Consider the following 113,592-nt stretch of genomic DNA (forward strand, 5'->3'; position numbering starts at 1 on the left):
CTCTACAATGTTTTCTTGCTCAGGCATATCAGCCGTTAAGATTTCGAGTAAGTTACCCACACCGCGACCATGACTGGCGGCCATCGGGTACGGCTCACCCAATCCTAATGCATAGAACTCGGCAGGCGCGGCGTCATGAACACCATCAACTTTGTTGGCAACGACATAAACAGGCTTGCCTAACGTGTGCAAAAACTTGCCAATTTCGGCATCAGCGCCAATCATACCAGCACGGGCATCAACAACGAATACAATAATATCTGCTTCATGAATCGCAGTATGCGACTGCTCAGACATATAGTCGTCAATATTACCGCTACCATCGTCCGCTTCACCGATACCACCAGTATCCACAACGATGAAGGATTTGTCTTCATAGGTCGCATCACCGTATTGACGGTCACGAGTCAATCCTGACAAATCAGCGACCAATGCCTGCCGACTTTTTGTGAACTGATTAAATAAGGTAGATTTACCGACGTTTGGACGACCAATTAAGGCGACCACAGGCTTGATACTCATGGATTACTCTCAGTGAAAGGCACAATGACGGACAGTACAGCTGTTCTTATAACCAGCAACATAACGGTAGCAGCGAATAGGCTGTACTTAACCGCAAATTAAAATAAATAATAAAACAATAGCAAAAATAGTAGATAGCTATCTGACAATCAAAAATAATCGTAGATTTAAAAAATATCTGGAATGACTAAACCATATACAGTAGATATGGTTAGCGCATCGGTCGCATAGAGTACGCGAAAGCCTGTCTATAAACAAGCAATTTACACAAAGCACTAAACGCTGACCAAGCAGCGTTTGTGTTCTAAAATAATAATAACTCAGTTGACTGACTAACGCACCAGCTGCCAAATAGCCACTTGCCCTGAGGTACTTTGAGTCATTAGACGGCTGCCCTGTACTTGCAGGTTGGTCAGTGCGCCTTTTGTCTCCACGCGACTAACGATATCGCCAGTCGCAGGATCAAATAAATGCACCACACCATCGAAATCACCAACTGCGATATAATTACCGATCATGACAGGGTTGGTTAGATCGCGATACGCCAGCGCTTTACTTTCCCATAACGTCTCGCCACTATTGCGATCATAAGCAACCACGCTACCATCCAAGCCAGTCGCAATAACTTGCTGAGCATTCACAGCAAGCGATTTAAGACTCGCAATCTCATTGACAAACATCACTTGGCGAGAGGCCAAATCAATACCTAAGAGCTGGCCGCTATAACTGATGGCAAACATCTGCTGCTTATCTACAATCGGCGTGCCATCGACATCGCTCATGCGCTCAACTTCACTACTACCAGAACCGATACCGACACGTCTTGACCACTGCGGCAAGCCATTATCAACGGTGATCGCATGCAGGCGTCCATCAGCAGTAGACAACAATGCTGTTTCATTATCTAACAACGTCGGTGCTGCACTACCGCGAACGCTAATGGCTGGTACTTGGGTCGCAAACTGCCATACTGATTGACCGGTCTGTAGTGATAAGCCATGCAAGAAACCATCATTTGCTGATAGCACCACACGATTATTACTGATCAATGCAGGAGACAAGACCGACCCTGATAACTGTTGCTGCCAGCGCTTGGCACCCGTAGCACTATCAAATGCCATAATTTGACCACTGCGAGTACTGATAACAGCAGTTTGACTGAGCGCGTCTAAAGCAACGCCGCCTGTGATTTGATCACCAACGTTTATTGACCACAAGCGCTCACCTGCTTGATTAAAACCTATTAAGTCGCCACCGCGTGAGGCAGTAACGACTTGCCCATTGGCATAACCAATCTGCAAATCTAGTGGATCTTTTTTACTGGCTTTTTTATTGCCCACGTCAGTGCTAAATACTGGCTGTAGCACGCTGATTGGCTGTGCAATTTGTACTAACTTTACTGGGTCATTGACCACGGGCTTAATACCGCGAGTACACCCTATCACTGCAGTGCTCATCACAGCAAGTACTGCTACATGCATGACTGTCTTTTTGACAGTCTTAGTACTGAACCTGGTACTTAACATTTTGCTTGCGCGAATAGATTGGGTCATTATACGTTCTCACTACAGATGAATTATTATTAATTAGTACATTGGCTAACCGCACATTAGTAATCTTATTTAAAAATTTTTTGAGCGACTACTAACTATTATTTAAGCGACTACTATTAGTGTTATCGTTCAATACAATCCTACTTACTGTACCGTCTCAACGGCCACACTTTCTGAGCTATCAACCACTAATGGCTGTTCAGGAGTCGCTGACTCTTGAACAAGACTCGCTTGCTCTGCAATAGGCTCAGGCGTGATACCTAGACTTTCCATTTTTAATGCCAATACTGCACGCGTTTCTTGACGGCTACGTAACAGCTCCCAAGCATTATTGTAAGATTTAATCGCTGAGTCTTTGTTGTCTTGAACCAAATAAATATCACCTAGTAATTCTTGCTGACTGGCTTCAAACGAGCTTGGCATATCGTTATTGGCTTCTGATAAAGCTGCATCTGCGTCCCCAGTAGCCAGTAATGTCTTGGCATAACGCAGACGAGTAATTGCCTCTAACCCCGCATCCCCCAAGTCAATTGCGAGTGCTTGCTTGAGCGTCTCAGCTGCTGCAGTGAAGTCATCGCTATCTACTTGCTGGCGAGCCTTAATCATTAGTGCTTGCCAGGCATAAACTGAGTCGCCATGGGTGCTTACTAATGCATCAATATTCTCGTCTAATTGTGTACGGCTCTGTGCCAGAGCTTCTTGCGCTTGTGCTTCTAGATCTGGGTTCTGCGATGCGATGCTGACCTCTTCATTCAATCGCTGGATATCTGCGTATTGATCGGCGGCGACCGTATCTACGCGCGCATGGTTATTCTGCCAGTATGTCCAGCCAAAATAAGCGGCCAGCGCCAACAAAATCGCAGTGACGATATAACTGCCATACTGCTTTAGTGCTTGCATGGAGTTGTCTGCATTCGGCGAGTTGGGGGTCAGAGCCATATATATTTACCTGATAAAATGTACATTAATTTACTGATACCAAAATCAAAACGACAGTATGACAAGATGATTAGCCGCGAGAAAAGTTGTCTTTGCTCGATAACCAGTCTTGTACGACCGTTTGCTGCTCACCTGTCTGCATATCTTTAACACTGATTGTATTATCATCTAGCTCTTGCTGCGCAATAATGACCGTCAATGCAGCACCTGACTTATCTGCTTTTTTCATTTGCGCTTTTAAGCTCGTGGCACTTGCCATTTTTACACGTACATCTGGGCGACTGTAGCGTAAACGTTGTGCATAATCAACACCAGCACCATAAACCTCTGGGTGAGCGACAACGAACACATCACAAGCAGGTACATCAGCAAGTGGTGCAACCGCTTCCATAAGTAATAACAAGCGCTCAAGCCCCATCGCAAAACCAACGCCTGGTTCAGATTTTGCCGGCTTGCTACCATCAGTGCCCGTAGACTTTAACTGTCCGATCAGACCGTCATAACGACCACCAGCACAAACTGTCGCTTGGCTACCTAACTTGTCCGTTACCCACTCAAAGACCGTTTTATTATAGTAATCAAGCCCGCGTACCAGATGTGGGTTAATTTCAAAATTGATGCCAAGTGTTGTTAAGTATGATTGAACTTGCTCAAAGTGCGCTTTACTCTCTGTACCCAAGAATTCTGCCAGCTTTGGCGCGTCTGCCAACAGTGCTTGTGTACTCGCCTCTTTACTATCTAGGATTCGTAGCGGATTGGTCGTCAAACGGCGCTGACTGTCTTCATCCAACTGATCTTTTTTGTCAGTTAAATAAGCGACCAATGCTTCGCGATAAGCATAACGCTCATCACTCTCACCTAAGCTATTAAGCTGCAAATGCATCTCATCTTTTAGACCCAACTCTTGCCACATTAGATGGGTCATCGCAATCAGTTCAGCGTCAGCGTCTGGTAACGCACTACCAAAGCTTTCGACACCCAACTGATGAAACTGACGATAGCGACCTTTTTGCGGACGCTCATAGCGAAACATTGGACCGATGTACCAAAGCTTAGGAGTATCACCGCGCAGTAGGTTATGCTCAATGACAGCGCGTACTGCGCCTGCCGTACCTTCAGGACGTAGCGTCAAAGGCGTGGGCGGCTCAGACTTATCCGTAAAGCTATACATCTCTTTTTCGACGATATCAGTAGCGCCGCCAATGGCACGTGCAAACAGATCAGTCTGCTCAACGATAGGCAGGCGGATATGCTCGTAACCATATCTACCAAGCACATCAGCCAATATTGCTTCTAGATGTAGCCATTTTGCTGATTGATCAGGCAAAATATCATTGAACCCTTTAATAGCTTTGATCATGGTACAGTCGTATCCTTAAAAATTTAACAGGTATATCTATTGTTGTTATCTATCTAAATGTTCATTGTGTTTTAAATTAACTGCTTGACGTTGTGTATCAGTTTGACACATGTATCAACACACTGGCCTATCTTACGCGAATGATTTCGTTTTCGCGCTTTTTTGCCAAGTCTTCTGCGTGAGCACGAACCATGCTTTCTATTTCATCGACCAAATTGTCGGTATCGATAAGATGGCTTTTTTCGCCCATACGATATACTAGCGATCTTGGTGCGGCACCAACAATACCGATATCTGCCTCTTTGGCTTCTCCTGGACCGTTTACCTTGCAACCAATGACGGATAAATCCATCGGTTCACGGATATCTTCTAAACGCGACTCTAACGCTGTCATCACTCTGATCACATCAAACTCTTGACGCGAGCAACTTGGGCAAGCAATAAAGTTGACGCCATTTGAGCGGATATTCAGCGATTTTAAGATATCAAAACCAATCTTAATCTCTTCTTCAGGCTCGGCAGCTAAAGAGATGCGAATGGTATCACCAATACCGTCTAACAAGAGACCACCAAGGGCAATTGCAGACTTCACCGCACCAGTACGATATACCCCCGCTTCGGTTACCCCAAGATGAAGTGGATTATCAATTTGTGCTGATATCAGACGATAAGCATCCAATGTCAAAAACACATTACTGGCTTTGACAGATACTTTGTACTGATCAAAGTTAAGGCGCTCTAAAATATCGATATGGCGCATCGCTGACTCAAGCATCGCCTCCCCAGTTGGCTCAGTATATTTACGCTGAATGTCTTTCTCTAAAGAGCCTGCATTGACGCCGATACGGATAGGGATATTATGATGTTTAGCACAAGCAACCACTTCACGCACCTTGGCATCGCTACCGATGTTACCAGGGTTGATACGTAAGCAATCAGCGCCTGCTTCAGCAACTGCTAGGGCGATTTTATGATCGAAATGTACGTCTGCAATGAGAGGCACACTCACAAGTTTACGAATCTCGCCAAAGGCTTTTACGGTATCCATCGTTGGCGTTGACACCCGCATTAGATCAGCACCAGCTTCAACACAGCGCTCGATTTGGGCAACCGTTGCAGCCACATCACAGGTGTCAGTATTGGTCATGCTCTGCACACTGATTGGCGCATCACCACCAATTGCAACATCACCCACATAGATTTGTTTGGTCAAACGACGGTTGATAGGCGATGGCATTGACATACATAAATCCTTGAATCAAAAATAAAAAAGCCACTGGCTTGTATATATAAACGAGCTTGCTCATGTGACCGCTTTAGCGAAAACAGGCAATCAAACCTTTCATCAATAATTAAGGCGTTAACTCAAAAGTCGCTTGCTTATCAGTTGCATAAGTCTCTAAAGCGACCGTTTCTTGGTTAAGCATCAAGCTGACATTATCGATATTATCGATTTGCACATCGAATGGTGGCATACCTGATAGATCATAGTCGCCAGCTGTCTGGGCGCCGCTAATCAGATTATTTCCGGAGGCATCAGTGATACTGACCACGGTATCATCGCTCAACTTAACATTCAAAAAAGCTGTACTAGCATTGGCATCACCCAAATTCAGCGCAGAACCAGAAGCGCCAACGCTACTGGCATCATTATCAATATTAATCGCGGCCCCCTGCGCTTGCTCTATGGCTGATACATCTTCCACAGCAGCGACAGGCTCTTGGTTATTTTCTTTACTCGCATTACTCACCATACGGAATAAAAATATCGCCAAAATAATGAGTCCAATCACACCGATGATCAATAGTGGATTGAAACGGATACGACTATGCGTATCACGCTGCAATGTTCCCATTGGTCGCAGTGGCGTATCCGTGTTATTTACTGACTTGGCTTTAAGCTCATTAGGATAGGCGGCATCGAAGCTACTTGCGATTTTGGCTGAATCTAGACCCAAGTATTTGGCATAGTTGATGGCAAAGCCACGAGCAAAGGCGGCTTGTGGTAGTTCAGAGAAGTTTTCGCTCTCTAATGCCTCTAGATGGCGTTTTAAAATAAATAACTCGGCGGCCGCCTCATCTAAACTGACTTGCTTAGTTTTTCGGGCTTGCTGCAACATGGCACCAAATGATCCCTGAGCGTTAGATTGAGTGTTTGATGATGGGGTGGTCATTTCCATGGTGCCTCTGGATTGTTAAGCCAAGTCTTAAGTTGTTTCGCTTCATCGCTCAGTGGATAAGCAGATAAAAGCTGCTGGGCCAATTGCTGGCGCGTTGTCGTGTTTTTTTGTGCTGCCGCAAGTTTGATACCTTGTAGGAGCAAGCGGGGGCTGATGCCCTGCCCTTGCACCAATAACAATGTCTCATCATATAACCTTTGAGCTTGCGGTACGCGCTGTTGTTCAAGCAACAAATCAACCAGTTCGATATGGGCGATGATGCTATTGCGGTTACCATCAAGCGCTCGCAAGAACGCTTTGGCAGCAGCGCTGTTGTCCCCCAGCTGAAGGTATGTGCGCCCTAGATTTTCTAATGCACCGATACGACCTTCATAGCCTAATGATGCGCCTGCAATCTCGAACTGCTCTGCCGCCTCGCGATAGCGCTTCGCCTGTGACAAGTAAACACCATAATTATTGTGGGCTTGCACAAAATCTTTGTCTAGCGCGATTGCTTTTTTGAAGTACTGATCGGCTTTTGCAAGATTGATTCGGCTGCCTTCTTGTTGCAACAAAACGCCCATCATATCATAGGCTGGCGCGTAACGGCTATCGGCAGCAAAGGCTTTTTCGAGCTGACGCTGCGCCGCATCCAGCTCATTCTTGCGGATATATTGCGCCGCCAGTGAGGTGCGCACACGTGCAGCTTCTTGTTGGTCTGAGTCGCGATCACCGCTTGCGCCCGTAGAGGTTTGATAGACTGTACCACCTGTCAGATCATTACTTGGCGTGCTCTGACAACCACTTAATAATGATCCTGCGAGCACAGCCACAAACAACATTTGTTTCGGTACATTCTTCGATACATTGACATGAGTCGTCATCGCACCTATCTGCTTATAACGTTTAAAAAATGGTTTGTTAGGTTCAAACTGACAAGAATTTTTAGAAGTCATCATAGCCGCCATCATAAAACTGTGGTTCAATGCATTTGATCATCGAGGCATCAGTTTAATAGATTTAACCCCTATAAGTACAATTTAGTTGTTGTTAATTGCTGTGTTCTTCATTCTCGAGCGTTATTGATACATTTTTGTTACCATTGCGACAGACAAATGACAGCTAAGCGCTTACGTTTGGCACTTCTATGACTTGTATCAACCGTTTTCACGATCTTTGATACTTTGCTGCCATGCAGCCGAACGTCTGGTACGATCAGCCACTTGTCCAACCAACTGACCACAAGCTGCATCGATGTCATCACCACGTGTCTGGCGAATAGTACAGACAAATCCAGCTTCGCTAAGTATATTACTAAATGTATGGATACGGTTGTTGCTCGACTTATCGTACGGCGCGTGTGGGAACGGATTGAACGGAATAAGATTGATCTTACTTGGTAGACCGTCCAATAGTGCGACCAACTGGTGAGCATGCTCATTGCTATCATTGACCCCATCAAGCATCACATACTCAATAGTGACGTGCTTTTTGTGACGCGGGTTCACATCATAGACGTAGTTTTTTGCAGCGGCAATCAGCTCATCTAGTGGGTATTTTTTATTGATTGGTACCAGCTCATTACGTAGCTCATCGTTTGGCGCGTGCAATGAGATCGCCAATGCCACATCAATATCTTGAGCAAGTTGATACATTTTGGGGACGACACCTGACGTTGATAATGTCACACGGCGCTTCGATAATCCGTAAGCATGATCGCTAAGCATCAACTCCATTGAACCAACCACTGGTTTATAGTTTAATAACGGCTCACCCATACCCATCATGACGACATTGGTGACGTTATTTTCCCATAGGCTATGATCGACGTTTTCTAGGCTTTCGTTTTCGTCAGTCATATATGAGGCATTGGCAACCCATAGCTGTCCAATGATCTCAGCGGCACTCAAGTCACGCTCAAACCCCTGCTTACCCGTACTACAAAAACTACAGTCAAGTGCGCAGCCGACTTGTGAAGACACACACAACGTTTTACGGCCATTTAGCTTACTGTCATCTGCTGGGATCAATACAGTCTCAACCAATGAGCCGCCCGTCACTTCAAACACCCACTTACGTGTACCATCATCGCTGTATTGACGATGTATAACCTTTGGCGGTACCACACAAGCATTAAGTGACAACTTATCGCGCAACGATTTACTCAAATTGGTCATTTGCTCGAAGTCGGTAACCCCATGCTGATAGATCCATTTAACAACCTGAGTAGCACGAAATGGTTTTTCGCCAATACTTTTGAAGTAATCAGCCAGCTGCGCTTGGGTCATGCCGAGTAGGTTGGTTTTGGCATGGGCCTCGTCTACTAATTTGATGCTATCAGTAAGCTTGGCAGGTATATGCTGGGTTGGTGCTTGAACAGTTGACATAATAGGTAACCTTTTTGCATCAGTCTAATAAGCGATGCAATTATTGATATGAGCGTTGCCGTACACACGTATGGCTTGAATGCATGAGCAATCCGTTATGAGCGTCGTTTTTATTAAGTCATTAAGTGACTCACAATATCAAAGTATATCGACTAAAAACATGCTGATAAGGGATTGATAACGCTAATTAAAACTAATAATGAGGGACTCTTCAGATAATTTCAATCTAGATTGCTTTATTATAATCTAAGTTGCCCATCAGCAAATAGCTAAAACGGCCTATACCCATAAGATATAAGCCGTCCTGCAAAACCAATTATTAACACTCACTATGCTACAGAGTAGCTGATATCAATAACTGCTGCTATTAACGCGTACGTGCACAAACTTCATCATCGCTGAAGAAGTAGCTGATTTCACGTGCTGCTGATTCAGCTGAGTCTGAACCATGTACTGCGTTTTCATCGATGCTGCTAGCGAAGTCAGCACGGATAGTGCCTTCAGCCGCTTCTTTTGGGTTAGTAGCGCCCATGATTTCACGGTGCTGAGCGATAGCATTTTCGCCTTCTAGTACTGATACCAATACTGGACCTGACATCATAAATGACTTTAGGTCATTATAAAATGGACGCTCAGCGTGCTCAGCGTAGAAGCCACCTGCTTTCTCGTCATCAAGTTGTAGCATTTTAGCTGCAACGATTTTTAGACCAGCTTGTTCAAAACGGCTGTAGATAGCGCCGATGTGGTTGCCAGCAACTGCGTCAGGTTTGATGATAGATAAAGTACGTTCGTTAGCCATGAAAAGCTCCTAATAAATGATAAATTCGATAAAAAATGAAAGGGTTAATGCTTTGTTTTATCTTTAGCCGCCATATTGACCTCAGCTGAATTAACTAACTCATGGTCAGTCAAATCTAATACCTGAGTGCCAACATAGGATTGCTGCCTATTATAATGATTAAGACTATAAATGATAGGGTTAATTTATGACCGCACCTTGCAAAAAAGTAAATGTATTATGCATTAAGAGTTCATAATACTATGAGCCATTATATAAGCAAAAACCCCAACGCTTAGCATTGGGGTTTTTCATTGATACTAAAAACTATTTAACCAAGTTTGTAGTAAAAACTAAGCGTCGTACGGATCGCGCAATACGATAGTCTCTTCGCGATCAGGACCAGTTGAGATAATATCAACTGGGCAACCGATCAATGCTTCGATACGTTTGATGTATTTTTTTGCATTCTCTGGTAGGTCGTCATAGTTAGTAACACCAACCGTTGACTCGCTCCAGCCTTGCATAGTCTCGTACTTAGGCGTTACTGATTCATAGAATTCAGCATCATGCGCGCCTGCACACTCAGTCTCAGGTAGGTTGTAACCCACGCCGATGAGCAATTCTTCAAGACCATCTAGTACATCAAGCTTAGTTAAGCAGATACCTGACATCGAGTTCAGCACCACGGCACGGCGTAGTGCTTCAGCATCGAACCAACCACAGCGACGCGCACGGCCAGTCGTCGCACCAAATTCATGACCGACTTTGGCTAAATGAGCACCAACATCATCGAACAATTCTGTTGGGAATGGACCACTACCAACACGCGTGGTGTAAGCCTTGGTGATACCAAGTACGTAGTCTAAGTATAATGGACCGATACCAGTACCCGTTGATACGCCGCCTGCTGTTACACTTGAGCTGGTCACAAACGGATAAGTACCATGATCGATATCAAGTAGTGTACCTTGAGCACCTTCAAACATGAGGTTCTTGCCAGCAAGACGTAACTGATTTAGGTCTTCGGTGACATCAGTAACCATACCTTTGATTTCTTCTTTCCACTCTTGGCATAGCTTGAGTGTCTCATCAAAATCAATCGCATCAACTTTGTAGTACTCAGTCAGTTGGAAGTTGTGATATTCGATGAGGTTACGTAGCTTCTCTTCTAGATCGTCACGGAACAAATCAGCAAGCTTGATTGCACGGCGTGCTACTTTGTCTTCGTATGCAGGACCGATACCACGACCCGTTGTACCGATTTTACCGCTGCCACGCTTGGCTTCGCGAGCTTGATCAAGTGCCACGTGATAAGGCATGATAAGTGGACAGTTTGGAGAGATACGTAGACGCTCGCGTACTGGTACGTTGTTGTCCTCTAACTCTTTCATCTCTTTTAGTAGTGCGTCAGGTGCGAGCACCACGCCATTACCAATAAAACAGGTCACGCCTTCACGCAAGATACCTGATGGAATCAAATGCAAGACAGTGGTTTTGCCATCGACAACCAACGTGTGACCAGCATTATGACCGCCTTGGAAGCGGGCTACTGCTGAGGCTTTTTCGGTAAGTAAATCAACGATTTTACCCTTACCTTCGTCGCCCCATTGGCTACCCAAGACTACAACATTCTTACCCATGATCAATCCTTACCTTTATGTATTGAGGTGTGTGCAATAACAGTTGGAAAGCTAAAATAGCTTTGTGCTTTATTTACTGTATCTTTTTATCTAACGAACCATTGAGCGTTCTAATAACGTGTACTTAATAAATTGTATTTATTGAACTGGCAACTAAACAGTTTGTAGATGCCATTGATTGTCCGTCATAACCAGTCGATGAGTAACATCATGTGGACGATCATCTGCGTTCAATGGCATGGTGACACGGTAGCCTTGCTGACGCAGACTCTCAACTTGCACAGATAGCGTTTGTGTCTCATCTGCAGTTGCGTCAGCCAGCGATTCAAAATCAACCAGTACGATAGTCGGCGCATCAAGCTGTGTATGAGCGAGCAAGCGACTGATATCCATACTAAAGCCGGTGGCGGCGCGTAGGGTTTGCGTTTGGCTCTGCATACCATCAAAGCGACCACCACGTACTAGTGACTGGGTCTCACTATTGATATAGCCGTTGAATACGATACCCGTATGGTAGTGATAGCCTGATAGTTCGGTCACATCGATACTGACTGGGCACTGCCACTGATCTTCTAAATGAGATTTTAGACGTTGTAGCTCATCCACAGCGGTTGCGATTTGGCTGTCTTGTTGCGCTGCGTCTGACAATTTGGCCAACAAGTTTGCGATATCATGACCGAAGCGTGCCAACACATAAAAATCATCACCCATCGGTAACTCACGGCAGACGCGCTTGAGTTCTGGAAGGTTTTTATTGGCATATAAATACATCAAGCGCTCAGTCGCGTTATCTGGCAACTCAGCCAATTCAGCTAGGCGCTTAAATATCGCCACATGACCCAAGTCAATATGAAGTGCGGCGCTCATATTTAAGTTATTTACCATCGTAAACAACACATCAATCAGCTCAATGTCTGCTGTCAGTGATTCACAACCAAATATTTCAGCCCCTAACTGTAACGGTGTACGCGAGCCAAACAGTCCTGATGGCAACGTATGAATCACATCACCAACGTAACAATAACGTGCAATACCCGTACCGCCATGATGCGCGTCTATACGCAATATCTGCGGCGTAATATCAGCACGCACACCCATAAGGCGTCCGGTTAGCTGATCGATTATCTTAAAGGTCTGACGCTTGAGATCTTCTGATGCATCACTGAGCAAGGACTCAGTAAACTCGAGCATCGGTGGACAAACGAGCTGATAGCCATGAGTGATAAGCTGCTCAATCAACTGATGCCTAAGCACTTCTTGCTTATGCGCATCTTCGAACAGTACATCGACCACCCCATCAGGTAATAGCCAACTGTTGGCAACATCGCTCGCAAAACCACTCAGATAAGGCATGCTATTAGATGCAGCGCTGTCGTTTGCAGGCTGAGCCGCTGTCTCGTTTATGGAGTTTTGCTGGGTAGGTTTTGCAGAATCAGAACTAACAGACACAATAAATCCTTGTTTGGCGTATCGCTTACCAAAAACGCGGTACTGAAGCGGTACTCAAAGGTTGTTTTGTCAAATATTGATACCGTGTTTTTTCAACACGCAACATCATTGACCCAATTATTTATAAACAAACCAGGTAACCGCAAAAGGGTGAATAATAAGTATAATTTTAAATGATAAGACGAGTATCTTTATGCGCTAAAAAATTGCGACAAATAATCAAGGCACTTTATGCTTTAGTTTAGCATAGCACTTAAGGTTCGCCTAGTGACAATTATATCCAATCGTTATCTAATTAGCATCTAATGACGCCTTATAAGTAAAGCAGATACAGCCCTATCTAGGACCTGCCTACGAGAGGATTTAACGCGATGCTTATTTGCTAAAGGGGTGGCTGACGATAGCGTGTACTTTTTGTTATACATCGAGTGCTGCGCATGTTTACGGCAGCATCTTTGGCACATACTCATGGTACACTAACACATATTTTTATCTCGGAAGCCTTATGTCATCTGATTATCATCCAAATCCTGCCAATAACCAAACCAATGTATTAGGCACTGCCCTTGCCAGCTGCTGCTTCGACCCTATCACCGGCTATTACCGCAACGGCTTTTGTCATACCGGCAATCACGACGTCGGTCAGCATACGGTTTGCGCCAAGATGACCAGTGAATTTTTGAACTTTTCAGCCAGTCGCGGCAATGATCTTATTACCCCGCTACCTGAATACAATTTTGCAGGTCTCAAGCCTGGTGATTATTGGTGTATTTGTGCGCTGCGCTGGGTTGAAGCGCTAGACTTTGATATCGCCCCACAAATCAAACTAGAAGCGTGTCACGAGAGCCTATTGGCATTGGTAGATATTGATACTCTAAAAAGCTATGCCTTATAAAGGGTTACTAAATAAAGGGCACTAGTACATAGCCATATTCAGTCACAGCAGCCATGCTCACGGCTTTTCGACATCAGATTTTAGATTATTGCCGTTTTTTTATTATGTGGCAGGAGGATGTATGGAAAACGACAATAACCAATTAATCAAAAAAACGGCTCATATTGCTCCTGACTCTAATATGAGCCACATTTATGCCAATATGAATGACAAGTACCTCTATCTAGATGGTGATGACAGCTATATCTATGGCGATATTGATGCGACAACAGAAGATACTATCGAGACCATGACGGTCTACGATCCTGACTCTGAACGCTATGAAGATATTGATTCATCAAGTGCCGATGAAGTGGTCAACTGTTACGCTTACTCTCGCAAGACAGGCGAAAATATAGATAAGGTGGCACTTAATGATGTGAGCCGTGCTCTTAGTAATAACGGTCAGTTTATTTGGCTTGGTCTCTATGACCCCAGTCTAGAAACCATGGTCAAAGTAAAAGACGCTTTTGATATCCATGAGTTAGCAATTGAAGATGCGTTTGCTGATCATCAGCGTGCCAAGGTAGAAAACTACGACAACGATATGGTCTTTGTGGTGCTACGTACGGCTAAGCTTGAGGACAATGTCATTCGTTATGGTACGACTGCGATATTCATGGGCAAAAACTACTTGATTACTATTCGTAATGGTCCATCGAACTCCTACGCCCCTGTCCGTGAGCATTGCCACCGTCGCCCTGAAAAGCTACGTATGGGTCCTATCTTCGTATTACATGCCATACTTGATTTTATCGTTGATAACTATATGCCGATCACTGATCGCTTGGGGCGGTATTTGCGCGAGCAAGAGCGCTATGTCTTTACCTATGAGTTTGATAAAGGCACACTAAAAAACCTCTATGAACTCAAGTCGCAACTGGTACATATGCGAGCTATTATCTTACCAGTCCAAGACATCTGTAGCTTCTTTATCAATCACAAAAAGAGCGAAATTGTCTCTGGTTTCTCTCAAGCAGCCAAGCCATATTTCCGCGATGTCAATGACCACCTTTTACACTCACTAGATGCTATCAACGGTCTGAATGAAATGTTAAGTGTGGTTATGAATACCTATATGGCTATGGTCAATATGGGACAGAATGAAGTCGTACGTAAGCTTGCAGCATGGGCAGGTATCTTAGCGGTGCCGACCGCTATTGCTGGCATCTATGGGATGAATTTTGATTTTATGCCTGAGCTGCATTGGAAATACGCTTACCTTGTGATCATGATTATCATCATCGCGTTGTGTAGCTTCTTATACTACAATTTCAAAAAACTAAAATGGCTATGATAACCCATTCCCATATAAAAAAAAGGCTACCAGTGGTAGCCTTTTTTTTATATAGGTATCAAACATTACTCACGGCGATGTTTTGTGTGACTGTCTGGTGCTTGTGCATCGTCAGGTAGCATGGCTTTGACCGTTAAATTTGCATACTGTTTGTCGAGATTGTCCTCTGGACGACCAAAGGTTTTTGCGGTCCACGTCAGCACGACAATAGCGCCACTCAATAGCATGATCGCTACAGAAATTGTCGCCAGCAGCCATAGGTGAAAATAATCCGAGACCGCCTGTACGTCGACCACTAAATGCCGTGATAATGCGGTTATGGCAATAAATATCAAAAACTGCACGGGCAGACGATGAGTCTTAAAATAGATACCTATCATGGCCAACAGCTCAAGATAAATAAATAGCATCAAGATATCTTTTAAGTCCGCTGAACCCTTTTGGACAATATCAACAAACTCCTTACCTGCCGTCCAAACCACCACCACGCTGATTAAAAACAAGATAACGTAATGGCAGATATCGACAAACTCTCTGCCAATACCTTGCAGTCTCTCATGAAAATCTACGTTTTTTTTAGACATTTTTAGGTCCTATCAACTAAAAGGTGGTTGACTTAGCCTGAGTCTATATTGCCTCAAGCCTCTTAACTATCGGCGATCAGCATTCATGTCACTACTTTCAGCTGATGTTTAGACCTGCTGATTTTTCAGCAGCATCGACCGTTTGGCGAATAAGCGTATTGATAGTCATTGGACCAACGCCGCCTGGCACTGGCGTATACGCACTGGCAATACTTTCCATACCCTGCATTTCAATATCACCGACACCGCCATTATCTGTTGGATGGAAGCCTGCATCAACAACAACCGCACTTGCTTTGATCCACTCCGCTTTAATCAGCTCAGGCACACCCACAGCGCCAACTACGATATCGGCACGCTTGATATGTGCTGCTAGATCTTGGGTTCTTGAATGACAGATGGTCACCGTACAGTTGGCATTGAGTAGCATCATCGCCATTGGTTTGCCCAAGATAGCACTACGTCCCACAACTACCGCTTCTTTACCTGATAATTCGACATTATGATGCTCTAACAAATGCATGATGCCTTGCGGTGTACATGAGCCGTAGGCAGGCTGCTGCATAGCCATACGACCAAAACCAAGACAAGTCACGCCATCGACATCTTTTGCCAAGTCAATTTGCTCAAAACACGCACGTTCATCGATATGTTCAGGGACGGGGTGCTGCAGCAAAATACCATGTACATCTGGGTTGCTGTTTAGCTCATCTATCTTTGCCATCAGCTGCTCAGTGGTTGTAGCACTTGGCATTTCAACACGTATAGAATCCATACCAACACGCTTACAAGCATTACCTTTCATGCGAACGTAAGTTGCAGAAGCAGGATCATCACCAACCAATATCGTGGCAAGGCTTGGGGTGCGTCCAGTCTTGTCCTTTATCGTATCAACGCGTGTACGCAGATCCTGTTCTATTTGTTTGGCAAGTGCTTTGCCGTCCAAAACGGTGGCGGATTCTTGAGCAGTAGACATAGTAACTCCAATAGGGGGTACGATATAAAAAAATAAAGACAGCGCGCGCAAATACTTTGCATGCCTGTCCTTTGCTTCGTCAACCTTTGACTAAGAATAATATTGTACCTGTGTACGCTGCAAAATCCTAGCATGTATTAGAGTACAGCTAAAAAGTAATTCTTTAACTATTGCTATGTAATATACAAGTAAAGACCTATCAAATTGACAATTACTTATAGAACATACGCGTCAATTTACCAACACATAGCTCTAGCAACAGCTCAAATAAAAAACGGCCTACTATGATGTTAGTAGACCGTTTCTTACTCTCTAAAACGCTAAGGTATTTACTTATTCTTGTCTAATAAGTCTGGAACTCTATACCCACACCTGCACCAATATCAGTTGACTGAGTATCAGAGTCTACCGCCCATACCCTACTCGTTATTAGTGTCTGAGGTTGCCATTGATGTGCCCATGATACGTCAATAGCTGTTAATTTATCCGTCGTTGGAAAGGCTTGATTGTCTGCCTCATCCGCTTGGTTTACTTTGGCATATTGCAGTTTTGTATTGACAAAGTTCCGACTATCGAGCCATAGCTTACCACCTACTGATACACTCTCAGCATCACCGCCTAAAGAGTGTCCGAGCGGATAGCCCTGTTGGTAATAGCCATCGGTGTATAAAAAATGATCATAAGACACACCTTTTACTTCTCCACTACTACGAGTATCTGCGTATTCAGCATATAACTGATAGGGTTTTCCATAAGCTTCAGAAGCATAGTCTACACCCGCTAAATACATATTTTTGGCAGGTAAACCACCCGCTTCATCTTCACCAACATATTGTCCATAGACACTGGCTGGTACATTAAGTAGCGGTGCTAACTGTATTTTGGCATCAAAACCACCCAACTGATTGGCCGGATCATTGTCAGTATTACCCGCAGTAGCCTCATTATCTTTAGTACCTAAAATAGCATCACCAAAGGAGCTAAAACTCTCTGGACGACCTTCTCCGCCCCACATAAAGGTTCGAGACGCACCAACTTCTAACCACGCCCATGGACTCGCAGTGAGGCGAGCACCAAATAACTTAGCATCTGGTATCGCCTCATAATCATCTAATTGACCTGCAAACAGCTGATACTGCCAAGGGCCAACCCAGTTCAGATACTGGTTAGTCGGTGCAGTTTGCGTATCACGCTGCATGGTAATACCTGTGACTGGGATACTAGCATCCCCTCGGATAAGGCTACCATCATTACCTGGGCCCCACCATGCTGGAATTTTACCTGCTATTAACCACTGATTGGCTGCTGTACCAGCGATATAAGATCCCTCAAAACTAACATCACTATCGTCATCGGTAAGCTCATCGTTTTTTACATTGGCTTGTAGCTTCATCTCCCAGTTCTCTTCACTGAGTCCTATCGCAGCTGATATCTGTTGTCCTGCCAGATTGTCATCTGCAAAATTTTGCGGCAACTGCTGACGATTTGTTTGTAAGTAAGCTTCTGCCTCTGCTTTGACTAAAGAGTTTGGATTTTGAGCAAGCATGACATGTACAGACTGCAATACTCTTTGCTGGGTATCAGTCGTCACTTTAGCCGTATTGAGTACATTTGCAATTTCATTAGCAGTCAATGGCCATGTGCTGGTGCTGATATGCGTCACACCTTGGGCATTTAACCAGTCAAGCTCTGACTTCAGTTTCATATCATTCATATACAGATTTTGAGCAGATGCGGTCGTTGATAACGTAGAGACAGCAAGCAAAGTACCCACACTCATAAGCGCAGTTAACTTTTTAGATATCATTGATTGTTTTCCAATATTTAGAGTTATTTAACAGCATCACCACTGCCTTTACCTAAAGCAGTACCAATGATGTAAGAAAAATAGTTTCTTAGACTTAGAGTATCGATCATCTCTTTATCCACTTTAGCCAAGCGTTCAGGTGTAGACATGTCAATGCCACTTAATTGCGCTAGTCCTGTAATACCAGGTAGTACATCATAAACGCCTTGATCTGCTCTGGCTTTGATGAGATCTTCTTGATTGAATAGATTCGGTCTTGGACCTACTAAGCTCATTTCACCTTTTAAAACATTTACTAGCTGTGGTAATTCATCTAGCTTGGTTTTGCGTAATATCTTACCTAGCTTAGTGATGGAGGTATTGTCCACCAAATGACTGGCTACCGACTCTGTCGTCACTTTCATCGTGCGAAATTTAATTAGTTTAAAAGGCTTCTGATTTTTACCAATACGCTCTTGAACGAATAAAGGCGACCCGGTGTCTAAATAGCCTACTACTGTAGCAGCAATTAATAATGGAGAAGTAGCGACTAACCCTGCCGATGAAAATGCTATGTCTAACGATCTTTGCAACATCATACTATTATGATTAGTCAGACTTGATCTATAATATTGAGCTGTTTTTTGAATAGACTCAGCTGTCGTATGTTTGGGTTGCCAATCTAATAAGGTTTTTGACTTTTCAATATCGACTTGCAATGATCCTGATAGTCTTTCAACAATACCGGGCTTACCCAAGATATTTGCTGCTATGTTAATCATGTTAGTCGGTATCGATAAGGCTTTATTTTTTACACCAAGACCCCTTGCTATTTTATCTAATAGTCCAGCTGTTGAAATATCATCGTCATCTGATATTAAAAATATTTGATTTTTGGCATTTTTATGATCGATGCAAGTAATAATAAAGTCTGTAAGGTTATCTACCGATACTAAGCTACGTAAATTTGTGGTAATACCGCCTATCGGTAAAGGTAGACCTTTATAAGTCCACTTCATGAGCGAGCGGAAATTACCTTTAACATTTTCGCCATAGACTAAAGTAGGACGAATTATGACGATTTCCAGTGCTGTATCTTCTGCTAACTTAAGCAAACCCTGCTCAGCCTCATATTTAGAGATACCGTAAGGATCAGTAGGGTTTGGCTTTGATTCGGCGGTATAAGGATGACCTAATTCTGTATTTTCACCATTTACTTTAACTGAGCTGATGAAGATAAAACGCTTTACACCTCCTTGCACCGCTTGGCGAGCTAGATTGAGAGTGCCGTTTACATTAACTTTACAAAATTCAGTCAGAGGATCAACGGACTTATCGTCCATGATATGTACGCGAGCAGCGGTATGAATGACAACATCAATATCTTGCAATGCATCTGTCCAATCAGTATCAGCTGCTATATCATCAATATTAACAGTACGTACCTCATTCGACTGCTGCTGCAGGTTACGAACCGCAATAGTTATATTATAACTTCCGTCTGCTATAAGGTGCTGCTGCAAAGCACTGCCAACAAATCCAGTTGCACCGGTTAGAAGCAGTCTAGATGTTTTATTCATTACAAAGATATCCTAAATATATTTTTTAGCTGACTTGTTGGTAATTTATTGCGATCGCTGATAAATGGAAAGATGCTGTTCTACCACTTTTTCAATTGAAAATTCTCGCTCTGCTAGTTGGCGTCCAGCAATACCCATTTGCACTCGAAGCTCAGATTCTGTTACTAATTTTTCTATAGCATGAGCTAGTGCGTTTGGATCTTTGACTGGTACTAGTAGACCTGTTTTGTCGGCTTCAATGGCATCACGGCAGCCCGGTACGTCGGTAGTGATTACTGCTCTACCACAAGCGGCTGCTTCAATCAGAACTTTAGGAAGTCCTTCACGGTAAGAAGGCAATACGACTAAGTTAGTGTTCCTAAATACTGAGGGCATGTCTTTCTGATAGTCTAAAACTTCTAAGTTAGAGATAGATTGCCACTCTGCAATGTCTATTGCGGTAGCACTGGTGCTATTACCTATGTCTAAATCGCCCACTATTTGATAACGGGCTACTACGCCTTTTTTATTCAATATTTTGATAGCATCTACATACTCTGCTATCCCTTTATCGAACAGCAAACGTGCCGCGAAGGTGACTACAGGGGTGCTTGTTAGACTCTCAGGAAATGCTTGGAATGCAGATAGATCTATACCTGACCCTCGTATCAGTGTGGTCTGTTCTACTTTGACCGCTTTTAGGTCTATCAATAGCTGCTTGTCATCGGGATTCTGTAAGATAACAGTAGTTTTGTCTGAGCGCAAAGCAAAACGGTAAAGCCCTGTTCCTAATTTACGCTTCATTTCTGCTCTGACACCTGTCGCTAAAAATAAAGTACCTAAGCCAGATACGGCAGCTATTACTTTTTTGACCGACGTAAAACGAGAAGCGATACCACCGTACAATACTGGCTTTATAGTCACTAAATGTAGAACATCAGGTTCGACCTTATCTATGAGCTTCCATATATCTAATAAGCTAGCCAACTCACTAGGTACGCTACTACCATTACGTGATAATGAGATCTGATGATGAACAAAACCTTTTTCTAAAATTTCTTCAACTGCCTCACCACCTCTAGTCGCTACATGTACAGTGTATCCTTGTGCTTGAGCCGCTATAGCAATAGGCAAACGATGAGATAAAAAAAACCAAGGTTCATTAACTATATATAATATTTTCAATCTCTATCCTTAGTCCTTTATTGTAACAATTTTTATCTTAACGTCGTTTATTATCGAGCAATATTACTTTTTTTAAGAAAAAGTTTTTCGACGTTACAATCCGCACACACAAATAAAACATACATCATTACAAATGCATAACGATAACGTACTGCTGTACCGTAATTGGCTACTACCAACCCATATACAGACATCGATAAAACTAAAAATAATAACCAAAATGCTAGTCTATCTGGACTCTTTATCCAAGCTTGACGAGTGACTAAGAATAGAATAATTAAAACAAGTAAGTTTTCGAATGACTGTATAAGTTGAAGAGCACTTGCCGCCTCCCACGGTAGGGGTTTAGATAAGAAATAAAAACCTGAAGTCAAACCTTGAATAACAAAGTCACCTATTCCTGATATCAGTTTAATCTTTTTCGGATCTCCACCATCTTCAACAAACATGGCTACCCTAAACTTATTAACTAAGGGGAGCGCAATAGGCGCAGAAGCCAGTAATGAAACAAAACCAATAACACCTATAGTTAGAGCCTTAGTCAACCCCATACCTTTTCTTGCAACATCAAAAATAAAGTAAAGCAGAACTACTGGGCCAACAATAAAGAAATTTTGAAACTTGATAATATATATTAGCGCCATGCAAAGAATGCTTTTAAATATTTTGGACTCTCTAACATATATTACTGCTAATATCATAAAAAATAGTATTAGGGTTTCCCTAAGGCTTAATGCTGTATATAGTGCCATACTTGGAAATAGCAAATAAGTCCAAAGGGAAACTTTGGTAAAAACTCTTTTGGCATACAAAATGAAAAACAAAACGATATAAATAAAGGTATTATAAAAACCTAAACTAATTGGCGAAACAGGCGTCGGAAATGGCATGACTGCAAATAAAGCACTAGCTTGCGATACATTCCCGCCACTCAATAAGGCTTCAACCAGACCCAGATTACCACTTCTTATAGCGTTAACTCCGATCCAATACTGAATTTGGTCTGGCATATAAGAAACGCTAAATAACACATCATTCAGAATAAAAGGTAAAAAACAATGTAGGACTAGAACCAAACGCTGGATTACAGAAATTGCAAATTTATGACTGAGTATAATGATCAATAGTAAACAGATGAGCAAGCTAGGCAATTCAAATAGCCTAATTCCTATGAAGCCATGTGTGTATATCCAGTTTAAATCAGTCACTTATGCTTCTCTATATTTTTACGATTTTAGTTTAATATCAGGGAAGAATTATACACACAAATAAAGATCAGCTTAGTGAGTTTGAATACTCCCTAAAATCCTCGTCTCACATCTTACGATCCGGTTCAGGATAAAAACAACCTTATTACTTTAAAAATTTGTCATCTATTAACGTTTCATTCAATCCTATAATGAGATACGTAACCAGTTACACATAAGACGCTTAATAAGCTCGTAGATTGTATGAAAAATAATATTTGCTTGACCAGCCCTTTTCTGTCCATTGCGAATTTTACAAGTCAAAGTTATACTTCATACCAATTTAATGACCTAACACAGAAATATAAGTTTCCAAATTATTAACCCTAAAAGCTCGATGGACTTTTATCAGTATGTCGTCAGTTGTATAATCTATGTATCCACTGCTATCATACCATGTTGAAAGCTATCGTTTATAGTCAAACCTATATATCAATTATCAAGATTGGAGTTTGTTACACCAATAAAAATACTTATAGGATTCTGCCAATAGCTAGCCAGTCTACGATAAGATTTATACTCGTTATCAATATCTAGTTTTTGTTGAACATTCAAGTATTAGGATTGCTGATAGCTAGAATTGCACCAAACCAAGCGTAAACCTAGCTAATTTCTAGACCTTAGCTAGGTTTATAACAAATACAAATATTTCAAATAGAACATCTTAACTGTTAACAGAAAAAATTTAGCAGGCATAGGCTTATTATTTAAATAGCCACCCTAATTGACGCTTTTTTGTACAAGTCGCTGCCATAATGGTAGGTAGTTATACACCCACCACTGAACAAGAGAACATATTAAGTAATAGGTCGCCTATCTACAGGCGATAGATCCTAGATGGCTAATGTCAATGATCAAACACTCATCTTAATTTGTTACCTTACCAACTATAACCATCATCTGACTCTCAATAGTGAAGAACTACATCTATTTTCTTTATAAAATAAGAAGTGCTGTAGTCATTAACTTACTATTGAAAGAATTGTTAGAACCACATATGATCCAAGGTATGACTTACTAAATGGAAGGGCAGATAAATAATGTCAGCGTAGTAATAGGCCTAACCATGCAATTTGGTTTTCCTGAATGTGGTATTTAGTAAACTAGACTATACTAATAATTCCAAACTTCTTTGTATTTTGAAACCATAGCTTCAATGCTAAAATGTTCACCAATATGGGTAGAGCATTCCTCTTTCAATTTAGCCCACTCTTCTTCAACAGACATAGCATTCATTAAAGTGATTATAGCTTCTACTAACTCGCTAGTGCTACGAGGTTCAATAACGATACCATACTTATCTACTATTAGTTTGGAGTCTCCTACATCTGTCACTATACAAGGAGTATTACAGGCCATTGCTTCCGCAACAACATTAGGAAAACCTTCTCCATATGCAGAGCTTAAAATATGAATGTCTAATGCATTCATAATACTTTGAATATCTGATCTTTGATCTAACAAATGAATACTATTATTTAAATCGTATTTATTTATAATACTTAGTAGTTCAATATTATCCTCATTTAGGTTCTTTCCTACTAACAATAAGTCGAACTTATAGCCTCTGCTATAAACTACGCTTAAGGCTTGAATCAAATTTTCATGGTCTTTTTGAGGATCGTATCTACCAACCATTCCTAATACAGGAAATTGACCGATTCCTAAAGTATTTCTAAACTCCTCACAAACAGAATTATCAGGCTTAAAAATACTCAGATCATAACCATTTCCTATAACAACTATTTTCTCTTTATCGTAACCCAACTTGATATGTTCATCTACTGCTTTAGTAGAGCATGAAATAATTTTCGTTGGGATAGTACTACTTAATTTAGAACATACATTTGCAATTTTTATAGTACTAAGTTTAGTATGACTGCTGTCAAAATTACTCTGTCTTATGTTCCAATAAATTTTTTTGACTCCAGCAATGCTTGCAGTAAGACCTCCAATAAGATCAGCATGATACATCCAAGTTTGTACTATGTCAGGGTTTATATTCTTCAATTGCTTATATAGTTTTATTACAGCTAACAATGAAGCCTTACCAGACTTCATATCTAAAAAATGCACACTTATGCCTTTAGCCAATAATAAGGGACCATATTTACCAGCATCCATCATCGATATAACAATATGCTCATTTTCTGTATCATGAGTTACTAAGCGATAAAGTACACCTTCTGCACCACCATTATCTAGACCAGTTATGATATGTACAATTTTCATTCTTCAAACCCTTTAGATTTTACTTAAGACTCAACAATTACTGTTCGTCTAAATAGTACTTTCTATACCATCTAACAAACATATAGATGCCATCCTCAATGCTTGTTTCAGGCTTAAAATCAATGTCATTTATGAGCTCATCTACATCAGCGTAGGTGATAGGTACATCGCCAGGTTGCATAGGTAATAAATTTTCTTTAGCTTTCGTATCACAAGCAACTTCAATAGCGTTTATAAATCGACGTAAAGTTACTGGTTGATTATTACCGATATTATATATTTTATAAGGAGCGGTAGCATTCGATGTTGACGACGATTGGTGAGTTGGTACTTTACCTATCAGGCGAACGATACCTTCTATGATGTCATCGATATAAGTGAAATCTCGTTGCATCTTACCATTGTTGAAAACGTCAATCTCATCACCAGCTAGTATTTTCTTAGTGAATGAAAAGTAGGCCATATCAGGACGACCATATGGCCCATAAACAGTAAAAAATCGCAAGCCTGTAGTAGGAATATCGTATAAATGACTATATGTATGTGCCATCAGCTCATTAGATTTTTTAGTGGCAGCATATAAGCTGATAGGATAATCAACACAATCTGAAGTACTAAAAGGTTGTTTGGTATTCATACCATATACAGAGCTAGAACTAGCATATAATAAATGCTTAACCTTCGTCTGTCTGCAACCCTCTAAAATATTCACGAATCCTACCACATTTGAATCAATATAAGCATTTGGATTTTCAATGGAATAGCGCACTCCTGCTTGGGCTCCAAGATGAATAACTATATCGAAATTGTTGTCAGTAAACAGTGCTGATATAACCTTACGATCTGCTAGATCAAGCTTAATAAATTTAAAAAGATTCTTTTTAGGGTGTTCTCTAAGAACTTTTAAACGCTCATTTTTCAGAGACACATCGTAATAGTCGTTGATATTATCGATTCCAACTACATTATAATTATAATCTAGTAGTGATTTAATCAAATGAAAACCAATAAAACCAGCTGCTCCTGTAACTAATACTTTCATTCATCCCCTCCAAATATATCTCTAGTATAGACTTTATCTAAAACGTCATCTAGATCATTAGAAAGCCGATTGGTAACAATAACGTCGCTAACTTTCTTAAACTTCTTAATATCAGTAATGACTTCCGAACCAAAAAACTCTGTATCATCTAAGACGGGTTCATAAACAACTACTTCAATACCTTTAGCTTTAATACGCTTCATAACCCCTTGAATAGCAGAGGCTCTAAAATTATCAGAGCCTTCTTTCATAACCAATCTATACACACCGACTACTTTTGGTTTCATATCTAAAATAGATTCTGCTATGAAATCTTTCCGAGTACGATTAGAGTCGACTATAGCTCTTATTATATTATTTGGAACGTTATCATAGTTGGCCAATAGCTGCTTAGTATCCTTAGGTAAGCAGTATCCTCCATAACCTAATGAAGGATTGTTATAATGACCACCAATACGATCATCTAAACATACCCCTTCAATAATTTGACGAGTATCAAGCCCGGAGGATTGAGCGTAAGTATCTAATTCGTTGAAGTAGGCTACTCTCATAGCTAAGTAAGTATTAGAAAAAAGCTTAATCGCCTCTGCTTCTGTAGAATCTGTAAAAAGTACAGGACTATCTTTTTTAACGGCACCTTCTATCAGCATATCTGCGAACAACTGGGCTCTGTCAGATTTTTCGCCTATTATTATCCGTGAAGGATATAAATTATCGTAGAGCGCTTTACCTTCTCGTAAAAACTCTGGAGAAAAAATAATATTGTTCGTTTCAAACTGATTTTTTACAATACTAGTAAAGCCAACTGGAACGGTTGATTTAATGATCATAATAGCTGACGGATTGATATTATTCACCTGTCTTATAACTGACTCAACGCTTTCAGTATTGAAGTAGTTTGTCTTAACATCATAATTAGTAGGTGTAGCTATTATAACAAAATCTGCGTCCTGATAAGCTTCCTTTGGATCGAGGGTAGCTCTAAAACTTAAATCCTTTTCATTTAAAAACCTAGATATATCCGCATCTTGAATTGGAGAAATGTATTTGTTAAGCAACTCAATTTTTTCGGACAATATATCAATAGCAATAACTTCATTGTGTTGTGCAAATATCATTGCATTGGATAGCCCAACATATCCAGTACCAGCGACCGTTATTTTCATAGTTTATATCTTATGTATCTTAAATATTTCGTTGTGAAAGCTACTATAGTATATTTTTGAAACATTAGCTAAAGAGAGTTTCCGTAAAAGTTCTCTTGATACCAAGCTTGAAACATTAAAATAGACCATAAACTAGACCCTAGTTGGCGACGACCATCCAAGTGTTCTTTCCAATAGTCCTTTAGCTCATCGACGTCAAAGATATTATGTTCCTGCAAATGAGAACTAAATAAGAGTGCTTCTGACCACTCACGCAACGGACCTCTAAGCCAATCATCTAAAGGAATACCAAAACCTTGCTTAGGTCGGTCAATAATACTCTTGGGTACGTGCTTGTAGAGAATTTCTCGAAGCACCCATTTGCCTTTACCATCTCTAACTTTTTTGTTTAATGGCAATCTCCATGCATATTCAGCTATGTGATGACTTAAGAAAGGTGCTCTCAACTCTAATGATGTAGACATTGAAGCTCTATCAACCTTTACTAAAATGTCATCCGTCATATAGGTCAAGGTATCTAGAGCCATCATTCTCTCTACATTATTGTCCAACTTGGGCCATTGATCTTTATTATCCAATAGATAAGCAGACTTTTCGTTTGTTTTGAACTTGAGAATTCTTGACAAATGATGTTTCTCGGTGATTAAACTTACATACAAGTCGTTAAAGTCATTTACTCCCTCTAAACGTTGAGCTAACTTATAAAGTTTATCTCCGAAAAACGAAATCCCTTTCTTTTTAAATAATCTACCAAATAACCTATCCCATTGTTTTGGTTTCAAAATAAAGGCAGACCTTAACATCAATGATCTCAGAGATAAAGGAAATTTACTATATATATCCCATACTTTAGGTGCTAAAAAATACCTATTATATCCACCAAATATTTCATCACCTGCATCGCCACTTAGTGCCACACTAACATGTTGCTTAGCCAACCTAGAAACGATGGTAGTAGGAAGTTGTGAGCTATCAGCAAAAGGCTCATCATATATCTTGGATATTTCAGGTACAAGCTCTAACATGTCGTTTGGCGTCATAATTAGAGTAGTATGCTCCGTCCCTAGATGCTCGGCTACTGCCTCAGCATGCTTCGACTCGTCAAATTTTGGGTCATCAAAGCCAATACTAAATGTTTTGACAGGTAATTCGGAAACTTTTTGCATAAGAGCGACAACTAGTGAAGAGTCGATACCACCAGATAATAGCGCTCCTAGAGGAACATCAGAAATCATTTGTCTTTCGATGCTTTTCGTCAAGATCAACTCAAGCTCTTGTAGTGCCTGATCATCAGAAATTGCCAACCTGTTATCTTGTGATTGCTCAACGATATCATTGAATGACCAATAACAGACTAGTTTTGGTTTAGTATTGTCTTTATCTACTTTCATATAGTGAGCAGCTGGAAGTTTGCATATGCCCTTCCAAATCGAGTACGGCGTTGGTATATATCCCTGCTTAAGTAATATGGCTACTGACTCTTTTTCTATCACCTTTTCAAACGCTGGATGCTTAGTAATAGCTTTGAGTTCAGAAGCAAATAAAAAAGCATCATTTTGCCAGCCATAGTATAGAGGCTTTTCACCAAAACGATCTCTTGCAATTAGGAGTTGTTTGGCTTCAGTATCCCATAATACAATAACAAACATTCCGATAAGTTTTTGTAAAGCCACATCCCATCCAAAGACCTGTATGGATTTTAGTAAAGTTTCTGTATCTGAATGCCCACTCCAACTTACTTTTGAATCTAATTTTTCGATTTCGACGCGTATTTCTAAATGATTATATATCTCACCATTAAAAGCAATAACGTATCTGCCATCATCAGATAACATCGGTTGATGCCCGGCCTCACTTAGATCTTGGATCGAAAGCCTACGATGACCAAGAGCCACTTTTTCATCTTTCTGATACCAAAACCCTTCTGAATCAGGACCACGGTGTTGTATTGCATCAGTCATTTTTTTTAAAATTGATTCTACTTCAACATCTGAAGAGAAAACCTTTCCTTCAAAAAACCCAGCTATTCCACACATATATTTAACTCATTATTATATATTTTTAATAAAATATTTCTTGAAATGTTAGAGCAGTACATTGATATACTGATTGACAGAAGTTTCAACACTGAAAAAAGAAGCTCTACTCTGTACATTAATATGATTAGAGGTAGAAATTGCCTTCAACATGGCCCTCGACATCAATTCGACATTGCCTACTGGCACAAGCTCTCCCCATTTTCCTTCTTCTAAAATCTCACTTGGGCCACTTGGGCAATCTGTACTTACTACAGCTGTTCCACAAGCCATGGCTTCCACTAATACATTACCGAAACCTTCGTACTTGGAAGATAAAATAAATAATTTAGCTTTTGACATCCAAGCATAAGGATTATCGCTAAAACCAGGTAATTGAATAATATCTTGTAATTTTAGCTCCTCAATTAACGTCTCTAACTTTGGTCTCAATCCACCCTCTCCAAGAATAAGTAAACGACATTCTTTTTGATCGTAAGTTTTTGCAAAGCTTTTAATTAAGGTTTCGAAATCCTTCTCTTCTGACAATCGACCTACAGCTATAATAACTGGTGGCGAATCCTTTTCAAACCAAGGATGTTTTGATGGTAGTGAGACACTAGATTTTTGGAGTACCTCTGAAGAAACTACTGGATTATAAATAGTAACTATGTGATTACGATCCAATTTAATTTGATTTGCTAAGTCGTTTGCTACACCATTCGATATCGCAACAACTTTATCTGCTCTTTTGTATGTCCAAGTCATAAGGTTTTTAAGTAATACCTTTGAAATCCATTGACTATTTTCAAGCGCAGCAGATAGGTTGCTGCGCTCGCTCAAAATAATTCTTGTATCAGTACCACTCAGTAGTTTAGCAAAAATAGTAGCAACGTTGACGTAATTCATAGCTGATAAAACAACTTCTGGTTTTTCAGTCTTCATGTAGCGCGCGAGAGGTAAAATGCCAGTAAGTACACGAGAGGTATCAAGATCTACAATATTCACTTTATTGGAAACTTTTTTTAAATAGGGCCCTTCAGCCTTATTCAATACTAAATCTATTACTAAGTTCTTTTCTGCCAGGGCATTAGCTAATGTAAGCATCATTCGCTCAGCCCCACCACCACTCATTGATGGAATATATAAAGCTATTTTTTTCAATTTATTACCTATTTAAAAATTCAAAATAAAAAATTTTTGTGTACTATTCTTTGAATTATAAACAACGATGTTAATAATTTTGATAATATCTATATTTTTTAAAACCATGTATTAATTAATAGTTTTATTGATTAAAATTATAACTTAACTATATTAATTTATTTTAAAAACTGACTCAATTTATCGAAAATCAGTTTTGTAGTTTTCGCAGGGTAGTTTATACCCATTTTAGCAAAATAAATCAAATTTCTGTTTTCTGTTAAACTAAAATTTTCATATGTGTACATCCAGCTTACATTTTCTAAAGCCTTTGAATACCTAGGATGAGACTTGAAAGGATCTAGAATCGCGACTCTGCTATCGTTCATCTTTTCTACATTACTGGAAGAGTTATTGTCATGCTTTCTGTATAATGACATAATATCTTCAATACTATCTAACGTTCCTTGTTCACTTAGTTTCAACCACATATACCAATCTTCTATGTATAGTTTGGGGTTATACCCACCTATATCTTTTACAATTTTTAATCTTAACATTGCAGTTGGTGTCATCAGTTTATGGTTATGTAATAGTACATCTTCAAATGTATATTTCTTATCTTTTACTAACCATTCGCCCATAAAGTTATTATCTTTGTCTATTAACTGCATACTACCAAATAAACCTATACATGATTTATTTTTCTCTAAATAATTGACTTGTAATTTAGTTTTTTTTGGCATTAAAATATCATCAGAGGCAATAGGTGATAGATACTTACCACTACACCATTCTAGAGCTTCGTTTAATGTAGCACTCAATCCTACATTCGGTCTGCATCTATACTCAAAATTGGTAAACCTCTTCTTACATGTGTCAATCAGCTTTTCAATTCTCAATGTGGAACTATCTTTTGATCCATCGTCTATTATTATTAGTTCTATATTTTTATAAGTTTGATCAATTACGCTTTGAATAGTTTTTTGTACAAATTGCTCATGATTATAACAAGGAATTACTACCGAGACTAAAGGCTGACAATCAGACATAAACTTCTTCTCTCTTATTGAGTGTTCTAAATACTAGTAGCCCCATCATTATCCAATAAATCGCATAATTAACTAAGTAAGCTATCGAAACACCTTCAAAACCAAATATTTTAGTAAATACGTAAGTTAAACCTACTAGCGAAACTGCAAATAGCACTTCGGTAATAATAAATAATTTAGTCATTGCTTTGCTTAACATTAAATATGCTAATATCCAACTACCAATTTTGAGTGAATCGCCAATCATCTGCCATAAAAAAAGGTCTCGCATTGGTAAAAATGAGTCTGTAAATAATAACGATATTATAAAGTCTCTAAGTAAATAAACGCTTATCGATCCTAACAAAGCAACTGGGTAAATTAATTTATATCCTAAATATACTTCTTTTTTGATATCTTTAATAGCTGCTAACTCTGATAACCTAGGCAAATAGTAAACGCTTAATGTGGTAGTCACTAACATCAAATACCCCCCACTCAAACGAACCATAGCCTCCCAGTATCCTGCATAACTCAGTCCAAACTCATTAGTTAAATGAAGACGAATAATTATTTGAGTTATTGGTACACACGTGGCACTTGTTACAGCCATTAACGCAAATTTTGCAAAATTTCTAGCTATAATAGGATCTACTCTACCAAATAAGTATGAAAGCTTGAACCAGTTAGATTTATAGCATAGCAAAAGGGTTACCAAAAAAGCAGTTGATTGATATATTGATAAAGCAATCAAAGCCCCATACAATTGAAAATTTACAGCTAACAAGCCTGTTATAACTAATGAAAACAAACTACCTAATATATTGGCTGTAACTAGCTTTAATATCTCTTTTTTGCCGTTAAGTATTGCTAAAAATAAAGCATTAAAATTAAAGAATATCAGAAACACTGCAAACCATAAAAATATAGATTGATACTCGATGGTTTGAAAAATATACAATGACAATTGCTTTTGAAATATTATTATTGATAAAGCCATTATCATACTGAATAATAGAATTATGCTACCTGCTGCTTTCCATACAGCTCTTTGTTTATTTTCGTTTTCGTAATATTCAGCAGTATATTTGATAACTGCAGTATTAATCGCACCACCTGCAAAGCTCGTTACAATTTGAATAAAGTTTTGAAATTGACCGATCACTGCATAACCAGATGGGCCGACATATATAGCCAATATTTTGTTGAGTATGAACATAGTAGCTGTTTTGATTAGAACAGCTATACCGTTGAGTACACTAGTTTTTAATAAATTCATTTATGACTGATACTCATTACAAATTTTGACGATTTTCTCTGCATCCTCTATCGATAATACTGGGCTTATCGGTAGGCTCAATACCTCGTTATGAATCTTCTCTGAGATAGGATAGCGTAGCTCACTCCATTCTACATAGGCCTGTTGCTTATGCGGTGGTATCGGATAGTGGATCAGCGTCTGTACGCCATTATCGGCTAGATACTTCTGTAGTGCCCCACGGTCTGTGCAACGCACTACAAACACATGCCAAACATGAGCCTCTTCATCAATGCTAGTAGGCAGTATAATATCTAGATTACTGATACCTTCAAGATAAACAGTGGCAATCTTGCGACGATGAGCTATTTCTGTATCTAGATGGCTTAATTTAACACTTAGCATCGCTGCCTGTATTTCATCCAAGCGACTATTTACCCCTTGGAAAAGGTTTTTATATTTTTCATGGGAACCATAGTTACGCAGTGCGCGCAGAGTATCAGCCAGCTCTTTATCATTAGTAGTTACAGCACCTGCGTCACCTAGTGCGCCCAAATTCTTTCCAGGATAAAAGCTAAAGGCAGAGGCGTCGCCCCAATTACCAGCATTTCTATCATCGATACTAGCACCATGGGCTTGAGCAGAATCTTCTAAGACAAGTAAGTTATGACGCTGAGCCACATCTGTAATAGCTGGCATATCTGCCAATTGACCGTAGAGATGAACAGGCAATATGGCCCTAGTCTTGTCCGTAAGAGCTGCTTCGATATTCTTCGGACAAATATTATAAGTATTGATATCTGGCTCAACCAATATAGGTATCAAATTATTAGCACTAATGGCTAATATACTAGCGATATAGGTGTTAGAAGGTACTATGACTTCATCGCCCTCTTTTAGTTTGCCAAGCTCCTTCCAAGCCCGCAAAGTCAAGATTAAAGCATCTAAGCCATTTGCCACGCCAATAGCAAACTCAGTGCCGCAATAGTCAGCAAAGCTCTGTTCAAACTGGGTCAGTTCAGAACCACCTATATACCACCCTGAATCAATGACACGTGTACAAGCTTCTATTAGCTCATCACGATATTGAGCATTTATGGCTTTAATATCTAAAAAGGAAATATTTAACATACTACTCCTAATAATTTTGCTTGGTCATCATTGATGTAATCCATCAGACTTTTGTCCGACCAGTCTTTTAATGAGATATCAGCACCTTGGGTAAGCAAAAAGTTAAAGAAATCAGGACTATTATTCTTCACAGCATAATCTTTGGCATACATAAGCACCGTAGTGCCACGATAGTTCCTATCATTAATATTCGCTCCCTGCTCAAGTAGCCACTCAATTAAGTCTTTTCTGCCATAATAAGTGGCAACGATAATTGGTGACCATCCTTTAGAATTACGGTCGTTGACACCTAAAATCGATATTAAATTTTGAGAAAAAATATCAAGACTGACATTTGGTATAGCTTCTAAAAACAAGTCTAACTTGTCAAAATATAACTCAATATCGTAATCTATGGTTGCCACTGTTAAATAATCTGCATACTTAGAAATAATAGTTCCAGGTTTTGATGTAGATTTATTAAGCTTAATTTTTACATCAGCTATGCCTTTGTTATCAATAGTTAAAAGCTGATACGGACGAAAACTAAAGGCATAGATCTGTCTTTTTATTTGCCACGCTGTTTTAAAAAAGTTAATAGTTAAGTTCGAATAATCTATAGTGTTTTTGGAAAAATAAGTAGCATTGGTAGCTGATTGTTTAACAAGATCTAATTGATTATTTACTATTTTAACAAACCACTTTGAAAGCAGAGCCTTTGAATTATCAATATATTTTCTATAACAATCCTGACTGCGATCGCTCTCAGCTAGATCAAACACTTTTTGGGCTATGATATCCCCTGTATCTATACCTCTGTCGATCTTATGAAGAGTAACCCCTGACTGGCTATCAGCATGTAATATAGGCCAAACTGACGTATACATACCTTTGTACTTGGGTAATTCTGAAAAATGAATATTATATATGTGGTCCGTTTTGAGTCTTTCTGGTTTGACAATTTGATCAAATTCTAATGAAAGAAAAATATTTATTTCGAGTTCATATACTTCTTCTAAAGTTTTAATGACTATGTTTTGTTCTCTAGCAACTTTGAGTAGTGAGCGCTGCCAACTATCTTCGCCCCTATCGTTCTTATTGATAACCACAATGATATTATCTAGATCAACATGTTCAATCGCTAAAAAAAGCCCGTGTACGGCGATATCGTTCTTACCTGCAATGACAATCATTGAGCTACCTTTGTAAATTTATCATAATCACGAATATAATCACCTTCATCATAGTGCTCACTAGCTAGCACCAGAAGCACACAGTCTTCACTAAAATCATGCATCTCGCGCCATACTAAGTCACCAATCAATAGGCCTTTAGTTGGTGAGTCAAGCCAAACTTCTTCACGGGTTCTACCATCATCCAAGACCATTCGGCATTTGCCCGTTACGCAAATGGCCACTTGCTTTAGATTATAGTGAGCATGAAAACCACGCGCTACATTCTGTTGTGTAGCAAAAATATAGTAAACACGTTTAACACCAAAAGGAACCGTTTTATCAGCTTCTAAAGCCACTAGCGATCCGCGTTCATCGCCTAACGATGGAAAATCAACCCATTGTATTAAACTCATCGCCCATTCACCAAGGAAATTAAATACTGACCATAAGCATTTTTACTCATACTTTGACCAGCAGCTAGTACTTGCTTTTTAGTCAACCAGCCATTGTTAAGCGCGATCTCTTCTAAACAGGCCACTTTATAACCTTGGCGTTTCTCGATAGTTTCTACAAACTGCGCCGCTTCCAATAAGCTCTCATGAGTACCAGTGTCGAGCCAAGCAAAACCGCGTCCTAATAGCTCGACACTCAAGTCGCCACGCTCCATATACATCTGATTGACTGTGGTAATCTCAAGCTCACCGCGATCAGAAGGCTTTACCTTTTTAGCGATCTCTATAATGTCATTATCATAGAAGTATAGACCCGTCACTGCGTAATTCGATTTAGGCTTAACTGGCTTCTCTTCTATGGATATAGCACGCTTTTCACTATCAAACTCAACCACACCAAACCGTTCAGGATCTTTTACCTGATAACCAAAGACCGTCGCACCTTTTTGACGATTGACTGCTTGACGTAGTAGTGGCGTGAAGCCTTGACCATAGAATATATTATCACCTAGTACTAAGCATACATTACTATCGCCGATGAATTCTTCACCTAATATAAATGCTTGAGCGAGACCGTCAGGGCTTGGCTGTACCGCGTAGCTGATATCAATGCCCAGCTCATTACCATTACCTAACAGACGTTCAAAGCCGTCAATATCATCAGGCGTACTAATGATAAGTACTTCACGGATACCCGCCAACATTAGTACCGATAAGGGATAATAAATCATCGGTTTATCATAAATGGGCAGTAACTGTTTAGAGACGCCTTTAGTGATTGGATATAGACGTGTGCCTGAACCACCTGCTAAGATAATACCTTTAGTGTTCATTTATTCTTTTGCTCCTAGTCTTTCACGCTGATAGCTGCCATCTTGTACTCGGCGACACCAGTCTAAATTATCAAGATACCATATGACTGTTTTGCGAATACCACTCTCAAAGCTTTCATTTGGCGTCCAGTTTAGCTCATTATCAATTTTGCTAGCGTCAATCGCATAACGCAGATCATGACCAGGACGATCTTTAACAAAGCTAATCAATGACTCGTAAGGCTCACCATTGGCTTGTGGTTGCAATTCATCTAAAATCTTACAGATAGTTTTGACCACTTCGATGTTTTGTTTTTCGTTATGGCCCCCGATGTTATAGGTTTCTCCTACCACACCTTCGGTGACTACTTTGTATAACGCGCGCGCGTGATCTTCTACATATAACCAATCACGTATTTGGTCACCTTTACCGTAGACAGGTAAATTTTTGCCGTCTAGAGCATTAAGTATAACTAATGGAATAAGTTTCTCAGGAAAATGATAAGGGCCGTAATTGTTAGAGCAATTAGTAATGAGCGTTGGCAAGCCGTAAGTACGTTGCCACGCACGAACCAAATGATCAGAGCTTGCTTTAGAGGCAGAGTATGGAGAACTTGGTGCATAGGCAGTAGACTCAGTAAAGAGATCCATTGTACCTTCCAGGTCACCGTAAACTTCATCGGTTGAGATATGATGAAATTTAAAGCTAGACTTTTCTGTTTCTGCAAGCGCTTGCCAATAGTGGCGTGCCGCTTCTAATAAAGTATAAGTGCCCACAATATTAGTGGTGATAAACTCTGCTGGGCCATCAATAGAGCGATCAACATGTGACTCTGCTGCTAGATGCATAACTAAATTCGGCTTAAAGCTATCAAACGCTTGCGCTAGTGACTCTGCATCACAAATATCGATCTGTGAAAAGCCATAATTTACGTTTTGATCGATGTCCGCTAAAGACTCTAAATTGCCTGCATAGGTCAGTTTATCTACATTTAGCACTTGATGATCAGTGTTTTTTATAATATGGCGAATGACTGCAGACCCAATAAAGCCTGCACCGCCCGTAATCAATATATTCATATCATTGCGCCCCTAAGCTTTTAATATACCAAGGCATCGCTTTAACAATCCCATCTCTGATAACAAACTCGGGAGAATAACCCAGTAAATCTTTTATCTTACTAATATCCGCCTGAGAATGACGTACATCTCCTTCTCGAAAATCACGATAAATAGGAACTTTGCTATAAGTGACTCCGTTACTTTTAAGTACTTCTTGTATATATTCAAACAGGGCATTTAAGGTGGTACGACCGCCAACTGCTACATTATAAACTTGGTTTTTTGCTTCAAGATTAGTGGTGGTTGCTGCTAAGATATTGGCTTGTACTGCATTTTCAATAAAATTGAAATCTCGACTGGTTTCACCGTCGCCGTTGACAAATATTTCCTCACCTTTGATCATAGAGGCAGTCCACTTAGGAATTACTGCAGCATAGGCACCATCAGGTGTCTGCCTTTTACCAAAAATATTAAAGTAGCGCAGACCTATCGTATTAAAACCATAAGTACGTGCAAAAACATCCGCATATAATTCATTGACATATTTCGTCACCGCATATGGTGATAATGGGTTGCCAATATTATCCTCCATTTTGGGTAGAGCAGGATGATCACCATATGTAGAACTACTAGCAGCATAGGTAAAACTCGAAACCTTAGCATCACGAGCAGCTACCAACATATTCAAATAACCGCTGATATTAGTATTATTAGTATTTATAGGACTGGCAATAGAACGTGGTACAGAGCCTAGTGCTGCCTGATGCAAAACATAATCCACACCATTACACGCCATTTGACAGTCTTCTGAGTGACAAATATCACCTTCTATAAAACGAAAATTTTGCCACTGTTTTGCGCTGACTGTCGACTTTACTTCATCTAGATTATGCTGAAAGCCTGTAGCAAAATTATCTAATCCTACAACGGTTTGATTCAGTTTGAGTAACGTTTCAAGCAAATTTGAACCGATAAACCCTGCCACACCCGTAATCAGCCATGTTTTTGGTGTATTTGGTAATAATTGTTGTATATTTTCGTATGGCGTCATAATTATTGTCCTATTGACTCAAGTTCTTACAAACGAATATCAGTATCTTCTTTAGCAAAAACATACTTCAAGTCATAAACAACATGGCTCTCTTTACCCAGTTTGCGAATATTTTGAATACCCATCTCAACGAACTCTTGATGAGCAACCGCCATGATAATACCGTCGTAATAATTTTCTTGAGGGGTATCTATGGGTACTATACCGTATTCATGTTCGGCCTCTTCTACATTCACCCAAGGATCATAAACGTCTACATCAATATTATAATCTTGCAACTCATTGACAATATCGATTATTTTAGTATTGCGTACATCTGGGCAGTTTTCTTTAAAACTTAAACCCAATACCAAAACCTTTGCGGCACTCACCTGAATACTCTTCTTGATCATGGTTTTAATCAGTTGAGTACTGACATAAGCACCCATGCCATCATTCAAACGACGACCTGCTAATATAATCTCTGGGTTATATCCAATGGCTTGGGCTTTATGCGTCAAATAGTATGGATCAACCCCAATACAATGACCGCCGACCAAGCCTGGTCGAAACGGTAGAAAATTCCACTTAGTACCAGCAGCTTCCAACACTGCTTCAGTATCGATATTCATTCTATTAAATATAACTGCTAACTCGTTAATGAGTGCAATATTGACATCTCGCTGTGTATTTTCAATAACTTTAGCCGCCTCTGCTACCTTGATACTAGGTGCTTTATGAGTGCCAGCAGTGATGATTAAGTTATATACCTTATCAACAAAGTCTGCAATCTCAGGCGTTGAACCAGCCGTTACTTTTAAGATATTAGTAACACGGTGCTCTTTGTCACCTGGATTAATACGCTCAGGACTGTAACCTGCGTAAAAGTCTTGGTTAAATACCAATCCAGAAGTTTTTTCTAATACTGGGATACAGACTTCTTCAGTCGCGCCTGGATAAACCGTTGACTCATAGACTACGATATCACCGTGCTTTATTAGGCTACCGATAGCTTCTGACGCTTTGATCAAAGGTGTCAAGTCGGGCTGCTTATAGTCATCAATAGGAGTAGGTACAGTAACAATAAAGAAATTACAGTCCTTTAACTGATTGATGTCTGAGCTATATCTTAAATGTGTGGCTTCTGCTAGCTCCGCTTCGCTAACCTCTAAAGTATGATCAATACCTGTATTGAGAGCTGAAATACGTTCAGCATTGATATCAAAGCCCGTAACCGAGTGATATTTACCGAACTCTACTGCTAACGGTAGCCCCACATAGCCAAGACCAATAACAGCAATTTTAATATTATTAATATTTAACATAGAATTTATCAACCAACCTTATTAGTGAGTATTTTTCAAATCAGGAGTGCGCTGTAGTGTCTTCTTTATATCCAACTACAAAATATTTGAACTGCAACTTCAACCACACAACATCGTATAATTGAGACTTTTCTGATAACTTCTCTAATGCCTGCTCAAGCTCTTCTAAAGCAAACCTATGCTCCATAGCTTGCATAATAAGAGGGTGAGCCGTTTCTTCAACGTTGTCATCACCGATTATGAGCTCTTCATAAAGCTTCTCACCAGAACGGAGACCAGTAAAGACAATTTCAATATCACCATGAGGGTGGTTGTCGTCTTTGACTTCATGGCCACTTAAGTGAATCATACGCTGAGCAAGATCAACGATCTTTACTGGCTCGCCCATATTAAGTACAAAAACCTCACCACCTTGCGCCATAGCACCTGCCTGAATTACTAAATTGGCCGCCTCTGGGATAGTCATAAAATAACGTGTGACATCGGGATGGGTTACAGTGATAGGCAACCCTTGTTCGATTTGCTTGGTAAAAACAGGTACCACAGATCCCGATGAGCCTAATACATTGCCAAACCTGACCATACTGATACAGGTTTTACTATCTGGCTTTATTAAATTAGCTTCATAGCTTAATGCTTGACATACAAGTTCTGCTAAACGTTTTGAGGCCCCCATGACATTAGTAGGTCTAACAGCCTTATCAGTAGATATTAGAACAAAGGTTTCTACATCTGTTCTAATAGCAGCACGAGCACAATGGTAAGTGCCACGAGTATTGTTGATAACCCCTTGGAATGGATTGTGCTCGACCATAGGCACATGCTTATATGCCGCTGCATGATAAACTGTTTGTACATGATAGGTCTGGAATATCCGCATAAGATTATGTTCATCAGTGACATTACCGATAACGGATATGATTTGAATATCTTGATATTCGTTGTGATTAGCTTGTTTTGCCAAAAGCTCTTGGTGGATACTATAAAGAGCAAACTCTGACAGCTCATACAACACCAAACAAGTTGGTTCATTTTTGATGATTTGACGGCACAATTCACTACCGATAGAGCCACCAGCCCCAGTTACCAAGACAGACTTTTTTGCTATGTTTTTCTTCAGTAAGTTTTCATCAGGCTCTACAGTTTGGCGGTCTAATACATCTAATATATCGATCTTACGCATATGACTGACAGTAACCTTTTCGTCAGCCAATTCTTGTAGACTTGGTAGCTCTTTTATCTTGATAGAGATGTATGAAAGTTTTTCAATAATCTTACGCTTGCGAGCACGGCTAATAGACGGTACTGCCAAAAACACTTGTGCAATGTCAAAGGTATTTACGATATCCAATAAATTATCAGTATGATAAATCTTCTTACCCATTACATGGGCACCTGTCAATTGTTTATCATCATCAACAAAAGCAATCACACTATATTTATGTGAGTTACTCAAACCTTTCATTAACTCTTGACCTGCTTCACCTGCACCATAAATCAAAATATTATCGTAATCTATAGGCTCATTCTCAAGCTGTTTGCCTTGCCATCGTCTCAAGAGCTCTTTGATCGTTAAACGACTGTTCCACAGCCATATATATAGCAGAAACAGAAACAGAATAGGCGTCGATCGAGGTATCTGCGGCAGTACATCAAAGTAGATAATCAGTTCATAAAAAATTATCAGCACAAAAAATAACTGTAATACGCCGCTCATGACTGTATCAAGAAACCCTCTAGATACACCATGATAAAATCCCACCAGATATAACCCGACAACAGGTATTAGCGCATAAAGACTTAGTGCCCACAAACTAATATGAAGCTCGACATAACCATAGCGCAATAACAGTGACAATAGCAGGCACGCAATAGCCATGACAAAGTCTGCGCTAATAAGAATTATACGCTTGACATATCTTGGTAGCGACAACAGGTACTGAGCGATAGATTGCAACAAATTTACACCTTCGAGCTTTGGTTTACACATAATGCTATATGATGACTTTTTGGACATAGGACCTATCTATTCAGACATTCTGACCTTTGAAGAACAAGTTATCTAAAAGCATACTACTGATTATTACCATATGCATAGCTGTAGTGATAACTGTATTTACTCGCAAGTCCCTGCTTAACATCATTGAGGACAATACCATCTACTTGAACACTAGATTTGTTCAACAGCTTAATCGCATATACTAACTGCCCTTCTATTGACTTATCGTACCTTGTGACCATTAGCACCTTGTCCGCGTATTGCGATAAGATCGTAGCATCTGAAGCTGCAAGTACAGGTGGCGAGTCAATAAATATATAGTCGTAATGAACATTAAGCTCATTTATTAAGGTATCAAACTTATCGCTCGATAATAACGAGGCTGGGTTATTAGGTTCTTTGCCTCGTGGCATAAAGTCGACATTATCCATACTGGTCGGATGGATGATATTCACCAAGCTTTGTGCTTCGTCTTGGAAATAATCTGCAAGACCATTGTCCTGCGTCATATTAAATACTTTGTGCAGTTCACCTAAGCGCATATCTGCATCAATAATTAACACTTTTTTGTTCAACTGAGCGAACACTTCAGATAAGTTCGATGAGACAAAGGACTTACCCACACCAGGACTTTCGCCAGTTATTAAAATAATTTTGGCACGGTTTCCTGTTTTACTGACCGACGGCATACCAAACATCAAACTCGTTCTTAAGCTCTTAATTGCCTCATAACTCAAACTACTGCTATCGCTGTAGGCTAATAGCCGATTGGCAGATTTGCTATTTTTACCAATTCTAGTCAGTAGCGGAGAGCGCGGAATCGTCGCAATGACAGGGACGCCTGTTTTTGATTCAAGTCGTTCAGGGTCTTTAACAAGATTTCTAAGTAGATTTTTGAGCAGTACAAGCATGATACCAAATAATAGACCAGTGAGTGTTGCAATCAATATGATGAGCGACTTCTTGGGTGCGATCGCACGATAGGTGTTAATCGGCAGATCAATAATACGCGCAAAGCCAACCTGTCCTGCCTGAGCAATTTGTAGCTGCTGGTAGTTTTTTAGCAAGTTCAAATATATTTCTCTATTAATATTAACATCTTCTGATAATTGTAAGAACTCGCGCTGTACTTCGGGTAAGCCTTCAATCCGGTTATCGATAACTTGTATGCGGCTTTGTAATTCTGCTATCTGATCATTAATTTGAATGACTAAAGGATGTTCTTCTGTATAGTAAGTTGTCAAGTCAGCTTTTTTGAGTCTAAGCTCACTGAGTTGACTGTCAATTCGGGCATTTTCTGCTAATAGTATGCTTGATTCTTGTCCGATATCGATAGTACCGTTCTCAGTACGAAAAGCATTAAATGCTTTTTCAGATGCTTCAAGTGTCTGTTTCAACTCTGGAATTTGAGTTTCCATAAATGCAATTGTTCTAGTCATTTCTTCCGAACCGCGAGAATTATTTTGATCGATATAAGATAGAATGATTTGACGTAAAATACGACTGACCTGCTCTTGATTAGAGCCGATCATAGATAACTGAATAATACCAGTTTTGTCACCGAGTTCTGATACGGTCAAAGCATCTTTTATTGCATCTGTCGTATTTTGTAATGACTGCTTGGTAATACTGATAGGGCGTTCATTAACTGGTAAGTTATCAACCGCAATTTCGATAAAGCCATCTGTTCCGTTAAAGCGATTTGGCGTATTTAATCGACCTTTGAATGTGTCGAGTCCATTAGTCAATGTAAAACCTTCGCTTGAACCAACTAAAGTAAATGACTTATCCAGATAGTCTTCTGATACATCAAACTGACTGATTTGAGCATTGCCATCACTAGTAACAAGGGATACACTCTCCGGCATATTCTCTTGAGTATAAATGCGATTGGTTCTGATTTTATCTATTGCATCAACTGTCGGATCGTTTAAGCGAATAGACAAATTGAGCATATCCACCACAGGTTTGAGCACCATACGCGACTTAATCAGCTCAGCTTCTGTTTGAGCAAGACTAGATTCTGAAGCTACCAAATCAGAAATGTTTGACCCCAATGCCGAGATACCTCCAGAAGAGGATTCGATCTGTATCAAAGCATCCGACTTGAAAATAGTCGTTTCATAACGGCTATAGAGTACGCCTATTAGCAAACCTAGTAACGCAAGAAAAAGTATAGTCTTCCAGCCGCGTAATATTGAAAATATAAGGGCTAGCAAATCTATATCATTATTTGTTTCTGCAGAAGGTTTTGATAGATTATTTGAATCTAGTGTCATAACTATATATTCATCGTATTAGGTTAATTATTTGATACCAATCAATTAGTTTTTTCGTTCAACTAATTTTATCGGCCCAAGGCGTGAGACTATTGACAATATCTTGCCTGGCTATTTCAAATAATGATATGTCATGTCTATAAGGGTCAGCAATTTCTTTATTAATCCAATGCCCTATCTTGAAAGTCTTACCACGGCAATGTGGCCATCGCTCCTCTATCCATTTGGTTTGACCATCTGACATGGTAAATATAAGATCTGCATTCATAACCAGCTTTTCATTTATCTGCTTTGCGATATGATTCGACATATCGATATCATAGGGATCCATTACTGCTTGTGAGTTTGGATCCACTGGATTACCAACTACTGCAGAGAGTCCTGCAGAATCAACATTTTTTTGTGGATATTGTTCTTTCAATAAAGCTTCAGCGATTGGACTACGACAAATATTACCGACACAGACAACCAAAATACTATCAAACGCCATACTGATCGCTTCCTATAAAGTTGAGAAACTTCTGATTGCTGAAGTTGAAGGTAACAGAGAGCTCAGTACACGGTTCCAGCGTGTCAGACCTGTTGGGTCAACATAGACGATATCATTAGGCAACATCTCAAACCGGCTGGTCAGTGGGAAACTGGTGAGCGCTTGCATATCTACATAGTATATATTTGTACGCTGATATTCAGGCTGATCGCGCACTACGTAGATCTTAGCCGCATTAGCCGTATTAGAGTTCAGTCCAGCTGACTCCCCAATCACCTGCGCTAAGCTCAATCCTTGGTCAATAATAGGCACAGGTGCAACTTTGCCAAATTCTCCTAAGACATATACTTTATTGATATCTTCGCTACTGACACGAATAGAATCACCATCTTGGACATAAATTTGATTGGCTGATAATCCCGCCTGCTGCAGAGACTGTAACCCCATACGATAGTCAGTACCGTTTCTTCTCAACACGATACTGTTTGAGTTACCTTCTCTCGTCGTACCACCAGCCATAGATATTGCACTATATAGTGACACAGGTTCATCGGCAATATTGAATTGACCAGGCTTGTTAACTTCACCATCGATAAAAAACTTATTGCCCCGATATTCAGCAACTTTCACTTGTGGATCTGCATATTTTAGATAGCGCTGTAATCGTGAACTCAAGTTTGCAGTGAATTGCGGCACACTGAGCCCACTCGCCTGTATACGTCCTATCAACGGAAACTGGATGAACCCTTGCTGATCAACAGGATAACCAGATGCTCCTGCAGCATTAATATCAGGATAGTCCACCAAAACAATACTCAATACATCAGATGGCGCAATACGGTAATTCATCCTATTAGACGATCGTACTAGGTTAGATAGGTTACTACTCATTTGTGAACGAGCGATTTGCTTAGGCGGTAATGTGGCGAGTGTCAGTGGCAGTACATTAAAATCAATACCGTTGTCTGCAGTAAACGAGCCACTCGGTGGTAACTCTCCAGCTTGAAGCCCAGAATTGATGGTTGTAGTAGCACACCCATAAAGCATACTACTAGCTAACAAACACGCTGTACTTAACAACTTAGTTGTCTGTCTCATATCAAAGAGCCTCTTCTATTACTGCAATCACGTAAAACAATCAAGAAAAATTCTATACTAGTGCTTTTGCATCGATATTATTTCTTTACATCTTTAACAAAAACAATCGGCATCATAACATAAGTTAGATAATAGTAAGCAATGTTATTATTGATTGATACAAAAAGCTAGTTCGACATAATTTATAATAATACTTACTTTTACTTTACAGTTAATTCATTGTTTTACATACGTTAATTTCAAGCAGTGTCTGCAAGGGCATAATAAAAGATCTGTTAACTTGGTCTAAAACTGTTACCCAACTATGATAACAATTCATCTAAAAAGTAAGTCATACTTACTATGTCATATACGGATTTTGTAAAGAAGAACGGCTATTGAGCAAATAAAATAAAAGACTAAAAAGTCTGATAATTATTTCAATTTATTAGTATAATATATGCCGCTAAAAGCGAATATACTATTTGCCTATTAGGTAGTAGACATTGTCTATACTTAAGCCAATGTCTAAAAGCTATAAACAGTCATACATTGAGAAATGTAAACCCACCGACTCAAGGACATCAAGATGAAAGATGAAAAATTACAGAAAGCACTAGCCCGTATGGGGCTCGGTTCACGTCGTCAAATGGAAGAAGTGATCAAAGCTGGTCGCGTCTCTGTCAATAATGGACCGGCAACCATTGGTGATCGCGTCTCACAGGGTGATGAGATTCGCGTCGATGGTCGTCAGATAAAATATACTGCTGAAAACGAGAAGCGTCGCCGTGTATTGGCATACTATAAGCCTGAAGGCGAAGTTTGCTCTGCAAAAGATCCAGAAGGTCGTCCGACTGTGTTTGAGCGCCTACCAAAACTGACTCATGATCGCTGGGTTATGGTTGGACGCTTGGATATCAACTCGACTGGTCTACTATTGTTTACCAATGATGGTGAAATGGCGCATCGTTTGATGCATCCTTCTAGTGAAGTGACTCGTGAATACGCGGTACGTGTATTAGGTGAAGTGACTCCTGATATCGCTCGCACATTGACCTCTGGTGTCATGTTAGAAGACGGTATGGCACAGTTTGACGATATCAAAGATGGTGGCGGTGAAGGTGTCAATAAGTGGTATCACGTCCAGTTAAAAGAAGGCCGTAATCGCGAAGTACGTCGTCTGTTTGAGTCTCAAGGTCTAAAAGTCAGCCGCCTACTACGTACGCGCTATGGTACGATTGCCCTACCAAAAGAGCTACGTACTGGTCGTTTCTTAGAGCTCGACAAAAAAGAAATCAACACGTTGACGGACTTAGTAAGCTTACGCCCACGTTATGGTACGGGTCTGCATGGCGCAGCCAAAGAAAAGCAAGAACGTATCAGAAACAAGCCGCTCAAAGCACGCCGTACTACGGACAGTCGTAGTGATAACCGTAGCGGTAGCGACAACCGTAATAGCAGTGCAAAGCCTAAAAGTAGCGCTAGTCCTGCAAGCCGCGGTACACGCAATACTCGTGACCGCAATAACAAGCGCTAGTCTAAGTTTTCTGTAAAACACTTACAGCGTTAGACACGTTATGAAAAAGCTGCCAATGATATATAGTCATTGGTAGCTTTTTCTATATTTGTATGTCTGAGAGTTTGTCTATCTGATAGATTCTTTATACATGACTTTCATACCCAGTATATAAAACACATGGATAATAATTTAATTATCGTAGCTGTCCATGTAACTATCCATAGCTTTTAAGTCCTGTAGATGTTGCGTCTCTATTTGCGCCATTAACATATCTAGACGCTGCTCGATATTGTCCAACATTTTTTGTAGCAATTTATTGGCTTCTATTCTTTTTTCATCACTTGCGTGGTCAGTACCTATATTGGCATTCATTAAATGGTGATGACTGGCCAGCATTTCAGGTAGCCGAGTTTGCAGTAGTTTGTTCAGCACAAATTGCTGCTCAGTCGTTACTGGTGCTTTGTTCTTCACTGATTGTGACTTCTGATATCTTTGATAGTAAGTGACTTTGTTATCTATACTCTGTAGTTGTCTTAGCTGCTGATCAGGTAGGCTTTTTAGATGCTTTTTATTTAGGCTTAGCTGTTGCCAACTTGTTGTAGCTGGTGATAATGTGGCATTACTATCTTGATATGTGAGCACACCTGGTGTGATACCAACCGCCTTATGTAGCGCGTGCCAGCCTTTTTTGCCCAGATACAAGGCAGCGGCTGTTGCTACGATGCCAGTCCCTATTAATATACTCATATACACTCGCTACTTATTACTCAATTCTGTATATCCCTACTCATCATCATTTACAGCTTGATATTGTCTACCGTTTCGCTTGTCTCAACGGTATTCTTTGATCCAGGATTTTTTAATATAGGAGATTGGATTGTTTCTGTATTTTCATCCAGCTCACTCAATGACTGCATCGTTGAGTGAGCATTTGGATTATCAAAGCGCATCTGCAAATAGCGATTGGTCGCGAGTAGTTTTTGTCCATCTTGATGGTACGACGCGTTTAGCAGATCATCAAACTGAACATCAATGGTTTTGAGTACGTCTAGCAAGGCTTGTTTACCAGTAACATCTGAGTGCTTAATTTTGGTAGTATCAGCGCGCGCGCGGTCTGCCCCATCTAAATCATGCAAGCGGCGATAGTCTACGACTGCTTGCGGGATATGTCTGTCCATCAGATTCTGAATCATGATATAGGTTTCATTGATGGTGTCTTTATCGTCTATTTTTCCGTCGTTATTGGTATCGCCATAAATCAAACGCAACTTTTTGCCCTTTTGATTGATTTGATCAAGGGCTGCTTTGACATCAACTGGCAAGCTTTTTTCTGGAATATATCCCAATTGCGGCATCGCCGTATATTCGAGCATTTTGGGCGCTGTGACTTTTTTGATACCGCGATATCCTAGATATAACCCAGCGGCTGGTAGCACCCCGTATAGTACAAACATTACTAGCATGGCAGTCACTTGGGTCATCAGATTATCCTTATGGTTCGGCAGAATGGTGTAGTAAATTTTTATTATGTTAGCCCATACGCTCAGCTAAGTAGCTTCAATATAGCCAGTCATATATAGGGTACTGCTTTTATTAAACAAAAAAATAAGGCTCTGTTAAAGCCCTATATTGTTATGTACTGAGTCGATTGTGTTTATAAGTTATGACTTGCTCACAGCAAACAAGAAAACCATTAGCTTTGCGTACGGCTCTTGACATAACGATGTGTCGAGGCAAGACGGTTCAACACCGTTTGATGCAGCTCATCTAACAACTCATCAAGCTCGTAATCAATCTCTAAAAACAAATCGGTCAACATATCACCGGCAGTCATTTTACCTTGTGCCATGTTGTTCTTGGTACGATGAGGACTAAACCGTTGTAGCTGCTCATAATGGTATAGTGCTTCAGGGATACTTTCGGATACGAGCTTGTCGATGACGAACTGGCGCTCATTATGTTGCTGCTGCTGTTGTTCGTTCAGCTCGCTACTCCACTCGCGATAGCGCTTTAGCTTACCATTGATACGGTCTAGTATCGCAACGGCTTCTATAGGCATGGCATTTAGGGTGGCCTCATCGACCACGTCAATAAGCTCAGTCATAATCGGACAACGTCCATGTTTGAGATACCACAAAGTATCTGGGTCAAAAGGCGGTCTGTTGGTTGGGCGCATTTGAGCATGATTGGCTAAATACCGATCAGTCAAAGGCGTTGCTGAGTGAATATCACTGACTTGCGCTAAAGCATGACATATACGATCTACCCGCTCAGGCGGTGTCAGCGCGGTACGTTCATGGCTTGCAGTACGTTCGGGGTTTAATGGAGTGCCGTTATTATTGTACTCATCGCTAGTATGATTGACATCCTCTACATGATGACTGGCCCCTAACTGCTGCACGTTTTTGGCAGCGAGCGTTGGCAAATCATCTTGAGCTTGCCCAAATGTCTTTAGCATTCTTGTCAAACTGACTACCATGACGCGCTCTGCCCCTCATCTAATACATGCCTATTGTGCCTGTATTGCATACCTTCATTCAATAGCGTATCTTAACAGGTTTTTGCTGACCTGCCAGTACGCAAAGTGTCAACATTCTTACTCTCTGCACCGATGCTCTAAACGCTAAGCACCTTATTGTTATGAATGCTCCCGATTATATTTCTGGATTTTTACTCGGCCTATCACTTATCTTGGCAATTGGCTCTCAAAACGCGTTTGTACTCAAGCAAGGCATTAAACGTGAACATATCTTTTTTATCTGCCTGTTCTGCGCCATTAGTGATGCGCTACTGATCTCAGCAGGCGTCGCTGGTTTTGGTGCGGTAACGGCTCGCTATCCACATGCTGTCGATATAGCCAGACTGGCGGGCGCACTGTTTTTGCTGGTTTATGGCTTACAGAGCTTATATGCCAGTGTTAAACGATCACATGCCATGACAGTCGATGGTCAAGTGGTGACCAGCTTAAAAAAAGCACTGCTTTTCTGCTTTGGTTTCACTTGGCTAAATCCCCATGTCTACTTAGATACATTGGTGCTCGTTGGGATGGTTTCAACAGGTGCAAGTAGCAAGATTATTTTTGCCGCAGGAGCGGTTAGTGCATCGTTCTTTTTCTTCTTTGCACTTGGTTATGGCGCACGTTTGCTGAGACCTCTATTTGCAAAGCCAAAAGCGTGGAATATACTCGATGCATTGGTAGGACTATTGATGTTGTATTTGGCGTGGCATTTGTATCAGAGCTAAATACAGGCTAGGCGTTAGATATGGAATAAGAGATTGAGAGGTCGTTGTCTCTATTTGATACGACCTCTTAATTCAATTGTTGCGATTTTATATAGTGAAGATTATAAAGACTAGAGTTGTAGTTGCTAGAATCATAATTGTTATCAGAGATAAAATAGATAGCCTACATCAAAGCAGGAAACAGAGTACGTAGTCCATTAACGATAATTTCGATAGAAACAGCCGCTAGTAGCATGCCCATGATTCGGCTCATAATATTTAGACCGGTATCACCCAACAAGCGGCTGATACGACCTGCTGCCATCAGTGCCAAATAACAAAATAGACTGATGAATAAGCCAGCAATCAATATAGCAGACACCTGCAATACGCCTGAGACTTGTGAAGAGTAAATAATAACCGTAGAGATACCACCAGGTCCAATCATCATCGGTATCGCCAGTGGTACAACGGCAGCTGCCATAGAAACGGGCGCATCCTTCACATGATCAACATCGAAGTTTTCTTGATCAGGTTTTACGGGGTTACCCTCTCCGTTCATCATATTTAGGGCAATCAAAAACACCAATATGCCGCCCGCCAATTGGAACGAGCCGATAGAAATACCAAGGGTTTTTAGTAAGGTCTCACCTGCAAGCGTGAAAAAGCTGATGGTGATAAAAATAGTCAAACAAGCAACGCGCGCAACTTTGCGGCGGTTGTTCATTGAATAGCCGCGAGTCAAATCCAAAAATAACGTCAATGCGCTAAATGGATTGATCAACACCATAAAAGCTAGGATTATCTTGATAATTTCAGTATTCACTGAGCGCTCGCTTGTCTATTGATACCACTTGTGCAAAAAGATAAGGCCATCGTGCGAGTGCAACGATGACCAATAGGCAGATACAAACGGCATTGTAACATAGGCAGATAAGCGAATTAAATCATTAACTTTGCTCGATTACATGCTTGCTTTATGTTATTAAACAGTTTGTATCTACAGAGCGATATCACTAGTAGACAATCTATCTCCTACAATTCGCTAAGCGTTTGTATTATGCGCTAAAATCCAAGCCAATATCCAAAGCCGTAGTACTGTGTGTCAGATAACCCATCGCAATAAAGTCGACGCCTGTACTTGCGGCTGCCTCTACAGTCTCAGGCGTAATACCACCTGATGCTTCAGTCTTTGCACGTCCTTTGCACATATCCACTGCTTGCGATAGCGTTTCAGGCGACATATTGTCTAGTAGCACCAAGCTCACACCGGCATATAGTGCCTGCTCTAACTGCTCCAATGTATCTACTTCAACTTCAATGGGAGTCAGATGCCCAGCAAAGTCTTGTGCCTGCTGAATGGCAGTTTTAATATCGCCTGCAATAGCGATATGATTGTCCTTGATTAAAATAGCATCATCCAACCCTAGGCGATGATTGCGACCACCGCCGCAGCGTACGGCGTATTTTTGGACAATGCGTAGACCTGGAATGGTCTTGCGTGTACAAGTAATCTGCGCCGGATATTGTGCCACGCTATCGACAATTTGACGGGTCGCTGTTGCAATACCACTAAGATGCGTCATAAAGTTCAATGCCGTACGCTCAGCGGTGAGCAAATGACGCGCATTACCGCGTACCGTTGCTAGTACTGTACCAGCGGCGACGGTTTCGCCATCATGGACGTGTGCTACAAACTCAATCTGCATATCGACTGCTGCAAAAGACAAGCGAGCCAAATCCATACCACATATTACACCTGCCTGCCGCGCTTTGATCTGTAGCTTCGCTTGCATATCAGCTGGAATAGTCGCTTGTGACGTGACATCGCCGCGTCTCCCCAAATCCTCAGTCAAAGCATTTTTGACTAATGGCGTGAGCAATACTTCATCTAATGCTGGTTCTTTTTCAATTGTCATTTTTGACCCTCATATAGCCATGATAGTAATGAAAACTGCTAAGCATTTAAACTCAAAATGAGCATAAATATAACGCAAAGCTGACCAACTGGCAAGGATATGTGACAAACTTATCGGTTCATCAAAAATTTTCAGAGTAAAATTGAACACCTTTCAAATTGAGCATATGCTCTAAGCTATTTACGCTTGGGAAGTTTACTATCCATCAATAGACTCTGTAACTCGATATCATGGCGGAAGCAATAGAGTTTGGCAGGGCGACCACGCTGCGCGCTACTACTCTCCCCTGTCTCCATCACTAAGTTCTGTGAATCTAGCAATCGACGGAAATTTTGTTTATGCAAACGCATGCCTGATAAGGCCTCAACGCTCTGCTGTAATTGCGATAAGGTAAATACATCTGGCATTAAACCAAAAATAAGTGGTCGGTATTCAATCTTAGCACGCAGTCTGGAGATTGCAGTGGCGATGACACGGCGATGATCATAGTACATGGGCACACCGATACGCTTTGACCAATCCTCTGGCAGCACAACTGCTTGATAATTGGGTGGGTAATTGGGCGCTTCGGGTATTAGACCTACCTCGTAGAGCATCTCATAACGTAGCAGCACATGCTCTGCAATCCACTCTCGCTGCTCATGGGCCTCATCATTTACTGCTTGGGTATTCATCAACTCACCCCCTGCCAAAAACGACTCGCTTAGCCCCCAACATAGTCCAATACGCTGACGTCGACGCTCTCGAACATTTAAGTCTTCAGCGGTATTGGCCCATTCCAAAAGCACAGGCACGATAAAATCCATGATAATGCTTGGCATACCGTCTAGGTGATTCTCCCATGGGAAATAATCATGCCAGTCTCGCCATAACGCTTGGCTTTGCAGCTCTTGCGTCTGTGTCTCTTGTACCAGACCTAAGTAGCTGACATAGACAAGCGCATGGCCGTCGACATTACGTCTATTGGTATCGACAAAGGTATATAGCTGCTCTAAATACCCAAGCGGCTGCTGTGTCTGCTCTTCCACCCACTGACGTACGCCCGCCTGTAACGAGCGGTGTAGCGGCATAAGAGGACCGTTTGGCAATAGCTTGCCTTGATCAACGGTCAGGACACGAGCGATATGATCAGTAATAGCAACCAACACGGCGACGACTTCTGTCGTGCCGCTACCTTGCTGATGCGCATGTGAATAAGACAACGTCATAATGTTTAGGACTACCTTTTTTCTGAACTGCGGCGAGTAGACTACCAATAATAAGAATCTCTTACGCCTCAGTATAACGCGGATCCAGAATATTATAGCGTGAAACTGACACTATCATAGACCGCCGTTGTAAACATAATGCATCAGCATCGTTTGATAAAAATCACCAAAATATATGAATTAGGAGCGCCTAAACAGCTTATGTATATCCATCCGTATACAAAAAACACTTGTAATTATGCTCAAAATGAGCATAATTAAGTTAACTCAATTATTTTTAATTATAAATTATCTGAATTTTTGACACATACATTTATCATTATCGTACCAATAGAGGTCGCCATTATGAAAATTTACCCTTACGACGCACCCATTATGAGTACCGACAACCGTATCGCTACTCAGATGAGCATCGAATATGCTAAAGCTAAGATGCCAGCAGATTTGCCTCGTGCTGAACGCCTTGTGGTCGAAGAAAACATTAAAAAATTATTGAAAAATAACAATGCTGTATTAGTCGCACACTACTACGTTGATCCTTTTATCCAAGACTTAGCATTGGCGACGGGTGGTTGTGTCGGTGACTCACTTGAGATGGCACGTTTTGGACAAGCCCATAGCGCCCAGACCTTGGTCGTCGCTGGAGTGCGCTTTATGGGCGAATCGGCAAAGATATTAAGTATGGAAAAAACGGTGCTTATGCCAGATCTAGAGGCGGAATGCTCTCTAGATTTGGGCTGTCCTGCTGATGAGTTTTCGGCATTTTGTGACGCGCATCCTGAGCGTACGGTCGTTGTCTATGCCAATACCAGTGCCGCGGTGAAAGCAAGAGCTGACTGGGTAGTGACCTCATCTGTGGGTATCGAAATTATCCGTCATCTGCATGCGCAAGGTGAGCCCATCATTTGGGGACCTGACCGGCATTTGGGCAAATACATTGCTCGAGAGACGGGCGCAGATATGTTGCTGTGGCAGGGTTCTTGCCTTGTACACAATGAATTTAAAGCTACCGAGCTTGAGCAATTAAAAGCAGAGCATCCAGAGGCCAAAGTACTGGTTCATCCTGAGTCACCTGATAGCGTGGTTGCACTCGCTGACGTGGTAGGCTCAACCAGTAAATTGTTAAAGTCAACTTACGAGATGGACGCTGATACCTTTATCGTTGCCACTGACTTAGGCATATTGCATGAAATGCAAAAACGCTCACCAAACAAACGCTTTTTGGCAGCGCCTACTGCTGGTGAGAGCGCCAGCTGTAAGAGCTGTGCGTTTTGTCCTTGGATGGCGATGAATGGTCTAAAAGGTATCGAACAATGCTTAACAAATAACAGCGGTGAGGTGTTGATGACACCTGAGCTGGCAATCGCCGCCAAAAAACCTTTGCAGCGTATGCTTGATTTTGCTGAAGCACAAAAACAAAACGTCGCTGCCAGTGGCGACATTGTCAAAGACCGTACACTGTTCGCTAATGTTGGAGCAGCATAATATGAATAAGCAGCACTCAGCCAACCATGCCAGCACTATTAAACCTGATAATAATGGGAGTAACAGTAATATGAACACGATTGTAAAAACTGACGTCCTTGTTATTGGTGCTGGATTGGCAGGTTTGAGCACTGCACTATCCCTACCTACATCACTGCATGTTACCGTTTTGAGTAAAGCAGCGCTTGAGGTTTGCTCAAGTCACTATGCTCAAGGTGGTATTGCCGCCAGCTTAGACAAGGATGACTCTGTCAGTGACCATATCGCCGATACCTTAGTGGCTGGTGCAGGACTGTGCACGGCTGACAATACTGCCAGCATTTTGGGTGCTGGACAGCAGGCGGTTCAGTGGTTATGCGCGCAAGGCGTGCCTTTTACTCAGAACTCATCTAAAGCTTCGGATAACATAAACGCGCAGGACTTCTCTCAGTTACAGACCAGCGAGTTGCATTTAACAAAAGAAGGCGGGCATGGCTGTAGACGCGTCGCCCATGCAGATGATGCGACTGGCAGGCACGTGATGGACACCTTGATCCTAAAAGCACAGTCTGCGACCAATATTACTATATTGCCTTATCACGAGGCTCTAGAGTTACTCACATCGCCTATAGCTGATACTCAATACCTCGGTGGCTATGGTGCCAAGCACTGCCAAGGCGCACTTGTATTCGATCATAAACAGGCGCTTCAACTTACCTTTCAAAGTCGTACAGTCGTACTAGCCAGCGGTGGACTAGGTCAACTGTTTAAGCGGGCAAGCGCACCCAATGTCTGTGTCGGCGATGGCGTGATGATGGCGTGGCAAGCGGGCTGCCGTTTGGCGAATTTGGAGTTCATCCAGTTTCATCCAACTGGATTAGCACTGGGCGACAGTAGCTTTTTGATATCTGAAGCACTACGAGGAGAAGGTGGACGATTATACTGTCCGCAAACAGGCGTGCGTTTTATGCTGGATATAGACGCACGGGCGGAGTTAGCACCGCGAGACATCGTTGCTCGCGCGATAGCCACGCAGATTGATAGCAATGGACTTGGTTATGTACATCTTGATGTCAGTCACTTGCCCGCAGACTTCGTAAAAGCACATTTCCCGCAGATTTATAAGACCCTGCTGGCACATGGTATCGATATGACTACCGACCCTATCCCAGTTGCGCCAACGGCACATTATAGCTGTGGCGGTGTGGTGACTGATGCCAAAGGGTTAACGGATTTGCCAGGACTTTATGCGGCTGGTGAGGTGGCTTATACAGGACTGCATGGCGCCAACCGTTTGGCAAGCAACTCCCTACTAGAGTGTGTGGTAGTTGGCCGTAATATCGCAGCCAACCTACCGCATTATCTAGAGCGTTTAGACAACTTGCAGAACCTAGAAGACTTAACAAAAATGGCTACGTTCGATCGCGCATCATGTGATGAGTTAACACAATCATACCTTAGTGCATGGTCAGCGCCAGTGCTTAGGGATACGCAGTCTGTGATGCTGCCGGCATCTGTATCATCAGCATATCACTATGAGCTTACCCATGAATCGCTCACCCCTGATATTCACACTGATATTGCAACCATAACTACAGCATTAAAAACGCTGATGACTGCTAATATGGGTATCACTCGCAGCGCCGAGCAATTAGAGCAAGCGTTGCAACAAATACAAGAGTGGCAACATTGGAGTACAAAGTCAAAGGTGAGCCAGCTTGGCACAAATAATGCGAGTAGCCCTACTACTGCCAATGAGTTGTCATACTTTCAACTAGAAAGACAACTCACATTAGCAACCTTAATTATCCAGTCGGCCTATCAGCGCTTTGAGAGTCGCGGTGGTCATTACAGACAGGACTATCCAAACCTAGCGACTGCCCCTCTTACTAGCGTTGTGGAGCCACAGCATGACCTAGCTTATGATCAATTCAGTTATTTTGCGGGATCCACGCAGCCTCTTAAAAGCGATAACTGCCTGCCAGAGCATAGCTTGCCCAAACACTGTCTGCCTGAAAAAAGTCACGTGCTAGTAGAAATCGATTAAGCCAGTCCAAAAGACCATACTGAAAGGTATGGTCAATATGATTTTAGGGATGTATTTTCAGCATTATTTCGGTGTTATGGTACAATCGCAAGCTTGTCAAAAACACCCTGTTAAAATGCTGCGAGTTCCCTACAATGCAAAGCTTGATTACCCTCGTTTTGGTATTGATGCCAATGTTTATTGGCTTTGCCATTCCTGCCAACCCAACTCTGACCAGACTTGCCGATATGGGCTTGTCTTATTTGGTATATCTCATCTTGGCACTGATCGGCGTTGAACTGTCGCAGGTAGAAGGCTTAGGCAATCAAGTTGGCGAAATTGCCCTATATGTTACTGTTCTATCAATACTCACAATTGGTACGGGGCTTTTCGCACTGATGGTGTTTGACCATATACGACCGTGGCAGGCCAAAAAACCAAGCGTCAAATCTAAAGAACATCGTGTCAGTATTCGGGGCAGCCTATTACAGGTCGTCTGCGTGGTGATTGGGATGGTGATTGGCTTTTTCTTACCTGCTGATTATATGCCACCTGAAAACTCTATGACCGTCATGCTGATGATTTTGATTTTGTTGGTCGGTATTGGCTTAAAAGGCTCAGGCATTACCTTAAAAGAAGTCATGCTCAACAAACGCGGCGTCGAGATGAGCATTATCTTTACGCTGTCGGTGTTGGTTGGTGGGCTTGTGTTTGCCTTACTATTCACAGATGTGTCATGGACGAAAGGCTTGGCAATGGCGTCAGGGTTCGGTTGGTATTCGTTATCAGCGATTGTCATGACCGATGCTTACGGCGCGGTATGGGGCAGTGTCGCGCTATTTAATGATTTGGTACGCGAGTTCTTTGCGCTGCTATTCATTCCTGTATTTATGCGCAAATATCCTTCTGCTGCGGTAGGTCTCGGCGGTGCGACCAGCTTAGATTTTACCTTGCCTATTATTCAGCAATCTGGTGGTCTAAAGGTTGTACCACTGGCAATCAGTTTTGGCTTTTTGATTAATATTATCTCGCCCGTATTGATGGTGTTCTTTTCAGCGTTGGGATAGTTACTCATAATCAATTCTTATTCAAACGGATCACAATGTTTTGCGTATTTCCCATACTTTCTCTGATAAGAGATATAGTCTAAGTTCTTTAAGTCACTTACTTCACTACTTGCCATTAAAGCTACGCGGCGCTGTTTTGATTCAATATTTTTTAGATTGAGCGCTTTAAAATTAGGATCTATATAAGCGTTGTCGTTAACTAATAATTTATTTGAGCAGTCATAAGTATGGATACGCGCAGTAGCAATACCATGTTCTAATACCAACATATTTTTGACGATAAGCGCCCGATGACGAGGTAAGGACTCAAATCCAAAGTTTGCTAAAACATCCTCATCTATTTCACTTGATGCAACATGACCAAAAATAAACACTGTTGCTTCTGGATACTCACTGAGTTTTTCTTCAATTTTTCCAAACTCAATATCATAAATATTAGGTAACTGGCTGCTCATAGATGGAAAAAATCCACTAAACTCCATTTCAAGTGCTTCACCTCCCTCAATTACTACTGTACAACCTTTCACATCGACTACCGTATGTTTTGACGTTTCAGGACACTCGTCTATATCATCAAGTACGCCATCCCCATCTGAATCCGGGATGTCTGGTACTAACGTAATAGGCGGTTCTTCAATACTTTGATTGAGCGCAGTGCTTTTTAACGGCGTCTGACAACCTGTCAGTATCAATACACTTATCAAACCTGTCGCTATCATCGATAATTTAATATTCATACCTTACTCATCCCTAAGTCAAATCCTAAACCCCACTCGCCTGCTTCGCAAACAAGCGCATCAATGGCTTGATTTTGCCGACGCGGTACATGCCTTCATTACGGATCTGCTGTACAGGGCGCACTTGGGCAAGCGACCCTGCAAACAACCAGTTGAGTGCCGAGAAGCTATGCATCATCAGGCTATTATGCGGACGACGCGAACGTTCATAATGACGCAGTGTTTGGTTGCTGCCCCACAGCGTGCCACCACTACGGGTAAAGTCATGCGCTAGCTGCTCACACAATACTTTTACATCGAGCATACCGAGGTTCAACCCTTGGCCTGCCAGTGGATGTACGCCATGAGCGGCATCGCCAATGAGTACCAAGTTATCAGCCACATAACTCTTTGCTTGCTGTGCTGCTAAAGGAAAACTAGCAATGGACTCAATCTGCGTGATAGCACCCAGCTCGTAATGGCTCGCAGCCGCAAGTTTGTCCGCGATAAAGCGGTCGTCTTCTGCTATCAATGCCAATGCCTGATTGCGCGGCAATGTCCATACGATCGATTGCCAATGTTGCGGGTTTGATTTATCAGTCTCAGTGATATCCGCTAACGGCAAGAGCGCTAGCGTGCCAGTCGGCAACATGGCTTGACGAGCAGTCGCTTGATGTGGCTTTTCGGTCTGAATCGCACAGCAAATCGCGGTTTGATTATAATCAAGCGTATCGACCCCAATCCCTGCTTGCTGGCGGACAAATGAGCCACGCCCATCAGCCCCAACCAAGAGACGCGCATCAATCGCTGTACCATTATCTAACGTCACACGGTAGCCTTGCTGCGCACCTAGCCAGTCCATATTGACAACTTTGTGCCCAGCGATAACCGTCAGATACTCGCTGATATCCGCTTCATGCAAACGCTGCCATAAGGCGTGTTCAATAACCGCGGGCTCCACCATACTACCGAGTATCTCAGGCGCAGCGCTTTGGTCATGGCTATTACCAAATAATAGCTCGCCCATGCCGTTGAGTTGCCATACCTGCATCTGTGAGTAATCCGCTTTACGCTTGGAGATGGCAATGTGTTGCCACGCGCCAATCTCTTTGAGCAGGTTAATACTCGCCAGACTGAGCGCATAGACACGCGCGTCACGTTTGCTCAGCACCGCTTGCCACGCTGACTCATCGCGCGCAGGACAGGCATCAACCAAGGTCACTGGCATTTTATCCTGTGCTAGCTTTAGCGCAAGCGTCGCGCCAACGATACCGCCACCGATAATTAGGGTATGATTGTTTCTCATAAGGTGTCTCTCAATATTGCTCGATATTAGAATGCTTATTATCAGTCTCAATTACATATAGTTGATTCAGTTCAAAAGAGAGACAAGGCAACCGAGTGCAGATGTATAGGCAATACTTCAAGCGAGGTTAACGCTGTCACTCTTTTAAAGAGGATTAACTATAGCGCTATGACTTTAAACCCATCGCGTAGGTCGCAATCAATGGCTTGATATTTGGCAATTTATCAAAGGCCAACAATGCCATATTTCGTGCCAGCTTAATAGCTAAATTGGGATGGGTAAAGCCATGTACTACGGCATCACAAAAGCGAATCACTCGTTTTTGATCGGTCTGACGTGCTTTTTCATAACGCTGTAGTAATTGTGCATTACCGATGTCTTCGCCTTTGAGCACTTGTGAACTCATCATTTGCGCCAATACATGGGCATCTCGCATACACAAATTGAACCCTTGACCCGCGACAGGATGCAAAGTGTGAGCGGCATTGCCCATAATCACGCAGCGACCCTCGACTTGCTTGTCTGCTAATACGCGAGACAATGGATACGCGCCGCGGCGACCAGCAGCGACAAACGTGCCCGCGCGCTGCCCAAATGCCTGCTGTAACGTCTGCAAGAAATGCGCATCGTCTTCTAGATATTTGTTTTCTTCGCCTGTTGGACATACCCATACCACAGATCGTCTATAGCCTTGTTGATATCCGTCATTGCCATCGCCCTCTGGATCCGTCAGCGGCAGTACAGCCAGTGGACCTGCTGGGCTAAAACGCTCAATTGCGACATGCTCGTGCGGCTTATCCGTCTCTACCACGCCAACGATAGCCGTTTGCTGATAGTCATAGGTCGTGGTGCCAATATTCAATAGTGGACGTACCGTAGAATCTCGTCCATCACAAGCGACTAATACGCTGGCTTGTAGTTGCTGCTCGTGTTCCGCATTGCTTTCATCACTAAAGCTCAGCGTCACACCATCTACTTGTTGGGTTACTGCATTGACACTGGCATTATCAATCAAAGTAACGAGTGGCGACTGCTGCGCGGCTAATAAAAGCTTACGTCCAAGCCACGCGTTCTCAATCACTTGTCCAAAAGACTCTACTTTCTCTTCCGCTTTATTCAGCTGCGCGCGACCAAAGCTACCTTGCTCACTAATTTGCACGCTATCAATTCGGCACGCATGGCTTTGCAGGTCATCCCACAGTCCAATCTCTTGATAGATCTGTACCGTGCGTCGTGACAACGCTGTATTGCGACTGTCCAAATAATGACTGCGCGTACGGTCATCGGTCGGACTGATCGTTGGATAGCAGTTTTTTTCTAGTAATGTGCTAGCGATGCCGTGATTCGCCAATAGTAAGGCAAAGGACAGACCCACGTGACCGCCACCAACGATAAGCACTTGCTGCTCGGTAATTGCCTTCTTGTTATTAGACCCGTTTTTAGAATTAGATAAATGTGAATCAGTCTCTTGCATCGTTATTGTTCCTATTATAATTTTTGAGCTTGCCTATCTTTAGTGATTGATAGCCGTTTTATTGGATAACCTTTATCTGATAAAGGCCGCTTTTGACTCAATCGTAAAGCGCTGTAATATCGTTCATAGATTACCACAGATTCTTTATTATGCCGTGAGCTAAACCGTAGACAAATCGTTTATCTACTCCCCTCAAGCACAAGGTTTATAATCACAAAAAAAAGATCCATAAAGCCAAAGAAACCTAGATTAATCTGTACTTTGGTTCAACCTAAAACAGTTGATAAAGGTTGCCTGTACCGATATTGCAATCCACATACAAAAACAACGCTATCTACTCAATGTATGGCTTGAATTTTAAAAATTCTCTACCATAATGAAGGCAAGACTTTTATTTATTATTTTCCACAACATCAATAACAAAATTACCGTTACCCTGACCATCTAAAAACCATTTGTCATTTGAAACACTTATCACTTAAAACACAACAACGCTACTAACTATTTTATCTCTGAAACCCGTGACGCATGCAACGCTAGACTATAGCGCCGGGCACACAATACAAGGATAATCGCTTGACTGATACCATGAGCCGCCGTATAAAGTTTGAATCTCTAACGCCAGCACAGCTCAAAACCGTGCTAGGTGAATACAATAACCACATGAAATATATTCAAGAACGCCTCGATATCAAAATCATGCAACGCCAAGGTGATTTTTGTTTGAGTGGCGATGTGACCGCTGTTGAACGCGGTGAGCGTATCATCTACAAAATGGTAGATGAAGCCCAAAACACTAAAGATATCAGCGCAGAAGAGCTGCACCTGATGATCCAATCGAGCATCTCACGCGATGAAGATATGGATAATGAGGACGATGATAATGATATCGAAGATGGAGACGATTTAGATGAGGCAAGCGAGTTTACGCCCATCAGCTTACGCACACGTAAAGGCCGTATCATTCCGCGCGGTGGCAACCAGCAGCGCTATGTAAAAAACGTCTTGAGCTCTGATGTGTCGTTCGGTATCGGGCCTGCTGGTACTGGTAAGACCTATCTTGCGGTCGCTTGTGCGGTGGATATGATTGAGCGCAACGAGATCGAGCGTATCTTGCTCGTACGCCCAGCCGTAGAAGCCGGTGAAAAATTGGGTTTCTTGCCAGGTGATTTGACGCAAAAGATTGATCCGTATTTGCGCCCGTTATATGACGCGCTTTATGAGATGATAGGTTTTGAGAAAGTCGGTAAAATGATCGAGCGTCAAATTATCGAGATCGCGCCGCTCGCCTATATGCGTGGTCGTACGCTCAATAACTCATTTGTCATTTTGGATGAAGCACAGAACACAACGCCTGAACAGATGAAAATGTTTTTGACGCGTCTCGGCTTTGGCTCACGTGCGGTGATTACTGGTGACATCACTCAGGTCGATTTGCCACGCGGTCATAAATCAGGTTTGGCACAAGCGATGGATATCTTAAAAGACATCGAAGAGATTCATATCACCAAGTTTGACTCAAAAGATGTAGTACGCCATCAGTTGGTACAACAGATCGTTGAAGCTTATGACGTGTTCGATGAAGAGCAAATGGCTCTAGAAGAAAAGCGTAAGTTTGAACGCATTAAAGAGCAAGAGCGTAGACAAGCTGTGGCTAACGTGGCTGCCAAACTATAAAGATATTTTTCAAAAGCTTGTTTTGAACAAAGACCGGATTACTCAGGGTAGTCCGGTTTTTTCTTACCATGCATTACTTAATTTTGTATAGGTTTAGCCTGCTCTAAATGTAGTCTCACTTTTTAACCATTGCCTGCTCACAACTTAGCGGTAGTCGCCTTCATGGTGTGGTCAATAATAAGCCAATTAGATGAGTGAAGCACTAACTAACGCGTCTCTCTAGCAATATTGCTATTTCAGATGCCACTATCTTGAATAGCACTATCTTGAATAGCACTATATTTAAAATATCGTCTAAAATATAGTGCAGCTGTTTACATGCGACCATATACAATAAAAAGGATAATGATATGAGCCAATATGACAATACTAATATTGATGGTGCCAATGTTGATAACATCTATATCGATGATACTGATATTGCTAGTAATGCTATGAGTCATGATGCGGAACTCGCAGCACTTGATATCAATGCAGCCGATAGCATCAGTGATGAGGTATTGGATACGTTTTATGATCGTACTCATTTACTGTCTGTGATGAAAGCAGCTTTGGATTATATCGATGAGCGTGTCGGTAAAGGTCTGACGTTACCTTATTTTTCGGATATAGATACCGAGCTGTGGCAAGAAAAATCTAAAGCATTGGACTTATATATTACTGATGATATTGAGGGACGCGCTCTAAATTTAGAAGCACGTGGTAAAGACTACGCGACCAATATTTTGTCTTATCCAAGTGAGTTGCCTGCTGCTATTATACAATTAATGCCAACGTTGCCTCTTGGTGAGCTTATTATCTGTCATGAAGTAATGGTGCGTGAGGCGCAAGAGCAAGACAAAACCCTAGCACAGCACATTAGCCATCTATTGGTGCACGGTATGCTGCATTTACTAGGGTTTGATCATGAGCTTGGACAAGCTGAGCAAGAGGAGATGGAATACTTTGAAATTGAGATTTTGGCAAGTCTAAACCTTCCAAATCCTTATATCTAACACAGCTGTTTTTATCAATTAGTCTTTAGCCAATGGTAGCTTCTGTGCTTGACCCATTTGATTGATCATATGATCCAAACCTTTGACATGGACGCTACGCTGCGGGAATGGAATTTCAATCTTCTCATCATCTAGTGCGTGCTTGAATTGTTCAAGCAATTGGCACTGCATCGACCACCAGTCATCGTTGGTGGTCCAGACGTTCAGTGTCAAATCAACTGAGTTGTCGCCTAGATTGGTCACTCGTACAATGGGCTCAGGGTCGGTAAAAGACAGCGGGTTGTTTCTGGCTAGGCTTAGCATCAGATCTTTGGCTGTTTTGATATCAGCATCATAGCCAATACCAACTGTGATATCGACACGGCGATTGGGCAATGCAGTATAGTTCACTACTGGTGATGTTGTGATGTCACTATTTGGGATAATGATATCGTGATTATTGATCGTCGTTAGATGAGTATTGACCAAGCTAATCTCTGTCACTGTACCCGTATAGCTACTGATCTGCACATAATCACCGCGCACAAACGGGCGAAACGTCACAATCATAATCCCAGCAGCGAAGTTTGACAGCTGATCCTTTAATGACAGACCAACGGCAACCGCAGCACCACCCAAAATAGCAACGACCGATGTGGTTTGCACGCCAACTTTGCTGAGGGCAGCTAAGACCACCACGACTAGTAGCAAACCGTATAGAAGACGACTTAAAAAGCTGGCGACCGTCGCGTCCAGATGGCTGCGCGCCATTAGACGATCAGAAAACGCGACTGCCTTTTTGGCAAGCCAACGTCCCACAATGAATATAATTATTGCTAAAGCAACCTTAATGACAATTTCTAAGGCATGGCTGGTGAGTTCGGCAATATCTATGGTAAAACCTAAAAATTCCATACTGACTCTTTATTTTATAGCGGTGTGTTATAAGTTTGGGTATTTGTTACTGGCAATAATCTTATTTGCAATGATCATCGTTAAACGGTGATTTTGGTCAAACAATGATTTTCGCCAAGCAGTGATTTCTACCAAAATAGTATGACGCATTCATTGCTATTTTATGTTCGCTTATCGTGTTACTTACTTTCTCTAGCCTTAGTACGTGACGTCTACTGTGTCGCTATAGCGATAAGTACGTATCAGGCGCAGCTCAACGATATCACGCATATCTTTGGTAAATGGTCCAAAGGGTGCTGCCTGCCTGACTGATTGCTTGGCCGCTTCATCCAGTATCGTCGAGTTTGAGCTTTCAAGAAGGCGAATAGCCTTAATATTGCCATTGCTACTGATGATAACCATCAGCCGTACTTCGCCTGTGATACCTTGCGCCCGCGCTTGCACAGGATAATGCAAGTTACCGACGCGCTCGACGTGTTCACGAAAAGTATTGATATAATCTGCTGCCGCCCCGCGCGTGGTCGAATTACTATCCATCGTCACCACTTTGGATTTGGTCGCATAGACTTGCTGACGCTGAGACAACTGTGCCTCCAAGGTAGCAATTTGCTTACGCAGACGCTCCTCTTGTGCCATTAGGTCGTCTTGTGCTTGTTTACTGTCATTATCCGACTCTACGCTCGCCTGCCGCCAACTCAACGTGGTGCGCAGATAGCTCTCTTGATAGCGCTGCTGTCGTACTTGACGCTGTAAATTAATGACGTCTTGCGTCTCGCTCATTTGCGCAGCAGATAATGGGCTTATTTGGTCGTTCTCTTGTCTAAGCTGCTCTTCTACGGTGCCACCCCCTACTTGTGAGGCATTGGCAATAAATTGAGCGTCTTCATTTGGTTGCATATTATCGGTCAATGCCTTTGCGACATCTTGCATCATTGCTGCAGGGTCTTTACCCATTGAAAAGCTGATACCAAAAATAATCAACACGTGTATAGCGACCGCAATAACGACTGCCACAGGTAAGCTCACATCACGCTTTGGAGGTTGCGCTGAAAAATGATAGCTTTGTGAGTCTTTGATATAGGCCACAGTAGGTCTCAGCTTATGAATGCCGCGTATCAGCAACCGCACTTCGCAATGAGTACGATACGAGCACTATAACGACAGGCACGATATATGTTGGCGCTATCATAACATGACTTGACATACTCCCACCACTTTCGCGAAGCTCAAGTGGGGGATTCTAAAAGCAGATGCTCTTAGGCGACCTTCTCACGAAAATCGCAAGTTTTCTGTTTCAACGGGCGACCTTTACTGCATCCTCCCTCCGCAGACAATACGGCATGTCCTGCCGCTAATATATTACGAGCCGCATTAATATCTGCGTTCGCAACATACCTACATTTGACGCACTCAAATTTAGACTGAGTTTGTCTGTTTTCCTTGGCGATATGCTTGCATTTAAAACAGGTCTGACTGGTGTAGCGTGGATTTACCTTAATCAGTAAGCCGCCTTGCCATTGCTGCTTGTACTCAAGCATATTGACCATCATGCCCCAGCCTTGATCTAGGATGGATTTATTCAATCCTGACTTGGCTTTGACCTGACGACCTTTATTCTCCACCGTACCACTAGCTGATCTCGACATATTGGCTACTTTTAAGTCCTCACAAGCGATCATGGCGTGGTTTTTGCTGATGCGGGTAGTGATTTTATGCAAGTAGTCATGGCGAATATTGGCAATGTGGCTGTGGAGCTTTTGAATCTTGCGGTTTTGCTTTTTCCAGTTCTCACTGAATTTTACTTTCTTTGCCAGTCCTCGTTGCAATTTGGCAAGTTTGAGTTGATTAGTTTTAAAACTGTTTTTCGGTTTGATGACATCACCATTTGAAGTGATCAGTAGTTTGCTGATACCCATATCCAGGCCAATGGCGCTTTTAGAGGGGTGACGAGGGTTCTCAGTCAGTTTGCGCTCTGTGCCAAACGACACGTACCAGTGCCCTGACTTTTTGCTGATGGTGACGTTTTTAATCGTGCCAATAATGTCTTGCGATTTCCTAAACGTCACTAGGCCCACACCATTAGGCAGTTTTACTCGATTGCCCTCAACACGGCAGTATTTGTCAAACTGCACCAAGCGAATTGAGTCGCAGCCATCGGATTTGCGCTTAAATTGTGGCATCAATGGTCGTCGTTGAATCTCTGTGCCATCCGCCAGTTTAAAAAACTTGGGTTTTCTTGGTTTCTTTTTATTTTCTTTTAATCTGGCATGTGCTTTAGGATCAAAGAAACGCGACCAAGCCGATGCCAGATCACGTACTTTTTGTTGTAAAGAGACGGCATTAGAATGGGTTTTTAAGAACTCGAAATCAGGATTATTCTTTAGATCCATGATTTTATTAACAAGGTTGGTGGCATTGATAAACTCATCTTCAGCAAACATCTCAAATGAGATCGCTAGCATTTGATTCCAGACAAAACGTGCAGAACCGACAAGATTATTTAAAATAATCTCCTGCTCTGCATTAGGCTCAAGCCTAAATTTATACGCTTTGTTGATTTTCATAATACCAATTCATTTTATTTATTTTAATGTCAGTTGTGCAATTTATTATAGCTTATTTCAGTATATAATTTTTATGCATATATAATAAACACTAAGCGAAACTCACCTACACCCTAATGCCGGGTGGAGTCCTTTTTCGCTTTTTTTATAGAATTATGTCGCTAGCTTAACCATCACTGGTATTTCTTTGACCTTATCATTTGATACTATTGTCATTGGATACCGTTCTCACTGAATACTGTCAGTTCAAGCAATAAGCCATATTAATTTCAATAATAATCACACTCTCAAAGTCATGATAAAACAGATATAAGGCTTGTGATATCAAATGAATTGTCATAAAACGCATGTGTCCATTTTGAAGCCACTGTATTTGTTATATACTGTTTTAGCACTGTGACGCTAAGCACCCTATTATTCGGTGCAAAATCATTGTCTACTGGTATCTGATACAAGGTTTTTGTTTATACCTGATACCAGTACGCTGTGTACCAACCATCGAATGATAAGCCCTATAATTGTAAGGATAATAAGTTTGAGTGACTTTGATAACGTAAACAATTCAGACAATTTTGACGAGTTCTTTGAGAATATCGGCTATCGTTTTGACGAGTCACTCGGCAACGGTTGGGATCGCATTGCCCAGTCGGTTCGAGACATCTATAACAGAACCACAGAAAAGCTCGAAGACGAGATATCCTTACCCATCGCACAAACCTACGTCAATGATGCGCTACAAAGTTTTGTGACTGACAATGTAAAAGCGATACTAGAGCTACGTGTTGAGATGCATAATGACTGGTTTCGTCTTTACTGTACGGTTGATGCAGGCGGTATATATGCTGAGATCGCCAGTAACTTTAGCTTGATCCATGTACAGCTTGATCGCAACGTTCAGCGCTTTGTATTTGGTCAACAAACCTATACCGACATACTGAACCTACGCTGTGAGTCTTTTATCAAACGCCAAGGCGTCAAGCTTGCTATCTGGTTTTATCATAGTGTCCTCAAAAAAGACCCGCTGGGCTTTATCCTTTCTTACGTCAATATCGCGCGACCAAAAGACGAGGTCATTTACCTCGATATCAATCGCTGGCTAAAAAACAACAAAAAGATCATGGGTGCTTTGTACAAGGTGCAGGTAAATTACGGTAAGCTCGAAGAAGATCAGATGGTTTTGAAAGCTCAAATCAACTATCGTGACCTGCTAGCCTCAACAAACAACGAAGATATTATCGGTGATGATGACGAGCCTCAAATCATGCAAGGCCCGATAAATCCTATAGACGATGCGACGGAACCTAGCCAAGAATAGTAGGCTAAAGGTAAGATCTCAATACATAAAAAAAACGCTGTATCTAAGGGCTAACAACCTTGAAGATACAGCGTTTTTTTGTGGGAAGGACTACCAGTAGTTTTCGACAGCGATATTGCCTTCTCCGCGCCGATTCATCACCAGTCCTAATGTCTTTAATGTCTCCTTGGTATCTTCTACCATATCTGGGTTTCCGCATAGCATGACATGAGTCGTATCAATATCTAAATCGATCCCTGCACTCGCTTGTAACGTACCCTCTAACAATAACTTAGGCAAACGCTCTGACAGTGCCCCTTCGACAGGCTCTCTTGTGACAATAGGGATAAAGATAAGTTTTGCTGGGTTATCAACTAGCGTGCCAAAGTCTTCTTGCAAACGCTCAATCTGCTCAACGTAAGCAAGCTCCTCTATAGAACGTGCGCTATAAGCCAGTACGATATGCTCGTAGTCTTCCCACGTCTTTAGATCTTGTAGCATCGATAAAAATGGCGCAAGGCCCGTACCTGTGGCAAGTAACCATAAATCCTTTGGTAAAGGTTTTTGATAACGTGCTAACGTCAAAAACCCAAATGGCATGGTGTTAAGCAAGAGCTCATCGCCTACTTGTAAATGCTGCAACTGCGATGTAAAGGCACCATCAGGTATCACAATAGAGAAAAACTCTAGTACCTCATCAAACGGCGAAGACACAATCGAATATGCACGGAATATATCTTCATTCAATGCCGCATCGGTAGCAGCATCCTTTGCGTCATTCTGCTCTTGGTAATATTTTAGTTGACTAGGATTGACCCCTAAGCGTACAAACTGCCCTGCTGTGAACTTAAAACTTTCAGGACGGCTGACGGTAAAACTAAATAGATTGGGCGTCCAGGTAGTCTTACTAAGTACCGTTACCGTTTGAATATTATCACTCATAATTATTCGTCACTCATACTTTGTTAAGCTGTATTTTTATCAGAGACCCTCGCCAGGTAAGTAACAGCAAGCGAAGGCAGGCAAAAAAAGATGCGCCAAGCTTATCATAAAGCGGGCGCATCTTGGTTTTTTAACCGTAACAGTAGATAAGGTTATCTACTGTTCAATCTTGATACTACCAAATACGAGCCAAGCTTGCCCACTCAATCATGCTGTTCGGCAAGATACCAAAGAACAGAATAATCGCTGTCACTGCAATGACCATGATACCACCGGTACGAATACCCCATTGTCCAGAGACATCAAACTCAATGAACTGCTTAGGACGTTTGAACAGCGTGAGTAAAACGCGCAAGTAGTAGAATAGACCAATCGCACTACCCAAAATAATCATCGCAGCCAAGAACCAATTGGTTCCTTGTACAGCAGCCAAGATAGCAAATAGCTTGGTGATAAAGCCTGCCGTTAGTGGAATACCAGCCAATGACAACATCATGATAGTCATCACAGCAGTCAGTACTGGACGACGCCAGAATAACCCCTGATAATGAGTCAGCTCGTCAGCTTCACCAGATAAGCGGTATGGACTCGACATCAACGTCACAACACCAAAGGCACCAATAGAGGTAAAGGCATAAACTGCCATATACATACTAGAGATACTATCAGCAGCTGAGCCAATACTGACGATAACGATCATCACGTAACCCATATGGGCAATAGAAGAATAACCGAGCAGACGCTTGAGACTGGTTTGACGTACTGCCAGTAGGTTACCTACTAAAATAGACAAGGTAGCCATTACCATTAGTAGCATTTGTACTGATGGTAGTGCTAATAATGCCGTATCGATCAAGAAGCGAACCGCTAGCGCCATCATGGCAACTTTTGATACAGATGCTAGGAAAGTAGCGATAGGTGCTGGCGCCCCTTCATACACATCGGGTGTCCACATGTGAAAGGGAGCTGCAGAGAGCTTAAACGCGATACCAAACATCATCATCGCCGCGCCCAATATCAATAGTGGCGACTCAAATAAATTACCCAGTACCATGTTGATTGGTTTAAATGCCAGCGAGCCTACTTCTGCATAGATAAAGGCCATACCCATCAGCAGCGTCGCTGATGCGGTCGCCGATAGCACCAAATATTTCAGTCCTGACTCAAGCGACTGGTTACGCATATACGTGTAAGCCAGCATCCCATATAGCGGTACTGATAGCATCTCTAGACTCATAAAGAACGATGCCATGTGCTGCGCGCTTACCATTAGTAGTGCACCAGTGGTCGCTAGCAACATGAGCAAGTACAGCTCTTCTTTATTGTCTTTGAGGTTGGCGAGGTATGCATACGATAACGTACAGCAAGCCAAGGCACAGACAAAAATCACTACCATATTAAACTGAGCGAAGTTATCAATAACAAATAACTGCTCAGCATTTGGCGCAATAGCACCGCTCTCGATCAGACCAGCCATTTGCCCTAATAAGGTAAATAGACCGATGTTTAAACCGACCACCGTAATCGTACCAGTGACCATATGAGAGCGTTTAACAGTGAGGGCAATCATCACCACGAGTACCGTAATGACCACGGCAATGATCGGCGCGTAAGGCAATAATCCTATCAAATCATTTATCTTAATCTCATTCATGACTTAACGTGCCTCCATTACATCAAGCAATTGCGATGCATCTACCTGCGTCACTTGACTGTATATATATGCGTTGTTGATCCACTGCATCGCATGACTTGACGTATCAAGGAATGGCTGTGGATATAGTCCAAGCCATACCAGACCAGCCGCCAGCATTAGTAGTAGTGACAACTCACGTTTGCCAAGATCTTTTAGTTTACGAACAGGTAGACCATGTGACTTGGTTTCTCGCTCTGCCAATGCGGCGATGTTGTTTTCACCAAATAAAGCGCGATGAATCAAAATAAGTGAGTACAGACCCGCTAATACCAAGCTGAATGTTGCAAACACCACAAACACAGGGTACTGAGCAAATGAGCCAAATAAAATCATGAACTCGCCAATGAAATTACCTGTCCCTGGAATACCCAATAACGCAGCGCAGAAGAACATCAGGATCGGTGCGTAGTAACGGAACTGACCCCACATACCACCCATCAATGTCAAATCACGAGTATGCAGACGCTCGTATAGCTGTCCTGCCATAATGAATAATGCCGCTGAGCTAAGACCGTGCGCGAGCATCTGAATCATCAGACCTTGTAAGCTGAGTAACGTGCCTGCATAAATTGCTAGTACCACAAAACCCATGTGCGAGATACTGGTATACGCGAGCAAACGCTTCATATCGGTCTGCATAAAGGCGAGCCACGCGCCATAGAAGATACCGATCGTACCCAAGGTAATTGCTATCGGTGCAAACTCTTGTGACGCTACTGGAAATAATGGCAACACAAAACGAATCAAACCATACGCAGCAGTTTTAATCAAAACACCTGCCAAATCTACTGAACCAGCTGTTGGCGCCTGCGCATGCGCATCGGGTAACCAACCGTGGAAAGGAATAATTGGCAGCTTCACCGCAAAGCCGATAAAGAAGCACAGCATGATTGGGTATTCCCAGCCGCCAAGAGACGTACCGAGCAAATCATTATAGTTAAAGCTCACTACCCCTTTTTGGGCGTAGCTGATAATGACCAATACCAAAATACCGATGAGCATGATAAGCCCAGACGCTTGGGTATAGATAAAGAACTTGGTAGCCGCATATTCTTTGGTTTTGCCAACCACATCATGACCCCAAATCGCGATCAAGAAGTAGATCGGAACCAGCATCATCTCCCAAAAGAAGAAGAATAAGAATAGGTCAATGGCTAAGAAAACACCAATAACGCCGCCCAAACTCCATAGCAAGTTCAGGTGGAAAAAGCCAACGCGGCGTTGAATCTCATTCCACGAACAAGCAACGGCTGCCACACCAAGCAACCCTGTTAAGGCCACCATCATCAATGACAAACCATCTAATGCTAAATGGAAACTAATACCAAAGCTTGGTATCCATGGCACACTGAACTCAGCGACCCAAGGCACCGCCGCATCTGGTGCAATGACCTGCTTGCTCATACCGCTAAAATCGCCCTGCTGCCAAAGTACCAATGACAACGCAAAGGTCAATGTCATACCAATTAAGGCAATCCAGCGCGGCAGACGTTTATTAAATCGCTCTACCAACCAGCATAGCAACCCTGCAATAAAGGGAATTGCGATTAATGCTGGTAGCATCCACGTTTGTTGTAACTCAATCATCTTTTACACCACCGTCATCATTACCAGCACCAGCAATACAGCCATACCCAAGCCAAAGCTTGTAGCATAACCTCGAAGTGACCCTGTTTGCGTCGCAGACAATACTTTGTTACCTACTGAAGCCAGCTTAGGTAATGTTAACCACATTTTATCGATAGGGTCGGCTTTAAGTAAGCGGCCGATGAACAAAAAGGGTTTTACAAAAATTACATCATACAGCGCATCAAAGCCTAGGCCGTGGTAACACCAGTGATATAGCGCCCCGCCGATACGTGAGCGTTTAAAGCTGGTCAGCATACGACCTTTATTGACGACGTATAATAGTGCCGCCAATATCAAACCTGCCGCCATCGCACCCATCGCAATATACTCTGCAGTGTGCTTGGCATGTGCATCACCTGCGACTTCTAATAGATGACCAACGCTCTCTGGCAATACGCCATCTAATGGCGGTGTAATCCACGCACCAACAGCGGTAGATAGCACGAGCAACACCGTCAAAGGCAACCAGTACGATACGCCTGATAGCTTATGGGCATGGGTTTTTTCTTCACCAAAGAATATAATCCAAATCATACGGAACGTATAAATTGCGGTTAAGAAAGCACCGAATACACCCATATAGAATAAGACTAAATGACCCGTCGCATACGTCTCCCAAAGAATCGCTTCTTTAGAATAAAAGCCAACGGTAACCCAAGGTATGGCAGCAAGTGCACCGCCACCGACGAGATAACACCAAAATACCAATGGAATCTTTTTGCGCAGGCCGCCCATCTTAAAGATGTCTTGCTCATGATGTACGGCAAGGATGACCGCACCTGACGATAAGAACAGTAATGCTTTGAAAAAAGCATGGGTCATTAGATGGAAGATTGCCCCTTGCCATGCACCCACACCAAGCGCCAAAAACATATAGCCGATTTGACTCATAGTTGAATACGCAAGGATACGTTTGATGTCTGTTTGCGCAAGTGCACAGAATCCAGCAACGACCAGCGTCAATGCACCCACGCCGCCAACCCAGTACAATAAGATACCTGGTGTCAGCTCGAACAATGGATGCAAGCGTGCAATCAGATAAACCCCTGCCGTTACCATCGTCGCAGCGTGAATAAGTGCTGATACAGGTGTTGGACCTGCCATCGCATCAGCAAGCCATGTATGTAGTGGAAGCTGCGCTGATTTACCCATCGCGCCGCCAACCAACATCATGGTCGTTAACATCATCGTTGGATTGTTAATATCAAACACTTCCGGCGCACGCGTAATAATTTCTTGAATATTGAGCGTACCGAACTCGCGGAATAATAAAAACAAACCAAAAGCTAAGAACACATCACCGACACGTGTGACGGTAAAGGCTTTCATTGCCGCAAGACCATTGGCTCTATCGTGGTAATAATAACCAATCAATAGATACGAGCAGATACCCACGCCTTCCCAACCGAGATAAAGCAAAAACAAGTCGTCTGCTAGCACCAGTAACAACATACTAGCCACGAACAAATTCATATAGCTAAAAAAACGGGCAAACCCAGTGTCGCCTTTCATGTACCAAGAAGCAAATAGATGAATCAAAAAGCCAATGCCAGTGATAACGCCCGTCATGGTCAATGCAAGACCATCAAAGCTCAATCCAAAGTTTGGCGCAAAGTCGCCCACTTGGAACCATGTCCACAGCGGAACCTGTACGACCGTTCCTGCTGGATTGGTGGTCAAAAAGGTATAGCTAACCACCAGCGTGCATAGTGCTGATAACAGCATGCTACCTACGCCAACAATCGCTGCGACCGTCTCTGATAATTTGTCACGCATAAAGGCTAGAATCAAAAAGCCAATGAGCGGAAATATAAAGGTTAATGGTAATAAACTCATGACATCATCCTTTCATCTCATTGGCGCTATCGACATCGAGATGCCCACGCTGATGATAAAAACGCAATAATATTGCCAGACCAATTGACGCCTCGGCCGCAGCCAAGGTCAAAATAAAGATAAACATAATCTGTCCGTCTGGATCGACCCAGCGACTCCCCGCCACTACAAATGCCAATGCCGCCGCATTCATCATGATCTCAAGGCTCATGAGCATAAATAGAAAGTTACGTCGTACCATGACGCCGCACAGACCAATAGCAAATAAAATTCCTGCCAAAATCAATCCATTGCTCATGGGTATCATACCCAGTACGTTCTGCGCCTCGGCAACTGGCTGTACTAAGCCTGCCACCTCGTGGGCAAACGGCACGTTTGACACATCTTGTGCCACGCTTGCTGCTAGTACCATTAGTCTGACTCCTTGCGCGTGACTTTGTTCGCACCTACTTGACTGCCTGTTTTCATGCCTACCTTCGTATCAACCTTCATGCCTACGTAGTCATGCGGGTCAACATCTTTATATTCGTAAGGCTTAGCCATTTGTACGGCGTCATGCTCTGTGTGGGTGCTGTCATTATCGTACAACTCAATACTACCCACGCTCGGCTGAAAGTCTTGGCTATCGTTACCAACGATCTCTTCATCGATCGATTCTTTACCCAAATGATAGGCTGCAACCAGTGCCGCCAAGAGTAGCAATGCAGCCACTTCAACCAGCATAATGTATTTGGTAAATAATACTGTACCCACTGCTTTGGCAGAGATTGTTGTGCCGCCCATCATGACTGCATCATCGTGATTAAGACCGATCATTGCGTATAGCACGACTGCGATAATCAGCGTCAATCCTGTTGGTATCGCCCAAGTGCCCGCATCGAGCCAACGCTCTTCGCGCTCGTCATTACTCATACCCAAATTGAGCATCATGATAACGAAGACGAATAGCACCATAATGGCACCAGCATAGACGACAATCTCTAGCGCACCAGCAAATGGCGCACCTAACACAAAGAATATCCCTGCGATAGCCAATAACGACACAATCATCGATAAAATAGCATGCACTGGATTGGCCTGAGTCACGACGCGCAAACTGGCAAATATAGCCACTGCCGCCAGTGAATAAAACCCAGCCAGTTCAGGATGGTTCAAAATATTCATCATGGTAGCAAGCTCCTTAGATCAATCGGTGCCGCTTCATTTTGCGCGGCGCCTTTTGGTTTGTCCGCTACCGCCATACCTGTCACACGATAATAGTTATAATCAGGGTATTTACCTGGTCCTGAAATAAGCAAATGCTCTTTTTCATAGACCAAATCTTGGCGCTTATATTCACCCAATTCAAAATCTGGGGTCATTTGGATGGCTGTCGTTGGACAAGCCTCTTCACATAGTCCACAAAAAATACAGCGCGAAAAGTTAATACGGAAAAACTCTGGATACCAGCGTCCATCGTCGCGCTCGGCTTTTTGTAATGAGATACAGCCTACCGGACAGGCCACAGCACATAAGTTGCAAGCGACACAGCGCTCGTCTCCATCGGGATCACGCGTCAGGACAATACGTCCACGAAAACGTGGCGGCACAGGTACCGGTTCTTCAGGATAAAGAATGGTGTCACGCGGTCTAAGCGCATGACTGTTGACCATCCACATGCTGCGGACAATGGTAAATATACCAATGACGGTCTTTTTTATGGTAGTAAACATGGGATTATTATCCTTATCAGCTTTACCCTAGTTCATCAATGATGGCTAGTGATGGCTACTAGTAATGACTATAACGTTGGGGAAAAGATCAAAATGACCGCAGCCGTAATCAATAGATTGATCAAGGTTACGGGCAGACATACTTTCCAGCCAAAGTTCATCACCTGATCATAACGCGGACGCATGAGTGAGCCTCGAGCCAAAACAAACAATGTCATAAAGAACAGCGTTTTAATCATGAACCAAAAAGCTGGTGGAATAAATGGAATATCTAAATTAAAAGGTGCCAGCCAACCACCAAAGAATAAACAGGTCATCAAGGCAGAAATCAAGACAACGTTGACATACTCGCCAATGAAGAACATACCGAATTTCATGCCCGAATATTCGACATGGTAGCCTTCGGCAAGCTCTTGCTCGGCTTCTGGTTGGTCAAATGGATGTCTGTGCGTTACCGCCACACCAGCGACCACAAAGGTCAAAAAGCCAAAAAACTGCGGAATGATGTACCAGCCGTCCGCTTGTGACTCAACAATGGCGCGCAGGTTAAATGAACCTGTCAGCGCCACCACACCCATTAATGATAAGCCCAAAAAAACTTCGTAACTGATGGTCTGTGCAGCAGAGCGTAGACCACCAAGCAGTGAGAATTTATTAGCAGATGCCCAACCACCGAACATCACAGCATAGACCGCAATACCTGCCATGGCAAAGAAAAACAAAATACCAATATCCCAATCAACCACGCCCAATGTCGGCGAGATAGGAATAATGGCAAATGAGGCCAATGCGGTAAACATGGCAACCGCAGGCGCCAACGTGAACATAAACTTATCGGTAAATTTTGGCGTCCAATCTTCTTTAAAGAAGATTTTGAGCATATCTGCAATGAGCTGCAATGAGCCAAAAGGACCAACGCGGTTTGGACCGTAACGGTCTTGCCATAAGGCTAGCATGCGACGCTCATAGACAATCATCATTGCAGCAACCAGTACCACAACTAAAAAGATAACTAGCGATTGACCTACCAAAAACAAAATAGACCAAGCATCAAAGCTTATGCTATTGGCCAAAAATCTTGGCACATCAGGGATAATACGGGTCACTTGCATATTACACCTCCTGTGTCGTGATCGGTGCTGCGCTCATATGCACAGCCACATTGTTATTCATATCGTTAGCCATGCTACCCATCATCGTTACTGGTGCATCCACTTTACGTACCGACGCTGGCATTGTCGGGTGAATGATACTCACCTGCCCGACTGGATAGCCGATGCAGCCTTCTGCTAGATAACCAACCAACTGTACTGGCAAAGTAATTTGCTGCTTATCAATCTCAATCGCTAAGTAGTCACCAGTAGCGATATTCCAGTCTTTGGCATCATCAATACTGATACGCCATGTGGCAATAGGTAGTTGCTCTGCGACGAGCGGACTACGTGACGCCATCATTGAGCTGGCATAGATGTTATGGATCGGCACCAGCTTGGCTTGGCCTTGTTGTAAATCAGTGGTGTTTGCAGACATAGTCTCTGGCGCAACGTACTGACGCGTCGCTAAGCGCTCTAAATAATCAAACAAGCGCACCCCTGGATCGCCATTTTTCAGATGGCCACCGACTTTATCTTGGTATTTGTTCCACGCTTGCGGTGAGTTCCACCCTGCTGCACTGGCAAAAGGAATCATCGAGCTTGGTGTTTCTTTACCGCTATAGCCTTCCATTGAGAACGTTAAACCTGTGTCCAAATCTTTTGGCTGCATCGGCTCATGTACTGATATCGGTGCACGCATGGCGGTACGACCTGAGTAACGACGCGGCTGACGCGCAATCTTAAGACCGGTAATACGGTAGTCCGCTTCAGGCGCAGCACCTTTGATACCCGCAAGTTTAGGGTGCGTTGCGATCAGAGCGTTAATCACGTCATCTAATTGCGTCCAGTCAACATCACGACCTTCAATGCTGCTGTGGACAGCATGTATCCAGCGCCAGCCTTCTTTGATACTACTCATTGGATGGTAGTATTCATTATCATAAACTTGGAAGAAGCGTTGCGCACGACCTTCAGCAGATATTAGGGTACCATCCGCCTCTGCAAAGCTAGCCGCTGGCAATACGATATCGACGTCTTTATGCCAATCAAGCAGCTGGTGATCTAACGCAATGACCGTCTTATCCGTCAATAGTTGTGTCAACTTAGTAGCATCGATAGCATCTGTTAGCTGGTTTTCTGCAACCACGACCACATCATAATCAGTGGCAAGTAACTCTTCAACCGAGTGACCACCAAGCATACAGACACCCATACTATTGGCATCAGGAACCGTTAAGTAAATACCTGCTTGCGCTTGGTATTTAGTATTAACTTCTTTCAGCTCAAGGTTTTCAGCAGGTTCGCGTTCTATATCGTCCTGTACTTCTGTATCCACACCTGTTTCAGGCTTGTTCGGTTTGGCTGACAGCTCTTTATCTTCTTCAGGCTGATCATCAGCAGCTTCTGCTTGAGCTGCATTTACTTTGGCATTATGGGCGTCAACCTGCTGTTGCTCAGTGGCTTTGATTGCCTCACGTTTTTGGGTCAATGCTTGGGTAATCTGTGCCGCTGCTTCTATCAATGCGGTAGAAGACAGGCTACTACCTGACACAACCAATGGCTTATCGGCTTGGATCAAGTCATAAGCGATTTGCTGCGCCAATGCCTGCATACCGTCAGTATCGATACTGGCATCTTGCTCAGCCGCTTGCGGATCTGCTATTCCTGCCAGGTCGTCAGCAAGGTTTGCAATCTCATCAGCAACCTTAAAGCCAAGTTTAATAATATCTTCGGGAGTCGCCACCACACTCACTTTACTGATATCTTCTAGCTTAGTTTGCGTTACATCGATGACATAGACTGGGCTTAGCGCATCTTGAGCGATACGCTTAACAGGTTCTGCAAGCCAAGGTTGCGTTTGCAGCGCCGCCGCCATTTTCAAACCTTCATTTTTTGCCGCTTGACGTACTGACAGCGCGACACGTGATGAAGTTTGCGTGATATCTTCACCTAATACGAGCACCGCATCATGCGTTTCGATATCGGTCATGCTAGGGTTATAGATACCTTCGGTTCTTAGCACTTCGATACACTTATTGACTAATGCCTGCTGCTGATGATTCAGACCGGTCGAAAAGTTATCAAAGCCAACGAGGTTTTTTAACGCAAAGTTAGTCTCTAGACTGGCACGCGGTGAGCCAATACCAATGACTTTTTTATCTTTGATACGTTTGATGGTTTCATCAAGTGCATAGTCGATATTGATTTTGACATGCTTATCATTGATACGTTCAAGCGCTTGCGTTGGACGATCCGCGCGGTTGACGTAGCCGTAACCAAAGCGACCACGGTCACATAAGAAGTAACGGTTCACCTCACCGTTATAGCGGTTTTCGATACGGCGCAATTCACCATAACGCTCACCTGGCGAGATATTACAACCTGCTGAGCAGCCATGACAGATGCTAGGCGCATACTGCATGTCCCACTTACGATTGTAGCGATCGGAGTGGGTTTTATCAGTAAACACACCGGTTGGGCAGACTTCAGTCAAGTTACCTGAAAATTCGCTTTCAAACTGACCGTCTTTATCACGGCCAAAATAAACACGATTGTTTGAGCCATAAACACCCAAATCTTCGCCGCCCGCGTAGTCTTTATAAAAACGTACACAGCGATAGCAAGCGATACAACGGTTCATCTCATGCGCGATGAATGGACCAAGTTCTTGGTTGTGGTGCGTGCGTTTGGTAAAGCGATAGCGACGACGGCTATGACCTGACATATAGGTCATGTCCTGCAAATGACAATGTCCACCTTCTTCACAAGTTGGACAGTCATGTGGATGGTTGGTCATGAGTAGCTCAACCATCGACTTACGGAATGCTTTGGCTTCATCATCAGTGACCGAGATGTACATATCATCGCCAGGAGCGACCATACAGGACATCACTAAACGACCTTTGCCCGCTTCCATGTCATCTTTATTTTGGAATTGCTTGACCGCGCACTGACGGCACGAGCCTACTGAGCCAAGGGCTGGGTGATAACAAAAATACGGCACATCAATGCCGAGTGATAAGCAGGCTTGTAGTAAGTTGTCGCTGCTATCTACTTCGACAGTGGTTCCATCAATATGTATGACTGCCATGCCGCTCTCCTTATTTCGCTACTGGCTGTTGGTTGGCTGCCGCATCAATAACATCGACACCAACCGCCTGCGCGATTTTTTGATCAAACTCTGGACGGAAATATTTAATCGCACTCATTAGTGGCTCCATCGCCCCTGGGGCATGCGCACAGAATGTCTTACCAATCCATAAGTCACGCGTCAGGCCTTCTAGTTTTTCGACATCGCCCACTTGCCCTTCACCATCATTGATGGCAGTGAGCAGTTTGACGCCCCAAGGCAGACCATCACGGCATGGTGTACACCAACCGCAAGATTCGCGTTGAAAGAAAATTTCAAGATTACGCAGTAGCGGCACCATGTCTTGTGCTTCATCAACAACCATAATCAGACCTGTACCCATACGGCTACCCGCATTTTGAATGGTGTCAAAATCTACCACCACATCCAAATGTTCTGCGGTCAAAAAGTCAGTCGAGGCACCGCCCGGTAGCCAAGCCTTCAGCGTTTTACCATCTTTCATACCGCCCGCCAACTCTTCAATGATTTCGCGAGCTGTATAACCAAACGGTAATTCCCATAGGCCTGGATCATTAACTAAACCTGAGCAGCCAAATAGTTTGGTGCCTGGCGTTTTACTTTTGCCTTTGATTTCAGATAACGACTGATACCACTCGACGCCGTGGTTCAAAATCGCTGGCATATTGCAAAGCGTTTCAACGTTATTGACGACAGTTGGTCGACCCCATGCACCAGATATTTGTGGAAATGGTGGTTTGGTACGTGGATTGGCACGGCGGCCTTCTAGACAGTTAATCAGTGCGGTTTCTTCACCGCAGATATAACGTCCAGCGCCCGTATGCACATGCAAGTTAAAGCTAAAATCTGAACCTAGAATGTTATCGCCCATGAGATTATTGGCTAAGCACTCTTCGATAGCAGCGACCAAACGCTCAGCCGCTAAGATATATTCACCGCGAATAAAGATATAACCGTCAGTCGCGCCGATAGCATGGGCAGTAATGAGCATACCTTCGATAAGCTGAAACGGTAAGCACTCCATGAGCAAACGGTCTTTAAATGTACCTGGCTCCATCTCATCAGCATTACAGATGAGGTAGCGCGGTAAACCGTCTGGCGGTGACATAAATGACCATTTCAGACCCGCGTTAAAACCTGCACCGCCGCGACCTCGCACATTGGCAGCTTTAATCATATTGCCGACGTCTTTGGGCGATTTAGATAGCGCTTCTTTTAGACCCGAAAAGCCTTTTAGAGATTCATAAGTGGACAAATCAAGCACAGCGTCATGGTGCGCTAGACGCCACGTTAATGGCTTAGTTTCGCTAGTCGCTGTGGCTTTATCGCCATAGATTGGAACACGCTGTGCATTTAGCTGGCTTGGTGCTTGACCTTGACCGCGACGAGCAATCTGCTCTGAAATCGTTAAACTCATGCGTATATCTCCAATAGTTGCGCGACCTCGGAGGGTTGGACAGGGCCGTAAGTATCTTCGTCAATCAGTACTGCAGGACCTTTGTCGCAGTTTCCTAAGCAGCAAATTGGTAGTAACGTAAATCGACCATCAGCAGTCGTCTGACCATATTCAATACCTAGCTGCGATCTAATCTCAGCTGATAGCGCCTCGTAACCTGTCAAGTAACACGCCACAGAGTCACAAATGAGAATGACATGACGACCAACAGGCTGACGATATATACGGTTAAAGAAAGTCGCTACCCCATCCATATCTGACATCGGAATGTCTAGAATATTGGCAATGGCATTCGCTTGTGCGTCATCAACCCAGCCGTTACGCTTTTGCACGATTTTGAGTGCATCTAGTGAGGCGGCACGCGCTTGCGGATAATGATGCATAAACTCATGAATGGCAGCAATTTCCTCAGTGGTGAGGATGCTCTCTACATCTACTTTTGGCATTTTGTCGGAAACAATTTTCATAATCTTCTATCTTTCCTCACTCATCCTGCTCTATCACTAGACAATATCAGTCTGATTGCAACTGTGTTATATCGACAAGTAACAGCATTTTGGTGTGCCATCAGGCAATAATATATTGATAAACAACTATTCTTTAAGACTTACTGGCACCTTTAACGATCACAATCTGCCATCACAATATCTATCGATGCCAGATACATAATGGCGTCAGAAACGAGCGACCCATTAATAACCGATGGCATCTGTTGTATATGCGCAAATGTTGGCGTGCGAATACGCGTACGATAGCTCATCGTAGCTTTGTCTGAGGTGATGTAATAACTGTTCAGACCTTTGGTCGCCTCGACGATTGTCGTACACTCACCCGCTGGCATCACAGGACCCCAAGATACTGAGATGAAGTGGTTAATCAATGTCTCAATATCATTGAGCGTACGGTCTTTTGGCGGTGGTACAGCGAGTGGATGATCCGCTTTGTAAGGGCCTTGTGGCATGTTGTCCATACATTGACGAATGATACGTAATGACTGGCGCATCTCTTCAACTTTTACCATACAGCGATCATACGCATCACCGTTGTAACCAACGGGTACTTCAAAATCGTAATTTTCATAGCCCATGTACGGACGTGCTTTACGCAAATCAAAGTCCACACCAGTCGCACGCAGTCCCGCACCTGTCACACCCCAAGCCAACGCTTGCTTGGCATTGTATTGAGCGACGCCTTGGGTACGGCCTTTGAGTACGCTGTTCTGTAATGCTGCTTTGACATACTCATCCAAGCGTTTTGGCATCCAATCTAAGAACTCACGAACCAAACGCTGCCAACCACGTGGCAAGTCAGCCGCCGTACCACCGATACGGAACCAAGCAGGATGCATACGATAACCTGTCACGGCTTCGATGACGTCATAGGCTTTTTGGCGATCGGTAAACATATAGAATACAGGCGTCATACCACCCGCATCCTGAATGAACGTACCAACGTATAGTAAGTTGTTGGTGATTCGGAAAAACTCACTCATCATCACACGGATAGTTTCGGCGCGAGGTGGAACCGTAATTCCTGCAAGCTTTTCAACCGACATGATATACGGCAGCTCATTCATTACACCGCCGAGATAATCAATACGGTCGGTATAAGGAATGAATGAGTGCCACGTTTGGCGCTCAGCCATCTTTTCGGCGCCGCGATGGTGATAGCCGATATCAGGGATACAATCAACGACTTCTTCGCCATCCAGCTGTAGCACCAAACGAAACGCACCATGAGCAGAAGGATGGTTAGGACCGATGTTCAAGAACATAAAGTCTTCATCGCGACCTGAGCGCTTCATACCCCACTCTTCTGGGACAAAACGCAGGTTTTCTTGCTCGTATTGCTGCTTGGCCGTGTTCAAGAAATACGGAGTAAACTCAGTCGCACGTGCATGATACTCTTTACGCAGTGGATGCCCTTCCCAGTATTTTGGCAATAAAATACGGGTCAAATGCGGATGGCCGCTAAAGACAATACCGAACATATCCCATACTTCGCGCTCATACCAGTTGGCGTTTGGCCAAATATTGGTAGCGCTTGGCACGTTGAGATCGTCTTCGCTCAGTGCGACTTTGACACGTATATCACTATTGCGCTCAAGCGACATTAAATGGTAAAAAACGGTAAAATCACTGTCAGGCAAACCCTGTCGATGCTGACGCAAGCGCTCATCTATAGCCGACAAATCAAATAGCATGACATAGGGCTTGGGCAATTTGCGAAGGAACAAGAGAACGTCTAATAAGTCTGCACGCGCCACCCAAACCGTTGGGATCTCATCCACAGTGTGCTGCACAACAAATTTACCAGCGTACTTTTGCTCCAGCTCTGTAATGACTGCTGGGACGGGCTTGATCCTAGGATCTGTGTTTTCGACTACCGTGACCATGAATGATGTATTCCTTCATTAATCATAACTATGTTGATCATAACCGAACTATGATAAGCGCATAAAATATTGAAACTATTGCTACAAGTCTAAATGCTGTTTAGAACTTAGATACTGTCTGGGCTGCGCAAGTTTTTGACAGCAATACGATCAGCCTGCTTGCGGTCACGCTCAGGCGTCATTTGCGGCTGATAGATACCCTGCTCATTGACATAAGCACCTAACGGACGACGCTCTTTAGTGATGGATTCTTGCAGTAACATCAAACCCTGAATCAACGCTTCTGGGCGCGGTGGACAACCTGGCACATAGACATCAACAGGGATGATCTTATCCACGCCTTGTACGACTGAATAGATATCATACATACCGCCTGAGTTGGCACAGGCACCCATAGAGATAACCCATTTTGGCTCAAGCATCTGCTCATAGAGACGCTGGATAACAGGCGCCATCTTGACGAAGCAGGTACCGGCGACGATCATCACATCGGCCTGACGAGGTGACGCACGGATAACCTCTGCCCCAAAGCGTGACAAATCATGAACCGCAGTCAAGGTAGTGGCGTATTCGACATAACAACAAGAGGTACCAAAGTTAAATGGCCACAGTGAGTGCTTACGCCCCCAGTTTGCTGTTGAATGAACAAGATCTTCTAGGCGACCCATAAAGACGTTTTTATTGACTTCGTCTTCGATAGGATCATTGACCGTTTGGCTGGTCTGTGCAGGATAGGTATCTGCATCAGGGTTGGCTTTTGTTAATGTGTATTTCATAACATACAACCTTCATATTAAGTTTGGCGTAGCAATCGTCTTACTTGTGCTATCGCCATAACTTTTATTATTGAGTATCTAATCATAAATGCTTGATCATCGGTGATCGTTGATAAAACCGACTACCATCATTATATCTTGCTGCCCATTGTGACAAACGCTACAAGCTAAAATCATCAGCTAGTGCTAACGCTCAGTCTTGTCTTGTTGAGCCGACGTCGCAAAATCTACAGTGGTCACATTACCTGTCGTATTGATATGATCAATGTTTTGTAGATGACGGCGATTGGCCTCAATATTGTTTGAGACATTAATTTGTCCTGATGACTGTGCTGGCACCTTACCGGTAGGATCGACCATCAACTCGTGAGCGCCATCAAACTTGGTAATGTCTGCCAAATTAAAGCCAGCAGGAGCGGCATGCAAGCGTACTTTTTTGCGTAGCTTATCTGCAGGTGCCCAGTTCATCGCACCCAAGCTGAGCTCGTAGATCAGACCAATAATTAGGATAGTGATAAAGGTAGCAGCGGCGGCAAAACCAAGCCAGCCAGCTTCTCGTACTGAAACAGCGTAAGCGTAGAGATATAGCGCTTCTAAATCAAAAATAACAAAGAAAATCGCTACAAGATAGAATTTAGCAGACAAACGAATACGGGCGTTGCCAGATCCGACAACACCCGCTTCAAATATTTCTTCTTTTTGTGAGCCTTGAGAGCGGCCGCCAAGCAAACGCGGTACAACCAGCATAAAGACAACTAGCCCAATGGCGGCTAAGATAAAAGCAACTGCTGACCAATTAAAAGCAGACATGATAATACGTGCTCCTCACCCAATCGAGTGTCATACACAGCGCAAGTACTGACCTACGAAGGTCGCCTCACGACAGGTATAACGTAGACGAAAACACAAAGCGACTGTCATTGCATTTAAGCATTTGTCACTGAGTTTAAGTAACTGTCATTGAGTCACATGTTAGGTATTTTGCTGGTAATAACCAATTATCAAGCGTATTGACGACGATGTCAGACATGACCAACTGTAGAGATTCCGGAATGCACGCGGACAAAGGCTGGTCGCCCAACGCATCTTCTAACAACGTAAGATCAACGTATTAAATCAATATCATATCTGGCTGCGTATTTAATTGATTTAATAGCTCATTACACGTGGTCAATAATGGCGTGACAACTGGCATAAATTATTTACGTACTATACGCATATCAGTGCCTAAAAGCTAGTTTTTAACTGTATTGAACGGTCACTTTCTATGCAAAAAAAATGTGTTTTTTTTACTATGAATTATGATATGGACTTTACCTTATATTAACCCCAAATCCATACTTTTGACCATGCTCGCATCTTGCTACGGTATTTATCAAAACTTAATTGATCAAGCACTCTTATTTCACCAACCAACTCCTCCCCCAAAGGAGCTATTTTTGCTTTATAATAACCCACCTGATTTTGGTGATATTTTACTATCAGACCGTAAACTCAATTATTCTTATAATACATAGTATCTAACAATAAATAGTATTCAACTGTCGCTACGATATTGATTTTGGTGAGACGCGTCGTGTTCATCTACTGGTGCGATATCAGTGCTACCCTCTTTTTGCTCTTGTCTTACAGGTCACGTTATGAGTCAACTCAATCCCAAACAATCCGAGGCCATGCTCTACGTATCTGGTCCCCTACTCGTCCTTGCAGGTGCAGGCTCCGGTAAGACCTCGGTGATCACGCGTAAGATCGCTTACCTGATCCAAGAATGTGATATGCCAGCTGAGCGTATCACGGCGGTGACCTTTACCAATAAAGCAGCACGTGAAATGAAAGCGCGTGTCAGTAAACTACTACCAAGTGAGAAAATGCGCGGTCTAACGGTATCGACCTTTCACCAATTTGGTCTCCAGTTTTTGCGCTATGAGTTGATTCATACCCCGCTTAAGGGCAATTTTTCTATCATGGACAGTGACGACAGTAAGCGTCTTTTGATGGAGCTCATGATGCGCGATAACTTGAGTGGCGCTGAAAGTCGTGAGCTGGTTGGCAAAGCCATCAAGATGATCTCTGACTGGAAAAACGATTTGGTCGAGCCTGATCAGGCGATGGAAACGCTAGACGATCCAGAAGAGATGATTTTTGCGACGTTATATGCGCTTTATGAGCGTAACTTGCGCGCGTATAATGCCGTTGATTTTGATGACCTGATTGTATTGCCTACCAAAATTTTACGTGAAAATAGAGAGCTGCGTGACAAGTGGCAAAACCGTATTCGTTATCTATTGGTCGATGAGTATCAAGATACCAATACCGCTCAGTACGAAATGATTAAAAATCTGGTTGGGCCGCAAGGGCGATTTACCGTGGTGGGTGATGACGATCAGTCTATCTACGCATGGCGCGGGGCAAAACCTGAAAATATGGCACTGCTAAAAGAAGATTTCCCAAAACTAAAAATCGTCATGCTGGAACAAAATTACCGCTCGACCACGCGTATTTTGACCTCTGCCAACGCGGTTATTACCAACAACGAGCATTTATTTGAAAAGAAACTGTGGTCAGATAAGGGTCAAGGAGAAAAGATTCGGATCATCAACTGCCGTAATGACGATGACGAATCGGAGCGCGTCGCCAAAGAAATCGTCACGCACAAATTGCGTTTTGGTAATGAGTGGGAGCAATACGCGGTGCTATACCGCAGTAACTTTCAGGCGCGTATGCTAGAAGCGCAACTGCGACAGCTGCAAATCCCTTATAAGTTATCGGGCGGTCAATCGTTCTTTGCCCGTAGTGAAATCAAAGACATCATGGGCTATCTGCGTCTGATATTGAACCCCGAAGATGACAGCGCTTTTTTGCGTATTATCAATACCCCTAAGCGCGGTATGGGACCTGCCACGCTCGAAAAGCTCGGCTTGTTTGCACAAGAGCACAGCATATCGCTATTGGCTTCCTGTACTCATGCAGGCCTGATTCATGTGCTACCTTCCAAGGCTTATGGCACGATAAAAGAGTTTGGTGAATTCATTGAGCACTATACGCGTGAGCTGGACCAACACCCTGATCCTGTGCCAATCGTGCGTCAAATGATTGATGAGACGGGTTATATTGACTTTGTTCGTAGCGATGCCAAAACACCGCAGCAAGAAAAAAACCGCATTGATAATATTGATATGCTGTATACCAGTATTCAGTCATTGATTAATCGCGCGGAAGAGGACGAAGACCGAACGATTGATACCATCATTCGTAAACTGGTCTTGCTCGATATGCTCGAACAACAGCAAGAAGAAGAAAACACCAACAAAGTCAACTTGATGACCTTGCATGCGGCAAAAGGTTTGGAGTTTGATTTTGTCTATATTATGGGGCTTGAGGAAGAGATGCTACCGCATCGCAACTCTATCATGAGTGAGACAGTCGAAGAAGAACGTCGTCTGATGTATGTAGGGATTACTCGTGCGCGTCGCGAGCTGACATTGACGCTTGCAACCCAGCGCCGTGCTGGTGGACAAATGCGTGTCACCTCTGAGTCTCGGTTTTTGGACGAGCTGCCTGAAGATCATATTGATTGGCCCGCCAAAGCGAAAAAGAAAAAAGCGACCAAAGACCCAGAGTCTGTCGCTGATGAATACTTAGCCAATATTCGAGCGCTACTCGGTAAACGCTAACATCAGCACTAGTAGTATTGACAGCGCATATCGTTGACTGAGTGCATTTGGCAAGCGTCACGCTGCAATCGTTGACACATGATTGGGCTATAGTTATTTCACCTTTCTAAAAATATGGGATCTCTTATGCCTACCCCGACGCCCGAGCAGGAACGACCATCCACACTACCAGGCGATTACAATCCGGCTGAATACAGCGCCGAATATAAACTGCTGTATTTGCAGGATTTGGTGGCCGATAAATCATATGAGGCGATCACCGAGTTTTTAGAAAAGCAGTCTGAGTATGAGATTGCAAGCTTACTAGAGTCGTTCCCTACCCAGAACCGTTTACTCATCTGGGAACAAGTACCAGAGAGCATCAAGGGTGAAGTGCTTGCTGAGCTCGAGTACGATACTCGCCAGCCGTTGATGGAGAACATCTCTTCTCAAGAGATCTCATTGTTTACTCAAGACCTCGATGCTCAGGATATCTCTGAGATTCTGGATACCGTAACTGAGAGCGTCCGTACCTCAGTGATGGCAACGCTGGACGAAGAGACTCGTGTCCAAGTCAATAAACTTGATACGTACAACGACTGGGAAGTTGGCAGCTATATGGATCCCGATATTATCCAAATAAGAGATAATATCTATCTGTCTGATGTACAAGACTGGCTGCGGCAAAACGACGATTTGCTTGATGACGAAAGCCAAGAGCTGCTAGTGGTTGATCAAAGCCAGCAATTACTCGGTCTATTGAGCTTAGTAGATTTGATCAAGCATAAGCAGAGCACCCTAGTCTCAGAGCTGATTGATACCGCCATTACGATTAACGATCGCTTAGACATCCAAGATGCCGCGGCCATCTTTCGTTCAGAAGACATCCGCTTTGCGCCTGTCATTAATAGCCATGGCGAACTGGTTGGACAGCTAAACGGCGAGGACATCATGGAGATTATCCAAGATGATGTCGATAGCACCATGAAAAACCTCGCTGGTGTTAGTCAAGATGAAGAGCTGTTCGCGCCTATCCTAACCAGCGCCAAAAGCCGTAGCATCTGGCTGGGCATTAACTTATGTACCGCGCTTTTAGCCGCAGCAGTGATTGGGCAGTTCGAGGAAGTATTGGCACAAGTGGTGGCGCTAGCAATACTCATGCCTGTGGTTGCCAGTATGGGCGGTATTGCAGGCTCACAGACATTGACCGTCGTCATCCGCGGTATGGCAATGGGTCAAATCGGTGGTTCTAACCGAGTCTGGCTACTCAACAAAGAGCTGTGGGTGGGTGCGATAAACGGTATCATTTGGGCGATAATCATGGCGTTTATCGCTCAATTATGGTTTCATGATATCAAGATTAGTGCCGTCATTGGCTTTGCCATTGCGATTAATATGACTGCGGCTAATGTCTCAGGGATTAGTATACCGCTGATGCTAAAACGTATGAATATTGATCCTGCGTTGTCCGCCTCAGTGATTCTAACCACTGTCACAGATATTGTCGGTTTTATGTCATTCTTGGGCTTGGCGAGTGTGTTAATACTCTAGTGAATTGCTACTCGAATAGCATTGTTGTTTATATAGTATTGTTGAATTGTCTTAATTTATAAAACCTCTAAATCGTTAAGTGAGTGTGTTATGCAGGCTGTACAAGTTAAAGTCGTAAACCCTAAAATTACTGAAGATGAAGCGTTCTCTCTACCGACTCGTGCAACCGACGGCAGTGCTGGTATCGATCTGCGTGCTTGTATCGATGAACCCTTGACCATCAAAGCAGGCGAAACCCATCTAGTCGGTACAGGCCTCGCTGTTTATATTCAAGATCCTAATTATGCGGGTATGATTTTGCCACGCTCAGGTCTCGGTCATAAGCACGGTATCGTCTTGGGTAACTTGGTTGGGCTCATTGATGCTGACTATCAAGGCGAGCTGATGGTCAGTATTTGGAACCGTAGCGAAAATGACTTTTTGCTTAATCCAGCAGAACGCATGGCGCAGTATATTGTCGTTCCTATTGCCCGTCCTGCGTTTGAAATCGTCGCAGAATTCAATGATGAAAGCGTACGCGGTGCTGGTGGGTTCGGACATTCAGGTCGTCAGTAGTCGAATAGGCAGTTTTTTGGATAGCGACTAGCGTTTATTTGAATAACATTGATAAGATCTTAGGCTATCTCGTTTTTATCTTACTTATCATCTCACCATAATTACGGAAATAAGGAGTGTAAGCAATGCCATCTTTTGCGGCTCAGCATTTCTTATTTCGTGCTTATGATATCCGTGGGTCGCATCAGTATTTTACAAACGAGTTTGTACAAGCATTGGGATATGCTTTTGCGCATCTCTATAATTCCCAAGACCGCCAGCTAACTCAGCATAATGATGCGGTCATGGTTGCTGATATGGATGACTGTAAAAACAGCACTGTAATTACTAAGCAAGGTGCTCGCAGTGAGAGCAATGGCATTGAAAGCAATAGTATTGAAAGCACTGACATTAAAAGTGCCGTCACTACAAATATCGTCGTTATCGGTTATGACATGCGTGTTGGCAGTGAGACGATTGCACGCGCACTCTCTACTACCCTGACAAAAAAAGGCTTACATGTTATCCAGCTGGGTCTCATTACCACACCAATGATGGCGTTTTGGTCAGCGCAATATCAGGGTCACGGTATCATAGTGACTGCCAGTCATTCTGCCAAAGACGTATTGGGCATCAAGTGGCTAGTCAATCATAAGTCCCCAAGCAGCTCAGAGATACAAACTCTCTATCAACAACTGATTGCCCATCACACTCATTACTCACCTAAACGCCAATATAACAAAGCTATCTTAGATTCAAGCTTTACAGACACTGTCATCGATACTGAGTCATCGAACGATTTACTGACAGAGCTACCTGCCAAGCAGGTAGTAGATGCTTATATCACGGCTATTGAAGAAGTATTTGAGCAGCTGTCCTACCACAACCAGGAAGCTCATAATCAGGCAACTCACAATCAGATAGCAACTACAAAAACACCAGAAAATCCTCTCAACCTTGATTTAATAATAGTCATTGACTGTATGCATGGTGCTACAGGCAACATCGCTCAGCGCTTGTTTGAGCGTTTTTGTCAGCAGGTCATTGTTCTCAATGGTACGCCAGATGGCAGCTTTCCATTGGGCAACCCTGACCCCTCCGAGCCTAACCGTCTAACCGAGTTGCAACAAGCTGTCATTTTTCACAATGCAGATATGGGTCTGGCTTTTGATGGCGATGGTGATCGTTTGGTAGTCGTCGACAATGAAGGTAAAGTGGTCACTCCTGACTATTTGCTCTACTTTTTGGCACGTATTGCGCTCACTGAGCATCCCAAACCTCTACTTGACTCCTTACTAGCGCCTGAAGTGCTGTTCGATGTCAAATGTACCCATCATTTGCCCAAGCTACTGGTCGACCTCAATGCCACGCCTGTGATCAGTAAAACAGGCAGCAGCTTTATGCGCCAACAGATACAACACTCTGACAGTCAAATTGTTTTCGCTGGTGAATTATCGGGACATTTTATTTTCAATGACAGTCGTTTTATTGCTTATGATGATGCGATGTATGCTGCATTACGGCTGCTGCATCGGTTTGACCAGTCTCGTAATGCATTTGATAATAAAAAATCTCTGACAGATATTATGCAACGCTTGCCTGCGATGGTCAGTACCGCTGACCATTATCTACCAATACCGCAAGCGACTATGACAGACTGTACAATTATGGAGCAATTGACGAGTTTCTGTACCTACTTGCAGCATCTGGTTGGTATATCTGTCGATACTGACGCTATTAACGGTTCTGTTAGCAACTCTATCAATAAACCTAAACAACCCTTAAAGGTTGCCCATCTACCAACGGCCTTATGCAAGTCATCAATATGTGCTTGCGCCACAGTCAGATCACATATAGCAGTTGGGCAAGCCAAGAGTTTATTCCCAATAGGAACTAAGCTGAACTGCATTGATGGTATACGCTTGGACTTTGCACATGGGTTTGGGGTATTACGCCAATCAAACACCAGCAACAATCTGACTGCACGCTTTGCAGGCAATAGTATGGACGACTTAAAAGATATTCAGGCAACGTTTGCGTCTCTGTGCCGACCATTTAGCGCAGCGCTAGCACAACAGATCGTTGCTATGCCTGCTGAGTAGCCATGCGCAATCAAATAATTATCTCGTTAGAGACAATAGATACAACAAAAACAACCCACTCAACACTGCCCTTAGGAGTTCATAATGACGCTTAATTTAGATGATGCCAAAAACACTGCTGAGGTATTAACCACAGCGTTACCTTATATCCAGCGTTTTGTTGATAAGCTCATCGTGGTGAAATATGGTGGCAATGCGATGACTGACCCTGAGCTTGAAAGCTCATTTGCTCGCGATATTGTCTTACTAAAAACTGTGGGTATGCATCCAGTAGTCGTTCATGGTGGCGGTCCACAAGTCGATAACTTATTAAAAGAGCTAGGCCGTCAATCAGACCGTATCGATGGGATGCGTGTCACCGACAAAAGCACCATGGATGTTGTAGAGATGGTGTTGGGCGGTAGTGTCAACAAATCCATTGTTAGCTTGATCAATAAGCATGGCGGGCGCGCGATCGGTCTGACCGGTAAAGATGCCAATTTGATTCAAGCAAAGAAACTGATGATGGAAAAAATAGGCGCAGATGGTATCGCTGTTCCTGTTGATTTAGGGTTTGTCGGTGATGTAGTGAGTGTCAATAAAGATGTGATCAATATGCTGATTGCCTCTGACTTTATTCCTGTTATCGCACCGCTTGGCGTTGATAAAGAAGGCAATACCTACAACATCAACGCGGATCTGGTCGCAGGAAAAGTCGCAGAGTTTTTGCAAGCCGAGAAGCTGATGCTGCTAACCAATATCAAAGGCGTACTGGGCCGTGATGGTGAAGTGGTCACTGGACTGACGCCAAAGAAAGTCGATGGTCTCATCGAAGACGGTACGATCTCAGGTGGTATGATTCCTAAAATTCAGTGCGCGCTTGATGCGGTACGTAGCGGTGTTAAAAGTGCCGTTATCGTCGATGGCCGTGTACCCCACGCGACCTTGTTGGAGATTTTCACTAATGAAGGTGTTGGCACCCTAATCAGCCGTGAGATAGATGCATAATTAGACTCACAAAATGTGCCTATTATCAGCTATCAATAAAAAAGAGCCCGAGCTTTGCACTAGCTCGGGCTCTTTTAGGTTTTTTAAACTTTTAAGCTTTTAGAGTGGCAGTTCTTGAAAGCTGGTCATGTAGAATAACGAATTACGAAAAAGCCTTATCAAACTCCGCTTCATTAAAACCGCACAGCAATACTTCTTGATTTTTATCTGCCAGTTGACCTTCTACAATCGGGCGTTTAATCATGCTGGTATTTTCCACGAGTAAATCTATCGCGTTGTCTACACCAGCATCAGCCGCTTGCTTTTGACTGTCATCTAGCTTTCGCCATGTCGTGCCGCGTTTATTCAGCACCTTATCAATACCCAACTCATTTACCCAGCGCTGTACTGCTTCTTTATTGATACCTTGTTTTTTATAGTCGTGAAACTCATAGCTAACGCCTAATTCATCTAGCTTATTGAACGCCTTTTTCATTGTGCTGCATGATTTGATTCCGTAAATAGTGATAGTCATTGCGAGTCCTTATTATTTGCCCATAAATGCCTGTGAATGTTCCTATTATACCGAAGGCTGACTGGATATAGAAAATACCTCACGGTCAATCCACAAACCTTGTTAGTGAATGCATCATATCGTCGCAATTTTTGCCAAATTACGCTATGCTATGGCATTGTCAAATTCCACCTATTTTAATCAGTATTAAACAAATCCGTATTAAATAAATCAGTATCAACCAATTTCGAGCCGACTATGAGCAACGCCGTGACAGCAGACCAAACAGAAAACAATTATTACAACCCGCAAGCGATAGAAGCCGCACAGCAGACCAAATGGGCCACTGATAAGCGCTTTGAAGTCAGCAATGAGCCAAGCGACAAACCAAGCCGTTACATGCTGTCGATGTTCCCTTACCCAAGCGGCAAACTACATATGGGTCATGTGCGTAACTATACGATTTCTGACGTATTGAGCCGCTATTATCGTCTCAAAGGGTATGAAGTCATGCAGCCAATGGGTTGGGATGGTTTTGGCTTGCCGGCTGAAAACGCCGCAATTGCCAATCAAACCCCGCCTGCTGCGTGGACGTTTGCCAATATTGATAATATGCGCGCCCAGCTTAAATTGCTTGGCCTGTCTATTGACTGGTCACGCGAGTTTGCCACTTGTAGCCCTGAATACTATCAGTGGGAGCAGTGGTTGTTCTTGCAGTTGTACAAAAAAGGCTTGGTGTATAAAAAGCTCTCAACAGTCAACTGGGATCCAGTGGATAATACTGTCTTGGCAAACGAGCAAGTCATCGACGGTAAAGGCTGGCGTAGTGGCGCAGCAGTCGAAAAGCGCGATATCCCAATGTATTACTTCAACATCACCGACTATGCCGATGAGCTATTGGATGATTTGGATCAGCTAGAAGGCCACTGGCCCTCTGAAGTATTGACCATGCAGCGCAACTGGATTGGTCGTAGTGCCGGTATGGAAGTCCACTTCCCTTATGAGCTTGCTGGCGAAGAAAACACGCTAGATGTGTTTACCACTCGCCCTGACACCTTAATGGGCGTGACTTATGTCGCGGTGGCAGCAGAGCATCCACTCGCACAGTACGCCTCTGAAAAAGATGAGATCATTGCCCAGTTCTGCGCGCTTTGTAAAAAAGGCTCAGTGGCTGAGGCTGATCTCGCCAAAGCCGAAAAAATCGGTATGGATACAGGCCTGACTGTGACGCATCCGCTGACTGGCGAAGAAGTGCCTGTTTGGGTCGCCAACTATGTGTTGATGAGCTATGGCTCAGGTGCGGTCATGGCAGTACCAGCTCATGATGAGCGCGATTACGAGTTTGCAGTGAAGTACGACCTGCCAATCAAACAGGTCATCCATACGCCTGATGGCTATTTTGACGACGCTAAAGCGGATGCCAAAGCAAACAATACTGAGGTCAATCTTGCCTATACCGAGCGCAATACCTTGGTCAACTCAGGTGAGTTTGACGGTTTAGACTTTGAGCAAGCGTTTGATGCAATGCTGAGCAAGCTTGAACCAAAAGAGCTTGCTAAGAAAAAAATCCAATATCGCTTGCGTGATTGGGGTGTCTCTCGCCAGCGCTATTGGGGTTGCCCTATCCCAATGATCAACTGCGAGCATTGCGGTACGGTGCCTGTCGAAGAGCAAGACTTGCCGGTTGTGTTGCCAACCGATGTTGTACCTGATGGCCGCGGTAACCCACTTAAAAACATTTCAGAGTTTGTGAACACCACGTGTCCTAAGTGTGGCAACCCTGCTGAGCGTGAGACCGATACCTTTGATACCTTTGTAGAATCAAGCTGGTACTACGCGCGCTTTGCTAGCCCAACGGATGCGCAAAACATGGTCAACAAGTCTGCTGCCAATAAATGGCTGCCTGTCGATCAATACGTGGGCGGTGTCGAACATGCGGTGATGCATCTACTATATGCTCGTTTCTTCCACAAGCTCATGCGTGATGAAAACTTAGTCACAGGTGACGAACCGTTCGCTAATCTAATGACGCAAGGCATGGTACTCGCTGGTACGTTCTACCGCGTCAATGCAGATGGCAGTACCACTTATTACTTTGCAGAAGACATCGATATTGACTTCAATGAACGTGGCCAGCCGATCAAAGCCATCTTAAAGTTAGATGGTCAGCCAGTCACCATCGGCAAAATCGAAAAAATGTCCAAATCAAAAAACAATGGCGTTGATCCTCAAATCACTATTGATAAATATGGTGCAGATACGGTTCGTTTATATACGCTATTTACCGCACCTGCTGATCAAACACTTGAGTGGTCAGATGATGCGCTAAAAGGCCCTTATAACTTTGTGAAAAAAGTATGGCGCATTGCCAATGATCACATGCAAGCGCTAACGGCAGCTGGTATCAGTATTGATACGCTTAATAGTGCGACATTAAGCACAGATGGGCTGAGCAAAGAGGCCAAAAACTTACGCCGTAAAACGCACGAAACCATCGCTAAGATTGATAGTGATTTGGGTGATCGTTTGGCACTCAATACCCCAGTATCGAGCCTAATGGAACTTGCCAACGAGTTGACTGCCTTTAACACTACTGGTGAGCAAGAGCTACAAGTTAAGCATGAAGCGTTGACTAACCTCCTTATCATGCTGTCTGTCTACGCACCGCACGTCGGTGAGCATTTGCTTGAGCAGCTAGGTCTTGACACCTTGACCCTAGACTACCCAACCGTTGACGACAGTGCACTGGTGCAGGATACGATCACGATGGTCGTACAGGTCAATGGTAAAATGCGCGGTAAGATGGATGTCGCACCAAACAGCGATCCTGAGCAATTAAAAGCACAAGCTCGAACGATGGATAGCGTGGCAAAATTCATTACAGGCGACATCAAAAAAGAAATCGTTGTTCCTAATAAGCTGGTTAATATCGTGGTTGTAGGCTAGTCGCCTAGGCTTAGTGTTCTAAGCCTTTTTATCATATGAGGATAGCGTTTATGTCATATAAACATCGAGCTGAGCAGTCACAACCAAGCGCACAGTACATTGGTGCAAAACCATCTGGTGGACATAAGCTTGCGACAGCAATATTTGCAGCATTACCTATGTTTGCCATAGTAGGTGCAGCTGCGAGTCTAAGTGGCTGCGGTTTTCAGCTGCGCGGTTATGACACGCCTATGCTACTCAATGCTGAAAAAACAGCCGTAATTATCGAAGACAATCGCACCTCGTTTCCTCTAAAATTACCATTGACACGGCGCCTAACCACGTTAGGTGTCGATGTCATTGATAACATGACCGTAGACGATGTGATTCGCAGCAATCAGCAAGTAGGCGCTAAACCGATTGCAGCAATTGATATCAGCAACATACGTTTTAGACGTTATGAATTGGTTGGTGTATTAACGGAGATTCGCTTGGTACTCTCAGCAGACGTCAGCTACCAAACGATTGAGAACGGCAAGCCAGTCACCCTTACCAATCCGATTCAAGTCGAGCGCAGCTACCAGTACAATGAAGCCTCTGTCAGTACCGATGACCAGCAAGGCGATCAGATTCGTGATTGGCTCTATGATAGCTTAGCGCGCCGTATTACTGATCAATACGTGGCGATCTCTTTACCAAAAGTCGGATCTACTACCAAGCAATCTGTATTAACAAGTAAAGGCGTAACTCCGACGGTTGTTGTCGTACCCGAGAAGTAGCCTTTAATCAATACTATTATTAAGCCATACCATTTGCAGTTGTTTAAGTATGAATCATAACGAGCGTACGTACTATATTTAGTTAATGAGCCAGTTAGTCAGCTAAGCAGGTTCGAAAGCGCTCGTTATATTACTGCATTATTGCAAATGCTATCACCTGCTTACCAACCTGTGTCCTATCACTCTATGCAAGATACCTTTATACAAGCCTATCCAAAACTACTGCAACCTTCGGTTTCGGTAGCGGGCTTGTGGCTGGCGCATGGTGATGAGCCATTACTCAGTCAATGGCTGATTGATGCGCTTCGTCCGCATTGGCGCGCGCAAAACTACGCAATTAAGCGTATTGAGCTGATATCCGTTAAAAGCTGGCAAGAGGTGCTGTCAGAGCTTGGTAGCCAATCTCTATTCGATGATGCTAGCGCTTTGATCGTTACTGGTAATCACAAGCCTGACAAAGCCGTCCTTGCTGAGCTAGAACGCTTTGCCGTTGAAGCGCAGACAAACGCAGGCAGTCATAGTTTGTTGTGGCTAACACCCAAGCAAGACAAACGTAGCCAGAGCAGTAAATGGTTTGCTCCTTTTGCAAAATATGGCACTGTCATTGACTGCAATTTATACAATGAGCAGCAGCGTCAGCAGTTACTACAGATACAGGCGCAAAATTTTGGGTTACGACTATCACAAGAAGCGTGGCAACTTCTGATGTCTCATACTGAGCACCATCTATTGAGTGCTTATCAGACGCTATGGCGACTGTCATATCTGTTTGCACCGCAATTAACTGCTCATAATGAAGATAGCGAACCTCCGAGTAATGCTCCACAACCAACGAACAATGTGGCCTTGGACATTAAAGACCTACAAGCCGCTTTAGTCAGTGATGCGCAATTTAGTGTGTTTGATTTGTCTGATGCTATGCTCGCGGGTAATAGCACGCAAGTTGCCAAAATCATATTTCAGCTAAAGGCAACCGATGAGCCGACTACCTTGGTGCTTTGGGCAATCAGCAAAGACATGCGCCAGATCATACAGCTGATGGATGGACAAGATCCTCAGGCGCTTGGTATTTGGCGTAGTAAGCAGGGGCTTTACCAACAAGCCTGCCGTCGTCAAACACAGTCCCAAACTGCTGAATGGCCAGCTCTACTCTATCGCTGCGACCAAGCTATCAAAGGCCTTGTTCGCCAGCCAGCATGGGAGCTGCTATTGCAAGCAGCGTTAGAATTGGCAGGTAAACGCTTATTTGCGATGCGCTGATATCCTTAAATAATATTTAGTCTTCAAACCTCCAACCATCAAGCCTGTATCTGTACTTCTACCTCTACTCGTAATCATAGTCATCAAATATCACTTTTTATTACCTTCTTTATAGAGATAGCTATACTAACCCCCTCCCTCTACAGCACGCTATCTTCCTCAAGTGTTACCCATCTAATATCCATACCTTCCTAGTCATTCACTTATTGTAATGTTATCTCCACGATGTCTACCTTAACCTTTCGTAAACTAATTACCATTCCCTTTTGCATATGAAGTCTCTACTATGTCTACACTTGATTTAATTGTGATTGGATTGTTGTCATGCGCAAAATGAGCAAAAAGTCTGCTATCAAATGGGGCGTTATCGCCTTAGTCGTCATAGCTCTAGGGGCTTTAGCCTATACCTTCTTAAAACCAGAAGAAACCACCCCCAACTACCTGACTGCGACGGCTGAGATTGGCGATATTGAAAATAACGTCATGGCTTCAGGCAAGGTCAAAGCCTTAAATACTGTCGATGTAGGGGCGCAGGTATCTGGTGAAGTAAAACGTCTGTACGTTGAAGTGGGCGATGAAGTAAAGCAAGGCGATTTGATCGCCCAAATTGACCAGGTCACCCAAAAAAATAGCCTGAGCAATGAGCAGGCCAGCCTCGAGCAAAGCGAAGCAGCATTGCAAAGCGCGCAAGCAGAAGCGCTCAGCAAACAAGCAGCACTAAAAAGCGCGTATGCCGATCTTGCCAGTCGTCAGTCTGAGCTCAAGCAAGCACAGTCTGATTTTGCGCGCTTGCAAGGTTTAGTCGCTATTGACGCGATCTCACAGCAAGAATATGACACTCAAGCGACCAGTGTCGAGACCGCAAAGGCAGCCGTTGCTAATGCACGTGCGGCTATCGATACCGCAAAGGCGGCCATTGCAACGACAGCTGCAAACATCAACAGTCAACAAGCAGCCCTACGTAAATCACGTACCAACGTCAGTACCGCAGAAGAAGATCTTAGCTATACCACGATTCGCGCACCGATATCAGGTACCGTCGTTTCTATTACCACAGAGCAAGGCACCACCGTCAATGCTAACCAAACAGCGCCGACACTGGTGACGTTAGCAGATTTATCGACCGTGCGTATCAACGCGCAAATCTCCGAAGCTGACGTGATCAATGTCAGTGCTGGGATGCCCGCTTATTTCAATATCATTGGTAATCCAGATCAGCAGTATGATGCGACGTTGACTGCGATTGAACCAGCTCCTGAGCAAATCAGTGACACCAGCTCAACGGATGCTGCTATTTACTATGTTGGCTATGTAGAGGTTCCAAACCCTGACCGTTTATTTCGTATTGATATGACCGCGCAGATTTATATCATTGTCAATGAAGCAAAAAACGCGCTTTTAGTACCATCAACAGTGATACAAGAAAAGCGTGGTAAGGGTAAAGAAAAAGGTAGCGCGGCTACTGGTAAGTTTGTACGTGTATTAAAAGAGGACGGTACTGTAGAAGAGCGTACTGTAGAAGTCGGTATCGATAACCGAGTAAATGCACAAATATTAAGTGGTTTGAAAGAAGGCGAAGAAGTCATCATCAGTGAAGAAAGTGCGAACAACTCAGGCGGACGCGTACCTGGTGGACCGCGAATGTAACTTGTGCTTTATATCTATTGACTGACATAGGGCTCAAGCGAAAGAGCCCTGTACTGCGACACTGACTACCCTCTATTGAAGACATTGCTATGACTATACCTCACTCTTCTAAACCATCGCCTGACGGTCACCCGCATAAAGACTCAGAGTCGTACGAATCGGTTGATGGCTCACCCAACTCATCAGAAGCAGACTCGGTAGGATTAAGCCCAGTAGAAGCAAGACCAGACAACAATGACACACATGCTGATAAGCCAATTATGCAGCTGTCTGGTATCATCCGAGAGTTTCCTGCTGGTGAGCAGACCATTAGAGTCTTGCACGATATCAATCTGACGATCAATCAAGGCGAGATGGTCGCTATCATTGGGCAGTCCGGCTCCGGTAAGTCGACGCTAATGAATATATTGGGCTGTCTAGACCAAGCGACAGCAGGGGATTATAAAATATATGGTCAGTCAGCAAGCAAGCTGGACGCTGATCAGTTAGCAGAACTACGCCGTGAGCATTTTGGCTTTATTTTTCAGCGTTATCATCTGCTTGGTGATATCAGCGCCAAGGACAACGTTGCCGTTCCTGCTGTTTATGCAGGCATGGATACTGAGGCACGTACCAACCGCGCCGAAAAGCTACTCACAGACTTGGGACTGGGTAACAAAGTTAATAACCGCCCCAATCAGCTCTCAGGTGGCCAGCAGCAGCGTGTTTCTGTCGCGCGCGCGTTGATGAACGGTGGTGACGTTATCTTGGCAGATGAGCCAACTGGTGCCTTGGATAGCAAATCCGGCGAAGATGTGATGGCGATATTGCATGATCTGAGCGCACAGGGTCATACCATCATCATGGTGACTCATGACCCCAAGCTTGCAGCTCAAGCTGAGCGAGTAATTGAGCTTAAAGACGGTTATGTTATTGCTGATTATAAGACAGAGCATTATAAGCACACACAGAAACAACCAGAGTCTATTTTGGGTGGTCATCGCAAAAGCGCGTTTGGTAGTTTTGTCGATCGCCTACTTGAAGCCTTCAAGATGTCCTTGCTGGCTATGCGCGCGCACAAAATGCGTACCCTATTGACCATGCTGGGTATCATTATCGGTATCGCAGCAGTAGTCTCTATCGTTGGTCTCGGGCAAGGCTCTCAGCAGCAAATACTGGCTAATATCAGCTCTCTTGGTACTAACACTATCACTGTCAATGACGGCTACCCTAGAGGCGATCCTAGACGACGTTATAATGATGATAATCTTACGCCAGAGGACGCCCAAGCTGTGGGCAATCAGCCTTATATCATCAGCGTCAGCCCACAAGTCAATGCAAGCTCTAGTGTGCGCTATCGTAGTGTACAAGAGGACGCTACCGTCAACGGCGTTGGTAAAGACTATCTAGAGGTCACTGGTGAGACATTGGCATTGGGTCAAGGGTTTGATGCAAAGAGCATCAACTTACGTAGCCAAGATATCATTATTGATGACAATGCCAAGCAGACCTTTTTCACTGATGCTGACAACCCTATCGGTGAAGTGATTTTGATTGGTAGTGTGCCAGGTCGCGTGATTGGAGTACTTGAAGAAAGTGATGGTGGTTTTGGTCCAGATGTCACCACACCTACCATATACATGCCCTATACCACCGTCATGTCTCGTATTACTGGTAGTACCAATATCGACCGCTTTGTGGCTTTGTTAGACGATAGCATTTCTTCGAGCGCCGCCGAGACTGCCATCTCTGATCTCATAGAGAGTCGCCATGGCAAAGATGACTTTCAAATACGAAATTCTGACTCTATTCGTCAGACTATTGAGTCGACGACAGGAACGATGACTTTATTGATTTCGTCCGTGGCGGTTATTTCGTTGATAGTTGGCGGTATCGGGGTGATGAATATCATGTTGGTTTCTGTCACTGAGCGTACCAATGAGATTGGCGTACGCATGGCGGTCGGTGCACGCCAAAGCGATATCATGCAGCAATTTTTGATTGAAGCGGTGTTGGTCTGCATCTTGGGCGGTCTCATTGGTATCGGACTGGCCTTTGCCATTGGTGAGTTGATCAATAGTGTCGGCGGTGACAACTTTAAAGTCATTTACTCATCGACCTCGATTATTGCCGCTTTCGTTTGCTCTACCCTGATTGGTGTTGTTTTTGGCTTCTTGCCAGCTCGAAATGCAGCCAAATTAGACCCAGTGGAAGCACTATCTCGAGACTAATTACCACTTATTGATATGTTTTAGCCATGTCTAAAGCGTATCAATACCGATATAGCGCCAAAAATCTAAAGAAACTTAAATAAATGAGCAATTTTATAAGAGATTTACACTTTTTTTATGGTTCGGGGTTGTAATTGTCATAATAATATATATAATGTGCTCTCACGTTTAGGGATACAAACACTTTAAACGTTAGGGCTGTTAGCTCAGTTGGTAGAGCAGTTGACTTTTAATCAATTGGTCCCGCGTTCGAGTCGCGGACAGCCCACCATATTTAGTTTAATCTTTATTGATCGTTCCGCCCTATCCGGCAGTAGGTCAATAAAGGTAAGTTTTAGAAAGTTCTTTAACTAGAATTTTTAATTGCAGTAAAATGCAAACCTAGTTTGGATATAGTGTTTTTAGAATTTACGACAATATAAATTCTCTTGCGCTCAGATGAGGCAATACTTCATTTAATCCTTACTCAGGGCTGTTAGCTCAGTTGGTAGAGCAGTTGACTTTTAATCAATTGGTCCCGCGTTCGAGTCGCGGACAGCCCACCATATTTAGGAAGCCCAGTTACTATAATAGTAACTGGGATTTTTTTTGTCTGCACTTTTATCTATCTACAATCACTTGTCTGATTTACGCTTAAAAAGTCGAGACTTATCCTTTCTGCGCCACAGTAGTTTGTGCTTGATCGTGTCTTTGATGGTACGTGGATGTTTAGGCGCTTGAGCAATAAAGGCATCAAACTCTGCTGTACTCATTGCCAACTCTCGACCATGCGCCATAAGCACCATTGACGGCTTCAATGCTTTTATTTTCTTTAGTGACTGCACATAGTCTACAGGGCTGTAGACAGGAAAAGGTGCTACGAACTTATGGCGCAATTTGATTATTAAGTCAGCCGTATATACTTGGCGACTAGGCAGATGAAACAACGACAAATCACGATCGGTATGCCCCGGCGTCTCCAATACCTGCCACTCATCAAACTCCGGGACCAGATCGCCATCTGTAACCGTTATATCTGGTTTGAGACTTGCAGAGTAGTATAGGTTTTTGAATTGGCGTCCTTGACGTCTGGCCACGTAGTATCCCAGATGTATATCTACGAAGTGCATCGCGCGTCCCCCAATACCGCCGTACCATTGACCTTTTTTGTCAGATGAGACGATGAGGCAACCGGTCTTTTGCCGAAACTTACGTGCACCGCCAGCATGATCAGGATGCATGTGCGTGACCACCACTACCTTTAGATCAGTTATGGGTCGCTTCAAGATCGTTTTGATGTAATCAAGCACCATCGGTACGTCCGCACGGCAGCCACCATCTAGTAGCATGATTTTATCTGGATACACCGCAAGATAAGTACTTTGGATGTACCCCTCTAAACGTATAATTTTGCATAAACTCATTGGCATTCCCTAGCGCATTCATTATTCTTATAAGTTTGTATATCGTAAACCTTATTTAGTATAGCGCCCACCACTCCAAATAAAATGCCTTTGAGTGAACGCTTGTGACTATAAAAACGCCTATAAATAGCTAAGCAAAAATGGCCTTGTCAATCATAATCCTAAATGCAAAGAGCAAAAACCCAGCACTTTGGCTGGGTTTGAGACAACATTCGATATGACTGTTCTATAGCGCTTTAGGTATGGTTCAAATAATAGCTTACCCTACCTCTACTGAGACGTGCCCAGTGCGCTATATATAATTACGCGAGGTCACGTACCTTTGGCTCACGCTCCCATAGACGAGTTTTAGCGTTTTCGATAAAACCATCTACATTATCAAGCGGCGTCACAAACGCATCTTTTTCGATAGGTAATTTGCTCAAAATATGCTCTTCGGTCGCAGGGCAATAAGCAATCGCTTTGCAGTGTGCATAAGCATCATTGAACCAGTCTAACGCCGCGCTATCCATTGCCAATTTCTTGGCTGGTGGATGCATAATAATACTGACAATGGCATCAAAGAGTACAGAAGGAGCACCAGCCAAACGCTCGTCAGTTTGGATCTTCGTGCCATCGTCTAACGTCACTTCTTTGTTAGGAGCGACTATCTTAACACTAGCACCAGCGTCGACAGCCGCCTTTTCAAACTTCGCAACTTCGCTATGGCTAGAACCTTCAGCAACTAAAATACCAACCAAGCGTCCTTTTAGACTCTTAGGTGTGATACCGATGGTCTGCACAGCTTCAGAAGTACCCAAGTCTTGCACAGGTGCCGCAGCATCTGCAGGCTCTGGTAGGTCCATACCTAGCGCTGTGGCCACACGGTTGGCTAAATCTTCATCAATATGACGCAGATGGCTAAGGGTACGAGTACGTACATGCGCAGTATCTACTTTACCCAGCTCAAACGCATACGCAGAGGCAATATGTGCTTGTCCCGTTGCTGTCTGGCTGCGGTAGAACATACGCGGTTGACTATAATGATCTGCAAAGCTCTCTGCTCTTACGCGACCTTTTACACCATCATCCAACCGTTCATGGAACGATTCAAAGCCGCGCTTAACACTTTCACGTGGGCGCGTTGGGTCCAGGCTTTGTGGCTCATACATAACACGCGTTTTAGGTACTTGCATTTGCATATGACCATCTTGCTGATTATTAGCAAACGGGCATTTTGGTGCATTGATTGGAATCTGTGCAAAGTTCGGTGAGCCCAAGCGTGACAGCTGTGTATCTAAATAGCTGAACAGACGTCCTTGCAATAGTGGATCGTTACTATAATCAATACCTGGCACGACGTGTGATGGGCAAAATGCGACTTGTTCTGTCTCTGCAAAGAAATTATCTACATTGCGATTCAAGACCATTTTACCGATGATCTTTACAGGTACGGTTTCTTCAGGGATAAGCTTGGTCGCATCTAGGTGATCAAACGGAAAGTTGTTTGCTTCCTCTTCCGTAAACAACTGCACCCCAAACTCCCATTCAGGATACATCTCATTGTCGATAGACTCGAACAAATCACGGCGATGATAATCAGGATCTGCACCAGAAATTTTTACAGCTTCGTCCCATGTGGTCGACTGCACGCCCAGTGCTGGCTTCCAATGGAAACGTACAAAAGTGCTCTTACCTTCTTTATTGATTAAGCGATAGCTATGAATACCAAAACCTTCCATCATGCGTAGGCTACGTGGTAGTCCGCGATCACTCATAAGCCAAATCAGATTGTGCATGGTTTCAGGGCTCAGCGAGACAAAATCCCAAAACGTATCATGAGCAGATGCCGCTTGCGGGAAACCGCGATCTGGTTCAGGTTTTACGGCGTGAATCAAATCTGGAAACTTGATAGCATCTTGGATAAAGAAGATCGGCATGTTGTTACCAACGATATCCCAGTTACCTTCTTCTGTGTATACTTTTACAGAGAACCCGCGTACATCACGTGGCGTATCTTTTGAGCCTTTATTACCAGCCACCGTCGAAAAACGAGTAAACAATGGGGTTTGCTTGCCAGTTTCTGTCAAGATTTTGGCAGTCGTATACTCTTCTAACGATTCAGTCAGCTCAAAGTAACCATGGGCGGCACTACCGCGTGCATGGACGATACGCTCAGGTATACGCTCATGGTCAAAATGGTTGATTTTTTCACGCAGTACAAAATCTTCTAACAAAGTAGGACCACGGTCGCCTGCTTTTAGCGAGTTTTGATTGTCACCAATAGCCACGCCTTGTTGAGTGGTCAAAACCTTGGTGTCGTCGCCTGCACGTTGATGGGTTTCCCCTCCATTACCGCGCTCAGTGTTCATGTCCTTTGCTGGGTCGGTATGATCGATATTCTTATTCATAAAAAATCCTAGCTAATAAGTAAAATGGTCTCTTATAGGACCATTAGAAATAGGTTTACACAGGGTGCTGATTCCTTTGAGATAATAGTGACTTCATATGTCGGTTATTTCTCTGTGTTTTGTATGACCAATTATTAAAAAACATAAAAGAATAAAAGGCATACGGCTTATACTACCCAAAAATTAAGTTGCGTAGGTGATGAACCTTGTTGATGTTTGGTTAAGGTTTGCAGTCATCATAAAGTCGTATTTTTAAGCTATCTTAGCGATGCATCAACGTTAACAATAGAATCTTGTAATATAGTTATTGTTTCAGGTATGCTTTTGGAGAGTATTAGAGACAATCGATAAATACATTGGCATAGTTTTAGCCTTATATTTATCTTTTCATATGACTAATTTATATAACTATAAGGCCACCTACCATGTTACAAACTTTCAGCTCTGCATCCAAAAAACCTTATCGCTCATTATTAATGGGTGCATCAATGGGTTTGATGGCATTAACAGTCAGTCAAACGGCTGCTGCTATCACCACCAAAAATGTTACTTATACAGTGGAGAACCAAACTTACGAAGGTTATTACGCCAAAGCAGATAAGGCTAACGCGCCTTTTATCTTACTGATTCATGATTGGGATGGTTTAACTGACTATGAGCGCAAACGCGCTGACATGTTGGCAGCTGAAGGTTATAACGTACTGGCAGCAGATATGTTTGGGCAAGGCATTCGTCCTACCTCTGTTGAAGAAAACAAGCGTTTAACAGGAGAGCTATACGATGACCGCAACAAGATGCGCCGCATATTGGCAGGGGCATTAACAGCAGGACAACTACAAGGTAATGATGTGCGTAAAGGCACGACTATGGGGTATTGCTTTGGTGGTACGGTAGCGTTAGAGCTAGCACGCTCAGGCTTTGAGCAAAAAGCCTTTGTACCCTTCCACGGTGCCTTTGAGATACCAACAGGTCAGAGCTATGACAACACCACTGGAGAGATTTTAGTATTTCATGGCTCTGCCGACCAATCAGTCTCGCTAGAGAGCTTCGCCACCTTGGGTAAGACATTAGAAGCAGCTAAGATACCGCATGAAATGGTGACATACAGTGGCGCGCCACATGCATTTAGCGTGTTTGGTAGCGACAGATATGATGCTCGTGCAGACGAACGTTCTTGGAAACGCTACTTGGACTTTTTGGCAGAAGAATATAAGTAATATAGCTACGCAAATAAATATGTAGACGTAAAAAAACACCTCAATTAAGATCTGATAACGATCTATTGAGGTGTTTTTTTACAGCATCAGTTATTTATTATCAATGTTTTTGAAATACCAACAGCTGATTGTTAGCGGGCATCGTATAAGTATTTATAAGTTTTAAGTGATGCGAATTTGCTAAATGGACTACGTCTTCCTTATTCCGAATACCGCTATTAGCGTTGCCTGCTCTTAGCATCGTATCAAATCGTTGGTTGCCTTCACTAGTATATGTACCATGCTCGTTAAATGGACCATATACAATCAGCTTGCCATTAACAGATAGCGCATCACCAGCCAATGCAAATAAGCGCTCGACTAAACTCCAACTGATAATATGCAAGGTATTGGCAGTGAATATCGCATCATAGGGGCTGTCTGCACGACTACTGAAAGGTATCGCATCTGTATTCAAATCAAATGCCAATGGCGAATATAAATTAGGTGCAGGGTAAGCGTCGTGCCAAGCGACTATATGGCGATGATTACTGATCACATCACTCGTTTGCCACTGTATCTCAGGCAAGTTAGGCGCAAAATAAACGCTATGTTGTCCCGTTCCAGAGCCAACTTCTAATACATGACTAAAGCCTTGTAGCTCTGTTTGAAGTACTTCAAAAATAGGTTGTTTATTATTTTCACAGGCTTGAGAAAACGGCAAGGCAGTAATATCTACTTTGTTATTGAGATGATCACTTTTCATATTATCGTCATGCATCACTATCCTCCCAGACCGTTTATTATACTCTCAGTATTGATAGCTGATAGTAGTAGATTAACAAGCACTGTCTAATACTGACCTAATGACTACCAAACAACTTACAACTAGTAAATACCTGCCTCTACCCCAGCGGCCAGCGTCATAGCAAGCTCTTCTAGTTGCTCAGCAAAGCTGTCTTGCCAATCACCTTGTAGTATCAGCGCCTCTTGAATCCATGACCAACGTAGCCCCGTTGTAATCGTTTTGAGCGCAAGCTTGGTACCTGTACCGTCATGCCCTGCTCGTATATATACCGCAAATGGCATACCTTGCTTCTCTTCTAGCACTGGATAGTAGCAACGATCAAAGAAGTCTTTGGACAGCCCTGCCATATACGCTAGATTTTCAGTTGTGCCTAGCAGTAACGCATCAGCAGCCAATACATCTTCTGGCTGCGTGTCCTGCGGTGATTTCAAAATGACAGTGATATCTATATCAGCATGATTAGCACCGTCAAAAGCCGCCTGCGCCAATTTCTGAGTATTGGGCGATGGTGCATGTGCGACGATGAGTAATGTTTTTGTCATGGTGTTAGCGGTCACGAGCAGTACGAAACGTGACGTTCTGCGTGATATCAGGATGGATACTGTTAGCGACTGGGCAAGCCAATGCGGTGTTATAAAAGATGGTTTGCGTTCTATCATCAAGCTGACTGTTAAAGGTGATGATGACATGGATCTCGCTCACGCGTCTTGGGTCAGCAGCCATGACTTTGGTCACTTCCGCCGTCGTCCCTGCAAGGTCAATCTCCATATCACGGGCTTTGATACCGATAATGGTCAGCATACAGCTTGCTAAACTGGTGGCTAGCAAATCCGTTGGTGAAAACGCCTCGCCTTTGCCTTGATTGTCCGTCGGCGCGTCGGTGATGATTTCATTATTTGATTGCAAATGAACGGCGGTGGTACGCAAATCGCCTTGGTAAGTTACTTTTGATGTGGTCATGGGGTTCTCTAGTAAATGGAGTTAAGTATTAAAATATAGTAGGCACGGGGATAATATCAATAGTATCATTGCTGACAACTCTTATCGTAGGTTGTGTGATATTACCTTTCTTATCTTCAAGTGCAATGCCATGAGTTGCAAAGTACCAATAAGTAACTTGTTAGCAATTTTTTTTGATAGATACTAATTCAAAACTCTTTTCTAGTGACTCATTCTCTGAATCAAATATCGCAATATTAATACCATTAGGATTCCTCACACTGCTATAACGCAATCCTAAAATAGGCTGCGCATTTTCAGTTTGGAATCTGAATCTAAAATACTCTGATACAATTTGTGTCGGTACATATTCAACATGCTCTCTACCATCCTTTATAACAGGTAAAGTCAATTCATCTACAAACGAATGAAGAAATGACATATTTTGCCTAGCCTCATACTTTTCAGGCTCGAAAATACTTGGTATTTCTGGTATATCAACAAAATCTATAACTTGAATATCTTTTATTAACTTAAATTTAGCAGTTGACCATTCTGTCGCATCTGTGATTACTTCTTTTTCTGCTGTACTTTGATCATAAGCCACATAGAAATAAGAAATACCAGCTGGATTCATACGTCCAGCACTAGCTTTTCCTTCTGGAGGTACGCCAATATCGCAAAACTCTGTGAACTCCTCCTTTTCTCGGTTAACTCTGACCCGATAAAACTCAGTTCCAGCTGGAATAGTAGTAACAAGTTTTTCTTTATTACAAAGTACTCCAAGAGCATTGAGCATACTTGGAACAGAAATATAATCAGGTCTACCAGAGGAGTATTCATCTTCGGGTTCAGACAAAAATAAATAGCGCGTTTTGTATAGAACTTGATTTTTAAAAGCCGACCAACCATATGATAATGCTGAAAACGAACTTTCAATAGACCAGTCATTTTTGACATGCTCTACTAAATACAGACTTGAATCAGAGCTGCTTATCAAATCTTCGCAAAACTCTCCGCACCAACCAGGGTCAAAATCCCAAATAATTTCCGATATAGTGATTTCTGGTATCAACCATTCTTTTTCAACCCATGGCATACCTACATCTTGCGCATCTCCATAATACTGAAATATTGAGTCATATATTCGTTTCATCACTACATTATATGGAGCGGCGATCAAATCACCTTCTTCATTCTCTTCTCCACAATAGGAACATGAGTTTGAACTAAGATTATTAGCGACTAGACTAACGAGTTCATCGTCTAAAACACAATCTGCACATATCGATTTATCAAGTCCACTAAGCTGAGGCAACTCATGCATAGTAATCGACAAGTCTGAGTAATATCCCAAATCTTCCTCCTCTCGCCATTACGCGTATTTTATTACTGCTTCACTTTCTAAAACAAATAATTGATTCACTAACATAAACTCTCGAATATCATCACTTACATTATGACGGGGTTCCTGATGTGCTCGATTGTTGCGATACGCCATATAGACACTTGTAAACAGCGATGCTCTCCCTTTAGATTCACCTGAATCTAAGTTTTCCCAACACAAAACTGAATCATCAACTTGGAATGCTTTTGCAAACAGCTTAACGCCATTTTCGTTATTCAAACCTGTACGCTCTTTAACAATAGATTCTAGCTTTCGGTATGCACTTATAATTGCATTGTCTGGATTCTTGTTAAAATCCAATGCCAGCTCAATCAGGCGCGGGTCAAGCAATGCCATAGGAATGGTAAGCGGAAACTCACTAAAAATACTGCGCTCACGTTCTTAGTGAATATAAGCAGAATCATACCACCTAGCAGGACGTACTGGCTTGATACTATTGATATAGTCTAAATCTTTCACAGTCAAACTTGAATTGGATATACGTTCAAAAATCGATTTTGAAACGATATATTCATTAATACTGTCTGTATAGTTGCGTAATAGGTTTAAGACGAATGCATATCCTTTTGGTGCCTCTCCATTGTAACCAGAAGCAAAACCACCTTTGATGATAACCTCAATATCATATCTGAGAGTTAGCAATAGCGCATGTGAATAAGTTTCTTCAACAGTGAGTATTTTCACGTCTCTTATATCTTCACCAGCATGTATAAGCTTTATGACTGCCTCTTTGCATATTTGTGTGACTCTGCTGTCGCCTATATATTGAATACCCGCAAATTTGGCTTTCACTTGTTTTCTTTACCTTAAATGCTAAGTACTGCTAAAGCTAGTAAAGCAGCATTTCATTTATGCTTTACCTATAAATAAAATCAGATAGCAAAAACCCAGACCTAGAATATTGGTCGTAACGGGATTAAATGCACCTATCAAATACATTGGACTTGCTACAGCTACAAAGAGTAATAGCAAGAGTAGAATAGCCGCAGCTATATACACAGGAGTGTTGGACTTATTGAGAGATATGATTGCACAACCCAAAACTGTCTCACCAATACCCGCTAATGGTGAGGCTATCTTGGCAGATACATCAAGACCACTAATCGAGACCAAATGTACTTCGACTGCACTCAACCATAATATCTTGGGTACCAAGCCGTGATAGATAAATAAACACCCCAATAGAACTCTGCTGATGAACGAAACATGAATGAGCTTATCTTTTTGCATCTAAAAAACGTGCCTTATTCTCTGGCAATGGTAGAGCACAGTAGTCATATTTACCAAACAGACGATAACGATTCAATGCGATACGGTCATACATCCAATCTCGTATAGGTGTTGGAATAATCTTAAAAATACAAACCCCTTTCCATGGATAACCTAATTTTGACATAACTTGAAAAAAAGCATTACTCTTTTGGAAGGACTGGTTACCTTCTACATAGAGCATGGTTTCATAAGAGTCGGTAGGTAGCCCGAAATAAAGCAGTATTGCTTGGCCCTCTTCTGATTGCACACTACACAATTTGAAGATCTGCTTACTATCATACTTAAGGATAAAATTACTCCATACGTTACATAGCTTACAAACGCCATCGAAGAGAATGACTTTATCTGAGACACCAACATTGGGAGGGAGTTTATCAGTATTCATTTTTTGCTCTTTCAAATAACCACTTATTGTTGAGTAAATTTAACACTAATATGGATAAGCAACAATCTAAATATAAAAGTAGAGTATAGTTTGATAATTTCTGATAATAGATAGCTAAAATTAGGCAAAGAACAAGTATAAGAGTAAAAAGATGCAATAACATGGGATATGGATAGAGAAAGTAACTAGGTAGAGATAACTAATGAGGTTGGCTAGAGCAGAAACAAAACTATAGACAAAGAAAATCCCCCGCCTAGATAACTAGTCGGGGGATATTTCAGAATAGAGAGCTGACGATGACCTACTCTCACATGGGCGAACCACACTACCATTGGCGCAACGATGTTTCACTTCTGAGTTCGGGAAGGGATCAGGTGGGGCCATCGCGCTATTGTCGTCAGCAAAGGGGGTTAGATATGAGTCTGTTGTTGTTTTACTTATTTGACTAAGTATCACTTAACCTAACTGAATCAAGGTCAAAGGTGATATCGAAATGTTCTGTCTATGACAGATTAATTAGACTTGTATACAAACCACTTGGGTGTTGTATGGTCAAGCCAAACGAGCAATTAGTACAGGTTAGCTACACACATCGCTGTGCTTC

93 protein-coding genes, 2 tRNA genes and 1 rRNA gene (1 of these 96 running past the window's edge) are annotated in these 113,592 nt (G+C 42.8%); 23 read left to right on the forward strand and 73 right to left on the reverse strand.

Annotation, left to right across the window (positions count from 1 at the left end; all coding sequences use genetic code 11):
* The 11 genes from der to ACTXGL_RS02770 form a co-directional block, all read right to left on the reverse strand.
* Positions 1 to 522 carry the 5' end (the start) of a ribosome biogenesis GTPase Der gene (gene der, locus ACTXGL_RS02720; RefSeq protein ID WP_319049976.1) on the reverse strand. 900 nt of this gene lie to the left of the window's left edge, so the window shows 522 of its 1,422 coding nt (coding positions 1-522); it begins with the start codon at positions 520 to 522; the stop codon falls past the left edge of the window.
* A 332-nt stretch (positions 523 to 854) separates the two neighbouring features.
* Positions 855 to 2,075, reverse strand: coding sequence for an outer membrane protein assembly factor BamB (bamB, locus tag ACTXGL_RS02725; RefSeq protein WP_443524698.1), 1,221 nt, complete (start codon positions 2,073 to 2,075; stop codon positions 855 to 857).
* 144 nt (positions 2,076 to 2,219) lie between these two features.
* Positions 2,220 to 3,014, reverse strand: a complete 795-nt coding sequence (locus tag ACTXGL_RS02730) for a YfgM family protein (protein WP_443524700.1) — start codon at positions 3,012 to 3,014, stop codon at positions 2,220 to 2,222.
* A 70-nt stretch (positions 3,015 to 3,084) separates the two neighbouring features.
* A complete protein-coding gene (gene hisS / locus ACTXGL_RS02735; RefSeq protein WP_443524701.1) occupies positions 3,085 to 4,374 on the reverse strand; it encodes a histidine--tRNA ligase in 1,290 nt (429 codons plus the stop codon).
* A 127-nt stretch (positions 4,375 to 4,501) separates the two neighbouring features.
* The gene (gene ispG, locus ACTXGL_RS02740) at positions 4,502 to 5,617 is read right to left on the reverse strand and encodes a flavodoxin-dependent (E)-4-hydroxy-3-methylbut-2-enyl-diphosphate synthase (RefSeq protein WP_443524703.1); all 1,116 of its coding nucleotides are present in this window, start codon (positions 5,615 to 5,617) and stop codon (positions 4,502 to 4,504) included.
* A 109-nt stretch (positions 5,618 to 5,726) separates the two neighbouring features.
* Positions 5,727 to 6,548, reverse strand: a complete 822-nt coding sequence (locus ACTXGL_RS02745; protein WP_443524842.1) for a helix-turn-helix domain-containing protein — start codon at positions 6,546 to 6,548, stop codon at positions 5,727 to 5,729.
* Positions 6,545 to 7,492: a type IV pilus biogenesis/stability protein PilW gene (gene pilW / locus ACTXGL_RS02750; protein ID WP_443524704.1), complete on the reverse strand. Its 948-nt coding sequence runs from the start codon at positions 7,490 to 7,492 to the stop codon at positions 6,545 to 6,547. The genes ACTXGL_RS02745 and pilW overlap by 4 nt, the downstream gene beginning before the upstream one ends.
* Before the next feature lie 198 nt (positions 7,493 to 7,690).
* The gene (gene rlmN / locus ACTXGL_RS02755) at positions 7,691 to 8,920 is read right to left on the reverse strand and encodes a dual-specificity RNA methyltransferase RlmN (RefSeq protein WP_443524705.1); all 1,230 of its coding nucleotides are present in this window, start codon (positions 8,918 to 8,920) and stop codon (positions 7,691 to 7,693) included.
* Positions 8,921 to 9,287: 367 nt separating this feature from the next.
* Positions 9,288 to 9,719: a nucleoside-diphosphate kinase gene (gene ndk, locus ACTXGL_RS02760; protein WP_057759031.1), complete on the reverse strand. Its 432-nt coding sequence runs from the start codon at positions 9,717 to 9,719 to the stop codon at positions 9,288 to 9,290.
* A 332-nt stretch (positions 9,720 to 10,051) separates the two neighbouring features.
* On the reverse strand, positions 10,052 to 11,341 hold the full coding sequence (locus tag ACTXGL_RS02765; RefSeq protein WP_319049966.1) for an adenylosuccinate synthase: 1,290 nt from the start codon (positions 11,339 to 11,341) through the stop codon (positions 10,052 to 10,054).
* A gap of 153 nt (positions 11,342 to 11,494) precedes the next feature.
* Positions 11,495 to 12,790 (reverse strand): ATP phosphoribosyltransferase regulatory subunit, encoded by a 1,296-nt coding sequence (locus ACTXGL_RS02770; RefSeq protein WP_443524707.1) that lies wholly within the window; start codon positions 12,788 to 12,790, stop codon positions 11,495 to 11,497.
* Between the two features lie 505 nt (positions 12,791 to 13,295).
* On the opposite strand from ACTXGL_RS02770, the gene ACTXGL_RS02775 reads away from it, so the two are divergent.
* Together ACTXGL_RS02775 and corA are read left to right on the forward strand one after the other, a co-directional pair.
* Entirely contained in the window at positions 13,296 to 13,685 is a 390-nt protein-coding gene (locus ACTXGL_RS02775) for a DUF2237 family protein (protein ID WP_319049964.1), read from the forward strand.
* 181 nt (positions 13,686 to 13,866) lie between these two features.
* Positions 13,867 to 15,021: a magnesium/cobalt transporter CorA gene (gene corA, locus ACTXGL_RS02780; RefSeq protein WP_443524844.1), complete on the forward strand. Its 1,155-nt coding sequence runs from the start codon at positions 13,867 to 13,869 to the stop codon at positions 15,019 to 15,021.
* Positions 15,022 to 15,086: 65 nt separating this feature from the next.
* Here the strand turns inward: corA and ACTXGL_RS02785 are convergent, their stop codons facing one another.
* The 24 genes from ACTXGL_RS02785 to ACTXGL_RS02900 all read right to left on the reverse strand — a co-directional run bounded on the left by ACTXGL_RS02785 (position 15,087) and on the right by ACTXGL_RS02900 (position 45,077).
* Positions 15,087 to 15,605, reverse strand: a complete 519-nt coding sequence (locus ACTXGL_RS02785) for a phosphate-starvation-inducible protein PsiE (protein WP_443524708.1) — start codon at positions 15,603 to 15,605, stop codon at positions 15,087 to 15,089.
* A gap of 97 nt (positions 15,606 to 15,702) precedes the next feature.
* Positions 15,703 to 16,581, reverse strand: coding sequence for a bifunctional methylenetetrahydrofolate dehydrogenase/methenyltetrahydrofolate cyclohydrolase FolD (gene folD, locus ACTXGL_RS02790; RefSeq protein ID WP_443524710.1), 879 nt, complete (start codon positions 16,579 to 16,581; stop codon positions 15,703 to 15,705).
* 343 nt (positions 16,582 to 16,924) lie between these two features.
* Positions 16,925 to 18,388: a capsule assembly Wzi family protein gene (locus tag ACTXGL_RS02795; RefSeq protein ID WP_443524711.1), complete on the reverse strand. Its 1,464-nt coding sequence runs from the start codon at positions 18,386 to 18,388 to the stop codon at positions 16,925 to 16,927.
* 23 nt (positions 18,389 to 18,411) lie between these two features.
* Entirely contained in the window at positions 18,412 to 19,947 is a 1,536-nt protein-coding gene (locus ACTXGL_RS02800) for a hybrid nucleoside-diphosphate sugar epimerase/sugar transferase (RefSeq protein ID WP_443524713.1), read from the reverse strand.
* 45 nt (positions 19,948 to 19,992) lie between these two features.
* Positions 19,993 to 21,111, reverse strand: a complete 1,119-nt coding sequence (locus tag ACTXGL_RS02805) for a glycosyltransferase family 4 protein (protein WP_443524714.1) — start codon at positions 21,109 to 21,111, stop codon at positions 19,993 to 19,995.
* Between the two features lie 50 nt (positions 21,112 to 21,161).
* On the reverse strand, positions 21,162 to 22,121 hold the full coding sequence (locus tag ACTXGL_RS02810) for a hypothetical protein (RefSeq protein WP_443524715.1): 960 nt from the start codon (positions 22,119 to 22,121) through the stop codon (positions 21,162 to 21,164).
* A 1,350-nt stretch (positions 22,122 to 23,471) separates the two neighbouring features.
* A complete protein-coding gene (locus tag ACTXGL_RS02815; protein WP_443524716.1) occupies positions 23,472 to 24,590 on the reverse strand; it encodes a glycosyltransferase family 4 protein in 1,119 nt (372 codons plus the stop codon).
* A 37-nt stretch (positions 24,591 to 24,627) separates the two neighbouring features.
* Positions 24,628 to 25,632, reverse strand: a complete 1,005-nt coding sequence (locus tag ACTXGL_RS02820; protein WP_443524717.1) for an NAD-dependent epimerase — start codon at positions 25,630 to 25,632, stop codon at positions 24,628 to 24,630.
* Positions 25,629 to 26,798 carry a nucleotide sugar dehydrogenase gene (locus ACTXGL_RS02825; RefSeq protein ID WP_443524718.1) on the reverse strand — a complete coding sequence of 390 codons (1,170 nt, stop codon included), beginning with the start codon at positions 26,796 to 26,798 and terminating at the stop codon, positions 25,629 to 25,631. Before ACTXGL_RS02825 ends, ACTXGL_RS02820 begins: the two co-directional genes overlap by 4 nt.
* Before the next feature lie 68 nt (positions 26,799 to 26,866).
* On the reverse strand, positions 26,867 to 28,834 hold the full coding sequence (gene asnB / locus ACTXGL_RS02830; protein WP_443524719.1) for an asparagine synthase (glutamine-hydrolyzing): 1,968 nt from the start codon (positions 28,832 to 28,834) through the stop codon (positions 26,867 to 26,869).
* Positions 28,835 to 28,882: 48 nt separating this feature from the next.
* Positions 28,883 to 29,977 (reverse strand): glycosyltransferase, encoded by a 1,095-nt coding sequence (locus tag ACTXGL_RS02835; RefSeq protein WP_443524721.1) that lies wholly within the window; start codon positions 29,975 to 29,977, stop codon positions 28,883 to 28,885.
* Between the two features lie 158 nt (positions 29,978 to 30,135).
* Positions 30,136 to 31,008 carry a glycosyltransferase family 2 protein gene (locus ACTXGL_RS02840; protein WP_443524722.1) on the reverse strand — a complete coding sequence of 291 codons (873 nt, stop codon included), beginning with the start codon at positions 31,006 to 31,008 and terminating at the stop codon, positions 30,136 to 30,138.
* On the reverse strand, positions 31,001 to 32,266 hold the full coding sequence (locus ACTXGL_RS02845; protein WP_443524723.1) for an O-antigen translocase: 1,266 nt from the start codon (positions 32,264 to 32,266) through the stop codon (positions 31,001 to 31,003). Before ACTXGL_RS02845 ends, ACTXGL_RS02840 begins: the two co-directional genes overlap by 8 nt.
* On the reverse strand, positions 32,267 to 33,376 hold the full coding sequence (locus tag ACTXGL_RS02850; RefSeq protein WP_443524724.1) for a DegT/DnrJ/EryC1/StrS family aminotransferase: 1,110 nt from the start codon (positions 33,374 to 33,376) through the stop codon (positions 32,267 to 32,269).
* Entirely contained in the window at positions 33,370 to 34,548 is a 1,179-nt protein-coding gene (locus tag ACTXGL_RS02855) for a formyltransferase family protein (protein WP_443524725.1), read from the reverse strand. The genes ACTXGL_RS02850 and ACTXGL_RS02855 overlap by 7 nt, the downstream gene beginning before the upstream one ends.
* On the reverse strand, positions 34,545 to 34,943 hold the full coding sequence (locus ACTXGL_RS02860; RefSeq protein ID WP_443524726.1) for a sugar 3,4-ketoisomerase: 399 nt from the start codon (positions 34,941 to 34,943) through the stop codon (positions 34,545 to 34,547). Before ACTXGL_RS02860 ends, ACTXGL_RS02855 begins: the two co-directional genes overlap by 4 nt.
* Positions 34,940 to 35,815, reverse strand: coding sequence for a glucose-1-phosphate thymidylyltransferase RfbA (gene rfbA / locus ACTXGL_RS02865; protein ID WP_443524728.1), 876 nt, complete (start codon positions 35,813 to 35,815; stop codon positions 34,940 to 34,942). Before rfbA ends, ACTXGL_RS02860 begins: the two co-directional genes overlap by 4 nt.
* Positions 35,816 to 36,874: a dTDP-glucose 4,6-dehydratase gene (gene rfbB / locus ACTXGL_RS02870; protein WP_443524730.1), complete on the reverse strand. Its 1,059-nt coding sequence runs from the start codon at positions 36,872 to 36,874 to the stop codon at positions 35,816 to 35,818.
* Position 36,875: 1 nt separating this feature from the next.
* Positions 36,876 to 37,907, reverse strand: a complete 1,032-nt coding sequence (locus tag ACTXGL_RS02875; protein WP_443524731.1) for an NAD-dependent epimerase/dehydratase family protein — start codon at positions 37,905 to 37,907, stop codon at positions 36,876 to 36,878.
* A 26-nt stretch (positions 37,908 to 37,933) separates the two neighbouring features.
* Complete coding sequence (gene tviB, locus ACTXGL_RS02880; RefSeq protein ID WP_443524733.1) at positions 37,934 to 39,211, reverse strand: Vi polysaccharide biosynthesis UDP-N-acetylglucosamine C-6 dehydrogenase TviB; 1,278 nt, start codon at positions 39,209 to 39,211, stop codon at positions 37,934 to 37,936.
* 40 nt (positions 39,212 to 39,251) lie between these two features.
* On the reverse strand, positions 39,252 to 41,171 hold the full coding sequence (locus tag ACTXGL_RS02885; RefSeq protein WP_443524735.1) for a polysaccharide biosynthesis protein: 1,920 nt from the start codon (positions 41,169 to 41,171) through the stop codon (positions 39,252 to 39,254).
* A 113-nt stretch (positions 41,172 to 41,284) separates the two neighbouring features.
* Positions 41,285 to 43,489: a polysaccharide biosynthesis tyrosine autokinase gene (locus tag ACTXGL_RS02890; RefSeq protein ID WP_443524736.1), complete on the reverse strand. Its 2,205-nt coding sequence runs from the start codon at positions 43,487 to 43,489 to the stop codon at positions 41,285 to 41,287.
* Positions 43,490 to 43,547: 58 nt separating this feature from the next.
* Positions 43,548 to 43,979, reverse strand: coding sequence for a low molecular weight protein-tyrosine-phosphatase (locus ACTXGL_RS02895; RefSeq protein WP_443524738.1), 432 nt, complete (start codon positions 43,977 to 43,979; stop codon positions 43,548 to 43,550).
* Between the two features lie 12 nt (positions 43,980 to 43,991).
* Entirely contained in the window at positions 43,992 to 45,077 is a 1,086-nt protein-coding gene (locus tag ACTXGL_RS02900; protein WP_443524739.1) for a polysaccharide biosynthesis/export family protein, read from the reverse strand.
* Positions 45,078 to 45,645: 568 nt separating this feature from the next.
* On the opposite strand from ACTXGL_RS02900, the gene rluB reads away from it, so the two are divergent.
* Positions 45,646 to 46,593, forward strand: coding sequence for a 23S rRNA pseudouridine(2605) synthase RluB (gene rluB, locus ACTXGL_RS02905; RefSeq protein ID WP_319049937.1), 948 nt, complete (start codon positions 45,646 to 45,648; stop codon positions 46,591 to 46,593).
* A gap of 171 nt (positions 46,594 to 46,764) precedes the next feature.
* Here the strand turns inward: rluB and ACTXGL_RS02910 are convergent, their stop codons facing one another.
* From ACTXGL_RS02910 to ACTXGL_RS02920, 3 genes are all read right to left on the reverse strand, one after another.
* Entirely contained in the window at positions 46,765 to 47,322 is a 558-nt protein-coding gene (locus tag ACTXGL_RS02910; protein WP_443524741.1) for a hypothetical protein, read from the reverse strand.
* Positions 47,323 to 47,372: 50 nt separating this feature from the next.
* Complete coding sequence (locus ACTXGL_RS02915) at positions 47,373 to 48,056, reverse strand: hypothetical protein (RefSeq protein WP_443524743.1); 684 nt, start codon at positions 48,054 to 48,056, stop codon at positions 47,373 to 47,375.
* A gap of 212 nt (positions 48,057 to 48,268) precedes the next feature.
* Positions 48,269 to 49,033: a hypothetical protein gene (locus tag ACTXGL_RS02920; RefSeq protein ID WP_443524744.1), complete on the reverse strand. Its 765-nt coding sequence runs from the start codon at positions 49,031 to 49,033 to the stop codon at positions 48,269 to 48,271.
* A gap of 182 nt (positions 49,034 to 49,215) precedes the next feature.
* On the opposite strand from ACTXGL_RS02920, the gene ACTXGL_RS02925 reads away from it, so the two are divergent.
* A complete protein-coding gene (locus tag ACTXGL_RS02925; protein WP_443524746.1) occupies positions 49,216 to 49,818 on the forward strand; it encodes a LysE/ArgO family amino acid transporter in 603 nt (200 codons plus the stop codon).
* A gap of 163 nt (positions 49,819 to 49,981) precedes the next feature.
* Here the strand turns inward: ACTXGL_RS02925 and ACTXGL_RS02930 are convergent, their stop codons facing one another.
* The 3 genes from ACTXGL_RS02930 to ACTXGL_RS02940 form a co-directional block, all read right to left on the reverse strand.
* The gene (locus ACTXGL_RS02930; protein WP_319049933.1) at positions 49,982 to 50,623 is read right to left on the reverse strand and encodes a MarC family protein; all 642 of its coding nucleotides are present in this window, start codon (positions 50,621 to 50,623) and stop codon (positions 49,982 to 49,984) included.
* Positions 50,624 to 50,855: 232 nt separating this feature from the next.
* Positions 50,856 to 51,716 carry a carboxylating nicotinate-nucleotide diphosphorylase gene (gene nadC, locus ACTXGL_RS02935; RefSeq protein ID WP_443524747.1) on the reverse strand — a complete coding sequence of 287 codons (861 nt, stop codon included), beginning with the start codon at positions 51,714 to 51,716 and terminating at the stop codon, positions 50,856 to 50,858.
* Between the two features lie 176 nt (positions 51,717 to 51,892).
* Complete coding sequence (locus tag ACTXGL_RS02940) at positions 51,893 to 52,924, reverse strand: NUDIX hydrolase (RefSeq protein ID WP_443524749.1); 1,032 nt, start codon at positions 52,922 to 52,924, stop codon at positions 51,893 to 51,895.
* Between the two features lie 345 nt (positions 52,925 to 53,269).
* On the opposite strand from ACTXGL_RS02940, the gene nadA reads away from it, so the two are divergent.
* The 3 genes from nadA (at position 53,270) to ACTXGL_RS02955 (ending at position 57,481) form a co-directional block, all read left to right on the forward strand.
* On the forward strand, positions 53,270 to 54,409 hold the full coding sequence (gene nadA / locus ACTXGL_RS02945) for a quinolinate synthase NadA (RefSeq protein WP_443524750.1): 1,140 nt from the start codon (positions 53,270 to 53,272) through the stop codon (positions 54,407 to 54,409).
* Between the two features lies 1 nt (position 54,410).
* Positions 54,411 to 56,435 carry an L-aspartate oxidase gene (gene nadB / locus ACTXGL_RS02950; RefSeq protein ID WP_443524752.1) on the forward strand — a complete coding sequence of 675 codons (2,025 nt, stop codon included), beginning with the start codon at positions 54,411 to 54,413 and terminating at the stop codon, positions 56,433 to 56,435.
* 134 nt (positions 56,436 to 56,569) lie between these two features.
* Positions 56,570 to 57,481, forward strand: a complete 912-nt coding sequence (locus tag ACTXGL_RS02955; RefSeq protein WP_443524754.1) for a LysO family transporter — start codon at positions 56,570 to 56,572, stop codon at positions 57,479 to 57,481.
* Between the two features lie 17 nt (positions 57,482 to 57,498).
* On the opposite strand, the gene ACTXGL_RS02960 is transcribed toward ACTXGL_RS02955, so the two are convergent.
* The 3 genes from ACTXGL_RS02960 to ACTXGL_RS02970 form a co-directional block, all read right to left on the reverse strand.
* The gene (locus ACTXGL_RS02960; RefSeq protein ID WP_443524755.1) at positions 57,499 to 58,218 is read right to left on the reverse strand and encodes a hypothetical protein; all 720 of its coding nucleotides are present in this window, start codon (positions 58,216 to 58,218) and stop codon (positions 57,499 to 57,501) included.
* A gap of 25 nt (positions 58,219 to 58,243) precedes the next feature.
* A complete protein-coding gene (locus ACTXGL_RS02965) occupies positions 58,244 to 59,503 on the reverse strand; it encodes an FAD-dependent monooxygenase (protein ID WP_443524756.1) in 1,260 nt (419 codons plus the stop codon).
* A gap of 166 nt (positions 59,504 to 59,669) precedes the next feature.
* A complete protein-coding gene (locus ACTXGL_RS02970; RefSeq protein WP_443524757.1) occupies positions 59,670 to 60,977 on the reverse strand; it encodes a UbiH/UbiF/VisC/COQ6 family ubiquinone biosynthesis hydroxylase in 1,308 nt (435 codons plus the stop codon).
* Positions 60,978 to 61,565: 588 nt separating this feature from the next.
* Here ACTXGL_RS02970 and ACTXGL_RS02975 point away from each other — a divergent pair.
* Together ACTXGL_RS02975 and ybeY are read left to right on the forward strand one after the other, a co-directional pair.
* A complete protein-coding gene (locus tag ACTXGL_RS02975) occupies positions 61,566 to 62,654 on the forward strand; it encodes a PhoH family protein (protein WP_443524845.1) in 1,089 nt (362 codons plus the stop codon).
* A gap of 350 nt (positions 62,655 to 63,004) precedes the next feature.
* Positions 63,005 to 63,649, forward strand: coding sequence for an rRNA maturation RNase YbeY (gene ybeY, locus ACTXGL_RS02980; RefSeq protein ID WP_443524759.1), 645 nt, complete (start codon positions 63,005 to 63,007; stop codon positions 63,647 to 63,649).
* An 18-nt stretch (positions 63,650 to 63,667) separates the two neighbouring features.
* On the opposite strand, the gene ACTXGL_RS02985 is transcribed toward ybeY, so the two are convergent.
* The 3 genes from ACTXGL_RS02985 to ACTXGL_RS02995 all read right to left on the reverse strand — a co-directional run bounded on the left by ACTXGL_RS02985 (position 63,668) and on the right by ACTXGL_RS02995 (position 67,107).
* On the reverse strand, positions 63,668 to 64,543 hold the full coding sequence (locus ACTXGL_RS02985) for a mechanosensitive ion channel family protein (protein ID WP_443524761.1): 876 nt from the start codon (positions 64,541 to 64,543) through the stop codon (positions 63,668 to 63,670).
* A gap of 198 nt (positions 64,544 to 64,741) precedes the next feature.
* Positions 64,742 to 65,629 carry an energy transducer TonB gene (locus tag ACTXGL_RS02990; protein WP_443524762.1) on the reverse strand — a complete coding sequence of 296 codons (888 nt, stop codon included), beginning with the start codon at positions 65,627 to 65,629 and terminating at the stop codon, positions 64,742 to 64,744.
* A gap of 170 nt (positions 65,630 to 65,799) precedes the next feature.
* Positions 65,800 to 67,107, reverse strand: a complete 1,308-nt coding sequence (locus tag ACTXGL_RS02995) for an RNA-guided endonuclease InsQ/TnpB family protein (protein WP_443524763.1) — start codon at positions 67,105 to 67,107, stop codon at positions 65,800 to 65,802.
* A gap of 535 nt (positions 67,108 to 67,642) precedes the next feature.
* Between ACTXGL_RS02995 and ACTXGL_RS03000 the strand changes: the two genes are divergently transcribed.
* The gene (locus ACTXGL_RS03000) at positions 67,643 to 68,422 is read left to right on the forward strand and encodes a hypothetical protein (RefSeq protein WP_443524765.1); all 780 of its coding nucleotides are present in this window, start codon (positions 67,643 to 67,645) and stop codon (positions 68,420 to 68,422) included.
* Between the two features lie 90 nt (positions 68,423 to 68,512).
* Here the strand turns inward: ACTXGL_RS03000 and ACTXGL_RS03005 are convergent, their stop codons facing one another.
* The 14 genes from ACTXGL_RS03005 to ndhC all read right to left on the reverse strand — a co-directional run bounded on the left by ACTXGL_RS03005 (position 68,513) and on the right by ndhC (position 85,856).
* Positions 68,513 to 69,343 (reverse strand): ferredoxin--NADP reductase, encoded by an 831-nt coding sequence (locus ACTXGL_RS03005; RefSeq protein ID WP_443524767.1) that lies wholly within the window; start codon positions 69,341 to 69,343, stop codon positions 68,513 to 68,515.
* A gap of 175 nt (positions 69,344 to 69,518) precedes the next feature.
* Positions 69,519 to 70,997, reverse strand: coding sequence for an NADH-quinone oxidoreductase subunit N (locus tag ACTXGL_RS03010; protein ID WP_443524768.1), 1,479 nt, complete (start codon positions 70,995 to 70,997; stop codon positions 69,519 to 69,521).
* A 3-nt stretch (positions 70,998 to 71,000) separates the two neighbouring features.
* A complete protein-coding gene (gene nuoM / locus ACTXGL_RS03015; RefSeq protein WP_319049918.1) occupies positions 71,001 to 72,626 on the reverse strand; it encodes an NADH-quinone oxidoreductase subunit M in 1,626 nt (541 codons plus the stop codon).
* A gap of 3 nt (positions 72,627 to 72,629) precedes the next feature.
* On the reverse strand, positions 72,630 to 74,504 hold the full coding sequence (gene nuoL / locus ACTXGL_RS03020; RefSeq protein ID WP_443524769.1) for an NADH-quinone oxidoreductase subunit L: 1,875 nt from the start codon (positions 74,502 to 74,504) through the stop codon (positions 72,630 to 72,632).
* A 4-nt stretch (positions 74,505 to 74,508) separates the two neighbouring features.
* A complete protein-coding gene (gene nuoK, locus ACTXGL_RS03025) occupies positions 74,509 to 74,817 on the reverse strand; it encodes an NADH-quinone oxidoreductase subunit NuoK (protein ID WP_443524846.1) in 309 nt (102 codons plus the stop codon).
* Positions 74,818 to 74,915: 98 nt separating this feature from the next.
* Positions 74,916 to 75,671 carry an NADH-quinone oxidoreductase subunit J gene (nuoJ, locus tag ACTXGL_RS03030; protein WP_443524770.1) on the reverse strand — a complete coding sequence of 252 codons (756 nt, stop codon included), beginning with the start codon at positions 75,669 to 75,671 and terminating at the stop codon, positions 74,916 to 74,918.
* Positions 75,668 to 76,216, reverse strand: coding sequence for an NADH-quinone oxidoreductase subunit NuoI (nuoI, locus tag ACTXGL_RS03035; protein ID WP_021813437.1), 549 nt, complete (start codon positions 76,214 to 76,216; stop codon positions 75,668 to 75,670). The genes nuoJ and nuoI overlap by 4 nt, the downstream gene beginning before the upstream one ends.
* A gap of 68 nt (positions 76,217 to 76,284) precedes the next feature.
* Positions 76,285 to 77,328, reverse strand: a complete 1,044-nt coding sequence (nuoH, locus tag ACTXGL_RS03040; RefSeq protein ID WP_443524771.1) for an NADH-quinone oxidoreductase subunit NuoH — start codon at positions 77,326 to 77,328, stop codon at positions 76,285 to 76,287.
* A 1-nt stretch (position 77,329) separates the two neighbouring features.
* Entirely contained in the window at positions 77,330 to 80,401 is a 3,072-nt protein-coding gene (nuoG, locus tag ACTXGL_RS03045) for an NADH-quinone oxidoreductase subunit NuoG (RefSeq protein ID WP_443524773.1), read from the reverse strand.
* A gap of 10 nt (positions 80,402 to 80,411) precedes the next feature.
* Positions 80,412 to 81,836, reverse strand: coding sequence for an NADH-quinone oxidoreductase subunit NuoF (nuoF, locus tag ACTXGL_RS03050; protein WP_443524775.1), 1,425 nt, complete (start codon positions 81,834 to 81,836; stop codon positions 80,412 to 80,414).
* Positions 81,833 to 82,342 carry an NADH-quinone oxidoreductase subunit NuoE gene (gene nuoE, locus ACTXGL_RS03055; RefSeq protein WP_201555956.1) on the reverse strand — a complete coding sequence of 170 codons (510 nt, stop codon included), beginning with the start codon at positions 82,340 to 82,342 and terminating at the stop codon, positions 81,833 to 81,835. The genes nuoF and nuoE overlap by 4 nt, the downstream gene beginning before the upstream one ends.
* A gap of 152 nt (positions 82,343 to 82,494) precedes the next feature.
* Positions 82,495 to 84,270, reverse strand: a complete 1,776-nt coding sequence (gene nuoC / locus ACTXGL_RS03060; RefSeq protein ID WP_443524776.1) for an NADH-quinone oxidoreductase subunit C/D — start codon at positions 84,268 to 84,270, stop codon at positions 82,495 to 82,497.
* A 107-nt stretch (positions 84,271 to 84,377) separates the two neighbouring features.
* Positions 84,378 to 85,046: a NuoB/complex I 20 kDa subunit family protein gene (locus ACTXGL_RS03065; protein WP_443524778.1), complete on the reverse strand. Its 669-nt coding sequence runs from the start codon at positions 85,044 to 85,046 to the stop codon at positions 84,378 to 84,380.
* Between the two features lie 186 nt (positions 85,047 to 85,232).
* Positions 85,233 to 85,856 carry an NADH-quinone oxidoreductase subunit A gene (gene ndhC / locus ACTXGL_RS03070; protein WP_443524780.1) on the reverse strand — a complete coding sequence of 208 codons (624 nt, stop codon included), beginning with the start codon at positions 85,854 to 85,856 and terminating at the stop codon, positions 85,233 to 85,235.
* Positions 85,857 to 86,686: 830 nt separating this feature from the next.
* Here ndhC and ACTXGL_RS03075 point away from each other — a divergent pair.
* The 5 genes from ACTXGL_RS03075 to argB all read left to right on the forward strand — a co-directional run bounded on the left by ACTXGL_RS03075 (position 86,687) and on the right by argB (position 93,873).
* Positions 86,687 to 88,720, forward strand: coding sequence for a UvrD-helicase domain-containing protein (locus ACTXGL_RS03075; protein WP_443524782.1), 2,034 nt, complete (start codon positions 86,687 to 86,689; stop codon positions 88,718 to 88,720).
* A gap of 126 nt (positions 88,721 to 88,846) precedes the next feature.
* On the forward strand, positions 88,847 to 90,250 hold the full coding sequence (gene mgtE, locus ACTXGL_RS03080) for a magnesium transporter (protein WP_443524784.1): 1,404 nt from the start codon (positions 88,847 to 88,849) through the stop codon (positions 90,248 to 90,250).
* 90 nt (positions 90,251 to 90,340) lie between these two features.
* Positions 90,341 to 90,805 (forward strand): dUTP diphosphatase, encoded by a 465-nt coding sequence (gene dut, locus ACTXGL_RS03085; protein ID WP_443524786.1) that lies wholly within the window; start codon positions 90,341 to 90,343, stop codon positions 90,803 to 90,805.
* A 125-nt stretch (positions 90,806 to 90,930) separates the two neighbouring features.
* A complete protein-coding gene (locus ACTXGL_RS03090) occupies positions 90,931 to 92,886 on the forward strand; it encodes a phosphohexomutase domain-containing protein (RefSeq protein ID WP_443524787.1) in 1,956 nt (651 codons plus the stop codon).
* Positions 92,887 to 92,970: 84 nt separating this feature from the next.
* The gene (gene argB, locus ACTXGL_RS03095) at positions 92,971 to 93,873 is read left to right on the forward strand and encodes an acetylglutamate kinase (RefSeq protein WP_319049905.1); all 903 of its coding nucleotides are present in this window, start codon (positions 92,971 to 92,973) and stop codon (positions 93,871 to 93,873) included.
* 142 nt (positions 93,874 to 94,015) lie between these two features.
* On the opposite strand, the gene ACTXGL_RS03100 is transcribed toward argB, so the two are convergent.
* Positions 94,016 to 94,387: an arsenate reductase gene (locus ACTXGL_RS03100; protein WP_443524788.1), complete on the reverse strand. Its 372-nt coding sequence runs from the start codon at positions 94,385 to 94,387 to the stop codon at positions 94,016 to 94,018.
* 237 nt (positions 94,388 to 94,624) lie between these two features.
* Between ACTXGL_RS03100 and leuS the strand changes: the two genes are divergently transcribed.
* From leuS to ACTXGL_RS03135, 7 genes are all read left to right on the forward strand, one after another.
* Positions 94,625 to 97,312, forward strand: coding sequence for a leucine--tRNA ligase (leuS, locus tag ACTXGL_RS03105; RefSeq protein WP_443524789.1), 2,688 nt, complete (start codon positions 94,625 to 94,627; stop codon positions 97,310 to 97,312).
* Between the two features lie 50 nt (positions 97,313 to 97,362).
* On the forward strand, positions 97,363 to 98,070 hold the full coding sequence (locus ACTXGL_RS03110; RefSeq protein WP_443524791.1) for an LPS-assembly lipoprotein LptE: 708 nt from the start codon (positions 97,363 to 97,365) through the stop codon (positions 98,068 to 98,070).
* 186 nt (positions 98,071 to 98,256) lie between these two features.
* On the forward strand, positions 98,257 to 99,330 hold the full coding sequence (locus tag ACTXGL_RS03115) for a DNA polymerase III subunit delta (protein WP_443524793.1): 1,074 nt from the start codon (positions 98,257 to 98,259) through the stop codon (positions 99,328 to 99,330).
* A gap of 324 nt (positions 99,331 to 99,654) precedes the next feature.
* On the forward strand, positions 99,655 to 100,977 hold the full coding sequence (locus tag ACTXGL_RS03120) for an efflux RND transporter periplasmic adaptor subunit (RefSeq protein WP_443524794.1): 1,323 nt from the start codon (positions 99,655 to 99,657) through the stop codon (positions 100,975 to 100,977).
* Positions 100,978 to 101,237: 260 nt separating this feature from the next.
* The gene (locus ACTXGL_RS03125; protein ID WP_443524848.1) at positions 101,238 to 103,187 is read left to right on the forward strand and encodes a MacB family efflux pump subunit; all 1,950 of its coding nucleotides are present in this window, start codon (positions 101,238 to 101,240) and stop codon (positions 103,185 to 103,187) included.
* 195 nt (positions 103,188 to 103,382) lie between these two features.
* Positions 103,383 to 103,458: transfer RNA gene (locus ACTXGL_RS03130), tRNA-Lys, on the forward strand.
* Between the two features lie 198 nt (positions 103,459 to 103,656).
* Positions 103,657 to 103,732 (forward strand) — tRNA-Lys (locus ACTXGL_RS03135).
* Positions 103,733 to 103,801: 69 nt separating this feature from the next.
* Here the strand turns inward: ACTXGL_RS03135 and ACTXGL_RS03140 are convergent.
* Both ACTXGL_RS03140 and ACTXGL_RS03145 read right to left on the reverse strand, forming a co-directional pair.
* Positions 103,802 to 104,590 carry an MBL fold metallo-hydrolase gene (locus ACTXGL_RS03140; protein ID WP_319049899.1) on the reverse strand — a complete coding sequence of 263 codons (789 nt, stop codon included), beginning with the start codon at positions 104,588 to 104,590 and terminating at the stop codon, positions 103,802 to 103,804.
* A gap of 302 nt (positions 104,591 to 104,892) precedes the next feature.
* Entirely contained in the window at positions 104,893 to 106,980 is a 2,088-nt protein-coding gene (locus tag ACTXGL_RS03145; RefSeq protein WP_443524795.1) for a catalase, read from the reverse strand.
* A gap of 425 nt (positions 106,981 to 107,405) precedes the next feature.
* Here ACTXGL_RS03145 and ACTXGL_RS03150 point away from each other — a divergent pair, with 425 nt between their 5' ends.
* Entirely contained in the window at positions 107,406 to 108,197 is a 792-nt protein-coding gene (locus ACTXGL_RS03150; protein ID WP_443524796.1) for a dienelactone hydrolase family protein, read from the forward strand.
* Positions 108,198 to 108,297: 100 nt separating this feature from the next.
* On the opposite strand, the gene ACTXGL_RS03155 is transcribed toward ACTXGL_RS03150, so the two are convergent.
* From ACTXGL_RS03155 to rrf, 9 genes are all read right to left on the reverse strand, one after another.
* On the reverse strand, positions 108,298 to 108,957 hold the full coding sequence (locus tag ACTXGL_RS03155; protein ID WP_443524797.1) for a DUF938 domain-containing protein: 660 nt from the start codon (positions 108,955 to 108,957) through the stop codon (positions 108,298 to 108,300).
* A 107-nt stretch (positions 108,958 to 109,064) separates the two neighbouring features.
* Complete coding sequence (locus ACTXGL_RS03160) at positions 109,065 to 109,526, reverse strand: flavodoxin family protein (RefSeq protein ID WP_443524799.1); 462 nt, start codon at positions 109,524 to 109,526, stop codon at positions 109,065 to 109,067.
* Positions 109,527 to 109,530: 4 nt separating this feature from the next.
* A complete protein-coding gene (locus tag ACTXGL_RS03165; RefSeq protein WP_443524800.1) occupies positions 109,531 to 109,944 on the reverse strand; it encodes an OsmC family protein in 414 nt (137 codons plus the stop codon).
* A 160-nt stretch (positions 109,945 to 110,104) separates the two neighbouring features.
* Positions 110,105 to 111,280 carry a HEPN-associated N-terminal domain-containing protein gene (locus tag ACTXGL_RS03170; RefSeq protein WP_443524802.1) on the reverse strand — a complete coding sequence of 392 codons (1,176 nt, stop codon included), beginning with the start codon at positions 111,278 to 111,280 and terminating at the stop codon, positions 110,105 to 110,107.
* Positions 111,281 to 111,298: 18 nt separating this feature from the next.
* A complete protein-coding gene (locus tag ACTXGL_RS03175; protein ID WP_443524804.1) occupies positions 111,299 to 111,667 on the reverse strand; it encodes a TIGR02391 family protein in 369 nt (122 codons plus the stop codon).
* Between the two features lie 45 nt (positions 111,668 to 111,712).
* Positions 111,713 to 112,123 carry a hypothetical protein gene (locus ACTXGL_RS03180; protein ID WP_443524805.1) on the reverse strand — a complete coding sequence of 137 codons (411 nt, stop codon included), beginning with the start codon at positions 112,121 to 112,123 and terminating at the stop codon, positions 111,713 to 111,715.
* Between the two features lie 57 nt (positions 112,124 to 112,180).
* A complete protein-coding gene (locus ACTXGL_RS03185) occupies positions 112,181 to 112,561 on the reverse strand; it encodes a DoxX-like family protein (RefSeq protein WP_443524806.1) in 381 nt (126 codons plus the stop codon).
* Positions 112,548 to 112,988 carry a thiol-disulfide oxidoreductase DCC family protein gene (locus tag ACTXGL_RS03190; RefSeq protein ID WP_443524807.1) on the reverse strand — a complete coding sequence of 147 codons (441 nt, stop codon included), beginning with the start codon at positions 112,986 to 112,988 and terminating at the stop codon, positions 112,548 to 112,550. Before ACTXGL_RS03190 ends, ACTXGL_RS03185 begins: the two co-directional genes overlap by 14 nt.
* Before the next feature lie 288 nt (positions 112,989 to 113,276).
* A 5S ribosomal RNA gene (rrf, locus tag ACTXGL_RS03195) occupies positions 113,277 to 113,390 on the reverse strand.
* Positions 113,391 to 113,592 lie beyond the last annotated feature (202 nt).

This window comes from Psychrobacter sp. T6-6 (assembly GCF_052258185.1).
Classification (GTDB): Bacteria; Pseudomonadota; Gammaproteobacteria; order Pseudomonadales; family Moraxellaceae; genus Psychrobacter.

What these genes read in the sequence shown, in the direction of transcription:
- bamB (WP_443524698.1), bottom strand. Translation starts at nt 2,075, where the DNA reads ATGACCCAATCTATTCGCGCAAGCAAAATGTTAAGTACCAGGTTCAGT.
- ACTXGL_RS02730 (WP_443524700.1), bottom strand. Translation starts at nt 3,014, where the DNA reads ATGGCTCTGACCCCCAACTCGCCGAATGCAGACAACTCCATGCAAGCA.
- hisS (WP_443524701.1), bottom strand. Translation starts at nt 4,374, where the DNA reads ATGATCAAAGCTATTAAAGGGTTCAATGATATTTTGCCTGATCAATCA.
- ispG (WP_443524703.1), bottom strand. Translation starts at nt 5,617, where the DNA reads ATGTCAATGCCATCGCCTATCAACCGTCGTTTGACCAAACAAATCTAT.
- ACTXGL_RS02745 (WP_443524842.1), bottom strand. Translation starts at nt 6,548, where the DNA reads ATGACCACCCCATCATCAAACACTCAATCTAACGCTCAGGGATCATTT.
- pilW (WP_443524704.1), bottom strand. Translation starts at nt 7,492, where the DNA reads ATGATGACTTCTAAAAATTCTTGTCAGTTTGAACCTAACAAACCATTT.
- rlmN (WP_443524705.1), bottom strand. Translation starts at nt 8,920, where the DNA reads ATGTCAACTGTTCAAGCACCAACCCAGCATATACCTGCCAAGCTTACT.
- ndk (WP_057759031.1), bottom strand. Translation starts at nt 9,719, where the DNA reads ATGGCTAACGAACGTACTTTATCTATCATCAAACCTGACGCAGTTGCT.
- ACTXGL_RS02765 (WP_319049966.1), bottom strand. Translation starts at nt 11,341, where the DNA reads ATGGGTAAGAATGTTGTAGTCTTGGGTAGCCAATGGGGCGACGAAGGT.
- ACTXGL_RS02775 (WP_319049964.1), top strand. Translation starts at nt 13,296, where the DNA reads ATGTCATCTGATTATCATCCAAATCCTGCCAATAACCAAACCAATGTA.
- corA (WP_443524844.1), top strand. Translation starts at nt 13,867, where the DNA reads ATGAGCCACATTTATGCCAATATGAATGACAAGTACCTCTATCTAGAT.
- ACTXGL_RS02785 (WP_443524708.1), bottom strand. Translation starts at nt 15,605, where the DNA reads ATGTCTAAAAAAAACGTAGATTTTCATGAGAGACTGCAAGGTATTGGC.
- folD (WP_443524710.1), bottom strand. Translation starts at nt 16,581, where the DNA reads ATGTCTACTGCTCAAGAATCCGCCACCGTTTTGGACGGCAAAGCACTT.
- ACTXGL_RS02795 (WP_443524711.1), bottom strand. Translation starts at nt 18,388, where the DNA reads ATGATATCTAAAAAGTTAACTGCGCTTATGAGTGTGGGTACTTTGCTT.
- ACTXGL_RS02800 (WP_443524713.1), bottom strand. Translation starts at nt 19,947, where the DNA reads ATGAATAAAACATCTAGACTGCTTCTAACCGGTGCAACTGGATTTGTT.
- ACTXGL_RS02810 (WP_443524715.1), bottom strand. Translation starts at nt 22,121, where the DNA reads ATGCCAGACCAAATTCAGTATTGGATCGGAGTTAACGCTATAAGAAGT.
- ACTXGL_RS02815 (WP_443524716.1), bottom strand. Translation starts at nt 24,590, where the DNA reads ATGAAAATTGTACATATCATAACTGGTCTAGATAATGGTGGTGCAGAA.
- ACTXGL_RS02820 (WP_443524717.1), bottom strand. Translation starts at nt 25,632, where the DNA reads ATGAAAGTATTAGTTACAGGAGCAGCTGGTTTTATTGGTTTTCATTTG.
- ACTXGL_RS02825 (WP_443524718.1), bottom strand. Translation starts at nt 26,798, where the DNA reads ATGAAAATAACGGTCGCTGGTACTGGATATGTTGGGCTATCCAATGCA.
- asnB (WP_443524719.1), bottom strand. Translation starts at nt 28,834, where the DNA reads ATGTGTGGAATAGCTGGGTTTTTTGAAGGAAAGGTTTTCTCTTCAGAT.
- ACTXGL_RS02840 (WP_443524722.1), bottom strand. Translation starts at nt 31,008, where the DNA reads ATGTCTGATTGTCAGCCTTTAGTCTCGGTAGTAATTCCTTGTTATAAT.
- ACTXGL_RS02845 (WP_443524723.1), bottom strand. Translation starts at nt 32,266, where the DNA reads ATGAATTTATTAAAAACTAGTGTACTCAACGGTATAGCTGTTCTAATC.
- ACTXGL_RS02850 (WP_443524724.1), bottom strand. Translation starts at nt 33,376, where the DNA reads ATGTTAAATATTTCCTTTTTAGATATTAAAGCCATAAATGCTCAATAT.
- ACTXGL_RS02855 (WP_443524725.1), bottom strand. Translation starts at nt 34,548, where the DNA reads ATGATTGTCATTGCAGGTAAGAACGATATCGCCGTACACGGGCTTTTT.
- ACTXGL_RS02860 (WP_443524726.1), bottom strand. Translation starts at nt 34,943, where the DNA reads ATGAGTTTAATACAATGGGTTGATTTTCCATCGTTAGGCGATGAACGC.
- rfbA (WP_443524728.1), bottom strand. Translation starts at nt 35,815, where the DNA reads ATGAACACTAAAGGTATTATCTTAGCAGGTGGTTCAGGCACACGTCTA.
- rfbB (WP_443524730.1), bottom strand. Translation starts at nt 36,874, where the DNA reads ATGAATATATTGATTACGGGCGGTGCAGGCTTTATTGGGTCTGCAGTC.
- ACTXGL_RS02875 (WP_443524731.1), bottom strand. Translation starts at nt 37,907, where the DNA reads ATGACGCCATACGAAAATATACAACAATTATTACCAAATACACCAAAA.
- tviB (WP_443524733.1), bottom strand. Translation starts at nt 39,211, where the DNA reads ATGTTAAATATTAATAATATTAAAATTGCTGTTATTGGTCTTGGCTAT.
- ACTXGL_RS02890 (WP_443524736.1), bottom strand. Translation starts at nt 43,489, where the DNA reads ATGACACTAGATTCAAATAATCTATCAAAACCTTCTGCAGAAACAAAT.
- ACTXGL_RS02895 (WP_443524738.1), bottom strand. Translation starts at nt 43,979, where the DNA reads ATGGCGTTTGATAGTATTTTGGTTGTCTGTGTCGGTAATATTTGTCGT.
- ACTXGL_RS02900 (WP_443524739.1), bottom strand. Translation starts at nt 45,077, where the DNA reads ATGAGACAGACAACTAAGTTGTTAAGTACAGCGTGTTTGTTAGCTAGT.
- rluB (WP_319049937.1), top strand. Translation starts at nt 45,646, where the DNA reads ATGAAAGATGAAAAATTACAGAAAGCACTAGCCCGTATGGGGCTCGGT.
- ACTXGL_RS02910 (WP_443524741.1), bottom strand. Translation starts at nt 47,322, where the DNA reads ATGAGTATATTAATAGGGACTGGCATCGTAGCAACAGCCGCTGCCTTG.
- ACTXGL_RS02915 (WP_443524743.1), bottom strand. Translation starts at nt 48,056, where the DNA reads ATGACCCAAGTGACTGCCATGCTAGTAATGTTTGTACTATACGGGGTG.
- ACTXGL_RS02920 (WP_443524744.1), bottom strand. Translation starts at nt 49,033, where the DNA reads ATGCTAAAGACATTTGGGCAAGCTCAAGATGATTTGCCAACGCTCGCT.
- ACTXGL_RS02925 (WP_443524746.1), top strand. Translation starts at nt 49,216, where the DNA reads ATGAATGCTCCCGATTATATTTCTGGATTTTTACTCGGCCTATCACTT.
- nadC (WP_443524747.1), bottom strand. Translation starts at nt 51,716, where the DNA reads ATGACAATTGAAAAAGAACCAGCATTAGATGAAGTATTGCTCACGCCA.
- ACTXGL_RS02940 (WP_443524749.1), bottom strand. Translation starts at nt 52,924, where the DNA reads ATGACGTTGTCTTATTCACATGCGCATCAGCAAGGTAGCGGCACGACA.
- nadA (WP_443524750.1), top strand. Translation starts at nt 53,270, where the DNA reads ATGAAAATTTACCCTTACGACGCACCCATTATGAGTACCGACAACCGT.
- nadB (WP_443524752.1), top strand. Translation starts at nt 54,411, where the DNA reads ATGAATAAGCAGCACTCAGCCAACCATGCCAGCACTATTAAACCTGAT.
- ACTXGL_RS02955 (WP_443524754.1), top strand. Translation starts at nt 56,570, where the DNA reads ATGCAAAGCTTGATTACCCTCGTTTTGGTATTGATGCCAATGTTTATT.
- ACTXGL_RS02960 (WP_443524755.1), bottom strand. Translation starts at nt 58,218, where the DNA reads ATGAATATTAAATTATCGATGATAGCGACAGGTTTGATAAGTGTATTG.
- ACTXGL_RS02965 (WP_443524756.1), bottom strand. Translation starts at nt 59,503, where the DNA reads ATGAGAAACAATCATACCCTAATTATCGGTGGCGGTATCGTTGGCGCG.
- ACTXGL_RS02970 (WP_443524757.1), bottom strand. Translation starts at nt 60,977, where the DNA reads ATGCAAGAGACTGATTCACATTTATCTAATTCTAAAAACGGGTCTAAT.
- ACTXGL_RS02975 (WP_443524845.1), top strand. Translation starts at nt 61,566, where the DNA reads ATGAGCCGCCGTATAAAGTTTGAATCTCTAACGCCAGCACAGCTCAAA.
- ybeY (WP_443524759.1), top strand. Translation starts at nt 63,005, where the DNA reads ATGAGCCAATATGACAATACTAATATTGATGGTGCCAATGTTGATAAC.
- ACTXGL_RS02985 (WP_443524761.1), bottom strand. Translation starts at nt 64,543, where the DNA reads ATGGAATTTTTAGGTTTTACCATAGATATTGCCGAACTCACCAGCCAT.
- ACTXGL_RS02995 (WP_443524763.1), bottom strand. Translation starts at nt 67,107, where the DNA reads ATGAAAATCAACAAAGCGTATAAATTTAGGCTTGAGCCTAATGCAGAG.
- ACTXGL_RS03005 (WP_443524767.1), bottom strand. Translation starts at nt 69,343, where the DNA reads ATGAGTGATAATATTCAAACGGTAACGGTACTTAGTAAGACTACCTGG.
- ACTXGL_RS03010 (WP_443524768.1), bottom strand. Translation starts at nt 70,997, where the DNA reads ATGAATGAGATTAAGATAAATGATTTGATAGGATTATTGCCTTACGCG.
- nuoM (WP_319049918.1), bottom strand. Translation starts at nt 72,626, where the DNA reads ATGATTGAGTTACAACAAACGTGGATGCTACCAGCATTAATCGCAATT.
- nuoL (WP_443524769.1), bottom strand. Translation starts at nt 74,504, where the DNA reads ATGAGTTTATTACCATTAACCTTTATATTTCCGCTCATTGGCTTTTTG.
- nuoJ (WP_443524770.1), bottom strand. Translation starts at nt 75,671, where the DNA reads ATGATGAATATTTTGAACCATCCTGAACTGGCTGGGTTTTATTCACTG.
- nuoI (WP_021813437.1), bottom strand. Translation starts at nt 76,216, where the DNA reads ATGTTTACTACCATAAAAAAGACCGTCATTGGTATATTTACCATTGTC.
- nuoH (WP_443524771.1), bottom strand. Translation starts at nt 77,328, where the DNA reads ATGCAAGTGACCCGTATTATCCCTGATGTGCCAAGATTTTTGGCCAAT.
- nuoG (WP_443524773.1), bottom strand. Translation starts at nt 80,401, where the DNA reads ATGGCAGTCATACATATTGATGGAACCACTGTCGAAGTAGATAGCAGC.
- nuoF (WP_443524775.1), bottom strand. Translation starts at nt 81,836, where the DNA reads ATGAGTTTAACGATTTCAGAGCAGATTGCTCGTCGCGGTCAAGGTCAA.
- nuoE (WP_201555956.1), bottom strand. Translation starts at nt 82,342, where the DNA reads ATGAAAATTGTTTCCGACAAAATGCCAAAAGTAGATGTAGAGAGCATC.
- nuoC (WP_443524776.1), bottom strand. Translation starts at nt 84,270, where the DNA reads ATGGTCACGGTAGTCGAAAACACAGATCCTAGGATCAAGCCCGTCCCA.
- ACTXGL_RS03065 (WP_443524778.1), bottom strand. Translation starts at nt 85,046, where the DNA reads ATGAAATACACATTAACAAAAGCCAACCCTGATGCAGATACCTATCCT.
- ndhC (WP_443524780.1), bottom strand. Translation starts at nt 85,856, where the DNA reads ATGTCTGCTTTTAATTGGTCAGCAGTTGCTTTTATCTTAGCCGCCATT.
- ACTXGL_RS03075 (WP_443524782.1), top strand. Translation starts at nt 86,687, where the DNA reads ATGAGTCAACTCAATCCCAAACAATCCGAGGCCATGCTCTACGTATCT.
- mgtE (WP_443524784.1), top strand. Translation starts at nt 88,847, where the DNA reads ATGCCTACCCCGACGCCCGAGCAGGAACGACCATCCACACTACCAGGC.
- dut (WP_443524786.1), top strand. Translation starts at nt 90,341, where the DNA reads ATGCAGGCTGTACAAGTTAAAGTCGTAAACCCTAAAATTACTGAAGAT.
- ACTXGL_RS03090 (WP_443524787.1), top strand. Translation starts at nt 90,931, where the DNA reads ATGCCATCTTTTGCGGCTCAGCATTTCTTATTTCGTGCTTATGATATC.
- argB (WP_319049905.1), top strand. Translation starts at nt 92,971, where the DNA reads ATGACGCTTAATTTAGATGATGCCAAAAACACTGCTGAGGTATTAACC.
- ACTXGL_RS03100 (WP_443524788.1), bottom strand. Translation starts at nt 94,387, where the DNA reads ATGACTATCACTATTTACGGAATCAAATCATGCAGCACAATGAAAAAG.
- leuS (WP_443524789.1), top strand. Translation starts at nt 94,625, where the DNA reads ATGAGCAACGCCGTGACAGCAGACCAAACAGAAAACAATTATTACAAC.
- ACTXGL_RS03110 (WP_443524791.1), top strand. Translation starts at nt 97,363, where the DNA reads ATGTCATATAAACATCGAGCTGAGCAGTCACAACCAAGCGCACAGTAC.
- ACTXGL_RS03115 (WP_443524793.1), top strand. Translation starts at nt 98,257, where the DNA reads ATGCAAGATACCTTTATACAAGCCTATCCAAAACTACTGCAACCTTCG.
- ACTXGL_RS03120 (WP_443524794.1), top strand. Translation starts at nt 99,655, where the DNA reads ATGCGCAAAATGAGCAAAAAGTCTGCTATCAAATGGGGCGTTATCGCC.
- ACTXGL_RS03125 (WP_443524848.1), top strand. Translation starts at nt 101,238, where the DNA reads ATGCAGCTGTCTGGTATCATCCGAGAGTTTCCTGCTGGTGAGCAGACC.
- ACTXGL_RS03140 (WP_319049899.1), bottom strand. Translation starts at nt 104,590, where the DNA reads ATGAGTTTATGCAAAATTATACGTTTAGAGGGGTACATCCAAAGTACT.
- ACTXGL_RS03145 (WP_443524795.1), bottom strand. Translation starts at nt 106,980, where the DNA reads ATGAATAAGAATATCGATCATACCGACCCAGCAAAGGACATGAACACT.
- ACTXGL_RS03150 (WP_443524796.1), top strand. Translation starts at nt 107,406, where the DNA reads ATGTTACAAACTTTCAGCTCTGCATCCAAAAAACCTTATCGCTCATTA.
- ACTXGL_RS03155 (WP_443524797.1), bottom strand. Translation starts at nt 108,957, where the DNA reads ATGCATGACGATAATATGAAAAGTGATCATCTCAATAACAAAGTAGAT.
- ACTXGL_RS03160 (WP_443524799.1), bottom strand. Translation starts at nt 109,526, where the DNA reads ATGACAAAAACATTACTCATCGTCGCACATGCACCATCGCCCAATACT.
- ACTXGL_RS03165 (WP_443524800.1), bottom strand. Translation starts at nt 109,944, where the DNA reads ATGACCACATCAAAAGTAACTTACCAAGGCGATTTGCGTACCACCGCC.
- ACTXGL_RS03175 (WP_443524804.1), bottom strand. Translation starts at nt 111,667, where the DNA reads ATGGCATTGCTTGACCCGCGCCTGATTGAGCTGGCATTGGATTTTAAC.
- ACTXGL_RS03185 (WP_443524806.1), bottom strand. Translation starts at nt 112,561, where the DNA reads ATGCAAAAAGATAAGCTCATTCATGTTTCGTTCATCAGCAGAGTTCTA.
- ACTXGL_RS03190 (WP_443524807.1), bottom strand. Translation starts at nt 112,988, where the DNA reads ATGAATACTGATAAACTCCCTCCCAATGTTGGTGTCTCAGATAAAGTC.